The 115343-nt window shown below is 63.4% G+C and carries 100 protein-coding genes, 3 tRNA genes and 1 other RNA gene (2 of these 104 cut by a window edge); 40 read left to right on the top strand and 64 right to left on the bottom strand.

Going from position 1 to position 115343, the window contains the following annotated elements:
• Window positions 1–918 carry the 3' portion of a glucose-6-phosphate isomerase gene (gene pgi, locus B0G71_RS09560; RefSeq protein WP_116141246.1) on the top strand. Its footprint begins 705 nt before the window's first position, so 918 of the gene's 1623 nt are visible here — the last part of the coding sequence; its start codon lies beyond the left edge, outside the window; its stop codon occupies window positions 916–918.
• Between the two features lie 132 nt (window positions 919–1050).
• Here the strand turns inward: pgi and B0G71_RS09555 are convergent, their stop codons facing one another.
• Complete coding sequence (locus B0G71_RS09555; RefSeq protein WP_106281089.1) at window positions 1051–1737, bottom strand: ABC transporter ATP-binding protein; 687 nt, start codon at window positions 1735–1737, stop codon at window positions 1051–1053.
• 28 nt (window positions 1738–1765) lie between these two features.
• Between B0G71_RS09555 and B0G71_RS09550 the strand changes: the two genes are divergently transcribed.
• A complete protein-coding gene (locus tag B0G71_RS09550) occupies window positions 1766–2443 on the top strand; it encodes an arylesterase (protein ID WP_241974593.1) in 678 nt (225 codons plus the stop codon).
• Between the two features lie 117 nt (window positions 2444–2560).
• Window positions 2561–2902 carry a hypothetical protein gene (locus B0G71_RS09545; RefSeq protein WP_116141242.1) on the top strand — a complete coding sequence of 114 codons (342 nt, stop codon included), beginning with the start codon at window positions 2561–2563 and terminating at the stop codon, window positions 2900–2902.
• A gap of 96 nt (window positions 2903–2998) precedes the next feature.
• On the opposite strand, the gene B0G71_RS09540 is transcribed toward B0G71_RS09545, so the two are convergent.
• The 8 genes from B0G71_RS09540 to tig all read right to left on the bottom strand — a co-directional run bounded on the left by B0G71_RS09540 (window position 2999) and on the right by tig (window position 12178).
• Window positions 2999–4936 carry a SurA N-terminal domain-containing protein gene (locus tag B0G71_RS09540; protein WP_116141241.1) on the bottom strand — a complete coding sequence of 646 codons (1938 nt, stop codon included), beginning with the start codon at window positions 4934–4936 and terminating at the stop codon, window positions 2999–3001.
• A gap of 86 nt (window positions 4937–5022) precedes the next feature.
• Window positions 5023–5099 (bottom strand) — tRNA-Asp (locus tag B0G71_RS09535).
• Window positions 5100–5135: 36 nt separating this feature from the next.
• A tRNA-Val gene (locus B0G71_RS09530) sits at window positions 5136–5211 on the bottom strand.
• A gap of 81 nt (window positions 5212–5292) precedes the next feature.
• Window positions 5293–5565 carry an HU family DNA-binding protein gene (locus B0G71_RS09525; protein ID WP_106283479.1) on the bottom strand — a complete coding sequence of 91 codons (273 nt, stop codon included), beginning with the start codon at window positions 5563–5565 and terminating at the stop codon, window positions 5293–5295.
• A gap of 341 nt (window positions 5566–5906) precedes the next feature.
• Window positions 5907–8330 carry an endopeptidase La gene (gene lon, locus B0G71_RS09520; RefSeq protein WP_106283480.1) on the bottom strand — a complete coding sequence of 808 codons (2424 nt, stop codon included), beginning with the start codon at window positions 8328–8330 and terminating at the stop codon, window positions 5907–5909.
• Window positions 8331–8532: 202 nt separating this feature from the next.
• A complete protein-coding gene (gene clpX, locus B0G71_RS09515; RefSeq protein WP_007182009.1) occupies window positions 8533–9804 on the bottom strand; it encodes an ATP-dependent Clp protease ATP-binding subunit ClpX in 1272 nt (423 codons plus the stop codon).
• 183 nt (window positions 9805–9987) lie between these two features.
• The gene (clpP, locus tag B0G71_RS09510) at window positions 9988–10641 is read right to left on the bottom strand and encodes an ATP-dependent Clp endopeptidase proteolytic subunit ClpP (protein WP_007182010.1); all 654 of its coding nucleotides are present in this window, start codon (window positions 10639–10641) and stop codon (window positions 9988–9990) included.
• Between the two features lie 190 nt (window positions 10642–10831).
• A complete protein-coding gene (tig, locus tag B0G71_RS09505; RefSeq protein WP_116141239.1) occupies window positions 10832–12178 on the bottom strand; it encodes a trigger factor in 1347 nt (448 codons plus the stop codon).
• Between the two features lie 592 nt (window positions 12179–12770).
• Here tig and B0G71_RS09500 point away from each other — a divergent pair.
• Together B0G71_RS09500 and B0G71_RS09495 are read left to right on the top strand one after the other, a co-directional pair.
• Window positions 12771–13916, top strand: coding sequence for a glycerate kinase (locus B0G71_RS09500; RefSeq protein WP_116141237.1), 1146 nt, complete (start codon window positions 12771–12773; stop codon window positions 13914–13916).
• Window positions 13917–13978: 62 nt separating this feature from the next.
• Window positions 13979–14428, top strand: coding sequence for a MarR family winged helix-turn-helix transcriptional regulator (locus B0G71_RS09495; protein WP_116119484.1), 450 nt, complete (start codon window positions 13979–13981; stop codon window positions 14426–14428).
• 26 nt (window positions 14429–14454) lie between these two features.
• Here B0G71_RS09495 and B0G71_RS09490 read toward each other — a convergent pair whose 3' ends face one another.
• Together B0G71_RS09490 and B0G71_RS09485 are read right to left on the bottom strand one after the other, a co-directional pair.
• Window positions 14455–16041: a DUF3999 domain-containing protein gene (locus B0G71_RS09490; RefSeq protein WP_116141235.1), complete on the bottom strand. Its 1587-nt coding sequence runs from the start codon at window positions 16039–16041 to the stop codon at window positions 14455–14457.
• A complete protein-coding gene (locus B0G71_RS09485; protein WP_116141233.1) occupies window positions 16038–19274 on the bottom strand; it encodes a DUF2339 domain-containing protein in 3237 nt (1078 codons plus the stop codon). The genes B0G71_RS09490 and B0G71_RS09485 overlap by 4 nt, the downstream gene beginning before the upstream one ends.
• A 292-nt stretch (window positions 19275–19566) precedes the next feature.
• Here B0G71_RS09485 and B0G71_RS09480 point away from each other — a divergent pair, with 292 nt between their 5' ends.
• Window positions 19567–19854 (top strand): hypothetical protein, encoded by a 288-nt coding sequence (locus B0G71_RS09480; RefSeq protein WP_106283485.1) that lies wholly within the window; start codon window positions 19567–19569, stop codon window positions 19852–19854.
• Between the two features lie 16 nt (window positions 19855–19870).
• On the opposite strand, the gene B0G71_RS09475 is transcribed toward B0G71_RS09480, so the two are convergent.
• Together B0G71_RS09475 and B0G71_RS09470 are read right to left on the bottom strand one after the other, a co-directional pair.
• Window positions 19871–20551 (bottom strand): alpha/beta hydrolase, encoded by a 681-nt coding sequence (locus B0G71_RS09475; RefSeq protein WP_116141231.1) that lies wholly within the window; start codon window positions 20549–20551, stop codon window positions 19871–19873.
• A gap of 95 nt (window positions 20552–20646) precedes the next feature.
• The gene (locus B0G71_RS09470) at window positions 20647–21615 is read right to left on the bottom strand and encodes a LysR substrate-binding domain-containing protein (protein WP_116141229.1); all 969 of its coding nucleotides are present in this window, start codon (window positions 21613–21615) and stop codon (window positions 20647–20649) included.
• A 158-nt stretch (window positions 21616–21773) separates the two neighbouring features.
• On the opposite strand from B0G71_RS09470, the gene B0G71_RS09465 reads away from it, so the two are divergent.
• From B0G71_RS09465 to B0G71_RS09425, 9 genes are all read left to right on the top strand, one after another.
• On the top strand, window positions 21774–22841 hold the full coding sequence (locus tag B0G71_RS09465) for an ABC transporter substrate-binding protein (protein ID WP_116141228.1): 1068 nt from the start codon (window positions 21774–21776) through the stop codon (window positions 22839–22841).
• A gap of 93 nt (window positions 22842–22934) precedes the next feature.
• Complete coding sequence (locus tag B0G71_RS09460) at window positions 22935–24014, top strand: ABC transporter ATP-binding protein (protein ID WP_116141226.1); 1080 nt, start codon at window positions 22935–22937, stop codon at window positions 24012–24014.
• Entirely contained in the window at window positions 24001–24873 is an 873-nt protein-coding gene (locus B0G71_RS09455) for an ABC transporter permease (RefSeq protein ID WP_012432905.1), read from the top strand. The genes B0G71_RS09460 and B0G71_RS09455 overlap by 14 nt, the downstream gene beginning before the upstream one ends.
• Window positions 24874–24888: 15 nt before the next feature.
• Window positions 24889–25686, top strand: a complete 798-nt coding sequence (locus B0G71_RS09450) for an ABC transporter permease (RefSeq protein ID WP_116141224.1) — start codon at window positions 24889–24891, stop codon at window positions 25684–25686.
• Complete coding sequence (locus B0G71_RS09445) at window positions 25683–26819, top strand: FAD-binding oxidoreductase (protein WP_116141222.1); 1137 nt, start codon at window positions 25683–25685, stop codon at window positions 26817–26819. The genes B0G71_RS09450 and B0G71_RS09445 overlap by 4 nt, the downstream gene beginning before the upstream one ends.
• Window positions 26820–26826: 7 nt before the next feature.
• The gene (locus B0G71_RS09440; RefSeq protein WP_116141220.1) at window positions 26827–27207 is read left to right on the top strand and encodes a (2Fe-2S)-binding protein; all 381 of its coding nucleotides are present in this window, start codon (window positions 26827–26829) and stop codon (window positions 27205–27207) included.
• A complete protein-coding gene (locus tag B0G71_RS09435) occupies window positions 27197–28603 on the top strand; it encodes an FAD/NAD(P)-binding oxidoreductase (protein WP_116141218.1) in 1407 nt (468 codons plus the stop codon). The genes B0G71_RS09440 and B0G71_RS09435 overlap by 11 nt, the downstream gene beginning before the upstream one ends.
• Window positions 28596–29768, top strand: a complete 1173-nt coding sequence (locus B0G71_RS09430; protein WP_116141216.1) for an FAD-binding oxidoreductase — start codon at window positions 28596–28598, stop codon at window positions 29766–29768. The genes B0G71_RS09435 and B0G71_RS09430 overlap by 8 nt, the downstream gene beginning before the upstream one ends.
• A 73-nt stretch (window positions 29769–29841) precedes the next feature.
• On the top strand, window positions 29842–30195 hold the full coding sequence (locus B0G71_RS09425; protein WP_116116887.1) for a RidA family protein: 354 nt from the start codon (window positions 29842–29844) through the stop codon (window positions 30193–30195).
• 85 nt (window positions 30196–30280) lie between these two features.
• On the opposite strand, the gene B0G71_RS09420 is transcribed toward B0G71_RS09425, so the two are convergent.
• On the bottom strand, window positions 30281–30985 hold the full coding sequence (locus B0G71_RS09420; protein ID WP_116141214.1) for an SDR family NAD(P)-dependent oxidoreductase: 705 nt from the start codon (window positions 30983–30985) through the stop codon (window positions 30281–30283).
• Between the two features lie 171 nt (window positions 30986–31156).
• On the opposite strand from B0G71_RS09420, the gene B0G71_RS09415 reads away from it, so the two are divergent.
• Window positions 31157–32065: a LysR family transcriptional regulator gene (locus B0G71_RS09415; protein ID WP_116141212.1), complete on the top strand. Its 909-nt coding sequence runs from the start codon at window positions 31157–31159 to the stop codon at window positions 32063–32065.
• Between the two features lie 24 nt (window positions 32066–32089).
• Here B0G71_RS09415 and B0G71_RS09410 read toward each other — a convergent pair whose 3' ends face one another.
• Complete coding sequence (locus B0G71_RS09410) at window positions 32090–33220, bottom strand: MBL fold metallo-hydrolase (RefSeq protein ID WP_116148438.1); 1131 nt, start codon at window positions 33218–33220, stop codon at window positions 32090–32092.
• An 85-nt stretch (window positions 33221–33305) separates the two neighbouring features.
• On the opposite strand from B0G71_RS09410, the gene B0G71_RS09405 reads away from it, so the two are divergent.
• Together B0G71_RS09405 and B0G71_RS09400 are read left to right on the top strand one after the other, a co-directional pair.
• Window positions 33306–33920, top strand: a complete 615-nt coding sequence (locus B0G71_RS09405; protein WP_116141211.1) for a TetR/AcrR family transcriptional regulator — start codon at window positions 33306–33308, stop codon at window positions 33918–33920.
• Between the two features lie 96 nt (window positions 33921–34016).
• A complete protein-coding gene (locus B0G71_RS09400) occupies window positions 34017–34700 on the top strand; it encodes an ureidoglycolate lyase (RefSeq protein WP_116148436.1) in 684 nt (227 codons plus the stop codon).
• Window positions 34701–34840: 140 nt separating this feature from the next.
• Here the strand turns inward: B0G71_RS09400 and B0G71_RS09395 are convergent.
• Window positions 34841–34927, bottom strand: a tRNA-Leu gene (locus B0G71_RS09395).
• A gap of 338 nt (window positions 34928–35265) precedes the next feature.
• Here B0G71_RS09395 and B0G71_RS09390 point away from each other — a divergent pair.
• Window positions 35266–36090, top strand: coding sequence for a squalene/phytoene synthase family protein (locus B0G71_RS09390; protein ID WP_116141209.1), 825 nt, complete (start codon window positions 35266–35268; stop codon window positions 36088–36090).
• A 49-nt stretch (window positions 36091–36139) separates the two neighbouring features.
• Here the strand turns inward: B0G71_RS09390 and B0G71_RS09385 are convergent, their stop codons facing one another.
• The 3 genes from B0G71_RS09385 to B0G71_RS09375 all read right to left on the bottom strand — a co-directional run bounded on the left by B0G71_RS09385 (window position 36140) and on the right by B0G71_RS09375 (window position 39615).
• Window positions 36140–37384 carry a DUF1501 domain-containing protein gene (locus B0G71_RS09385; RefSeq protein WP_116141206.1) on the bottom strand — a complete coding sequence of 415 codons (1245 nt, stop codon included), beginning with the start codon at window positions 37382–37384 and terminating at the stop codon, window positions 36140–36142.
• A gap of 92 nt (window positions 37385–37476) precedes the next feature.
• A complete protein-coding gene (locus tag B0G71_RS09380) occupies window positions 37477–39114 on the bottom strand; it encodes a DUF1800 family protein (protein ID WP_116141204.1) in 1638 nt (545 codons plus the stop codon).
• A 180-nt stretch (window positions 39115–39294) separates the two neighbouring features.
• Window positions 39295–39615 (bottom strand): hypothetical protein, encoded by a 321-nt coding sequence (locus B0G71_RS09375; protein ID WP_106283503.1) that lies wholly within the window; start codon window positions 39613–39615, stop codon window positions 39295–39297.
• A gap of 230 nt (window positions 39616–39845) precedes the next feature.
• Between B0G71_RS09375 and ompR the strand changes: the two genes are divergently transcribed.
• The 3 genes from ompR (at window position 39846) to B0G71_RS09360 (ending at window position 42634) form a co-directional block, all read left to right on the top strand.
• The gene (gene ompR, locus B0G71_RS09370) at window positions 39846–40580 is read left to right on the top strand and encodes a two-component system response regulator OmpR (RefSeq protein ID WP_006048917.1); all 735 of its coding nucleotides are present in this window, start codon (window positions 39846–39848) and stop codon (window positions 40578–40580) included.
• A 44-nt stretch (window positions 40581–40624) separates the two neighbouring features.
• Complete coding sequence (locus B0G71_RS09365; protein WP_028196599.1) at window positions 40625–41974, top strand: ATP-binding protein; 1350 nt, start codon at window positions 40625–40627, stop codon at window positions 41972–41974.
• 111 nt (window positions 41975–42085) lie between these two features.
• Window positions 42086–42634 (top strand): peroxiredoxin, encoded by a 549-nt coding sequence (locus tag B0G71_RS09360; protein WP_116141202.1) that lies wholly within the window; start codon window positions 42086–42088, stop codon window positions 42632–42634.
• Window positions 42635–42721: 87 nt separating this feature from the next.
• Here B0G71_RS09360 and ispF read toward each other — a convergent pair whose 3' ends face one another.
• Together ispF and ispD are read right to left on the bottom strand one after the other, a co-directional pair.
• Window positions 42722–43201: a 2-C-methyl-D-erythritol 2,4-cyclodiphosphate synthase gene (ispF, locus tag B0G71_RS09355; RefSeq protein WP_116141200.1), complete on the bottom strand. Its 480-nt coding sequence runs from the start codon at window positions 43199–43201 to the stop codon at window positions 42722–42724.
• Window positions 43202–43247: 46 nt separating this feature from the next.
• Window positions 43248–43964 (bottom strand): 2-C-methyl-D-erythritol 4-phosphate cytidylyltransferase, encoded by a 717-nt coding sequence (ispD, locus tag B0G71_RS09350; protein ID WP_116141198.1) that lies wholly within the window; start codon window positions 43962–43964, stop codon window positions 43248–43250.
• A 121-nt stretch (window positions 43965–44085) separates the two neighbouring features.
• Between ispD and mfd the strand changes: the two genes are divergently transcribed.
• The 4 genes from mfd (at window position 44086) to mscL (ending at window position 50598) form a co-directional block, all read left to right on the top strand.
• Window positions 44086–47568 (top strand): transcription-repair coupling factor, encoded by a 3483-nt coding sequence (gene mfd / locus B0G71_RS09345; protein WP_116141196.1) that lies wholly within the window; start codon window positions 44086–44088, stop codon window positions 47566–47568.
• Between the two features lie 179 nt (window positions 47569–47747).
• Entirely contained in the window at window positions 47748–48974 is a 1227-nt protein-coding gene (gene argE / locus B0G71_RS09340) for an acetylornithine deacetylase (RefSeq protein ID WP_116141194.1), read from the top strand.
• 54 nt (window positions 48975–49028) lie between these two features.
• On the top strand, window positions 49029–50063 hold the full coding sequence (locus B0G71_RS09335) for a threonine/serine dehydratase (protein ID WP_116141192.1): 1035 nt from the start codon (window positions 49029–49031) through the stop codon (window positions 50061–50063).
• Between the two features lie 88 nt (window positions 50064–50151).
• The gene (gene mscL, locus B0G71_RS09330) at window positions 50152–50598 is read left to right on the top strand and encodes a large conductance mechanosensitive channel protein MscL (RefSeq protein WP_106283509.1); all 447 of its coding nucleotides are present in this window, start codon (window positions 50152–50154) and stop codon (window positions 50596–50598) included.
• A 107-nt stretch (window positions 50599–50705) separates the two neighbouring features.
• Here the strand turns inward: mscL and B0G71_RS09325 are convergent, their stop codons facing one another.
• The 3 genes from B0G71_RS09325 to B0G71_RS09315 form a co-directional block, all read right to left on the bottom strand.
• Entirely contained in the window at window positions 50706–52679 is a 1974-nt protein-coding gene (locus B0G71_RS09325; RefSeq protein ID WP_116141190.1) for a response regulator, read from the bottom strand.
• A gap of 81 nt (window positions 52680–52760) precedes the next feature.
• The gene (locus B0G71_RS09320; RefSeq protein ID WP_116141188.1) at window positions 52761–53267 is read right to left on the bottom strand and encodes a response regulator; all 507 of its coding nucleotides are present in this window, start codon (window positions 53265–53267) and stop codon (window positions 52761–52763) included.
• A gap of 79 nt (window positions 53268–53346) precedes the next feature.
• Window positions 53347–54966, bottom strand: coding sequence for an ATP-binding protein (locus B0G71_RS09315; RefSeq protein WP_116141186.1), 1620 nt, complete (start codon window positions 54964–54966; stop codon window positions 53347–53349).
• A 423-nt stretch (window positions 54967–55389) separates the two neighbouring features.
• Here B0G71_RS09315 and B0G71_RS09310 point away from each other — a divergent pair, with 423 nt between their 5' ends.
• A complete protein-coding gene (locus tag B0G71_RS09310) occupies window positions 55390–55884 on the top strand; it encodes a hypothetical protein (RefSeq protein ID WP_106283513.1) in 495 nt (164 codons plus the stop codon).
• 139 nt (window positions 55885–56023) lie between these two features.
• Here the strand turns inward: B0G71_RS09310 and B0G71_RS41295 are convergent, their stop codons facing one another.
• Both B0G71_RS41295 and B0G71_RS09305 read right to left on the bottom strand, forming a co-directional pair.
• Window positions 56024–56200 carry a hypothetical protein gene (locus B0G71_RS41295; protein ID WP_181916947.1) on the bottom strand — a complete coding sequence of 59 codons (177 nt, stop codon included), beginning with the start codon at window positions 56198–56200 and terminating at the stop codon, window positions 56024–56026.
• Window positions 56200–58698, bottom strand: a complete 2499-nt coding sequence (locus B0G71_RS09305) for an AsmA family protein (protein WP_116141184.1) — start codon at window positions 58696–58698, stop codon at window positions 56200–56202. Before B0G71_RS09305 ends, B0G71_RS41295 begins: the two co-directional genes overlap by 1 nt.
• Before the next feature lie 192 nt (window positions 58699–58890).
• Here B0G71_RS09305 and B0G71_RS09300 point away from each other — a divergent pair, with 192 nt between their 5' ends.
• Both B0G71_RS09300 and B0G71_RS09295 read left to right on the top strand, forming a co-directional pair.
• Window positions 58891–59631: an ATP-binding cassette domain-containing protein gene (locus B0G71_RS09300; protein ID WP_116141182.1), complete on the top strand. Its 741-nt coding sequence runs from the start codon at window positions 58891–58893 to the stop codon at window positions 59629–59631.
• Window positions 59628–60434 (top strand): ABC transporter permease, encoded by an 807-nt coding sequence (locus B0G71_RS09295; RefSeq protein ID WP_116141180.1) that lies wholly within the window; start codon window positions 59628–59630, stop codon window positions 60432–60434. Before B0G71_RS09300 ends, B0G71_RS09295 begins: the two co-directional genes overlap by 4 nt.
• Before the next feature lie 43 nt (window positions 60435–60477).
• Here B0G71_RS09295 and B0G71_RS09290 read toward each other — a convergent pair whose 3' ends face one another.
• Window positions 60478–61035, bottom strand: coding sequence for a DUF6013 family protein (locus B0G71_RS09290; RefSeq protein WP_116116868.1), 558 nt, complete (start codon window positions 61033–61035; stop codon window positions 60478–60480).
• A 353-nt stretch (window positions 61036–61388) separates the two neighbouring features.
• Window positions 61389–62411 (bottom strand): zinc-binding alcohol dehydrogenase family protein, encoded by a 1023-nt coding sequence (locus B0G71_RS09285; protein WP_116141178.1) that lies wholly within the window; start codon window positions 62409–62411, stop codon window positions 61389–61391.
• A 163-nt stretch (window positions 62412–62574) separates the two neighbouring features.
• Here B0G71_RS09285 and B0G71_RS09280 point away from each other — a divergent pair, with 163 nt between their 5' ends.
• The gene (locus B0G71_RS09280) at window positions 62575–63537 is read left to right on the top strand and encodes a LysR family transcriptional regulator (protein WP_116141176.1); all 963 of its coding nucleotides are present in this window, start codon (window positions 62575–62577) and stop codon (window positions 63535–63537) included.
• A gap of 39 nt (window positions 63538–63576) precedes the next feature.
• Here the strand turns inward: B0G71_RS09280 and B0G71_RS09275 are convergent, their stop codons facing one another.
• The 4 genes from B0G71_RS09275 to B0G71_RS09260 all read right to left on the bottom strand — a co-directional run bounded on the left by B0G71_RS09275 (window position 63577) and on the right by B0G71_RS09260 (window position 69362).
• Window positions 63577–63882 (bottom strand): hypothetical protein, encoded by a 306-nt coding sequence (locus B0G71_RS09275; RefSeq protein ID WP_116141174.1) that lies wholly within the window; start codon window positions 63880–63882, stop codon window positions 63577–63579.
• A gap of 40 nt (window positions 63883–63922) precedes the next feature.
• Window positions 63923–66922 (bottom strand): DNA ligase D, encoded by a 3000-nt coding sequence (gene ligD, locus B0G71_RS09270; protein WP_116141172.1) that lies wholly within the window; start codon window positions 66920–66922, stop codon window positions 63923–63925.
• A 43-nt stretch (window positions 66923–66965) separates the two neighbouring features.
• Complete coding sequence (locus B0G71_RS09265; RefSeq protein WP_116141170.1) at window positions 66966–67976, bottom strand: Ku protein; 1011 nt, start codon at window positions 67974–67976, stop codon at window positions 66966–66968.
• 132 nt (window positions 67977–68108) lie between these two features.
• The gene (locus B0G71_RS09260) at window positions 68109–69362 is read right to left on the bottom strand and encodes a cytochrome P450 (RefSeq protein WP_116141168.1); all 1254 of its coding nucleotides are present in this window, start codon (window positions 69360–69362) and stop codon (window positions 68109–68111) included.
• A 428-nt stretch (window positions 69363–69790) separates the two neighbouring features.
• On the opposite strand from B0G71_RS09260, the gene serB reads away from it, so the two are divergent.
• Window positions 69791–70630, top strand: a complete 840-nt coding sequence (gene serB / locus B0G71_RS09255; RefSeq protein WP_116141166.1) for a phosphoserine phosphatase SerB — start codon at window positions 69791–69793, stop codon at window positions 70628–70630.
• 52 nt (window positions 70631–70682) lie between these two features.
• Here serB and B0G71_RS41930 read toward each other — a convergent pair whose 3' ends face one another.
• The 18 genes from B0G71_RS41930 to B0G71_RS09170 all read right to left on the bottom strand — a co-directional run bounded on the left by B0G71_RS41930 (window position 70683) and on the right by B0G71_RS09170 (window position 90553).
• Entirely contained in the window at window positions 70683–70814 is a 132-nt protein-coding gene (locus B0G71_RS41930) for a hypothetical protein (protein ID WP_258193421.1), read from the bottom strand.
• A 50-nt stretch (window positions 70815–70864) separates the two neighbouring features.
• The gene (locus B0G71_RS09250) at window positions 70865–71314 is read right to left on the bottom strand and encodes a hypothetical protein (RefSeq protein ID WP_116141164.1); all 450 of its coding nucleotides are present in this window, start codon (window positions 71312–71314) and stop codon (window positions 70865–70867) included.
• A 178-nt stretch (window positions 71315–71492) separates the two neighbouring features.
• The gene (locus B0G71_RS09245) at window positions 71493–72677 is read right to left on the bottom strand and encodes a cystathionine beta-lyase (RefSeq protein WP_116141162.1); all 1185 of its coding nucleotides are present in this window, start codon (window positions 72675–72677) and stop codon (window positions 71493–71495) included.
• Window positions 72678–72817: 140 nt separating this feature from the next.
• Window positions 72818–73468, bottom strand: coding sequence for a hypothetical protein (locus B0G71_RS09240; protein WP_116141160.1), 651 nt, complete (start codon window positions 73466–73468; stop codon window positions 72818–72820).
• Window positions 73469–73508: 40 nt separating this feature from the next.
• Window positions 73509–74693 carry a beta-ketothiolase BktB gene (bktB, locus tag B0G71_RS09235; protein WP_116141158.1) on the bottom strand — a complete coding sequence of 395 codons (1185 nt, stop codon included), beginning with the start codon at window positions 74691–74693 and terminating at the stop codon, window positions 73509–73511.
• A 67-nt stretch (window positions 74694–74760) separates the two neighbouring features.
• Window positions 74761–75711 carry a sugar kinase gene (locus B0G71_RS09230; protein ID WP_116141156.1) on the bottom strand — a complete coding sequence of 317 codons (951 nt, stop codon included), beginning with the start codon at window positions 75709–75711 and terminating at the stop codon, window positions 74761–74763.
• Between the two features lie 3 nt (window positions 75712–75714).
• On the bottom strand, window positions 75715–77100 hold the full coding sequence (gene rimO, locus B0G71_RS09225) for a 30S ribosomal protein S12 methylthiotransferase RimO (protein WP_116116855.1): 1386 nt from the start codon (window positions 77098–77100) through the stop codon (window positions 75715–75717).
• 81 nt (window positions 77101–77181) lie between these two features.
• Window positions 77182–78204, bottom strand: a complete 1023-nt coding sequence (locus B0G71_RS09220) for a tRNA-dihydrouridine synthase (RefSeq protein ID WP_116141154.1) — start codon at window positions 78202–78204, stop codon at window positions 77182–77184.
• A gap of 287 nt (window positions 78205–78491) precedes the next feature.
• Window positions 78492–80081, bottom strand: a complete 1590-nt coding sequence (locus tag B0G71_RS09215; protein WP_116141152.1) for a hypothetical protein — start codon at window positions 80079–80081, stop codon at window positions 78492–78494.
• A 143-nt stretch (window positions 80082–80224) separates the two neighbouring features.
• A complete protein-coding gene (locus B0G71_RS09210; RefSeq protein WP_116141150.1) occupies window positions 80225–80629 on the bottom strand; it encodes a GtrA family protein in 405 nt (134 codons plus the stop codon).
• The gene (locus B0G71_RS09205) at window positions 80630–81565 is read right to left on the bottom strand and encodes a glycosyltransferase family 2 protein (protein ID WP_181916745.1); all 936 of its coding nucleotides are present in this window, start codon (window positions 81563–81565) and stop codon (window positions 80630–80632) included.
• Window positions 81558–82289 carry a class I SAM-dependent methyltransferase gene (locus B0G71_RS09200; RefSeq protein WP_181916744.1) on the bottom strand — a complete coding sequence of 244 codons (732 nt, stop codon included), beginning with the start codon at window positions 82287–82289 and terminating at the stop codon, window positions 81558–81560. The genes B0G71_RS09205 and B0G71_RS09200 overlap by 8 nt, the downstream gene beginning before the upstream one ends.
• Before the next feature lie 669 nt (window positions 82290–82958).
• The gene (gene phaR, locus B0G71_RS09195; protein WP_116116853.1) at window positions 82959–83588 is read right to left on the bottom strand and encodes a polyhydroxyalkanoate synthesis repressor PhaR; all 630 of its coding nucleotides are present in this window, start codon (window positions 83586–83588) and stop codon (window positions 82959–82961) included.
• Window positions 83589–83719: 131 nt separating this feature from the next.
• Complete coding sequence (locus B0G71_RS09190; protein WP_106283532.1) at window positions 83720–84460, bottom strand: 3-ketoacyl-ACP reductase; 741 nt, start codon at window positions 84458–84460, stop codon at window positions 83720–83722.
• A gap of 182 nt (window positions 84461–84642) precedes the next feature.
• Window positions 84643–85824, bottom strand: coding sequence for an acetyl-CoA C-acetyltransferase (locus B0G71_RS09185; protein ID WP_106283648.1), 1182 nt, complete (start codon window positions 85822–85824; stop codon window positions 84643–84645).
• Window positions 85825–85960: 136 nt separating this feature from the next.
• Window positions 85961–87778 (bottom strand): class I poly(R)-hydroxyalkanoic acid synthase, encoded by a 1818-nt coding sequence (gene phaC / locus B0G71_RS09180; RefSeq protein WP_116141146.1) that lies wholly within the window; start codon window positions 87776–87778, stop codon window positions 85961–85963.
• Between the two features lie 637 nt (window positions 87779–88415).
• Complete coding sequence (gene pgeF / locus B0G71_RS09175) at window positions 88416–89273, bottom strand: peptidoglycan editing factor PgeF (RefSeq protein WP_116141144.1); 858 nt, start codon at window positions 89271–89273, stop codon at window positions 88416–88418.
• Window positions 89270–90553, bottom strand: a complete 1284-nt coding sequence (locus B0G71_RS09170) for an RluA family pseudouridine synthase (RefSeq protein WP_116141142.1) — start codon at window positions 90551–90553, stop codon at window positions 89270–89272. The genes pgeF and B0G71_RS09170 overlap by 4 nt, the downstream gene beginning before the upstream one ends.
• Window positions 90554–90591: 38 nt before the next feature.
• On the opposite strand from B0G71_RS09170, the gene B0G71_RS09165 reads away from it, so the two are divergent.
• Window positions 90592–91452: an outer membrane protein assembly factor BamD gene (locus B0G71_RS09165; RefSeq protein ID WP_106283536.1), complete on the top strand. Its 861-nt coding sequence runs from the start codon at window positions 90592–90594 to the stop codon at window positions 91450–91452.
• Between the two features lie 122 nt (window positions 91453–91574).
• On the opposite strand, the gene rlmD is transcribed toward B0G71_RS09165, so the two are convergent.
• From rlmD to surE, 6 genes are all read right to left on the bottom strand, one after another.
• Window positions 91575–92993, bottom strand: coding sequence for a 23S rRNA (uracil(1939)-C(5))-methyltransferase RlmD (gene rlmD, locus B0G71_RS09160; protein WP_116148432.1), 1419 nt, complete (start codon window positions 92991–92993; stop codon window positions 91575–91577).
• Window positions 92994–93210: 217 nt separating this feature from the next.
• Window positions 93211–93987, bottom strand: a complete 777-nt coding sequence (locus tag B0G71_RS09155) for a 3'-5' exonuclease (RefSeq protein ID WP_116141141.1) — start codon at window positions 93985–93987, stop codon at window positions 93211–93213.
• Window positions 93988–93991: 4 nt separating this feature from the next.
• Window positions 93992–95074 carry an RNA polymerase sigma factor RpoS gene (gene rpoS / locus B0G71_RS09150; protein WP_106283539.1) on the bottom strand — a complete coding sequence of 361 codons (1083 nt, stop codon included), beginning with the start codon at window positions 95072–95074 and terminating at the stop codon, window positions 93992–93994.
• Between the two features lie 11 nt (window positions 95075–95085).
• The gene (locus B0G71_RS09145) at window positions 95086–96030 is read right to left on the bottom strand and encodes a peptidoglycan DD-metalloendopeptidase family protein (protein ID WP_116141139.1); all 945 of its coding nucleotides are present in this window, start codon (window positions 96028–96030) and stop codon (window positions 95086–95088) included.
• Between the two features lie 5 nt (window positions 96031–96035).
• Window positions 96036–97088: a protein-L-isoaspartate(D-aspartate) O-methyltransferase gene (locus B0G71_RS09140; RefSeq protein WP_116141137.1), complete on the bottom strand. Its 1053-nt coding sequence runs from the start codon at window positions 97086–97088 to the stop codon at window positions 96036–96038.
• Window positions 97085–97843, bottom strand: a complete 759-nt coding sequence (gene surE, locus B0G71_RS09135; RefSeq protein WP_116148431.1) for a 5'/3'-nucleotidase SurE — start codon at window positions 97841–97843, stop codon at window positions 97085–97087. The genes B0G71_RS09140 and surE overlap by 4 nt, the downstream gene beginning before the upstream one ends.
• A gap of 224 nt (window positions 97844–98067) precedes the next feature.
• On the opposite strand from surE, the gene B0G71_RS09130 reads away from it, so the two are divergent.
• On the top strand, window positions 98068–99042 hold the full coding sequence (locus B0G71_RS09130; RefSeq protein ID WP_116141135.1) for an NADPH:quinone oxidoreductase family protein: 975 nt from the start codon (window positions 98068–98070) through the stop codon (window positions 99040–99042).
• A 145-nt stretch (window positions 99043–99187) separates the two neighbouring features.
• Here B0G71_RS09130 and B0G71_RS09125 read toward each other — a convergent pair whose 3' ends face one another.
• The 8 genes from B0G71_RS09125 to ffs all read right to left on the bottom strand — a co-directional run bounded on the left by B0G71_RS09125 (window position 99188) and on the right by ffs (window position 107822).
• Entirely contained in the window at window positions 99188–100012 is an 825-nt protein-coding gene (locus B0G71_RS09125; protein WP_116116844.1) for an ABC transporter permease, read from the bottom strand.
• A gap of 53 nt (window positions 100013–100065) precedes the next feature.
• Complete coding sequence (locus tag B0G71_RS09120) at window positions 100066–100878, bottom strand: ABC transporter ATP-binding protein (RefSeq protein ID WP_106283544.1); 813 nt, start codon at window positions 100876–100878, stop codon at window positions 100066–100068.
• Between the two features lie 121 nt (window positions 100879–100999).
• Window positions 101000–102037 carry an ABC transporter substrate-binding protein gene (locus B0G71_RS09115; RefSeq protein WP_116141133.1) on the bottom strand — a complete coding sequence of 346 codons (1038 nt, stop codon included), beginning with the start codon at window positions 102035–102037 and terminating at the stop codon, window positions 101000–101002.
• Window positions 102038–102111: 74 nt separating this feature from the next.
• Window positions 102112–103353 (bottom strand): CaiB/BaiF CoA-transferase family protein, encoded by a 1242-nt coding sequence (locus B0G71_RS09110; protein ID WP_116141131.1) that lies wholly within the window; start codon window positions 103351–103353, stop codon window positions 102112–102114.
• A 201-nt stretch (window positions 103354–103554) separates the two neighbouring features.
• Window positions 103555–104151 carry a recombination mediator RecR gene (gene recR, locus B0G71_RS09105; RefSeq protein WP_106283547.1) on the bottom strand — a complete coding sequence of 199 codons (597 nt, stop codon included), beginning with the start codon at window positions 104149–104151 and terminating at the stop codon, window positions 103555–103557.
• Between the two features lie 267 nt (window positions 104152–104418).
• Complete coding sequence (locus tag B0G71_RS09100) at window positions 104419–104745, bottom strand: YbaB/EbfC family nucleoid-associated protein (protein WP_007182071.1); 327 nt, start codon at window positions 104743–104745, stop codon at window positions 104419–104421.
• A 67-nt stretch (window positions 104746–104812) separates the two neighbouring features.
• The gene (dnaX, locus tag B0G71_RS09095) at window positions 104813–107494 is read right to left on the bottom strand and encodes a DNA polymerase III subunit gamma/tau (RefSeq protein ID WP_116141129.1); all 2682 of its coding nucleotides are present in this window, start codon (window positions 107492–107494) and stop codon (window positions 104813–104815) included.
• A 229-nt stretch (window positions 107495–107723) separates the two neighbouring features.
• Window positions 107724–107822, bottom strand: an RNA gene (ffs, locus tag B0G71_RS09090) — signal recognition particle sRNA small type.
• 442 nt (window positions 107823–108264) lie between these two features.
• Between ffs and trxA the strand changes: the two genes are divergently transcribed.
• The 7 genes from trxA to B0G71_RS09055 all read left to right on the top strand — a co-directional run.
• Window positions 108265–108591 carry a thioredoxin TrxA gene (gene trxA / locus B0G71_RS09085; protein ID WP_006048864.1) on the top strand — a complete coding sequence of 109 codons (327 nt, stop codon included), beginning with the start codon at window positions 108265–108267 and terminating at the stop codon, window positions 108589–108591.
• Window positions 108592–108830: 239 nt separating this feature from the next.
• Window positions 108831–110099 carry a transcription termination factor Rho gene (rho, locus tag B0G71_RS09080; protein ID WP_006048863.1) on the top strand — a complete coding sequence of 423 codons (1269 nt, stop codon included), beginning with the start codon at window positions 108831–108833 and terminating at the stop codon, window positions 110097–110099.
• 213 nt (window positions 110100–110312) lie between these two features.
• Window positions 110313–110864, top strand: coding sequence for a MerR family transcriptional regulator (locus B0G71_RS09075; RefSeq protein ID WP_116141127.1), 552 nt, complete (start codon window positions 110313–110315; stop codon window positions 110862–110864).
• A complete protein-coding gene (locus B0G71_RS09070; protein WP_116141125.1) occupies window positions 110861–112417 on the top strand; it encodes an MFS transporter in 1557 nt (518 codons plus the stop codon). Before B0G71_RS09075 ends, B0G71_RS09070 begins: the two co-directional genes overlap by 4 nt.
• A gap of 14 nt (window positions 112418–112431) precedes the next feature.
• Window positions 112432–113265, top strand: coding sequence for a zinc-dependent peptidase (locus tag B0G71_RS09065; RefSeq protein ID WP_116141123.1), 834 nt, complete (start codon window positions 112432–112434; stop codon window positions 113263–113265).
• A 238-nt stretch (window positions 113266–113503) separates the two neighbouring features.
• Entirely contained in the window at window positions 113504–113770 is a 267-nt protein-coding gene (locus tag B0G71_RS09060) for a type B 50S ribosomal protein L31 (RefSeq protein WP_007182076.1), read from the top strand.
• 295 nt (window positions 113771–114065) lie between these two features.
• Window positions 114066–115343, top strand: the 5' portion of a protein-coding gene (locus tag B0G71_RS09055; RefSeq protein ID WP_116148429.1) for a glycosyltransferase family 39 protein. Its footprint extends 480 nt past the window's final position; the window shows 1278 of its 1758 coding nt (coding positions 1–1278); the start codon lies at window positions 114066–114068; the stop codon falls past the right edge of the window.

The raw sequence follows: 115343 nt of genomic DNA, 5'->3' as shown, positions 1-115343 counted from the left end.
GTCGGCGTGTCGGCGAATCCCGCGGAAGTGGTCAAGTTCGGCATCGCGAAAGAGAACGTCTTCGAAATGTGGGACTGGGTCGGCGGACGCTATTCGCTATGGTCGGCCGTCGGTCTGTCGATCATGATCGCGATCGGACCGCAGCAGTTCGACGAACTGCTCGCCGGTGCCAACGAGATGGACCAGCATTTCCGCGACGCGCCGCTCGAGAAGAATCTGCCGGTGTTGCTCGGCATGATCGGCATCTGGTATCGCAACTTCTTCGGCTCGCAAAGCTACCTGGTCGCGCCGTATTCGCAAGCGCTGCATTTCCTGCCTTCGTATCTGCAACAACTCGAAATGGAGAGCAACGGCAAGTCGGCGCGTCTGGATGGCGCGATGGTCGACTACCCGACCGCCGCGGTGACGTGGGGCGAACCGGGCACGAACGGTCAGCACGCGTTCTTCCAGATGCTGCACCAGGGCCCGACGATCGTGCCGATCGACTTTATCGCGGTGTTGACGCCGGAGCATCCGCTCGTCAGCCATCATCCGAAGCTGCTCGCCAATTGCTTTGCGCAGAGCGAAGCGCTGATGGTCGGCCGCACGCTCGAAGAAGCGAAGAAAGTGGCCGGCGCGGACAAGCCGGAACTGGCGCCGCACCTGGTGTTTCCGGGCAACCGTCCGACCACCACGCTGCTCGTCGAGGCGCTCACCGCACGCTCGCTCGGCGCATTGATCGCGTTGTACGAGCACAAGGTGCTCGTACAGGGGACGGTATGGAACATCAACTCCTTCGATCAGTGGGGCGTGGAGTTGGGCAAGATTCTCGGCAAGGTGGTCGAAGCCGATCTGACGGCGCCGAGTGCCGATGTGAAGAAGCATGATTCTTCGACGTCGGCGTTGATCGCGCGGGCGCGGGCGGCGTTGAAGAAGTGATGGTGAGCGGCGCGGTGGTTCGCGCTGCTTGATTTGAATGGCGTGGTTGCCCGATACCGGAAGCCACCATGAAAAAGCGGGCCCTTGCGGCCCGCTTTGCTTTTGTCGCGACGTTCGACGCTCGACGCTCGCTCAGGCGAGACGTCCCGCCTCGATCGTCACTGTCGTATCGCAGCGGCGCGCCAGTTCGATGTCATGCGTGACGAGAATCAACGTCGCGCCGTTCGCGCGGTTCATCTCGAACATCAGATCGATCACCGCGTGACCGGTGGCGGCGTCGAGACTGCCGGTCGGTTCGTCCGCGAACAGGATCGCCGGGTGTGTGACGAACGCGCGTGCGAGCGCGACGCGCTGCTGCTCGCCGCCCGACAGCAGCTTCGGATAGTGACTGGTGCGCTTGCCAAGACCCACCTGCTCAAGCAAGCCGCGCGCACGCGTTGCGGCCTCGCGCGTGCCGATGCCGCCTAGCAACTCCAGCGGCAACGTAACGTTCTCGAGCGCGGTCAAATGTGGCATCAGTTGAAACGACTGGAACACGAAGCCGACGGAGCCGCTGCGCAACGCGGCGCGCTCGTCTTCATTCAGTTCGCCGAGTTCGCGGCCGAGCAACCGAACCGAGCCCGAACTCGCGCTGTCCAATCCTGCGAGCAAGCCGAGCAGCGTAGACTTGCCCGACCCGGATGCACCGACGATTGCCACACTGCTGCCGGCATCGATAGCAAGATCGATGTCGTCGAGAATCGTCAGTTCGCCTGTTGCATCGTTAACCTTCTTGCACAAACCCCGCACTTCAATGACTGGATCAGTTTTGTTTAGCATGGTGAAGCGTAGGTTGAAAGTGCGTGCCATGACGTCTCGCGCCACGGCGTTGACAACGGCATGCGGCTGCGCCGCTGTGGCCGCCACCCTGTTTCTTTCCGTGAGCTTCACGGCGCGGGCTGCCAACGCGCCCGAACCGGCCAAGCCGGTGATCGTCGTGCTCGGCGACAGCATCTCCGCCGAATACGGCCTGCCCCGCGACACGGGCTGGGTTGCGTTGATGCGCCAGCGCCTCGCCGACGAGCGAATCGATTATAGCGTCGCCAACGCGAGCATTAGCGGCGACACCACGAGCGGCGGACGAGCCCGCTTGCCGGCGCTCATGCAACGCCTGAAGCCGAGCATCGTGATCGTCGAACTCGGCGCCAACGACGCGTTGCGCGGCGTGCCGCTCTCCACCACCGAAGACAACCTGCGCACGATCATCGAGCAGGCTCAGCAAGGTCACGCGAAGGTCGTGCTGGTGGGCATGTACGTGCCGCCTAATTACGGCCCGGACTACACGCAAAAGTTCCACGGCTTGTACGGCGAACTGTCGAAGCAACTGCGTGTACCGCTCGTGCCGTTTCTGCTCGCCGGCATCGCCGACAAACCCGATATGTTCCAGGCCGATCAGATTCATCCCACCCAGCAGGCACAGCCAGTGCTACTTAACAACGTGTGGCCCGCAGTCAAGCCACTCCTTCGCACAAGTTCGCCGCACTGAAAAATCTGCTAACAACTTGTTTCCAGAACTGTGGGAACGCGGATCGGTAAGTTCTCTCTGACACTTTCGTAATCCCGCGTAACCGGCTCGATTTTGAGCGACTTTTGAGGAGATAACGTGAAATATTTACCGTTAATCGCTTTGACCGTGGCAATTTCTGCCTGCGCCGCTCAACCGCCCGCTGGCGTTCAGTCCGTAGGCGAAAGCCAGCAACCGCCGAAGGCTGTCGCTACCTGCATCGCGCAGAAGTGGGCCGACAGCTCGCAGCAACAGGTCGTCTCGCAAGACACTTTGGCTAACGATCAAGCCATGGATGTATATGTTCCGGGTCAGCAGCCGCCCAACGGCGCCGCCGCTGTCGTACGTCCGTCGTACTCGGGCAAGGGCACCTGGGTCGGCTTCCGCGCCGGTGGCGCTGGCGGCAGCAACGCCACAAGCGCGATCAGCGGCTGCCTGTAACGCTCACAGCGTGTCGCAGCTGACCGTTTGACGAGCTTGCACTCGTCAAATGAAAAAGCCCCGCATTCTGCGGGGCTTTTTTGCGTTTGGGCAGTCTTACTCGCCGCTCACCTGGGCATTGCTGCTGTCGAGAGAACCGTAGAACTTCACCTTCGAACGCGCGCGCACTGCTTCGACATAGGCCTCTGCTTCGGACTGCGCATCGACCTGGGCGATCTGTTGCTGCGCTGCAGCCAGACGTTGCGGATCGACCGTGTTACCCGCTACCACCGCGTTCACGCGATAGATCGCATAACCGTCGTCGCCGAGATCCACACCGACGTAAGCCGGCAATTTTTGCGCGTCCGCCTTGTAGATTGCACTCAATGCGGCCGGCGGCACGCCTTGCGCGTCGTTGCGCGACACCTTCAACGGCGACGAGAAGCCCGTCGTTGCCTTCGACTTTTCGAGCTCGGCCAGTTTGGCCTCGCCGTCCTTGTGAGCCGCTTCATCCGACTGAACCGCGATCACTTTCTGACGCACCGCGTCCTTGACGGCGTCGAGTGCCGGCACTGCCGCGGCCTTATAGTCGGTCACGCGCGCCGCGATCAACGTGTTGCCGCCGACGTCGATGGCCTGCGTGTTGTTGCGTGCCGTCGTGGCGTCATTGGCGAACACCGCGGCGAGGAACTTCGCGTTGTTCAGCGGGCTGTCAGGCGCGAGCTTCGGATCCGGCTGCGGCGTGACCGTGGCAGTCTGCACTTGCAGCTTGTACTTGTCGGCGGCCGGTTGCAGGCTCTTCGCCTTTTCATAGACGATCGACGTGAAGCCTTCCGAATCGTCGGTGAATGCCTTGCTGGCCAACTGCGTCTTCAGGTCTTTCGAGATCTGATCCTTCACTTCGTCGAACGGCTTCGTGACCGCCGGTTTCACGTCCGTCACCTTGACGATGTGATAGCCGAAGTCGGTCTGCACGATGCCGCTGACTTCGTCTTTCTTCAGCGCGAACACGGCATCATCAAACGCCTGGCCGCCCGCGATCATGCCGCGGCCGAAGTAACCCAGATCGCCGCCCTTCGACGCTGAACCGGGGTCCTGCGAATTCTGCTGCGCGATCTGCGCGAACTGGTCCGGATGCGCCTTGATCTGCGCGAGCAGCTCTTCGGCCTTCTGTTTGGCCTTGGCCTTGTCGGCCGCGCTCGCGTCTTTCGGCGCTGCGATCAGAATGTGGCTCGCCCGCACCTGACCGTCGGTACGGTAATGCGCGATGTTGTCGTCGTAGTACTTCTTCAGATCGGCGTCGGTAGGCTGCGCGGAAGCGGCGAGCGTTGCCGGCGACAAGACGAGATACTGAATCGTGGCCGTGGCCGGCGTGGCGAATTCATTGCGATGCGCGTCGTAATACGCTTGCAGTTGCACGTCGGTAGGCTGCACCTTCGCGGCGTAGTCGCGCGGATGGAACGCAATGCCCTGCACTTCGCGCTGTTGCTCCGCAAGTTCGGTCAGATGCTGTGCGAGCGTTTTCGACGTGAACGCGCTGCCTTGAATGCTGGCCGGCAACTGCTGCGTGGCGATGCTGTAGCGCACGCGCTCGTCGTACTGGTCGGGCGTCATGCCCTGCATGGCGAGCAACTGCTTGTAGCGATCGACGTCGATCGTGCCGTCAGGATTCTTCAGCGACGAGATCACCGGATCGTTCATCAACACGCGGCGCACGGCGTCGTCGGACGCGGTGAGATGCAGGCGCTGTGTTTCATCGGCCAGCACGCGTTGCTCGATCAGACCATCGAGCATCTGCGCGCGGCGTTCCGGCGTGTCGAACGACTTCATATCGAACTGCGCGCCGAGCATCTGACGGGCGCGGTCGAGTTGCTGACGCATCGCGTTGTCGTATTCAGCGCGCGTGATCTTGTGACCGTTGACGCTCGCGACGTTTGCACTTTCGTCAAAGAAGCCGCGAAAGCCCTGAATACCCACAAAACCCAACCCCGGCACAATGACGAGGATGAGCATGAACATCATCAGGCGTTTGTGATTGCGGAAAAAATCGAGCATGCGTGAGGAGTGCCAAAAACAGAACGCCCGATCTTACAACAGCGGGCAATAAAAAAGGCGAACCGGAGTTCGCCTTTCGAGGATACTGGCGGAGTGGACGGGACTCGAACCCGCGACCCCCGGCGTGACAGGCCGGTATTCTAACCGACTGAACTACCACTCCTTATGTTGCGCTGGAACACTTAACCGAATCTGAAACTGGTGGGTGCTGAGAGGCTTGAACTCCCGACCTACGCCTTGTAAGGGCGCCGCTCTACCAACTGAGCTAAGCACCCGTTTCATGATTCAGTGCTGCTTTCCTGCTTCTACCTGCTGCCCGATCTTCGTCTATCGACGCCCCTCAAGCAGCAAGCCCATTAGTTTAGCGCATCCTTCAGAGCTTTGCCAGGCCTAAATTTGGGGACCTTCGCCGCCTTGATTTTGATGGCAGCGCCAGTGCGCGGATTGCGCCCGGTGCGCGCGGAGCGCTTGCCGACCGCGAACGTGCCAAAACCGACCAACGTCACCGAACCGCCCTTCTTCAACGTACCTTTGACACCATCGATCACAGCGTCGAGTGCACGGCCTGCCGCTGCCTTCGAAATGTCGGCTTGCTGCGCAACGTGATCGATCAATTCCGTCTTGTTCATCCCAACCCCCGAGAATGTTTATGGCAATCGTGACGGCGCTTTATTAACGCCTGGCATCACGCGGCCGGCGGGCAACGCCGGGCGCAATCATTAGAATGGGCCGAAACCCTTGTGTCAAGCGGGGTTGAGCCTGATTTGCGAGGATTTCGAGGAGGCTTCCTATAACAAAATGTTGCCGCGAATGGATGCACGCACAACCAGTCGGCGGGCGCACTGCGGCTTTGCTCAATAGGTGGGAAAACGCGTTGCACTGATGCTTGACGAAAGTCGCGCGGCCAATAAAAAACCCGCGGCCGTGACCGCGGGTTTTCTTCAAGCAAACAGCTTCGTTACCGACTGTCTTAGTGCTTTACGACTTCCGTTGCTGCGGCGTCTTTGCCCGGCTCTGCCGCGACCGGCGCAGCAGGCTTCGGCTCTTCTTCCGGCAACGCCGCCGGCACGCGTTCGAGCGCCAGTTCGAGCACCTTGTCGATCCAGCGGACCGGCACGATCTCGATCGCGTTCTTCACGTTGTCCGGAATCTCCGTCAAGTCCTTGACGTTTTCTTCCGGAATCAGCACCAGCTTGATACCGCCGCGATGCGCCGCCAGCAGTTTTTCCTTCAAGCCGCCGATCGGCAGAACTTCGCCACGCAACGTGATTTCGCCCGTCATTGCGACATCGGCGCGCACCGGAATTCCGGTCAACACCGACACCAACGCGGTCGTCATCGCGATACCGGCAGACGGACCGTCTTTCGGTGTCGCGCCTTCCGGCACGTGAATGTGAATGTCCTGCTTCTCGAACGCTTCGTCCTTGATGCCGAGACGGCGCGAACGCGAACGAACCACTGAGCGTGCTGCCTCGACCGATTCCTTCATCACGTCGCCGAGCGAACCCGTACGAATCACGTTGCCCTTCCCCGGCATTACCGCGGCTTCGATGGTCAGCAGATCGCCGCCCACTTCCGTCCACGCAAGACCCGTGACCTGGCCAACCTGATTTTCCTTCGCGGCCAGACCAAAGTCGTACTTGCGCACGCCGAGGAACGTATCGAGATTGCTGCCGTCGACCTTCACCGCGCCTTCCGCCTTCTTCAGCAGAAGCATCTTCACGACCTTACGGCAGATCTTCGAAATTTCACGCTCGAGCGAACGCACGCCCGCTTCACGCGTGTAGTAACGAATGATGTCGCGGATCGCGGTTTCCGTCACATCGACCTCGCCATCCTTGAGGCCGTTGTTCTTCTTTTGCTTGGGCAAAAGATAACGTTGCGCGATGCTGACCTTCTCGTCTTCCGTGTAACCCGACAGACGGATCACTTCCATCCGGTCGAGCAGCGGCGGCGGAATGTTCAGCGAGTTCGACGTCGCCACGAACATCACGTCCGACAGATCGAAGTCGACTTCGACGTAGTGATCGGCGAACGTATGGTTCTGTTCCGGATCGAGCACTTCGAGCAGAGCCGACGACGGATCACCGCGGAAATCCTGGCCCATCTTGTCGACTTCGTCGAGCAGGAAGAGCGGATTGCGCACGCCGACCTTGGTCAGGCTTTGCAGAATCTTGCCGGGCATCGAGCCGATATACGTACGACGGTGACCGCGAATCTCGGCTTCGTCGCGCACGCCGCCGAGTGCCATACGCACAAACTTGCGGTTCGTGGCGCGAGCGATCGACTGACCCAGCGACGTCTTACCGACACCCGGAGGCCCAACAAGGCACAGGATCGGCGCTTTGACCTTGTCGACACGTTGCTGGACCGCGAGATACTCGAGAATACGTTCCTTCACTTTCTCGAGACCGAAGTGGTCTTCGTCGAGCACGCGTTCCGCATTGGAGAGGTCGTTGTTGACCTTGCTCTTCTTGCGCCACGGCAAGCCGATCAGCGTGTCGATGTAGTTGCGCACGACGGTCGCTTCGGCCGACATCGGCGACATCAGCTTGAGCTTCTTCAGCTCGGCGTCGGCTTTCTTCTTGGCTTCCTTCGGCATGCGGGCAGCGGTGATGCGCTTCTCGAGTTCTTCGAGGTCCGCACCTTCTTCGCCTTCGCCGAGTTCCTTCTGGATCGCCTTGACCTGTTCGTTCAGGTAGTACTCGCGCTGGCTCTTTTCCATCTGGCGTTTCACACGCCCACGGATGCGCTTCTCCACCTGCAGGATGTCGATTTCGGCTTCGAGTTGCGCGAGCAGATGCTCGAGTCGCTCGATCACCGGGAACATTTCGAGGATGTGCTGCTTCTGGTCGAGCTTGAGCGGCAGATGCGCCGCGATCGTGTCGGCCAGACGACCCGCTTCGTCGATACCCGACAGCGACGTCAGAATCTCCGGCGGAATCTTCTTGTTCAGCTTCACATACTGGTCGAACTGCGACACGATCGCGCGGCGCAGCGCTTCAGTTTCAGCGCTGTCGGCATGGTCGGGTTCGAGCGGCATGACTTCGCACGAGAACTGCGTTTCCTGTTCTTCGATGGAAAGCGTTTTCGCTCGCTGCAAGCCTTCGACGAGCACCTTCACGGTGCCATCGGGCAGCTTCAGCATTTGCAGGATGTTGGCGACACACCCCACTTCGTACATGTCCTTTTCGGTCGGCTCATCTTTCGCAGCCGTTTTCTGGGCGACGAGCATGATGTGCTTGCCGCCTTCCATCGCTGCTTCGAGAGCCTTGATCGACTTCGGGCGGCCTACGAAGAGCGGAATCACCATGTGCGGGAAGACGACTACGTCACGCAGCGGGAGCAGCGGGAGCGTAATGCGTTCCGGCGGAAGGAGTTGGGTTCCTGACATTTCATTTCCCCATGAGTGGAATCAGTTCGTTCGATAGGTGAGGCCAGCAGAAAAGATTGCAAGCCTCCGCGTGTGGGAAAAGTTCAGTGACTCCGAAGGTTCAGTGACTCCATAGTGAAAACAACCAGCCTGACCACACGATAAACGAAAAAAGCCGTTCACGTTGCCATGAACGGCTTTTTTTGCAGAACCCGAAAGCCGATCAGTTCGAACCCGCCACTTTGGGCGCGTCTTCGTAGATCAGTAGCGGTTTGCCGTCGCCGTCAATCACGTTGTCGTCGATGATGACCTTGCTAACGCCTTTCATTTGCGGCAGGTCGTACATCACATCAAGCAACGCCTGTTCCAGGATGGAGCGCAAACCACGCGCGCCGGTCTTGCGACGAATTGCCTTACGTGCGACAGCTTGCAGCGCGGCCGGACGAATTTCGAGCTCGACGCGTTCCATGTTGAACAGCTTGTGGTACTGCTTCACCAGCGCATTCTTCGGTTCGACGAGAATTTTCATCAACGCGACTTCGTCGAGCTTGCCGAGCGTGGCCACCACCGGCAGACGGCCGATCAGTTCGGGAATAAGACCGAACTTGATCAGATCTTCCGGTTCCACTTCGCGCAGCACTTCGCCGGCGTCGCGGTCCTGCTTGCTCTTCACGCTCGCGCCAAAGCCAATGCCGGTCTTCTCGGTACGATCGACGATGACCTTTTCGAGGCCGTCGAACGCGCCGCCGCAGATGAACAGAATGTTGGTCGTGTCGACCTGGATGAAGTCCTGATTCGGGTGCTTACGGCCGCCCTGCGGGGGCACCGACGCCATCGTGCCCTCGACCAGCTTCAACAAAGCCTGCTGCACGCCTTCGCCCGAGACATCGCGGGTGATCGACGGGTTGTCGGACTTGCGGCTGATCTTGTCGATTTCGTCGATGTAGACGATGCCGCGCTGGGCCTTGTCCACTTCGTAATTGCAGTTTTGCAGCAGCTTCTGAATGATGTTTTCGACGTCTTCGCCGACGTAGCCGGCTTCTGTCAGCGTGGTTGCATCGGCAATCACGAACGGGACGTTCAGAAGGCGCGCGAGCGTTTGCGCGAGCAGCGTCTTACCGGAACCGGTCGGACCGATCAGCAGGATGTTGCTCTTGGACAGCTCGATCTCATCTTTCTTGTCGAGATGCTTGAGGCGCTTGTAATGGTTGTACACCGCGACCGCGAGAATTTTCTTCGCGCGTTCCTGACCGATCACGTACTGGTCGAGGATTTCACGGATTTCCTGCGGACTCGGCAGATCGGACTTCGACAAGCCCGCCTCGATGCCCGCGCCTGCAGCCTCATCACGGATGATTTCGTTGCACAGGTCGATACATTCATCGCAAATGAACACCGACGGGCCGGCAATCAGTTTTTTGACTTCATGCTGACTCTTGCCGCAAAACGAGCAATACAACAGCTTTTCGCTGTTAGAACCTTTCTTGTCCGCCATAGATGTGTGAGCCTCCGGACACTCGATTACATGATACGCCGTTTGCCCTGGCCTCGCAGTTTGCGCGGGGCCGGGCTTGAGCCAAGGTGACGGCGTTTGCCGCAGGCACTCGGACGAAGTTTGATTATTTCACAACCGATCCGGCTGCGTTTTTGCCCCATTCCGGGGCAAAAACGCACCATTTCAAGGACGCTTGTGCGCTACCTGGTCGACGAGGCCGTAAGCTTGCGCATCGTCGCCGGACATGAAGTTGTCGCGGTCGGTGTCGCGTGCAATACGCTCGACCGGCTGGCCGGTGTGATGCGCGAGCAGATGATTCAGCCGCTCCTTCAAATACAGGATTTCGCGCGCCTGAATTTCGATGTCCGACGCCTGGCCGCGCGCGCCGCCGAGCGGCTGGTGAATCATCACGCGCGAATTCGGCAGAGCAAAACGCTTGCCTTTGGCCCCCGCTGCCAGCAGGAACGCGCCCATGCTGGCCGCAAGACCCATGCACAGCGTAGACACATCCGGCTTGATGAACTGCATCGTGTCATAAATCGCCATGCCCGCCGAAACCGAACCGCCCGGGCTGTTGATATAGAAGCTGATGTCCTTGTCGGGGTTCTCGCTTTCGAGGAACAGCATCTGCGCGACGACGAGATTGGCCGTCTGGTCATTCACTTCACCGACCAGGAACACGATCCGTTCCTTCAGCAGACGAGAATAGATGTCGTATGAACGCTCGCCCCGGCCGCTCGTTTCCACGACGATCGGCACCAGTCCGAGCGCCTGCGCTTCGAGATCCCGCGACGACTGGGAGGTCAACGTGTCCAGCATTTGAGCGCGAAAGGTCATGCAGTAGATCCTTGTCTGAAATATTCTAAATATTAGATGCTGGACAGGTGCGGCCGACAACCCCGTATTCAAGTGCGATCAGTGCATGCGCGCCGTGCAACACTAAACAAAAACGCAATACACAACTACAGCACAAAAAAACGGCGTGCGGGCCGTCGCTCCGACAGCCGGCACGCCGTTGCAGCGACGCTTACGCTTGCGCCGTTGCGCTTGCCAGTTCTTCGAAGCTCACTTCCTTGTCCGTCACCTTGGCCTTGCTGAGAACGAAATCGACGACGTTGGCTTCAACGACGTACGCTTCCATTTCGGCAAGACGTTGCTGGTTGGAATAATACCAGCGGACGACTTCCTTCGGGTCTTCGTAGCTTTTGGCGAACTCGTCCACTTCGGCACGAATCTGCTCCGGCTTGGCCTGCAGGTCGTTGGCCTTGACCAGTTCGGCCAGCACGAGGCCCAGCTTGACGCGGCGCTCGGCCTGTTCCTTGAACATCGCAGCCGGGATCGGCGCATCTTTGGCGTTCGGTACGCCGCGTTGCTCCAGATCCTGACGCGCCATTGCGACGAGGCGTTCCTGATCCTGTTCGATCAGCGCGTTCGGCACGTCCAGTTCGGAAATCTTCAGCAACGCGTCCATCACCTGGTTCTTGACGATGGCCTGCGTGCGGCGCTTTGCTTCGCGTTCGAGATTGTCTTTGATCTCAGCGCGCATCTTGGTCAGATCGCCGTCTTCGATGCCGAGCGACTTCGCGAATTCAGCGTCGATTTCCGGCAGATGCGGCCACTCGATCTTCTTCATCGTGATCGTGAATTGCGCTGTCTTGCCGGCGACTTCCTTGCCGTGATAGTCCTCAGGGAACGCCAGATCGAATTCCTTCGATTCGCCGACCTTCAGGCCCGTGGCGGCCTTTTCGAATTCCGGCAGCATGCGGCCTTCGCCCAGCACGAACGCGAAGTCGTCGGCGCTGCCGCCCTGGAACACTTCACCCTCGATCTTGCCGACGAAGTCGACCGTTACGCGGTCGCCTTCTTTCGCTGCCGTGTCGCCGCCGCCGTCACCGTGCTCGCCGGCTTCGCCGCGAGCGTGGAAGTGCACGCGCTGCTTGCGCAGGATGTCCAGCGTGCGGTCGATTTCCGCTTCGCTGATGGTGGTCGTGGTGCGCTCGATTTCAGCCGTGGCGACGTCGCCCAGCTTCACTTCCGGATACACCTCGAACGTCGCGTCGAACGCGTAGTCGCCTTCAGTGGCGTCGGACTTCGGCGCGAAGCTCGGCTGACCGGCGACGCGCAGGTTTTCGGTGCGGCTGATGTCGAAGAATTCCTTGCCGACCTTGTCGCTCAGCACTTCGGCTTCCACCTGGCCCGAATACTGTTGCGTCACCATCTTGAGCGGCACCTTGCCCGGGCGGAAACCCGGCATGCGCACGTTCTTCGCGAGTTGACGGATACGCGAGTCCACTTCCTTCTGCACGGCGTCCTTCGGCAGGGAAATCGTGACGCGGCGTTCGAGCTTGCCGAGGTTTTCAACAACGTTAGCCATGGCTTCAATCGTCCTAAAATTATTCGAGCGAATCAGTTATCTTCTCCGTGCCGCTTGTCGATCTCGTGCGACGTCGCGTTTTTTGGTCGCGTTTAGGTCGCTTCGCTTCGATTGCGCGCCTGCGCCGCGGGCTTGCAGGCCGCCGGCAGCACGGTTGGGTCCAAAGAGCCGAATATTTTAGCAAACTATTTGCGCGCCTAGCCGGGGATTCGATGAATGCGCGCGTTTTTGTCGAGGTTTTGGCCGGATTCCGGCCGCTTTCCGTGTTGTTTCATACCCGTTTGCGCACTGTTCCAGTGCGGCCGGGGTGCCGCGCCGCTGTTGCGCCGCGCCTGTCTGCACGAAGTTTTCCCAGCGACTTTGCTTTAGCTTGTCTGCACGAACTCCCGCCGACCTCGCTTCAATCACCAGCTGCCGGCAAAAGCAGCAGCCCTCGCCGCGCAGGCGCCCAGCCGCCGTCAATGCCGGCTATGCCATTCGACATATTCAGTCGGCGCGCCCATGCTGATAAGCTAATGGACGCGCTTGGGGCTGCGCCTTCATCTCTCCGTTTCACCCGCCCTCGCAACGATTCCAACCAATCAGAGACACCATGCCGAATTCGCCGTCCTCGCCCGTCGTCGTCATTGCTCCCGATTCCTTCAAAGGCTCGCTCAGCGCGGAACAGGTCGCGCAGGCCATCGCAGCGGGCATCAAGCGCGCCCGTCCCGCCGCGGAGGTGCGCATCTGCCCGATGGCCGACGGCGGCGAAGGCACACTCGACGCCATGCTCACGAGCGGCGGCGAACGCCGCACGCTCAGCGTGCGCGGCGCCGCTGGTCCGGTGCGCGAAGCGCTCACTGGCCTGCTCGCCGACGGCAGCGCGATCATCGAAACGGCGGAGGTCGTCGGCATTACGGATCCAGTGGGAATGGGCGTGCCGGTGGAGGCGCGCAGCACACGCGGCATGGGCGAGGCAATCGGCGCGCTGATGGACGCCGGCGTGCGGCGCTTTTTCGTCGCGCTCGGCGGCAGCAGCACGAACGACGGCGGCGCGGGCCTGCTGGCCGGCCTCGGCCTCAAGCTGTTCGACGCACAGGACAACGAGCTCGACGCCACGCCCGAACAACTCGCGCGCCTCGCACGAGTGGACGTGTCGCAGTTCGACGCGCGTCTCGCGAACACGCAGTTCGTCGGCATGTCGGACGTGGACAATCCGCTTACCGGCGAACACGGCGCAACGGCGGTATTCGGTCCGCAAAAGGGTGTGAAGCCGGAGCAGGTTGCCACGATCGACGCCGCGCTCACCCGCTTCGCCGATCTGCTCGAACCGGCGCTCGGCCGCACGGCGCGCGAACTGCCCGGCGCGGGCGCGGCCGGCGGCCTCGGCTTCGCGTTGCATATGCTCGGCGCGCAGTTCGAACCGGGCGCGGAAACCGTCGCACGGCAAATCGGTCTGGACGCAGCGCTCGAAGGCGCCGATTGGCTCATCACGGGTGAAGGCCGTTCGGACGTGCAAACGCTCCACGGCAAGGCGCCCTTCATCGCCTGCCGTCATGCCCAGGCAGCAGGCGTGCCGGCCACGCTCCTGTCCGGCGGGGTCGACTCAGCCGCCTTGCCGCGCCTCGCCGAATATTTCAGCGGCTGCTTCTCGCCGGCGCCCGGCCCGATCACCCTCGAAGTCGCGATTCGCGACGCGGCGCGGCTGTTGGCGGACGAAGCCGAACAGTTGACGCGCCTGAAATACGGCATGCGTTGACCGGCAAGGCGGTTGCGGCAACAATCACAGCGCCGCGACCGCTCACACACTACGGGAAGACCATGAAGGACGCCAAAGCTGGGCTCGAACAGTTCCTGACGTACCGTCTGCATGTCCTCAACAAACTCGCCGAACGCGGCATCAGCGAACGCTATCAGACCAAGCTCGGCGTGACCTTGCCTGAAGCGCGCGTGATTGCGTCGGTGGGATCATTCGGGCCGTTCTCGATCATGGAACTGGCAAGGCATGCCAATCTCGACAAGAGCCAGGCAAGCCGCGCCGCCGAAGCGTTGATCAGGCAAGGACTCGTGAAACGCGAGGCAAGCGCCGAGGACGGCCGCGTCGTGCTGGTGTCGCTGACGCCCGAAGGCCGCGCGCTGTATCGAAAGGTCATGCCGATCGCGCGCAAATGGAACGGCGACATGTTCGACTGTCTCGACGAGCAGGAAAAACTCGACTTCGGTCACGCGCTCGACAAGATCATCGGCACGATGACGGCGCGCGAGGAATGACCTGCGCGCCGTAGGCGGCGCTGAATTCAGCGCTTGCCTTCACCCTGCCCGTCGGCGTCGCCCGCGGTGGGCGCCGGGTTGGACGCCGGGTTGGACGCACTAGCTGCCGCGCCCGCGGTGGATGCGGGGTTGGACGCCGGGTTGGACACACTAGCCGCCGCGCCCGCGCGGCCGGATTCCACCGCCGCACCCGCAGCGCCCGTCGTCGCCGCGCCCGCAACGCCAGATCCCGCAGACGCGCCGGGCACAGCACCCGGCGCGCCGCCCGCCGGCACGCGAGCACCACGTGCGAGCCGCCACGCGATCGCAGCAAGCGAACCCACGGCCAGCAGCAATGCCGCCCACAGCAAATAGCGGCGCATCGCATCCGGATCCCTCGCGGACTGCGCCCTCGCGGCCTGCTCGGGTGACAGCGCCTCACCCAGGCGCGCCGTCGCGGGGACCGTTGAGGCGCCCATCAACAGATCGTCCCGGCTCGCCGCCGACGACACCGTCGTCGCGCTACCCACCGCCAGGGTGAAGGGCGCAGTCCCACGCGCAACGAACGTCAGGACCGCCGGGCGCCAGCCCGCGGCGACGGTCAGTGTGCCGCTGCCGAGTCCGCCGTTGCGCGGGTCGACCACTACACGCCACTGACGATCCGTGTCGGGCGTCAATTCGAGCGAAGGATTGCTTTGCTCCACGTCGCCGTTGTGCAAGCGGAACAATGTCGCGCCCGCCACTTCGCGCCATGGCGTATCGAGGCCCGTGCGCGAATAGACGAGCGCAGGCGCAACGGTATTCGGCTGAGGCAGGTTCAGCCGTAACCGGTCGACGGGATACGGGCCGCCGGTACTGAAAAAATACTCGCCGGGTTTCGGTCCCGCGTGGGCGACGATGCCTTCGCGCCATGCCCGCTCCGCGCGCTGCGCGGCGTCGGCGGCAAGCGGCTGAATCTCCATGTCCAGCGACTCGACATACGGCGTGCCGTCGAGCCAGCGCAAACGCAGGTAGCGCGCGCGATTGCCGTCCAGTTCGATCCGGTCCTGACTCAGCGTGCTGCCGTTGTAGCTGACCTTCAGCAGTTGCGCATCGCCCGCGGGTTGCCAGTGACGCAAATCGTCGCTCGATTCGACCGTGACGCGCCCCTGGTAATTGTCGTCGCGCAGATGCACGAGCAACGCGGTCACCCGGCTTGCATGCGACGCGTGTCCGAGGTCGATCAGGTCCGTGTCGTGTTGCGCGCGGGACGGTGGCGCCGAGGTCGCGCGCAGCGAACCGTCGGCGGCGATCGTCACGCCGAGCGGTGCGGCGGAACTGCTGGCGGCCACGGGCGGCAACGGAAACCAGCGCACCGGACGCAGCGTGGGCGGCGTGCGCGGCGGCTCGCGCGGCGCATCGAGCGAATACGGCACGGGCTCGCCCGTGCCGTTGAAGACACGCACGTCGCCGAGATCGTGACGCTGGCTCGCCGCGTAAACGGCCGCCGGCAGCGTCACGCTGTAGTACGCGGCGCCTTCTTCGAATTGCAGCGCGAAATGCTGCGCGAAGTCGTCGGCGGCGATGGCGGGCGCGGGCGCCCAGATCGCCGCGATCGCGAAACACCAGCCGGAGAATGTAAAGGCACGCTTCATTGCTTGGATTCCACGACCAGAGCCTTAGGCGGTAACGGTGAGAAGTAGCCGATCAGCAACAACATCAAACCGATGCCGATAAACGAAACGATTCGCTCGATCCCGGTCACGTGAGACAGATCGAACAGGAACAGCTTGACCACGGTCGCCGCCAGCAGCGCGCCGCCGATGAACCAGAACATCCGGCTCGCCCGGCGTGTCGCCCAGATCATCATGGCAAGCGCGCACACCGTCCAGAATACCGATATTGAAGCCTGTACGAGCATCGAATGTGACATCGTCTCGAACTCGTACGGCACGCCGGTCCAATGATGCAGCGTACGCAGCAGCATCGCGTTCAGCCAGACGAATCCGGTCGCGCCGGCCGCTACTTGCAACGGCACGCGATATTCGCCGATCGGCACGCCGAGCCGATGAATCCGCATGAGCCAGAACGCCGCCAGCGCGAACACCACCGCCTGCACCAGGTCGAGCGGATTGAGCAACGGCAGACGCGCCCATGCGCCGCCGTCCTGCGTCAGGTTCGCGAAGAACGTCCATATCCACATCACCAGCACGAGCGGCGTCGACGCGATCGCGCACAGCCGCACGATACTGTCGCGGCGCGCGAGCCACAACCCGGCGAATGCAAACGCGCTCCAGCCGACCAGAAACACCTGCTGCAGACTGAACGAGGCGAGCACCGCGCCGACATCGTACGCCGTGTGAAAACGATGATGCAGCGTGCGCAACAGCAGCGCATTGAACCACAGGAACAGCGTGGCGAGCGCCAGATAGTCGAACGCTCGCGGATGCCATTGCACACCCAACGCACGCAGTCTGCGCAGCCACACAGCGCCGGCGACGAATGCGAGAATCTGGGCGACGTCAAGCGGATTAAGGATCGGCAGCCACACGAGCGGCGCGGCGCTGCCGTCGCTCGTCACACTCGCGATACTCCATGCCCACAGCAGCACGGCGAGCGGCGCGGCGGCCCACACCTGATACGCCCGCATGAAGCGCGCGACCGGCCAGCGCAGACGGTGCCCGGCGCCCGCCAGCAACAGCAGCGGCACACCCAAGCCATACGCCCACGCGCTCCAGCTCCATGCGCCTTCGGGTACGTAAGTCCGCAAAGCCCAATAGCCTTCGAGCGCGGCAAGCGCGCCGGCCGTCCAGAACATCAGCGTATGCAGCGGCGCGAGCACGATATCGCCGACGTCGCGCTGCTGGCGCCACAGCAATCCGTACGCCGAAAGTGTGGCGAGCGCGCCAACCAGCCAGCCGTAGCCGCTCAACGGCGCCATACCTAACGTAAAAAGCTCGACCGTGAGAAGCGCGAGAACCGGCACGAACGCCAGCGCCGGCCATTCGGCGAGCGGCCAGCGCAGCGCGCGGCGCGCGCCGTGAGCGAACCACGCTGTCAGCACGGCGAAGAGTGCGACGGCGGCCGTCTCGTAACGGCCGTGTTCTAAGCCGGGACGAGCGTTCACGTACGCATGGATTTCGGACAGGCCGCCGAAGGTCCACCACGACAAACCCCACACGCTGGCAACGAGGCCGATCCGCGGCATCCACACGTGCCACTCGCCTGCTTCGCTGCGGCCGTGCAAACGCCATCCCGTGAAAATGCCCGCGAGCGCGATCAGCACGGACGCGACGTAGGCGCCGTTCAGAACCGGCAAGACGCTCGCGTCGTGAGTCTGCGCGATCGTGCCGACCGCGTAGGCGCCCGCCGCGGCCAGTTGCAGCAGCAGGCCGAAACCGAACGCGCTCACGCGCCGCTGACGCACGGCGAGCCAGCTGATCGCGGCCCCTTCGATGGCCCAGGTCGCGCTCGTTGTCGGTCCGGTGAACGCGAGCGGCACGGCGAGCGTGGTAAAGATCACCGCCAGCGCGAGCATGGCCTCGAACATCATGCCGAGGCGTTCCCGGCGCCGCGAGAGCCAGCCCGCGACCGCGAGGTAGAACGCGGCGAGCGCCACCGCGCTCCATGCCAGCCCGAACCCGGTGTTCCTCATCAACGCGGCTTGCAGGCCGATCGCCACCAGCGGCGTGCCGAACACCAGCGTGCCGTCGACGTAATGCTTGAGGGCGATTTCGCGCCGTACCGCGTAGAGCAGCGCGATGCCGACGTACATCAGGAAAAACAGAATCAGGAACGGCTCGGTGCTGGCGAGCAACGCGGGGCGGTAAGCTATCGCGCCCCACGCGGCGCCGATCGAAAACGTGAACACGAAGCCGAGCAGATTCAGCGGGCGCCACGCCTTGAACCAGGCGATCGCGAAGATGCCGGCATTGAGCAGCGCGTAGTAGCCGAACAGCATGACGTGACTGCCGCCGCCCGTCGACAGCAATATCGGCGCGAGAAAACCGCCCGCGCTGCCCATGAAGGCCAGCGACGAAGCGTTCTGGCGGACCGCCAGGAATGCACTGAGCGCGCAGATCGCGACCATCAGCGGAAAGGCCGCGCCCGCCGGCAGCAAGTGATACAGCCGCGTGGCCGCGAAGACGGTCAGATACAGCGCGCCGACGCCGCCGCCTTGCAGCACTAGCCCATACGCGCCGCGTCGCTCGCCGATGCGCCAGCCGAGCACGATCAAGGCGGTCGCGGCGAGCGCCACACCGGCGAGGCGGAATTCGATCGGCAGCAGGCTGTTATCGGCGGCGTATTTGAGCAGGAAGGCGATGCCGAAAAACAGCACGATGATGCCGACCCGCACGACCGTGTTGCCACCTAGAAGCCAGTCGCGGCCGGCTTTGAAGACGCGCTCGGTGAGACCAGGGCCGCGAGGAGGCGCGGGTGGTGAAGGCGGAACGGGAGGCTGCGACGCGGACACCTCGGGCGGCGGATTTGCCGTCCGCTCATTGGCAGGCGGGATCGCATAAGGACTCGACGCGGCGTCCGACGGCGACCGCTCGAACGTTGCCGCGTCGGCGACCTGCGCATCAGCATCCGTCGCGCCCTCAACGCCGCCCGCACGCAACTGACGAATCTCGCCGCGCAACGCGACGATCTCCCGCTCGAGCCGCTCGACGCGCGCCACCAGTTCGCCCGGAGTATTCCAACTGTCAGTGGCGGCCGGTTTGGCCGCGGACGGCGTCGCGGCATCCGCGGACTTCTTTTGCCGCAGACGCGAAAACGCAAAACCAGCCACCGCACCCAGCAATGCGCCGAGGCTGATCGAGAAATCGTTCGACAAGGCGGCCAGCATGCCGACCACCGCGCCGAGCACAGTCAATATCACGCTCATCGCAGCCCTCTTTTTTATTGTGTTCTGTAGCGAGATTTATTTAATGATGCGCCGATTATTCCGCGAGTATTTCGCAAACGATACGGCGAAAATCGGCGCGCAGAATACCATGCAAATCGCGCTTTCGAGCCAACGATAAAGTGAATGGCGCATATGCAAAAATGCTTGATGATTTTTCCGACGACATAGAGCCGCGTATCGGCGTGCGGTCACGGAAAGCGGCCAACCATGTCAAAATTCGCCACCGGCCGTCGGGCCATCCCTCTCCCACATTTCATCCAAGGAAGTTGCAGTGGACATCAACAAACAGGTCGCGGCCCTCACCGCTTCGGAACTTCAGACGGCCGGCGCGAGCCAGGCCACGGCGATTGCGGTCAGCGTGCTGCTGCGCCATCTGCGTTCGCCTGAGCTGGCGAAGCTGTTGTCGTCGGCGTTCGAAAATCATCAGGCAGTCATGCTGCAAACGCCGTGGCCCGAGCCGATGCTCCAGGCGTTCGAGTCGACCCGCCGGTTTCTCGAAGGCGCCGCGCAAGCGGACCTGCCCGGCACGCAAGCGCCTGCGCAAACGCCGGACGCCTGAGCGCGGCGAGGCTGCTTCAGGAAGACGCCGCGAGCAGCGCGCGGAGCCAGGTGCGCAGCGCCGATATCTCTTCCGCGCACACCGAATGCGGCATCGGATACGTGCTCCAGTCCACCTTGCAGCCTCGCGTGAGCGCAAAGTCGCGCGCGGCCTCCCCCAACTGGATCGGCAACACGTCGTCGTACATGCCATGCGCGGCAAAGATAGGCGTACCACGGTTCACGGCGCTAAAACCGCTGTCGATAAAGCCCGGCGACGGCACATAACCCGACAACACGATCAAACCGGCAAGCGTCTCAGGATGCGTCAGCCCAGCCGAATAGGTCATCGCCCCGCCTTGCGAAAAACCCGCGAGAAAGATGTTCGAAGTGGGAATGCCGCGCCGGTTCTGCGCGTCGATCAATTGCCGCACGGTTGCGCAAGACGATTCGATACCCGCTTCGTCAATCTGCTCATTGATGTTCTGAAACGAGCGGATGTCATACCACGCGCGCATTACGTAGCCGTTGTTCGCGGTAACCGCGATCTCCGGCGCATTGGGAAACACGAAGCGCACGGCAGGCGCATTGCCAAGACGCAGTTCGGGCACGAGCGGTACGAAGTCGTTGGCATCGGCGCCGAGACCGTGCATCAGGATCACGGCAAACGTGGGATTCGGCGCGCTTTCAATTTCGATGGTGGGTGGTTGCTCGGTCATGTATCGCGATTACCCGGTTTCAGAAAACGGTCAGAGGATCGGAAAGAGTACCAGCAGGATATACCGGCAGGCGAGACAAGGCGCACCGGGCATCTTCACAGCCTGTCCCCTCCCGCCTCGGCCCGCGATCCCGCGCGCCCGCGTCCGGCCCGACTCCGCGCCGGCTCCACGACCTCGGCGAGCAGTTCCTCATGCAGTTCCCGCAAGACCTCGACAAACGCCGACGCCAGCCGCTCCCGCGGCCTGTGCGGAGGAAACAGCAGATAGGTCTGAAAGCGCGTGGCCGGCAGGAATGGGCGAATCACGATTTCCGGCCCGGCGAAGTCGCGCGCGACGATTGGATGCGCAAGCGTCACGCCCATGCCGTGGCGGACCATCTCGCAGCACATCGCCGCGTATTGCGCCTCGATCGACATGACGCGCTGCACGCCCGCGCGCTGGAACACTTCGTCCATCAAGGTGCGCGTGCCGTCGCCGTGACACAGCGAAATGAACGGCTCGCCTTCCAGATCCTCCGGCTTGATACTGCGCTTCGCCGCCAGCCGATGCGCCGCCGGCATCACGCAAACGGCAGCCACGTCCGATAGCTGCTCGACCTCGCAATCGGATGCCTCGCTGACATACACCGCCACACCCAGATCGCAGAACTGCGAGGCCGTCCAATGATTGACCGTGCCCGACGTGTTCACGTGCAGTGACACGGTGACATCCGGAAATAGCGCGACAAAACGCTTGATGGCGTGCGGCACCAGTGTCATGCCTGCGGATGGCATCGCCGCGATGCGCAGACGCCCGCTGCCGAGATTGCGAATCTGCGCCGCGGCATTCGCGAGGCCCTGCAAACCCACAAACGCGCGCTCCACTTCGCGAAAGAACGCTTCACCCTCGCTCGTGGGAATCAGCCGCACGCCGCTGCGCTGAAAGAGTTGCAGCCCCGTGTCGCGCTCGAGTTGCGCGATCAGACGGCTCACGTTCGGCTGCGACGTGAAGAGCGCCTTGGCCGCGGCGGTCATCGACCCCGACACCATCACGGCGCGAAACGCCTCGATGTGCTTGAGATTCATCCGTATTCTCCCTTAGACGACACCCTTCAATCCATATCATCCATGCATAGATAGGTATTTTATTCGTATTGGACGGCATGACTAGCCGGCGCGACACTGCATTCCAACGACGGGCAGCGAAGCCCGCGTCCCCACACCCGGAACTGGAGATCGTCGTCATGAAAAGAGCGTTGCATCGCCGCCTGTCCGCCTCGTCCCGCCCCACCTTCGCGGCGCTTCTCGCCGCTTCCGCCCTCGCCGCTCCGCTCCTCGCGCAGGCCGACACCACGCTCTATGTCGCCAACGTCGGCGGCTCGAACGAGCAGCTCTACCGGCAGAAGATCATCCCGCCGTTCGAGAAGGCGCATAACGTCAAGATCGTCTACGTCGCCGGCAATTCGAGCGATACGCTTGCCAAGCTGCAAGCGCAGAAAGGCCATCAGCAGATCAACGTCGCGGTGATGGACGACGGCCCCATGTACCAGGCGATGCAGCTCAACCTGTGCGCGAAGCTCGACGACGCGCCCGTGATGAAGGACGTCTACCCGCTCGCGAGGATCGGGCCGAGCGCGATCGGCGTCGGCATGGTGGCGACCGGCATCGGCTATAACGAGGAGGCCTTCAAGAAGGCCGGCCTGCCGCCGCCCGACTCGTGGAAGGCGCTCACCGACAGCCGCATCAAGGGCAAACTCGGCGTGCCGCCGATCACCAATACCTACGGCCTGCATACGCTCGTGATGCTCGCGCGTCTTTCCGGCGGTGGCGAAAAGAACATCGACCCCGGCTTCGCCGCGATGACCAAACAGGTCGCGCCGAACGTGCTGTCCTGGGCGCCGACGCCCGGCGAGATGGACGGCCAGATGCAGTCCGGCGACGTGATCCTCGCGCCGTACGGCAGCGGCCGCGCGGTCGCCTTGCAGAACACCGGCTTCCCGCTCAAGTTCATTTACCCGAAGGAAGGCGCGGTCGCGTTGGAGGTGGCGGCCTGTGCGATTGCGGAGAACGCGCAGCCGCAGTTGTCGCAGCAGTTCGTGCAATACCTGTTGAGCCCGGAAGTGCAGGTCTTGCAGGCCCAAGGCATCGGACTGGGTCCGGTCAACAAGACCGTGAAGCTCACGCCTGAGATCGCCGCGCGCGTGCCCTACGGTCCCGAGCAGATCTCGAAGCTGACCGCGATGGACTGGACCACGATCAACCAGCACCGGACCGAATGGACCGAGCGCTGGAACCGTTCGGTCGAACGCTGAAGTGCGGCACCCAGTGAGGCACCAAACGCGGACCCAAGCGCGGCACCAGCGGGTTCCTCGCGCGACGCGCGATCTGATGAAGGAGCGAGGCGCATGGCCTTCCTGACTCTGCAAGGCATCTCGAAACGCTACGGCGATTTTACGGCGGTCGATCAACTCGATCTCGCGGTCGAACGCGGCGAATTGCTGTCGCTGCTCGGACCCTCCGGCTGCGGCAAGACCACCACGCTGCAAATGGTCGCGGGCTTCGTCACGCCGACCACCGGCCGCATTCTGCTCGATGGCCGCGACATCACCAGCGAACGTCCCGAGAAGCGCGGCATCGGCGTGGTGTTCCAGAGCTATGCGCTGTTTCCGCACATGACGGTGGCGGGCAACGTCGGCTTCGGGTTGGAGATGCGCAAGGTCAAACGCAAGGAGCGCGACGAGCGCGTCGCCGAAGCGCTTTCCCTCGTGCGCCTGAAAGGCCTCGGCCACCGCTATCCGAAGGAACTGTCGGGTGGCCAGCGTCAGCGTGTGGCGATTGCGCGCGCCATCGCCATGCAGCCGGAACTGCTGCTGCTCGACGAGCCGATGTCCAATCTCGACGCCAAGCTGCGCGAAGAGATGCACATCGAACTGCGCGCGATCCAGAAGCGCCTCGGCATCACGACGATACTCGTCACGCACGATCAGGTCGAAGCGATGACCATGAGCGACCGCATCGCGGTGATGCATCGCGGTGCGATTGCGCAGCTGAGCACGCCGTATGACGCGTACGAGCGCCCCGCCACGCCGTTTGCCTCGACGTTTCTCGGCCGCACCAACGCGCTTTCGGGCGAGGTGCTGCGCCGCAATCCGCGCTGCGCGGAAGTCGCCGTGGCCGGCACGACGCTGCATGTGCCGCACGAAGGCCGTCATGTCGACGGCACGGTGAACGTTTATATCCGCCCGGAAAAGGTTCATCTGGCCAATGGCGAGGCGCGCCTGCGCGGCCGCATCGCGACGCGCGTGTTCGTCGGCAATCAGTGGCTGCTCGAAGTGGACACCGAACTCGGCAAGCTGCGCGTCGCGCAGCCGAACCACGGCGCGCCGCCGCCCGAAGAAGGCCACGAAGTCGGCCTCGCATGGACCGACGACGACCTGCGCGTGCTCACGCAAGACACTCCGGAGAGCGCTCATGGCCACGCTTGACGACGCCCGTCCCGGCGCCGCGCCGTGGCTGCTGTCGGGGCCCGCGCTGCTGCTGTTCGTCGGCCTGTTGCTGGTGCCGCTGCTGCTCACGCTGATGCTGTCGTTCCGCGTGTTCAGCGATACGGCGGGCGTCACGGCCGCCTATACGCTCGCGAACTATTGGGAAGTGGTTAGCGATCCGTACTACGGCACGATCTTTCTGCGCACCGCCGGCCTCGCTTTCGCCGTCACGCTGCTGTCCATTGTGCTCGGCGTGCCGGAGACCATCGTGCTCGCGCGCATGAAGCGTCCATGGCAGTCGCTGTGTCTGCTGGTCGTGCTCGGTCCGCTGCTCATCTCCGTGGTGGTGCGCACGCTCGGCTGGCAGATCCTGCTCGGCAACAACGGCGTGCTGAACAACCTGCTCCAGGCGCTGCATGTGACCGACGAACCGATCCGTCTCGTCTTCACGATGACCGGCATGATCATCGCGCTCACGCATGTGCTGGTGCCCTTCATGGTGATGTCGGTGTGGGCGACCATGCAGAAACTCGACCCGCAAGTGGAATGGGCCGGCCGCTCGCTCGGCGGCTCGCCGTTCGCGGTGTTTCGCCGCGTGGTGCTGCCGCAGATCATGCCGGGCGTGCTGTCGGGCTCGATCATCGTGTTCGCCCTGTCGGCATCGGCGTTCGCCACGCCGGCGCTGATCGGCGGCCGGCGCCTCAAGGTGGTCGCCACCGCCGCCTACGACGAGTTCCTCGGCACGCTCAACTGGCCGCTCGGCGCGAGCATCGCCGTGCTGCTGCTGATCGCCAACGTGGCGATCGTGATGGGCTGCAGCCGCCTCGCCGAGCGCCGCTTCCAGCACATCTTCGATTGAGCGAGGAGAGCGATCATGAAACAGAACGGCATTCTCGGGCTCGTCTACAACGCGTTCTTTCTGACCTTCATCCTCGCGCCACTCGTGGTGGTGATGCTGGTGGCCTTCACCGACAAGGGCTTTATCTCGATGCCTTTCGATGGCGCGTCGCTGCGCTGGTTCCGCGCGATCATCGAAAACGGCGACATCGTCGCGGCGTTCTGGCTGTCGGTGCGGCTCGCGTTCGCGGCGGCCAGCATCGGCGTGCTGCTCGCGGTGCCCGCCGCGCTGGCGATCGCGCGCTATCGCTTCCCGGGCCGCGCCGCGCTCACCAGTTTCTTCCTCTCGCCGATGATGATTCCCGCGGTCGTGCTCGGCATAGCGTTCCTGCGCTTTCTGTCGCTGCTGCACCTGTCGGGATCGTTCTGGTCGCTGGTTTGCGCGCACGTGATCATCGTGCTGCCGTATGCGTTGCGCCTCGCGCTGTCGTCGGCCGTCGGGCTCGATCGCGATGCCGAGCGCGCCGCGCTCTCCTGCGGCGCGAGCCGCTTCACCGCGTTTCGCCGCGTGGTGCTGCCGATGATCCGCACCGGCGTGGCGGGCGGCTGGGTGCTCTCGTTCATCCAGAGTTTCGACGAACTGACCATGACGATCTTCGTCGCAACGCCGGGCACGACCACGCTGCCCGTGGCCATGTACAACCAGATCGCGCAGACGATCGATCCGCTGGTCGCTTCGGTGTCGGCGGTGCTGATCGTCGGCACGGTCCTTCTGATGATCCTGCTCGACCGCATGGTCGGACTGGATCGCATTCTGATCGGAGAAACCCGATGACATTGACTAGCACCGCCAGCCCCGACGTGCTGGTGCTCGGCGGCGGCCTCGTCGGTTCGGCCGTGGCCTACGGGCTCGCCCGCGAAGGCGCGCGCGTCACCGTGCTCGACGAGGACGACGGCGGCCTGCGCGCGTCGCGCGGCAATTTCGGCCTCGTCTGGATTCAGGGCAAGGGCTACGGCCTGTCGCCTTATGCACGCTGGTCGCGCAGTTCGGCCACGCGCTGGCCGGGACTCGCGCAGGCGCTGCTGGACGAAACCGGCGTGGACGTGGCGTTGCGCCAGCCGGGCGGCTTCCACTTCTGCTTCAACGACAACGAACTCGCCGAACGCGACAAGCGCCTCTCGACGCTGCAAGCGGAGCTCGGCGATTATCCGTACCAGATGCTCGATGCCGCCGAAGTCCGCGCGCGCATTCCGCACATCGGCCCGGCGGTGATCGGCGCGAGCTATTCGCCGATGGACGGTCACGTCAATCCGCTCAAGCTGCTGCGCGGCCTGCATACCGCCATGCAGGCGCGGGGCGTGCGGCTCGTGTCGGGCGAACGCGCGGAGCGCATCGAGCCGCAGGCGCAGGGCTTCGTCGTGCACGGCAGACGCGGGACGTATCGCGCGTCGCGCGTGGTGCTCGCCGCGGGACTCGGCAATCGCGCGCTCGCGCCGTTCGTCGGACTCGACGCTCCGGTCGCGCCCAATCGCGGGCAAGTGCTGGTGAGCGAACGCGTCGCTCGCTTTCTCGACTATCCGACGCTGAACGTTCGCCAGACCGACGAGGGCAGCGTGCAGTTCGGCGATTCCATGGAAGAAGTCGGCTTCAACGATTTCACCACCACGCACGTGCTGACCGACATCGCCCGGCGTGGCGTGCGCGCCTTTCCGATGTTGCAGCACGTACGGCTCGTGCGCATGTGGGCCGCGTTGCGCGTCTACAGCCCCGACGGCTTCCCGATCTACGACCGCTCCGCGGCGCACCCCGGCGCGTTCGTCGTGACCTGCCATAGCGGCGTGACGCTGGCGGCCGCGCATGCGCTGCGCGTCGCGCCGTGGATCATGGGCGCGCCGATGCCCGACGAACTGCCCCATTTTTCCGCGCGCCGCTTCGAGCACGCCGGTGAACTGACTCCCGCTCATTGAATCCGACATGACTACCCAATCCACTCACACGCTTTTCAAGCCGTTGCCGGGCGCGCAAGGCTCGGCCGCCACGCACGTCGCCATCTGGTTCAACGACCGGCCGCTGTCCGTGCCGGGCGGCCGCTCGGTCGCGGCGGCCCTGCTTGCGGCGGGCGTATCGCGCTTTCGCGCGACGCCCGTCTCTGGCGCAGCGCGCGCGCCCTTCTGCATGATGGGCGCGTGCTTCGACTGCCTCGTCGAGATCGACGGCATGCCGAGCCGTCAGGCCTGCATGGTCGAAGTCAAAGCCGGCATGCGCATCCGCTCGCAGGAAGGCGCACGCGATCTGCCGCCGTTGGGCGCGACTGCCCCGACCGACGCATCGCTGGAGAATGCCCATGAGCGCTGATTTCGCTTCCGAAGCCGTCGACGTCGTCGTGATCGGCGCCGGTCCCGCCGGCATGAGCGCGGCGACGCGCGCGGCGCGCGCCGGCCTCTCAACGGTGCTGATCGACGAACAGGACGCCGTGGGCGGCCAGATCTATCGCGCCATCGGCCGCGCCGACGCGCGCCGCAAGGAGATTCTCGGGCCGGACTACGCGGCGGGCGCCGCCATCGCCGAAGCGTTCGCCGCTTCCGGCGCGCGGCACCTGACCCAGGCGACGGTATGGCAAGTCACGCGCGAGCGCGGCGTCAATTATCTGCGGGACGGCAAGATCGGCAGCTTCGACGCGCAACGCGTGATTCTCGCCAGCGGCGCGCTGGAGCGGCCCTTTCCGATTCCCGGCTGGACGCTGCCTGGCGTGCTGACGGCGGGCGCGGCGCAGATCCTGTTGAAGAGCGCGGGCGAAGTACCTGCCGCGCCGCCGGTGCTCGCGGGCTGCGGGCCGCTGCTGTATCTGCTCGGCTGGCAATACGTGCGCGCCGGCGTGCCGATCCGCGCGCTGGTCGATACCACGCGCCATGAAGACCGCTGGCGCGCGAAGCGGCATGCGTTGGCGGCGCTGCGCGCGTGGCCGTTCCTGAGCAAAGGCTTGCAACTGATTCGCACGCTGCGCGAAGCGAACGTGCCGATCTTCGAGGCCGCCGACAATCTGCGCGTGGAAGCGCGCATCGGTACGGATCATGTCGAGCGTGCCGCCGCGCTGCACTTCACGACGCAAGGCACCGCGCATCGTATCGAAGCCGATGTGATCCTGCTGCATCAGGGCGTCGTGCCGAACACGCAATTCACGCAGGCGCTGCGCGCCACGCACCGCTGGGACGACGCACAACTCTGTTTCACCCCGAAAGTGGATGCATGGGGCGAGCTGGACGTGCCCGGCATCTTCGTCGCGGGCGATGGCGCGGGCATCGGCGGCGCGCAGGCGGCCGCCTTGCAGGGCGCGCTCGCGGGTCTCGCGGCGGCCGCGCAGCTCGGCGCGCTGATGGCCGAGGTACGCGATGCCGAAGCCGCCGCACATCGCCGCGCGCTCGCGGGCGTCATGCGCATCCGGCCGTTTCTCGACAGCCTGTATCGTCCGCGCGACGTCAACCGCATTCCGCGCGACGAGACCATCGTCTGCCGTTGCGAGGAAGTGACCGCGGGCGAGTTGCGCAAGTTCGTCGAACTCGGCTGCGTCGGTCCGAATCAGGCGAAGTCGTTCGGACGCTGCGGCATGGGTCCGTGTCAGGGACGCATGTGCGGTCTCACGGTGACCGAAGTCATCGCCGACGCGCGCCGCGTCTCGCCCGCCGAAGTCGGCTACTACCGCATCCGTCCACCGATCAAGCCGCTCACGCTTGGAGAACTCGCCGGTGAGTGACACGACCGAGATCCAGGAAGCCGATGTGCTCGTGGTCGGTGGCGGCCTGCACGGCACGAGCAGCGCGTTCCATCTGGCGCAGCGCGGTGCGAAGGTGATCGTGCTCGAAGCCGACTACGTGGCGCGTCATGCGTCGGGCGTGAACGCGGGCGGCGTGCGCACGCTGGGCCGCCCGTTGCCCGAGATTCCGCTCGCGCTGATGTCGCGGGAAATCTGGCACGGCATGAGCGATCTGCTCGGCGAGAACGGCGGCTTCGTGGCATCCGGCCAGTTGAAGATCGCCGAAACGGATGACGAACTCGACGCTTGCCGCCGGCGCGTCGCGCAGCTCGAATCGCATGGATTCACGCACGAGAAGGTGATCGATCGCGACACCGTGCTCCGACTCGAACCAGCGCTCGCGCGGCATGTCACGGGAGGCATCTGGGTCGAGCGCGACGGTTACGCGCTGCCTTATCGAACCACGACGGCATTCCGGCTCGCCGCACAGCGGTTCGGCGCACGTTTTCTGGAAGGCACGCCGGTGCGGCGCATCGAGCAGCGCGGCACAAGATGGTTCGCCGTCACACCGCACAGCACGTTCAGCGCGAACCAGTTGCTCGTCACCGCGGGCGCATGGTCCGGCGAATTGGCGAAGCAGGTCGGCGAGAGCGTGCCGGTGCATCCCGAAGGTTTGATGCTGATGGTCACGCAGCGTGTGGCGCCCTTCTGCCGCGCGACGCTCGGCGCAACAGGCCGGCCATTGTCCTTCAAGCAGTTCGACAACGGCACGGTGGTGATCGGCGGCAAACTGATTGGCATCGCGGATCTGGCGAATCGTCACGGCGAAGTCGATTTCGCCCGCCTCGTGCGCAGCGCGCGAACGGTGACGGATCTGTTTCCCCATCTGCGCGATCTCGGCGTGAATCGCGCGTGGGCCGGCGTCGAAGCTTTTACGGAAGATGAACTGCCAGTCATTTCCGCGAGCCGTCAGGCGTCGAATCTGTATTACTCGTTCGGCTACTGCGGCAGCGGCTTCCAACTCGGGCCGGGTTGCGGCCAACTCGTGTCCGAACTGATGCTGGACGGCAAGCCCTCGCTTTCGCTCGATGCGTTTGCCATCGATCGTTTTGGCCGCACAGCGGCGGCTTCCCGCCCTGGCGCTTCGCATCTCGTTACGCACTAACCGATTTTTTCGTCGCGCCCTTCAGTCGATCCGCGCGGCGGCTTCGTTCGCCTTTTCAAATGGAGAGATTGTCATGACCGATATCGTTCGTATCGACACCAACCAGCGTATGAGCCGCGTCGTCAAAGCAGGCGGCCTCGTGTTCGTCGGCGGCCAGACTTCCGCCGATCACACCCCGGACGTCAAACTTCAGACCGCGAAGGTGCTGGAAAAGATCGACGGCTATCTGGAGAAGGCGGGCATCGACAAGACGCGCCTCGTTTCCGCACAAGTCTGGCTCGCGGACATTGGCCGCGATTTCGCCGGCATGAACGAGGTGTGGGACGCGTGGGTTCCGCAAGGTCACGCACCCGCACGCGCGACGGTGCAAGCGAAGCTTGCCGCGCCCGAGCTGTTGGTGGAGATCGCGGTCGTGGCGCTGGGTTGAGTAACGCAGTTAGCGCAACCGCGCCGTGCTGATCGCGGTGTGCCGATCCCTGGCCGTCTAACCCATCAGGTTGGCGAGCGGCCCGTCACCAAGGCACGGCGCGTCCCAGATAGTCGAGGTAATGCAATCCGGCGCGCCCTTCATAAGCCTCGATCGTATTGACGAGATTCGGAATGCTTTCCTCGATGGTCAAGCGCGCCGTAGGGCCACCCATGTCTGTCTGCACCCATCCGGGCGCCATGAGCAGAAGGCTGCGCGGATAACTCGCGCTACGCGCCGCGAAGGTACGCATGAACATGTTCAACGCGGCCTTGCTCCCTCGGTAGACTTCATAGTTCGCGTTGGTGGCATTGGTGATACTGCCCTGCCCCGACGACATGACACCGATCGTTCCATCCGGCGGGACCAGGTCCTGAAACGCATCGATGACCCTCATCGGACTCAGCGAGTTCGTGACCATCACGCGCACAAATTCCTCGGTCGAGACGTCCGCCAGCGTTTCACGATCGTCGTTCTTCACGCCCGCGTTCACGAAAAGCACATCGACACGCCGACCTTCAAGGCGGGCGCGCAACGCTGCGACCTGCCCGGGAATCGTGATATCCACAGTCTCCACTTCGAGCGCACCAGCGCAAGCGTTGGCAAGATGCTGAAGCTTTTCTGTAGAGGCAGCTCGCCCGGTAGCGATGACTCGGTAGCCGCGCTTCAAAAACTCCTGGGCCATCGCCAGGCCAAGGCCGCGCGAGGCGCCGATAAGGAGAACGGTTTTCTGCGAAGGTGTGTCTTGCATTGGCATCCTCGATAAACAAAGCTGCTCTCGAACCTGAGTAACGAGAGCGATCCTTTCGGCTCGATCACGCAAACCAATGTAGCGGTTCATCGGGCATGGCGGAAGCCGCACTGAATGCAACTAATATATGCATCGGACGCCCTACCTCACCTTGCTTACTACGATCAAGCGATGCCAGAACCGGACCTCAATCTACTCTTCGCGCTCGATGCGTTGCTGACCGAGAAAAACGTCACACGTGCCGCTCGATCGCTGCATCTCAGCGCGTCCGCGATGAGCCGCACGCTGACCCGCCTTCGCGCCGCGACCGGCGATCCATTGCTGGTGCGGGCGGGGCGCGATATGGTGCTGACTCCGCATGCCGAAGCGATTCGAGAGCAAACACAAAACATCGTTCTCGAGGCGCGTTCGTTGCTTTGTCCGACGTCGACGGCAGCAGATTTTTCAACGCTGCGCAGAACCCTGAGGATTCGTGCCAATGAAGCTTTCGTGGAAGCCTTCGGCGCAGCATTGATTGCTGAAGTGAGCGCGATTGCACCGCTCGTACGTTTGCTCTTTTCCTCCAAATCGGAAAAGAGCGCCGAGTTTCTTCGAAATGGTTCGGCCGATCTCGAGATCGGCGTGCTGGAGGAGATGGGACCTGAAATACGCGTGCGGGCGCTGTTTCGAGACCGCTACGTGGGTGTGGTCAGAAAGGGGCATCCCCTTGAGTTGAAACAGGACGTGACTACCGAACAGTACGCAGCATTTGGCCACGTGGTCGCGCCGCACGGTCGCCAGATAATTGATTCGCTTGACGCCGCGATTGCCTTGCTGGGAGTGGAGCGAACGACTATGGCGGTCGTGCCGAGTTTTCCGGCCGCGTTGGCGGTGGCGCGAGCGTCCGATCTGGTCGCGCTCCTGCCTGCATCTTTCGTGAACGCCCAGCAGAGCGAATCCGTCCACTCTTTTGAGCTTCCCGTAACGACCGATGGCTTTACGATTTTCCAGATGTGGCATCCCCGTTTAGAGAACGATCCGGTTCATCGCTGGTTTCGGCAATTGGTTCTCGACGTGTGCCGTCGGCAGGTGCCGTTCTGAATGCAAGCGGAAGCTCGCAAGAGCTCACGAAGACTCCGTGTCTCCGGCATTGCGCGCGGTACACAGGCGCCACGCGGACTTTGGCGCAGCGACGGTCTCGCCGACGTGGCGCCACCAGCGTTCGCCGCGATGCGGCGCGCCCAGATCCAGCCGTTCGCCCATGCGTGGCGTCGACAGCGAGACACCGCGCGCAAGGGCCAGTGCCATCACCCTTTCGAACGGCTCCTGCCAGCGGTGCATGGCGAGGTCGAAGGTGCCGTTGTGAATCGGCACGAGCCAACGGCCGCGCAGATCGATGTGCGTCTGCACGGTTTCTTCGGGCTGCATGTGAACGTACGGCCACTGCGCATCGTAAGCGCCCGTCTCGACCAGCGTGACGTCGAACGGCCCAAGCCGCTCGCCGATCGTCCTGAAACCATCGAAGTAGCCCGTATCGCCGCTGAAGAACACGCGCAGATCACCGTCGACGATCACCCACGATGCCCACAACGTACTGTTGCCGTCGAACAGGCTGCGGCCGGAAAAGTGCTGCGCGGGCGCAGCGCTGAACTGCACACCGTCGACCTCGGTGCCCTGCCACCAATCGAACTGCCGCACCTTCGACGCTTCGATGCCCCATTCGATCAGCCGGTCGCCGACGCCGAGCGGCGTCAGAAACACGCCGGTGGTCTCCGCGAGCGCGAGCACGGTTTCGCGATCCAGGTGATCGTAGTGATCGTGCGACAGGATCACGCCGCGCAACGGCGGCAAATCGGCGAGCGCGATCGGCGGCGCATGGAAGCGCTTCGGGCCGAGATGCCGGAACGGCGAGGCACGTTCGGCGAACACCGGATCGGTCAGCCAGAACTGGCCGCGCAGCTTCAGCAGCATCGTCGAGTGGCCGAGCCGGTAGAGGCTGCGGTCGGGCGCCGCATCGAGCTGCGCGCGCGTCAGCGCGTCGACGGGCAACGCCTCGGCCGGCACGGTGCCGCTCGGCTTGTTGAGCAACACGTTCCACACAATGCCGAGCGTCTTGCGCAGGCCTTCAGTGGGACGCGGCTTGACGTTGCGAAAGCGTTCGCCGTCGTGCTGCGGCGAGGTGCTGGACAACGCGCGACCGCGACGCGCGGCGGTAAAGCCGAGCACGCGGCTCACAAGAGCGGGAAGCGACGTCATGAGGTAGGCCGTCCAAAGAAAAATGTACACTCGGCAGTGTAGTTTGTTTTCGAGAAAAGTAAACTGCCCGGTGTAAAATCTCTCGATGGATCCAAGTACCACTCACCAACGCCTGACTGACCGCAAGCGTGTCGCCATCGTCGGCGCCGCGATCGAGGAATTCCTCGCGGCCGGTTACGACGCGACCAGCATGGACCGTATCGCCGCCCGCGCGAATGTCTCGAAACGTACGGTCTACAACCATTTCCCGAGCAAGGAAGCGCTTTTTGCGGCGATTCTCCATCAGCTATGGGACGCGAGCCAGAGTGGCGATGCACCCGCCTACCGCGCCGACCAGCCATTGCGCACACAGTTGCTCGACCTGTTGGGCCGCAAGCTGCGGCTGCTGAACGACGAGTCCTTCCTGTCGCTGGCACGTGTGGCGATCGCGGCCGGCATCCATTCGCCGGAACGAGCGCGAGACATGGTCGCCCGACTCGGTGAACGCGAGGAAGACCTGACCGTGTGGATCCGCGCTGCCGCCGCCGACGGCCGCCTCAAGACCGACGATCCGCTCTTCGCGGCGCTGCAGATGCAGGCGCTGGTGAAGGCTTTCGCCTTCTGGCCGCAGGTGACGATGGGCCAGGCGCCGCTCGGCGAACTGGAGCAAAAGCGGGTCGCGGAATCGGCCGCTGACATGTTCCTCGCACGCTATGCATGAGCGGACCGCCGGGCCGCCTGCATGGGCATAAAGCCCGGCCAAACGCCATGTACGAGCGTCTACAATCAAGATTTTCGACCCGTTCAAACTGTGCCGATGTCCCAAAAGATCGACTACCTCAACCCCGCCCTTCCGGCCGGCCTCCGGCGCGTATCGATGCCCGTGGTCGACGCCACGCCGGCAACGCTCGATGGATTTGGCCGGCTCGTAGCGGACCCGAGCGAGTGTCCGATCGAGATCGTGCAGTGGCCGTCGGTGGGCTCGCGGCCCATCGACCCCGGAACCGGCGATGAGGCCGGCACCACCGAAGGCACGTTCGTGAGCGAATGGCGCGGGGACATTCTCTACGGCCGCAACGAGGCTGTAGGCGGTCACTACGTTCTTGCCTACGCAACGGAGCCTGAAGCCGCGCGCGACGACAGCGCCCACGCACCGGAACGCATGTTGCTGTGGCACGCGAACTATCACCCGGATGGCGGCCAACTGTTCTTTCCGCTGGACCATCGCCCGTTCTACGTTCCCCTGGCATTGCCCGGCGACGACATCGCGCCGGAGAAGTTCGTGTGCTTCCGCTTCGACGGCAAGCAAGGGCTCTACATTCATCCGGGCATCTGGCATGAAGGGGTGTTCACGCTTGAATGGACGCAGCGGTTCTTCGATAAGCAGGGCGCGGTCCACGCACGGGTTTCCGTGGACTTTGCCCGCGAGTTCGGTTGCCTGCTCGAGGCGCCGATCGTGCGTGACGTCCCACTGTCCGGGCGAAGCGGCGACCACCTGTAGCGGTGGGAAGAACGGGGTGATGGCGCAACGCTTGCGGCAAGCGGAGGTGTCGTCACGGCGCATGTGGGCGCGCCGCGGATGTGGGCGCGCCGCGGATGTAGAAAAGGCCACGTTCCTTTATGGAACGTGGCCTTATTTCCTGGTGCGTGAGGCCGGACTCGAACCGGCACACCATTTCTGGCGTCAGGACCTAAACCTGGTGCGTCTACCAATTTCGCCACTCACGCGAATTTTTACTGCAGGCAGGACCACTGCGGTCTCGCAAGCGATACAACACGCCGCAATTCCAGCAACAGCCTTTTATTCTACGCGGGTTCCAACGACTTCATCCCCGCCACCGCCCGCGCAGGCGGGCATGACACGCTGCGCCTGCCTGTTGTTCCGCGTGCTGTCGGCCGCGTCGAAAACACGCGCCCGAAAGCGTAAGCGCGAGATTCTAACCGATTGATTCGCGCTTGTCTGCATTTGCCCGGCATCTGTCCGGACGGCGCCGATGCTACAATTTTTGGCTTGATGCACGCACAGCGTGCGCCCTCTTCGCCTGCCCTTCCCCAAAACCAATCCCGTGAATTTCGACGAATATTGCCAGCAGAAAGCGGCGCCGCCCGGATCGAGTACTTACTATGCACTTCGGCAGGCGCCCGCAGCCAGCCAGCCGCTGTTGACCGCGCTGTTCGCACTGCGCCGCGAATTCGAGGAAACGGTCAAGGAGACCAGCGATCCGGCCATCGGGCGCACGAAACTCGCGTGGTGGCAGAACGAACTCGCCGCGCTGGCGTCGGGCTCGCCGTCGCATCCGGTGTCCAAGGCGCTGGCCGCCTACCTGCCCGACGTGAAGGCCGAATACCCGATGCTGCAGGCCTTGCTCGCCGGCTTCGAGATGGATCTCGACCAGGCGCGCTACCTCGACTATCCGAATCTGCGGCGCTATGTGCAAGGCGTCGGCGGCACGTTCGCGTCGCTGGTCGCGCGCGCCACGGCGAAAGATGCCGCGCAGGCGTCGAACTGGTCCGCGGCGCTCGGCGAGGCGCTGCTGCTCGCGCAGTTCGTTGTCGAAACGGGCAATGACGCGCGCCATGGCCGCATCTACATTCCCATCGACGAAATGCAGCGCTTCAATGTGACCGCCGCGGATCTGATCAATCGAAAATATAGCGACGCGTTCACCGAGTTGATGCGCTTCGAGACCAAGCGCGCTCGCGACGCGTTGCAGACCGCGCTCGGCGCCGTGCCCGCCGGCGAGCGCCGCTCGCAGCGCACGCTCGTCGCGCAGGCGGCCTTGGCGTTGGCCCTGCTGGATGAAATCGAACGCGACGGCTATCACGTTCTGCATCAGCGCATCGCGTTGACGCCGATTCGCAAGCTTTGGATCGCGTGGCGAGCGAAGTGAACTGAGCTACTGGCGCGCCGGCTTTACGCGAGGCGCGTTCAGCACGTCGTCATGCGCGTAGCAACGGCAGCGGTTCGAACCGCTGCTGCAGGATCGTCGACGCGTCGAGTCCCCACCAAGGCCCGAGCACGGTGGCGTAAAGCTGCCGGAAATCGACGCCGACCGGCAAGTTGCCATTGCCGTCGAGCCGCGCGAGCACCGGGGGCACGCCGTATAGGCCGCCGCGCACGCGTCCGCCCACGACGAAATGCGGCGCCACGGTGCCGTGATCGGTGCCGTTGCTCTGATTCTCACGCGGACGCCGGCCGAACTCGGCATAGGTCATCACCAACGTATCGTCCCAACGGCCAAGCTCGACAAGCGCCGACTTCATCGACATCAACCCTTCCGCGAGCTGCTTGAGCAGCGCCGCCTGTTGACCCGGCTGGTTCTGGTGCGTGTCGAAACCGTTCAGCGTGAGACGGATCACCGCCACGCCTTGGCCTCGCTGCGGCGATTCCTGCTGGGCGCTGCGTGGAGCAACGTCTTTTGGAACTTCGCCGGCTGTCAGCACCTGCATCGCCGTTCTGATCGAACTGCCGAACGCGCCGCCGGGAAACACGGTCTTCAACGGCGCCTGCCCTTGCGCGGGGCGTAGCCGGTCGGCCGCTTTCACGATATCGTTTTCGACGTCGAGAATATGCGCCAGTTCGGGATTGCGCTCGTGCAGCGATACCGCTGTGGCAAGCCGCGAGGCCTTCACGAACTGCGCCGGATTGACCAGCGCGATAGCGCGCGCGCCGTTCGCGAGCGGCCCCATCTCGGCGCTGCCGATCACCACGCCGTCGGCGGCAAAACCGGCGGGCACCGGCGTCTGCGCAAATGCGCGCGTCAGCCACCCCTCGCGCAGATACTGGTCGGAACGCGACGCGGTGTCCCAGATTTCGATCGAGCGGAAGTGTGACAGGTTCGGTTGCGCATAGCTCAAGCCCTGCACAATCGCCAGTTGCTGGTCACGCCATAGCGGCATCAACGCTTGCAAGGACGGATGCAGCGCGGTGCGCTCGTCGAGTTGAATGACCTGCTCGCGCTTGATGCCGATGTTCTTGCGCAACTGGTAGTACGTGGGATCGGCAAAGGGAATCACCGTATTCAAACCGTCGTTGCCGCCCTTCAGTTCGACGAGAATCAGCAGGTTGTCGTAGCCGCGTGCGGAAGACGCGCCCGGCGCCGCCATCGGCGCGCCGAATGCGCGGGGCAGCCAGAGGGTCGCGCTCGCGGCCGCGCTCATCGAGAGAAAGCTGCGTCGTTTCATCCTGCACCTCGTTCGATTGCCGCGGCGCGAGCCGTAGCGCCGTCGACAGACACATTCCTTTTAGCTGCCTTGCGCGTGCTTATTTCAGCGGCTCACTTCAATTGATACGCCGGGTCCATCAGCAATGCCTCCAGATACGCACTCGCCGTCGAACCGGTTTCGATCGCATCGACCGGCGTGAGCGGCAGGACCGCATGCTGCCACTGCAACTCGGTCGACAACCCCGGCCTGGCCGTCGGCGCGGTGCTGTAGTGCGCGAGCCATGTCCCGATGTCGAAGCGTACGCCACCTTTGCCGCTTTGAGCGGCGCGCGCCATCGCGCGCTGCAGCGCGGGAGCCGGCTCCATCTCGGGCATCGTGCCGCTCGCGGCGATCCCCGTGGCCGTGGGATTGGTCATACGCCGCGGGCCGGCGGCCTCGGTCGCGCGGAACAGTTGCTCGACGAATTGCTTGCGGGCAAGCAGCGTGGAACTGTTGATCCATGTCGTGCCGCCCGGCCATCCTTTGACGTTCGGCGGATAGAACAGGTTCTCGCCGAGCGTGCGGATTTGCGAGGCGAACGGCGCCGTGTTGTCGTAGCCGATGTCGAACGCGCGCAGCGTGCCGACCACGAACTCCGCCGGCGACTTCACGAGGACACCGCGATCGCCGTCGTCCCAGAACGCCTCGCTCAGGAACACTCCGCGCAGCGCGACCTTGATATCGTAGTGGCTCGCGCGAAACCGCGCCGCGATCGGTTCGACGCGCGACAGGTCCGGCGTGTCCGAGACAAATTCGCGCCACAGTTTGGCGGTCACGAAGGTGGCCGTTTCCGGCCGCGCGAGCAGGATATCGAGCACCTGATCGCCGTTGAATGGCCCTGTCTCGCCGAGCACGGTCTTCTCGCCGTCATTGTGCTGGTTGGCGCGCCACACGTAGGCCTGCGTGTCCGGATCGAGACTCCAGCCCGTATAGGCGCGCGCGGCCTCCGACACGTCACGCTGCGTGTAGTGTCCTTCGCCTAGCGTGAACAGCTCCATCACTTCACGGGCGAAATTTTCGTTGGGCTTGCCCTTGCGATTGCTTGCGCCGTCGAGGTATTGCAGCATCGCCGGATCCTTCGCGACGTCGTGCAATAACTCGCCGAAGTTGCCGAGCGCGTCTCGCCGCAACAGCATGTTCTGCTGCGCCATCTGCTGCGGATAGGGCACCTTGTCCTGACCCGAGGTGAAGTGGTTATGCCAGAACAGCGTCATGCGCTCGGTGAGCGGCGACGGCGTGGTCAACATCTCGCGCACCCACCATGAGCGTAATAATTCGTAACGCTGCGCGCGCAGTCGCTGCTCCTCGCGACGTTGATCGTCGGTCCACGCCTTCTTCGTCTCGCGAGTCGGAACCGGTTCGAGAACCCAGTCGGGTAGCGGCGTGACCGCCTCGGTCCGCGCGCTCGCGAGTACTTTATCGACGGCCTGCGCTCGCGTGAGTCCAACGTATTGCGCGAGTTCGGCGCTATCCGGCGCGAAGCCGACGCGCGTCAGGAAGAAGCGCGCATCGTCGGCATCGAGGATGCTTTGTTCATGCTGCGAAGTGGCCTGCTCGTCGGCGCCTGGCAGAGCGTGCCTGATGTGTGGAAGACGAGTCGCGCCAGGCTGCACCGCGGCCGCCGGCCCGCCCAGTGCCACCACCGCCAGGGCAATCGCCGACGCTACAAACTTGCGGCCACAACTACCACGCGCGTGCAATTTCATCATCGATCATCGAGGTTGCCGCGATGTCATGGAGAGGCGTTGCGTGCGCACTGCATACATCGCGCGCTTCGTTCTTACGACTCACCGGCAGATTGAACGGGGAAGTGGACAGGGAAAGTGCAACGAATTCTTTCACGCAGGGAAGAAACGTGAACCGCGCGCCGAGGGCTGGCACGATAATAGCTACCGTTTGTAGAGTTCGCGGACAGCATCTTCGATGTGCTGCCGTAACAGGCGCCGTTCGTCGGGCGTCATATGACCGTCGCGACGACGTTGATCGAGATCGGGGGGAACTGCGGTGCGCAACATGACGTCTGATGCGGGATGGTCGGTGCTCGGGTCGTGGCGGTTGGCCTTGCCCTGCCTGGGCGCGCGCTGGCTCATGGCTCTGTCGGCGGAAGGCTGGGCATGGGCGAGCGTTGGTCCTAGTGAGCCTGCCAGCGTACCGGCTACCGCCAGTGCAATCACGCTTAGGCGCACATTCGGCCAAACCCCTCCCTTCATGTTGTTCCCTTCGTGGCGCGGCAACCGGCTACCTCAAATGCGTATACACAAACCCGGTAACGAGCCGGGTGCGAGAGTTTTAGTCGTGTGAAGTATCCACCGAACAGCCGCATTCAGTAAAGGAGTCTACCTGCCCCCGCTTTACGTCGTGCCACAGTGCGGGTAAATTTTGTAACTGACTGTAACCCGTTAAATGATGCAAACGCGCACCCCTTTCTAATCGCGCTAAGATGCCGACCATGGAAACCAAAAACCCTTCGAAAATCCTCGTCGTCGATGACGATCCACGCCTGCGCGATCTGCTGCGCCGCTACCTCGGTGAACAGGGCTTCAACGTCTATGTCGCCGAGAACGCGCCGTCCATGAACAAGCTCTGGGTGCGTGAGCGCTTCGATCTGCTGGTGCTCGATCTGATGCTGCCGGGCGAAGACGGCCTGTCGATCTGCCGCCGCCTGCGTGGCAGCAACGACCGTACGCCGATCATCATGCTGACGGCCAAGGGTGAAGACGTCGACCGGATCGTCGGCCTGGAAATGGGCGCCGACGACTATCTGCCCAAGCCGTTCAACCCGCGCGAGCTGGTTGCGCGCATCCACGCGGTGCTGCGCCGCCAGTCGCCGTCGGAGTTGCCGGGCGCGCCGTCCGAAACCACCGAGGTGTTCGAGTTCGGCGAGTTCGCGCTGAATCTCGCCACCCGCACGCTCACCAAGGCCGGCCAGGAAATTCCGCTGACCACGGGCGAGTTCTCGGTGCTCAAGGTGTTCGCGCGTCATCCGCGCCAGCCGCTGTCGCGTGAAAAGCTCATGGAGCTCGCACGCGGCCGTGAGTACGAAGTGTTCGACCGCAGTCTGGACGTGCAGATTTCGCGTCTGCGCAAGCTGATCGAACCCGATCCGGGCAGCCCGCGTTTCATCCAGACCGTCTGGGGTCTGGGCTACGTGTTCATCCCCGACGGTGCAGCCTGAGTTTGTTCTCACCTCCAGTTTTTGATTTCTGATAAGAAGGGCCCATGCGGATCGACCGGCGCCTCCTGACGCTCGCGTTCGGCGGCCTTTTCTGGCGGACCTTTCTGTTGATCGCGCTGTTGATCGCAGTCAGTCTCGCCGCGTGGTTCCAGAGCTTCAGGGTGATCGAACGCGAGCCGCGCGCGCAGCGCGTGGCGCTGCAGCTCGTCGCCATCGTCAAGCTCACGCGCACCGCACTCCTTTATTCCGATCCCGACCTGCGGCGCGCGCTGCTGCAGGATCTGGAAAGCAATGAAGGGGTGCGCGTGTATCCGCGCGAAACCACCGACAAGTACAAGCTCCAGCCCGACGAGTCGCTGAACCGGCTGATCGAACACGACATTCGCGGCCGGCTCGGCGACGACACCGTGATTGCCCAGAGCGTGAACGACATCCCCGGCGTCTGGATCAGCTTCAAGATCGACGACGACGACTACTGGGTCGCGCTCGACCGCGATCAGCTCGACAACGCCACCGGTTTGCAATGGGCCGGCTGGGGTGTGTTCGCGCTGGCGCTGTCGCTGTTCGGCGCGGCCTTCATCACGAGTCTCGTGAACCGTCCGTTCGCGCGCCTCGCCATGGCCGCGCGCAAGGTCGGCTCCGGGCAGTCGCCCGAGCCGCTGCCCGAGCGCGGCATGGGCGTGGCCGCGGAAACCAATCGCAGTTTCAACCAGATGGTGCAGGACCTCGAACAGCTCGAGGCCGACCGCGCGCTGATGCTTGCCGGCATCTCGCACGACTTGCGCACCCCGCTCGCGCGTCTGCGGCTCGAAACCGAGATGAGCCCGTCGGACCAGGCCACCAAAGACGCGATGGTCGACGACATCGAGCAGATGGACATGATCATCGGCCGGTTCCTCGATTACGCGCGCCCGGTGCAGCGAGTGCCGGAGCCTGTCGACCTGTCCGTGATCGCGGGCGAGTTGGCCGCGCGCATGCAGAGCGAAGACAGCATGCGCCTGATCACGCGGCTCGCGCCGTCGGCGGTGATCGAGGCCGACGAGACCGACATGCGCCGGGTAGTCGGCAATCTGCTGGAAAACGCGCGCAAATATGGCTTGAGCGACGGCGACGGCATTCCGCACGTGATTCTGGAAACGCGGGTGTCGCACTCGCGGGTCGAACTCTCGGTGGTCGATGAAGGGCCCGGCATTCCGGAAGACCAGCTATCGCTCGTCACACGGCCGTTCTACCGTGTGAATTCGGCGCGCACTCAGGCGAACGGCACGGGCCTGGGCATGGCCATCGTTCAACGCCTCGTGGGCCGTTACCGCGGCGCGCTGCGCTTGCGCAATCGCACGCCTGGACCGGGTCTCGAAGTCACCATCGAATTTCCGCTGGCCAAGGGCGCCTAACGGAACGGGCATCGCCCGGCAGAGGCGAAAGCAGATAACGTGTAACGCGTTCGTTGCGACGAGTTAGTCGCTTCAGACATGCTGTTTTTCGACGCACGAAGGAGCACTCGCATGAAAACGGTCGGCGATAAAGTTGAAGCATTCACCGTCACGGCGGCGAAGCCGGGCTTCAACCTTCATGAAGAGAACGGCATTTCGGCATTCGAAGAGATCACGGAGCAGTCGTTTCCGGGCAAATGGAAGATCATCTACTTCTACCCGAAGGATTTCTCGTGCGTGTGTCCGACGGAGATCGTCGAGTTCGGCAAGCTGGTCAGGGATTTCGAGGAACGTGACGCAGTGTTGATGGGCGGCAGCGTCGACAACGAATTCGTGAAGCTGGCATGGCGCCGCGAGAACAAGGACCTGAACAGGCTAAACCACTATTCCTTCGGCGACGTGAAGGGCGAGTTGATCGATCAGCTCGGCGTGCGTGACCAGGAAGCGGGTGTCGCGCTGCGCGCCACCTTCATCATCGATCCGGACAACACGATCCAGCATGTGTCGGTGAACAATCTGAGCGTGGGCCGCAATCCGGAAGAAGTGCTGCGGATTCTGGACGGCCTGCAAACGGACGAGCTGTGCGCTTGCAACCGCCCAATCGGCGGCGCCACGCTCTGAGTCGTGCCGGTGAAAAGGCCGCTGAGCTTTTGAATGCGCGCGGCGCGACTGGACTGCCGTTGCTGCGCGCGCCCTGTAAAACCTGGCTCAGTTCTTGATCAGCAGAACCGCGGCCTGAGCTTCAATGCCCTCGCCTCGGCCGAGATAGCCGAGCTTTTCGTTGGTCTTGGCTTTGACGTTCACGCGCTCGAGCGGCAGACCGAGATCGGCGGCAATATTGGCCCGCATGCCTTCGATATGCGGCGCCAGCTTCGGCGCCTGCGCCACCACGCTGCTATCCACGTTGGCGATGGAAAATCCCGCCGCTTTCACACGCGCAAAGCATTCACGCAGCAACACGCGGCTGTCCGCGCCGGCAAACTTCGCGTCGGTGTCGGAAAAATGCCGGCCGATATCGCCCATCGCGGCGGCGCCGAAAATGGCGTCGGTAATGGCGTGCAGCAGCACGTCGGCATCCGAATGGCCGAGCAGACCGCGCTCATAAGGAATCGTCACGCCGCCGATAATCAACGGGCGTCCCGGCACCAGCGCATGCACGTCATACCCTTGCCCAATTCTGAAATCCATATGCGTCAAGTCCTCAAGCCCGCTAGTTAAAATTGAAATCGTCCAGTCAGGACGCAGCCGCCGGCCGGCTCAGAATCGCCTCGGCCAGATCGAAGTCTTCCGGATACGTCACCTTGAAGTTGCGCAAGCTGCCCTGCACCAGCTTCGGCGCGTGGCCCAGCCATTCGATCGCGCTCGCTTCGTCGGTCAGGTCGTGACCGTCGGCCTGCGCGAGCAGGATCGCCTCGCGCAGCATGCCGATGCGGAACATCTGCGGCGTCTGCGCCTGCCACAAGCCGTCGCGCGCCTCGGTGCGGGCGATCCGGCCGTCCGAAGACGTCGCGTCGATCCGCTTCAGCGTGTCCGCCACGGGCAAGGCCATGATGCCGCCCACCGGGTCGCCCTTCAGCGCGCCGACCAACGTGCGGATCAGCGCGGGCGTGATGCCGGGGCGGGCCGCGTCGTGCACCAGCACCCAGTCGTCGTCACGCGCGCCGAACTCGACGAGCGCATGCAGACCGTTGAGCACCGACGCCTGGCGCGAGGCCCCGCCGCTGCGGCGCACCGCGAAACGCAAGCCGCCGAAGCGGCGGCCGTCGAAATGAGCGTCGTCCGGAGCGATCACGACGAGGGTTTGCGCAAACTCGCTGCAGGCGTCGAAGGCCGCCAGCGAGTAATGCAACATGTCGCGGCCGGCAACAGTGCGATATTGTTTGGGCATCGCGGCGCCGGAACGGCTGCCGGTGCCAGCGCACGGAATCAGGGCAAATAGACGGGAAGTCACGAGTGCGGATGCCGCGAAGTCAAAGTAAAGGATGGATTTTATAATAGGTCCTTCGCATCCACGCCCCGACGCGCGTAAACTTGCCGGTCACGTGTGAGCCTGAGGCCGCTTTTTCTCTTCTATGCCAGACATCGCCGCATCATCGCAGTACTCCCCGCCCGTCGCGCTCGTCAAGGCCGGCCAGCGTTTCGCCTTCGACGGCACGCACGGCTCGTCCGACGCGCTGCTGATCGCCCGCTACCATCTCGCCTATCGCGAGAAGGTGCCGCTGCTCGCGGTGGTGTGCGAAAGCGCCGTCGATGCGCAGCGTCTTGCGCAGGAAATCGGCTTTTTCGCGCCCGAGGCGCGCGTGCGTCTGCTGCCGGACTGGGAAACGCTCCCTTACGACACCTTTTCGCCGCATCAGGATCTGGTCTCGGAGCGTCTCGCCACGCTGCACGATCTCGGCGAAGGCCGCTGCGATATCCTGCTGGTCCCCGCCACGACGGCGCTGTACCGCATGCCGCCCGCCTCGTTCCTGGCGGCTTACACGTTCTCCTTCTCGCAAGGTCAGCGGCTCGACGAAGCCAGACTCAAGGCGCAGTTGACGCTGGCCGGCTACGAACACGTGAGCCAGGTGGTGCGTCCGGGCGAATACTGCGTGCGCGGCTCGCTGCTCGATCTCTATCCGATGGGCTCGCCCTTGCCCTACCGGATCGACCTGTTCGACGATCAGGTCGACTCGATCCGCGCGTTCGACCCGGACACGCAGCGCAGCCTCTACCCGGTGAAAGACGTGCGCCTGCTGCCCGGCCGCGAATTTCCGTTCGACGAAGCCGCCCGCACCGCCTTCCGCAGCCGCTGGCGCGAGACCTTCGAGGGCGACCCGAGCCGCGCGTCGATCTACAAGGACATCGGCAACGGCGTGCCCTCGGCGGGGATCGAATACTACCTGCCGCTGTTTTTCGAAGACACGGCCACGCTGTTCCATTACCTGCCCGAAGGCGCGCAACTGGCGTTCGTCGGCGATCTCGAAGCGGCGATCCGGCGCTTTACCAACGACACGAAGCAGCGCTACAACTTCCTCTCGCACGACCGCGACCGGCCAATTCTGGAGCCGCAGCGTCTGTTCCTGTCGGACGAGGATTTCTTCACGCTCGCCAAGCCGTTCGCGCGGCTCTCACTGCCTGCGAACGCCGGCGGCGGCTGGTCCACGCCATTGCCGAATCTCGCGATCGACCGTCATGCGGAAGATCCGGTTTCGGCCTTGCGCGCCTATCTCGACACTACGCCGAATCGCGTGCTGTTCGCCACCGAATCGGCGGGCCGGCGCGAAACGCTGTTGCAATTGTTCGCCGACAATCATCTGCGGCCGGTATCGAGCGACAGCTTCCAGGACTGGCTGACGAGCGACGAGCGCTTTTCGTTGGGCGTCGCGCCGCTCGCCAACGGCTTTGCGGTGCCGGTCGACGGCATCGCGATCATCACCGAGACCGAGCTGTATGGTCCGCTCGCGCGTCGCGCGGGGCGCCGCCGTCAGGAACAGGCGAGCAACGTCGATTCGATGGTGCGCGATCTGTCCGAGCTCAAGGTGGGCGATCCGGTCGTGCATTCGCAGCACGGCATCGGCCGCTATATGGGGCTCGTCACCATGGATCTCGGCGAGGGCGAGACCGAGTTCCTGCACCTCGAATACGCGGGCGATAGCAAGTTGTACGTTCCTGTCGCCCAGCTACACGTGATCTCGCGCTACAGCGGCGCCGATCCGGAAAGCGCGCCGCTGCATTCGCTCGGCTCCGGCCAGTGGGAAAAAGCCAAACGCAAGGCCGCGCAACAGATCCGCGATACCGCGGCCGAACTGCTGAATCTCTACGCACGCCGCGCGGCACGTGAAGGCCACGCGTTCGCGCTCGAACCGAAAGACTATGTGAAGTTCGCGGAGAGCTTCGGCTTCGAGGAAACGCCGGACCAGGCCGCGGCGATCGCTGCCGTGATCGGCGACATGACGAGCGGCAAGCCGATGGATCGTCTCGTGTGCGGCGATGTCGGCTTCGGCAAGACCGAAGTGGCATTGCGCGCGGCGTTCATCGCGGTGATGGGCGGCAAACAGGTCGCGCTGCTCTCGCCCACAACGCTGCTCGCCGAGCAGCACACGCAGACTTTCAGCGACCGCTTCTCCGACTGGCCAGTGCGGATCGCCGAACTGTCGCGCTTCAAATCGACCAAGGAAGTCAGCGCGGCAATCCAGCAGATCAACGAAGGCACGGTCGATATCGTGATCGGCACGCACAAGCTGCTCTCGTCCGACGTGCAATTCAAGCGGCTGGGACTCGTGATCATCGACGAGGAACACCGTTTCGGCGTGCGTCAGAAAGAGGCGCTGAAGGCCTTGCGTGCCGAAGTGGACGTGCTCACGCTGACCGCCACGCCGATTCCGCGTACGCTCGGCATGGCGCTCGAAGGCCTGCGCGATTTCTCCGTGATCGCCACCGCGCCGCAGAAGCGCCTCGCGATCAAAACCTTCGTGCGTCGCGAGGAAGACAGCGTGATTCGCGAAGCCATGCTGCGTGAGTTGAAGCGCGGCGGCCAGGTCTACTTCCTGCACAACGAAGTCGAGACGATCGAAAATCGCCGGCAGATGCTCGAAGCGTTGGTGCCTGAAGCGCGCATCGCGGTCGCGCACGGCCAGATGCACGAACGCGAACTCGAACGCGTGATGCGCGACTTCGTCGCGCAGCGCGCCAACGTGTTGTTGTGCACGACGATTATCGAAACCGGCATCGACGTGCCGAGCGCCAATACCATCCTGATTCATCGCGCGGACAAGTTCGGTCTCGCGCAATTGCACCAGTTGCGTGGCCGGGTGGGCCGTTCGCATCACCAGGCGTATTCGTATCTGCTCGTTCACGATCCGCAAGGGCTGACCAAACAGGCGCAACGCCGGCTGGAGGCGATCCAGCAGATGGAGGAACTCGGTTCGGGCTTCTATCTGGCTATGCACGACCTCGAGATTCGCGGCACGGGCGAAGTGCTCGGCGATAAACAATCCGGCGAGATTCACGAGATCGGCTTCCAGCTCTACACCGACATGCTGAACGACGCGGTGAAGGCATTGAAGGAAGGCAAGGAGCCGGACCTCACCGCGCCGCTCGCCGCGACCACCGAGATCAACCTGCATGCGCCGGCGATTCTCCCCGCCGACTATTGCGGCGATGTGCAGGAGCGTCTGTCGCTCTACAAGCGGCTGGCTAATTGCGAGCACAACGATTCGATCGACAGCATTCAGGAAGAACTGATCGACCGCTTCGGCAAGCTGCCGCCGCAAGCGCATGCGCTGGTGGAGACGCATCGTCTGCGGCTGGCGGCCAAACCGCTCGGCATTTCGAAGATCGATGCCGGCGAAGCGGTGATCGGCTTGCAGTTCATCCCCAACCCGCCGATCGACGCGATGCGGATCATCGAGATGGTGCAGAAACACAAGCACATCAAGCTCGCGGGTCAGGACAAGCTGCGTATCGAAACGCGCAGCCCCGATCTGGCGGTGCGTGTCGCCACGGTCAAGGAAACCTTGCGCGCGCTGGGCACGCCGAGCCGCGGCACCGCGGCGAGCGCAGCCGCGCGATGAGTTCGTGCGATATGTGGCAGCGGCAGCGCTAGCGGCAGCGCTAGCGCTAGCGCAGCGTCGAAAACCGGGGTACGTCTAGCGTTTTTCCCATTCATGCTGCGGTGCGCAAACACGCACCGCAGCATACGGGCGTCTTTTTTTTGGGTATGATCGAAAGACTCAAATGCCGGAGTCTTGTCATGTCTCATGTCGCTGAAACAGCGCAGTCCACGCCGCAGTCCACCCCGTCTACGCCCGTTTCGCTCCCGTGGGTCACCCGCCTCGTGTCGATGGACACGGTCAGCCGCAATCCGAATCTCGGTCTGATCGAAACGGTGCGCGACGAATTGCGTGCGGTTGGCGTCGAGGCCACGCTCACGCACGACGCAAGCGGCAAATGGGCCAATCTGTTCGCGACGATTCCCGCGCACAACGGCGAAACGAACGGCGGCGTGGTGCTGTCGGGCCATACCGACGTGGTGCCCGTTGACGGCCAGCAATGGGACAGCGATCCGTTCAAACCGGAAATTCGCGGCGACAAGCTGTACGGCCGCGGCACCTGCGACATGAAAGGTTTCATTGGCGCGGCGCTGACGCTTGTGCCGGAAATGCAGCGCACCAAACTCGCCAAGCCGATTCACCTTGCGCTCTCCTTCGACGAGGAAGTGGGCTGCGCCGGCGCGCCGCTCCTGATCGCCGACCTGATGAAACGCGGCGTGAAGCCGGACGGCTGCATCGTCGGCGAGCCGACCAGCATGCGGCCGATCGTGGCGCACAAAGGCATCAATGCCTACCAGTGCTGCGTGCGCGGCCAGGCGGCGCATTCGTCGCTGACGCCAAAGGGTTTGAACGCGATCGAATACGCCGCGCGGCTGATCTGCTATATCCGCGATATGGCCGATCAATTCCGCGAGCAAGGTCCGTTCGACGAACTGTACGACGTGCCCTTCACCACCGCGCAAACCAGCACGATCGTCGGCGGCAACGCGATCAATACCGTGCCGGCCGAATGCAAGTTCCAGTTCGAGTTCCGCAACCTGCCCACGCTCGATCCCGAACCGATCTTCGCGCGCATCGATCAATATGCACGCGAAACGCTGCTGCCGAAAATGTTGCGCGAGCATCCATCGGCGGCAATCGAGATCACGAAGATCGCCGCGGCGCCGGGGCTCGATTCGTCTGAACAAGCCGCCATCACGCAACTGGTGCGCGCGTTGACCGCCGATCAGGACAAACGCAAGGTGGCCTACGGCACGGAAGCCGGCCTGTTCTCGCTGGCGGGCATTCCGAGCATTGTTTGCGGACCCGGTAACATCGAGCAGGCGCACAAGCCCAACGAATTCGTCGCGCTGGATCAGTTGGTGGCGTGCGAGCGTTTCCTGCACAAATTCATTCACAGCATGTCGGTCGACGCGCACGCGCACTGAAACCGACGCACCTAGAAAGAGTCTTACCCATACCGAGCCACGCACGCCAACACCATGTCCACCGCCACGCCGCAACACACCGACCACACGATCGACGGCGAGCCGATCCCCACGCTCGACGACATCGCCGCACAGCACTTTGCGTTGACGCCGTGGGTGGCGCGAACGCCGGTGTTCGACCGGGCGGACTTTCCGTCGCTCGAAGGCACGGTGGTGAATTTCAAGTTCGAGTTGTTGCAGGCGGGCGGTAGCTTCAAGGCGCGTGGTGCGTTCACCAACCTGCTCGCACTCGACGAAGCACAGCGCAGCGCAGGCGTCACGTGCGTGTCGGGCGGCAATCATGCGGTGGCGGTCGCGTATGCGGCCATGCGCCTCGGCATCAGCGCCAAGGTCGTGCTGTTTCACGCGGCCAATCCAGCGCGCGTGGCGCTGTGCCGGCAATACCGCGCCGAAATCGTGTTCGCGCAGGACATTGCCGAGGCATTTGAACTGGTGCGCCGGATCGAGGCCGAAGAAGGCCGCTATTTCGTGCATCCGTTCAACGGCTATCGCACGGTGCTGGGTTCGGCCACGCTCGGCTACGAGTGGGCCACGCAAACACCGGATCTCGAAGCGGTCATCGTGCCGATCGGCGGCGGCGGCCTCGCGGCGGGTGTGGCAACCGCCATGCGCCTGGCGAATCCGAACGTGCATGTGTATGGCGTGGAACCCGAAGGCGCGGATGTCATGGGCAAGAGTTTCGCCGCCAATCACACAGTCAAGATGCGCCAGATGCACGGCATTGCCGACTCGCTCATGTCGCCGCACACCGAGGAATACAGCTACGAATTGTGCCGGCGGCATATCGATCAGCTCGTCACGGTATCGGATGACCAATTGCGTGCGGCCATGCTGACCTTGTTCGGACAACTGAAGCTCGCCGTCGAGCCGGCCTGCGCCGCGGCGACCGCCGGTTTGCTCGGCCCGTTGCGCGAACAGCTGCAAGGCAAACGCGTGGGCGTACTGTTGTGCGGCACTAATACAGACCCAGTCACATTTGCCGCGCATATAGAACGCGCACGGCATAGCGAGTCACTGTTTCCGCAATAAGAAACAATCCTTGCCGTCCTGGCCAAAAGACTAGCCTATCCTTCTCAGGTTGGTATCATTCGAATATCGACTTCTGGGAGGAACCTCTATGAGCATGGTCAAGGAATTCAAGGAATTTGCCCTCAAGGGCAACGTGATGGATCTGGCAGTCGGTGTGATCATCGGCGGCGCGTTCTCCACCATCGTCAATTCAATTGTTAAAGACCTGATCATGCCGGTTGTCGGGCTCGCCACCGGCGGCCTCGATTTCTCCAATAAGTTCGTTCGCCTCGGTCCCATTCCGCCCACCTTCAAGGGCAGCCCCGAGTCGTATAAAGACTTGCAAACGGCGGGCGTTGCCGTATTCGGTTATGGCTCGTTCATCACCGTGCTGATCAACTTCGTGATTCTCGCGTTCATCATTTTCCTGATGGTCAAGTTCATCAACAATTTGCGTAAGCCGGCCGAAGCCGCGCCGGCGGAACCGCCGCCGACGCCGGAAGACGTGCTGCTGCTGCGTGAAATCCGCGATTCGTTGAAGAACTCACCGCGTTAAATAGTCCGGCGCGTCAGCCGGAGTCAGTCATAAGCAAAAGGCCTGTTGCGATCCCGATCGCAACAGGCCTTTTGCCTTCTCCGCGCCAATGCCGGCGGCCTCGACGCTCACGCGTCCCGCTGCTCCTTCTGAGTCACCGCGACCTCGATCATCGTTTCGAGCTGACTGAAATTGACCGGCTTGGTCAAATGCGAGGTGAAACCGGCGCTCAGGCAGCGACGCACGTCTTCGTCGGTGCCGAAGCCGGTCAATGCGACCGCGGGCGCGTCCGAGTGCTCGCGGAACGCTTTGATGAAGTCGAGACCGGTACCGTCGGGCAATCCTACGTCGCTGACGATCAGATCGAAGGCCTGCGATTGCGTGGCGGCCAACGCGTCGTCGACCCGGCCCACGGTCGTGACTTCATGGCCGAGGCTGCGAATCAGTTGCTCCATGACTTCCGCGGTGTCCACATGGTCTTCGATCAGCAGGATGTTCAGCAGACCGCCCGAATGCACTTCGTCGGGCACCACGACCGGCGAAGTCCCCTGTGGCGCCGCGGCCGTCGGCAAGGTAATCGCGAAGGTCGCGCCGCAGTGCGCGCCCGGGCTTTGCGCGGTCACCGTGCCGCCGTGCACGTCGGTCAACGCCTTCGTGATCGCGAGACCGAGGCCGAGGCCGCCGAACTGCTGTGTCATGTTCTGGTTGCCTTGCTCGAACGCGTTGAAGAGTTTGCCGATCTGGCCCGGCTCGATGCCGATCCCCGTATCTTCGACCGAGATCTGCACGTGCATGCGTTCGTCGCGCGTGCGCACGTAAATATGGCCGCCGTCCGGCGTGAACTTGGCGGCGTTGCGAATCAGGTTCCATAGCATCTGCTGCAGCCGCGCGCGATCGGCCAGCACGTAATGATGCTGCGCGTCTTTATGGACGTGCACGTCCTGCTGCTTGACCTGAATCTCGCTGCGAAACAGTTCGAGCACGCTGTCTATCACGTCGTGCACGTCGACGGTTTCCAGCGACAGCCGCAGCTTGCCGTTCGCCACGCGCGTGAGATCGAGCAGGTCGTCGATCAGACGCGCTTCGAGTTCGACGTTGCGACGGATCATGCGCACGCTCGCTCGCGCCTGATCCGGCAGACCCGGAATCATTTCCAGCACGCTGGCGCCGGCCAGCACCGGCGTGAGCGGCGTGCGCAATTCGTGCGACAGCATGGCCAGAAAGCGGTCTTTGGCGCGATTGGCTTCTTCGGCGGTCTGGCGGGCGGCCTGCTCCGAGGCCAGCAGCCGTTCGCGCTCCTCGGCCGCCTCGCGCTGAGAATGAATGTCCGTGCAACTGCCGAACCATTTGCTGACGTTGCCCTCGGCGTCGCGCATCGCCACCACGCGCAAGTCGAACCAACGATATTCGCCGTCGTTACGGCGAATCCGCAACTCGTGCCGGTAGTCGCCGGCGTTGCCCGACACCGTTTTGAGCCAGCTTCGGCGAATCTCTTCGCGGTCGTCCGGATGCACGGCGTCGAGCCAGGCGAGACCGTACGAACAGCTTTCAGCGACGCCCGTGTAGTCGTACCACTGCTTGGACAGAAAATCGCAGTCGCCCGTGGCGTTGCAGGTCATGACAAGGTGCGGCAACGCCTCCGACAAGGTGCGGTAATGCTGCTCGCGATCGCGCAGCAGCAAGGCTTCGTCCGAGGCGCGCTGCAGGCGCACTTGCGAGAGCACCCGTTCCACGGCTTCGGGCAGGTAATCGAGGTAATCGCCGGATTTCGGCACGACGTCGGACACGCCCGCACGCAGCGCTTCGATGACACGCGATTCGTCGGTAAAGCCGGTCACGAGGATGGCGGGAATCCGCACGCCTTCCGCGCGCAGACGGCGAAAGAAGTCCAGCCCGGTCTCCGGCCCGCTCAGCTGGTAGTCGAGCACCAGCAAGTCGAGGCCGCCTGCCGCGAGCCGTTCACGGGCCGCTTCGACGCCGGCGCAGATCGCGACCCGGCAGCCGGCGCGCTCGAGCGACTTGCGCGCGAGCCGCAGGATGCCTTCGTCGTCATCGACGACCAGCACGTAGGCGGCGGGCGGCGTGGACACTTCTTCGGTCATGCGGAGTCTTCTCTGGCTAGGGTCAACAAGTGGTCTATCTTGTCACGAGCGTCTTTCGGTCGGCTTCATGCGAACCTTCCATCACGGCGCCGCGAGACGATACCCTGAAGGCAGCTTGACCACCTGCAGGAAAAAACCGAGGCGGCGCACGGCTTCGATAAACGCATCGTATTCGACCGGCTTGGTGATGTAGACATTGCAGCCGAGTTCGTAGCAACGCGCGATTTCGCGCGGATCATCGGTCGTGGTCAGGACGATCACCGGCACGGCGGCCGTCTGCGGCGATTCTTTCAGACGCCGCAAGACTTCGAAGCCGTCCACCCGCGGCATTTTCAGATCCAGCAGCACGACGAAATTCATCAAATCTTCCCGCGCGGGGACAGCGCTGTTAGCGGGATCGGCTGGGGAACTCGCGGCGTCGGCCGTTGACGGCGCCGGGCCGAAGAAATAATCGAGCGCCTGCTGGCCGTCGCGAAAGCGCACGAAACCGTTCGAAATGCCGGCACGGCGCAGATTGCGTTCGACCAGCGTGGCGTGGCCGTCGTCGTCTTCGATCAGTACGATGCTGACCGTTTCCCCGTGATTCATATGCTCTCCGTGCTCAACGATGGGTTGATGCCCGCCGCTTGTGATTATCCGCGCCGCCGCCCTCTTTGCCTGCTCAAGTTCAAAGACGCGCGGGCTGTTCCGGCAACACCACGAAAAACGTCGACCCCGCGCCCTCCGCCGACTCGACCCACACCCGGCCTCCATGCCGTTCCACCGTGCGACGCACGACCGCGAGACCGATGCCGTCGCCGTTCGCGGCGTCGCCGTGCAGGCGCTGAAACGCCCGGAACACTTTCGACATATACGCGGCCGGAATGCCGAGGCCGTTGTCGCGCACATAATACGTGCGCATGCGGATCGCGCGCGGCTCGCCCGCCTCGGCCGGTTCGACCGGTTCGGGTTCCAGCGCGCCGACTTCGATGCGCCCGTTGCGCGCCGGGTCGAGATAATTCAGCGCGTTGCCGATCAGATTGCTGAAAATCTGCTCGATCGCGCCGGGGTCGCCCCATGCGGGCGGCAGATCGCGCACGGTCACCACCGCGCCATGCTGCCCGATCGCACCCTGGAGCGCGTCGACCACCCGGCCCACCACGCGCCCGACGCTCACACGCTGCCACTGGTATTCGAGCCGGCCCGCGCGTGAAATACGCAGCAGTGCGTCGATGATCGACGCGGCCCGCGTCACTGCCGTGCGCAAATATTGCAAGGACTCGCGCATCTCGCCATCGAGAATATGCGCCATGCGTCGATGTTCGGCTGGCGGCAATTTTGCCGCCTCGACGATGCTGTCCAGTTCGTCGCACGAGACCTGCAGTTCCTTCGAGAAGCCTTGCAGATTCACCAACGGCGAGCGCAGATCGTGCGACACGCTGTAGATGAACATTTCATTATCTTGCGTCTCCTGACGCAGTTCCTCGTTGACGCCCGCCAGTTCCCGCGCGCGCGCTTCGAGCCGCGTCTTCAGCATGGCCTGCTCGGCTTCCGCCGCACGCAGGCGCGCGCCCGTCTGATGCAGCACGGTGTCGAGCGCGGCAATTTCGTCCTTACCCGACAGCGCCGGCGCCAGCGTGCGCCCGCTGCCCAAACGCTCGGCGTTCTCGGTCAGCACTTCCAGTCGCCGGCCGATGCTGCGCGCAAAGGCCACCGCGGTGGCGGCCCAGATCAGCATCGAGCCCAGCACGGCGCCGATCAGCGCGTATTGCTGACGGTCACGGCGCCGCGCGAGCGCGACCGAGCGTTCAGCGTCGAGCCGCGACGCCTCGTCGCCGAACGCCGCGAGTTCATCGCGAAACACGGCGATCTGCTGTGGCAACGCGCCAGTCTCCAGCGCCGCAAACGACGTCGGACGACGCCCTTCGCGCAGCGCCTGCGAGATCGCGACAGTCTGTGTGCGATACGCGTCGATCGCCCGCTGCATTTTGTGCACGCGCTCGACCTGTGGCGGCGTGCCGGCGACCAGCACCTCGAGATTCGACAGCCGGTCGCCCAGATCGACCCACACGGTATGGCGGTCGATCAGCGAGGCGTCGCCGATCACCATGCCTGTGCGAACCCGTGCCGCCTGGCGCAGCAGCGGATCGACGATGGCCGACGACTGATAGAGAATCTGCTTGCTGTTGGTGACCCACTGCGCGGCCTGCGCTGTTTGCTCCTGGGTATCGAAGACGACCCCAAGAAGCGCCAGCTCGACCGCGCTCGGCACGGCAATCAGCAGCAGACCCTTGGTGAATAGTTTCATGTTCGCCCGAAGGGTCGCAAAGGGTCGCAAAGGGTCGCTCAAGCGGTCGATCAAGCCGCGGCAATGCGCGTGACCGGCCACGCAGCGCCGCGCCGGCGGGACATGCGGTGTGATATCGGCTAGCTCGGTATAGGGCAGCCGGACGGGCCATTATCGACGTGAATTCGAGATATTTCAACGTGCCGGCAAGATGCGCCGCCCCACACAAAAATGACTTTTTTATTGGTATGAGATGATTTTTCGACGCCTCGTGCGTCTATGATGGAAACAGGTGGGCTGGGAAGCGAAAGCGCGCGGCGAGGCGGTTCGGCATGATTCGTGCGGGAGGCGGTGGGGCGGCGTTGTTGTCGAATCACCGTGAATCCGACCTTGTCGTATGCTATAAAAGATCGACGTGCGGCGCGCGAAGCCGGGAGTGGTCGCATGAGGACGCTGCGTTTCTTGCAATTCTTTTTCAGGCGAATTTTTATGTCCTTCCCGAAAAAGCGTAGACGCGCGAAGGTGGACGGCGATGAGTCGTTCCTCGCGGTACTACGGCATTTCAAGCCGTTCGGTCAGCTCGACACCAAGATTGCACGCGCTCGCGCGCAAGACGAGCCGGTCCTTTATGCGCACGTGCTGCCGGGACTCGATGTACTCCTGTGCAGTGTGCGTGGCGCACAACCGCCCTATCCGGCACCCGCCGAGTTACGGCGCCGTTGCATCGAATCCATTACCAATGCGCTGGAGCAGCCGCTCGACGGTCTCGAGAACGGCGGCTACTGGTATGAGGCCGACGGCTTCGGCTTTCTGGTGTTTGCCAGCCGGGCTCGCGCCAGGATCCTGACGGAATTCGGCGCGACTCGCGTCGGCGGTGCGCGTCGCGGGGTGCGTCGTCAGGATGCTGCTGGAGACGCCGCGCCGCGCTCGCTCAGGTAAACCGCTCAGGTAAACCGCTCAGGTAGACCTCAGGTAGACCTTTAGCTTTACGGCTGCGCTTCACGCTCGCAACACCGTCTGTTCACACAGTTCGTCACGCGGTGTTGCGTCATCACCTTTCCTTGATTCGACTTGTCTCTCAGGTGATCCGCCTGCGCGCGCGTGCAACGTGCGCCTTGTCTAGTTTGCTCGTGACGCCGTCGAAATCGTCGAAGTCGTCGCGCCCGGGCGGTACACTGATCAGCCACAAGAGGATCAACGACAGGCCGCCGCCAAAACTCCAGCTCAGCCAATCCGAAGGCAGGATGAAAGGCATCAGCTTCCCTTGTATGTAGCCGCGCTGGCGGGCGACATCACCGCCGGCTTCTTCTTGTCCGTCATAGCCGGCGACGAAGCGCCGCCCGATGATTTGTTGACCGGCGCGCCATCCAGAGAAATCGCCGGCTTGGGCTGCTGCTTTACACCCGGCGGCGGCGCCGTCGGGGCCTGACGAATCTGCGCGAGCATTTGCGTGCACGGTAACGGCTTGTTGTTGCTCGGCGCGAGCAACGGAATCAGCGCGGCGAACGGATTGATCAGGCCGAGGCCGACCGCCGCGCCGCCGCGCAAGGCCAGCGCGGCCGCATTCACGCCGACGTGCGGATCCTTGAAGGTGCCTTTCACGTAGAGCGGCGAGCGCAGCGAGAAAACACGGAAACCCTTGGTATGCGGATGCACGCCGAGGTCCATCGACTCGTCACGCAGATTCACGTTGCCGTCGATGTCGATCACGGCGTCATCCGTATCGAGCGCGAACACACGCGATTCCAGCACGCCGTTGGTCGCGACAAAGTCGGCGGCCGCGCAGTTGATTTTCACGTCGCGATTGCCGAACAGCTTTTCATACACGACGTTCGCCACGTTCAGCCCGGCCGCTTCCATCAGCAGACGGCTCACCGTGCCGTCCGTCACCAGCGCCTTGACTTCGCCGTTCGACGTTGCCGCGAGCGCCGCCGGCGAATTGCCCGTGGCGCTCAACGCGGCGTCGCCATTAATCTCACCCAGCGCGTTCTGCATCGTCTTGAAGTTCGGGAACAACTGCTTGAGCTTCAGATGCCGCGCCGAGGTCGCGAAGCGGCCCTTGAGCGGCGTCGCGCTGCCATCCAGATGAATGTCCGAAGCGAGCGTGCCGCCGGCCACGCCAAACTTCAACGGTTCGAGCGAAAGTACGCCGTCGGTCATCACCACGTGCGTGTACAGATCCGTGATCGGCAGATTCACGTCCTTGACGATGCGCCGGCCGGTGAACTTCACGTCGGCGTCGATCGCCTTCCAGCGGTCGGTGCGGAATTCTTCGACCGGCAGCGCCTTGTTGGACGGCTGCGCCGTCGCGTCGCCGCGCTTGGCCTTGCTGGCGTTCGAATCCGCGCCGATCACCGGCGCCAGATCGGAGAATTGCAGCAGATGCGACACGAGTTCGCCCTGCAGCAGCGGACGCGGTTCACGCGCCGTATAGGTCAGCGAGCCGTTGATATCGCTGCCGCCGACCCGGCCTGTAAAATTTTCATACTTGAAGACGTTCCCCGTGGACTTGAACTGACCAACGAGCCGCCCTTCGGTTGCATAGGGCGGTGTGTCGGGCAGCGTCACGCCAGTCAGCGAATAGAGACGCGCCATGCTGTTGCCTTGCAGCCAGAGGCGCAGATCGAGCGCGGCAAGATGCGCCGGATCGGTGATCGTGCCGACCAGGCCGACATGCAGATCGCCCGCCTTGACATCGGCTTGCACCGGGAACGGCCGGTTCGCGTCCTGCAGCGCGAGCACACCGCCGACCTTGCCGCTGCCCGACACCGGCGTCTTGTTGTAAGTCCCTTTGACGGTCCAGCCGATGGCGTACGGCGGGATTTCCTGCTTCGCACCGGCTTGCGTCTGCGCCTCGCTCGCGCCCGAAGCCGAGGCCGGCGCGGACGCCACGACTGCGCCGCTCGCGCCTGCAACGACTGCCTCGCTCGCGCCTTTCGAGCCGCCCGCGACCAGGCCCGAGGCACCCGTGGCCGCCGTCATACCCGACGCGCTGATATCCGTAGACGACGCGCCGGAGGCAGCCGCCGCGGACGCCGCCGCGGCTTCCGACGCCGCTTGCGCATTCGCCTGCTGAGTCAGCTTGTTCGCACCGGACTTGCCAATGGTTTGCGCCGACGAACTGCGCGACGCCGCTTCCTGCTGCTTCATGGCTTCGCCGATCGGAATCGGCTGGCCGAGCGTGTCGATCGCCATCTGCAGATCGACCTTTTTCTGCTGATCGGACAGTGCGATATTGCCCTTGGCAAAGGCGATATCGTGCAGCTCGAGCTTCCATTCCGAAGGCGCGCTCGACGCCGCCAGCTTGAAGGTCCAGTTGTTGCGGCCGTCGAGCACCCGCTCGAGGTCGACCGAAGGATTCACAAGGTTGATGGTGGGAATGACGATATCGTGCGCGAGCAGCGGTAGCACCTTGACCTGGAAGTCGATCTCGTCGAGCGTGGCGAACTGCGGCTGCTTCGTCCAGTCCGGATTGCCCACGGTGATATTGGCCGCCGAGAAACGCGGCCACGGCACCCAGCCGCGCCAGCCGGTTTCGCCGACCGGATGCCGCCAGCCGACCTTCAGATCGCCGTTGATGGCGAACGGCCTGCCGATCGCTTGCGTGACCTTGTCGTTGATATAAGGCCGTGCCCGGTTCCAGTCGAAGGTCAGAATGAAAATAGTCAGCGCGACAATCAGAATGACGATAATCGCGAACAGCCACGCGATGATTTTTCCGATTCGCCGTCCTGTCGTGCTCGACACTGCCATTGAGAGGCTCCGCTAATTCTTTTACGTTGAGCAACGAGCAGCACGTTGCGTGCCCGATCATCGACCGCCAGCGCCATGCCGCCGGCGCTTTATTAGCGCTTTATCAACGCTTTATCATGTCGAGCGCAGTTGCACCCACACACACGTTGCAGCGAGCCTCGACCTTACGCATCCCCCATTACAGATTCACACATGACCGATGTTCCATTAGTCCTCGCCGAAGGCATCGTCCGACGCGATGCCGTGCGCGGCCAGACCTTGCTGCAGGCGACCACCTTCGCTTTACAGGGCGGCGACCGTGTCGCGATCACCGGACCGTCCGGCTCGGGCAAGAGCGTGTTCCTGCGCGCCCTCGCGCTGCTCGATCCGCTCGATGCGGGACGCGTGATGTGGCATGGCGCGCCGGTGGAACGCGCCGCCATTCCGCGCTACCGGCGCAACGTCGCGTATATCCGGCAGCGGCCCGCGCTGCTCGACGGCAGCGTCGAAGACAATCTGCGCTACCCGTTCGAGTTGCTCACGTATCGCGACGTGCGCTTCGATCGCGCGCGCGCGGCGAGCCTCGCCGCTCAGGCCGGCCGCGGCGACGACTTTCTCGACAAGCGCGCAAGCGAGTTGTCCGGAGGCGAGGCGCAGATCGCCGCGCTGATTCGCGTGCTGCAACTCGCGCCCGAGGTTCTGTTGCTCGACGAGCCGACTGCCTCGCTCGACCCGGAGTCGTCGCATGCGATCGAAGGACTCGTGCACGCATGGTTCGACGCCGATCCCGCCCGTCATGCGTCGATCTGGGTGTCCCACGATCCGGCGCAAGCCACGCGCATGAGCGCGCGGCATCTGACGATGCGCGCCGGCGTGCTCGACGAAACCGCACGGACCGACGCAAGGCCCGAGATACCGCCCGCGCATCAGTACCACGAGGAGTCTGGCGAATGACACTGCAAAACCTGAGTCTGTGGGATGTCGCGATCGCCGCGCTGCTGATCGTCGTCAACGGTGCCGTCTCGGTGGCGCTCAAGCTTGATCTCGAACGCAAGCTCGCCTGGGCCGCCGTTCGCACCGTCGTGCAGTTGCTGGCGATCGGCTACGTGCTCGGCTGGGTCTTCCAGTACGACCGCTGGTACGTGGTGTTGCCGCTGATGATCGTGATGACGCTGATCGCCGGCTTCGCGGGCGCGCAGCGCGGCAACCGCACGTATCGCGGACAACGCGCGGACAGCGTGCTGTCGATCTGGGTCAGCTCGTGGCTGGTGGCCGCAGTCGGGCTGTTCGTCGTGATTCGCATTCACCCGTGGTACGAGCCGCAATATGCGATTCCGATTCTCGGCATGATCCTCGGCAATACGCTGACCGGCGTGTCGCTCGGCATCGAACGCATGACAGAGGAATTGACCGCGCGACGCGATCGCGTCGACATGGCGCTCGCGCTCGGCGCGACGCGTTGGGAAGCGGCACAGGCGCCTGCGCGCCAGGCGGTGCGGGCGGGCATGATGCCGACGCTCAATCAGATGGCCGTGGTCGGCGTGGTGAGCCTGCCCGGCATGATGACCGGCCAGGTGCTGGCCGGGCAATCGCCGTTGCAGGCGGTGCGCTATCAGATCGTGATCATGTTCCTGATCGCCGCGTCGTCAACGCTGGGGACCGTGGGCGCGGTGCTGCTCACCTACCGGCGGCTCTTTTCCGCCGAGCACCGGTTTCTGTCGGCGCGGCTCGTGGAGCGGACCGCGGCGCGGCGGTAAGCCGCGTTCCGGCCCACCGCTGTGCTGCCGTCACGCGCCGGACTCAACGCTTCGCGCTGATCGCGACTTCCGTGCCGTCGCTGAGCGTGAGCGTTTTCGTGCTGCCGTTCACCGGCATCGTGAAGCGCACGATCTGGCTGACGCTTACGTCGTTCGGACACTTGAGCGTTTTGCCGCCGCTCGTGACGGTTTTCACGCCCTTCGGCGTCTGCGCCTGGAAGCTCAGTTGTACGGTCGCCGTGCCGTCGCCGGCGACCACCGGCGCGAAACGGATCTGTGTCTGCCGAATCATCGCGCCATTGGTGTCGGTCGGTAGCGACGCATAGTTCGGGCACGCATCCGTCGCGGGAACCGGTCCGCCAGGCGGCACCGTCTTCCATGTGAAGTCGTCCGATTCGCCGGAGCGGATCGTGCGGGTTTCCTGCGAATTGCCGAACTGTTTCGACGTGACGCGCACCGTGTAGCGGATAGGACCGTCGAGGGCGGACTGGGACGTGACCGTGATCGGCGTGGCCGCGCGAGCCACCGGCACAAACATGCCGGGCGCCAGCGCGCATGCGAGAGAAGCGACAACTGAAACGGCGGAGAGTCTGAAGCTCATACTGTCACCTCGTTGTTGTGCCGCTGCGCGCCCGCTTCAGCGCTACTGCTCGCGCACCGCCTGGCTCAATGATGCCGGGCCGCGAGACACGCAACTGTTTTAGCATGCTGCCCTGCCAGTCTAACGCCAAGCGGCGCTGCGCGCGCTGCCTGCGAATCGGGTGTTAACCCGCTTGCGGCGACGCGTTTTCTGCGCGTATCGCGGCTTTGGCGCACGACAGCGCAGGTCGCGCCGCACTGCCGCAGATCGACACACCGGATCACAGTTTGATGTGCATCAAATGAACACGGCCGGCGCGCATTGCTGCGACGCCGGCCGTTTTTTCGCTTCAGCCCGCTACGGCGAAACGCTATTTACGCGTCGAAACCCGTCAACACCAGTTTGCCGATCGCGCGCCCTTCTTCCAGCAGTTGATGCGCGCGGCGCAGATTCGCGGCGTTGATCGTGCCGAGGCTCTGGCCGACTGTCGTGCGCAGCGTGCCCGCATCGACGAGACGCGCGACTTCCGTCAACAGCTTGTGCTGCTCGATCATGTCCGGCGTGCCGAACATGGAGCGCGTGAACATGAACTCCCAGTGAAAGGCGGCGCTCTTGGCCTTCAGCAGTTCGACCGGCACGGGCTGGCCGTTTTCCACGATCGTGCAGATGCTGCCTTGCGGCTTGACGACTTCCGCCGCGGCCGGGAAATTCTTGTCGGTGTCGTTGAACATCAACACGTAATCGACCTGGTCGATGCCGAGCTTTTTCAATTGCGCGGGCACGTCGCCGAAATGATCGACGATGTGATCCGCGCCCAGTTCCGTGGCCCATTTCGCCGATTCGGGCCGCGACGCGGTTGCGATCACCTTCAGCTTCGCGAGTTGCTTCGCCAGTTGGATGCCGACCGAGCCGACCCCGCCCGCGCCGCCGAAAATCAGCACGGTGCGGCCATCGTCCGCGCCTTGCGGCGACACGCCCAGGCGGTCGAACAACGCTTCCCAGGCGGTGATCGCGGTCAGAGGCAACGCGGCCGCGTGAGTGAAATCGAGCGACGCCGGCTTGCGCCCGACGATCCGTTCATCGACCAGATGGAACTCGCTGTTGGCGCCCGGCCGCGTAATGCTGCCCGCATAGAACACCGGATCGCCGACCTTGAACAGCGTAACGTCCGGGCCGACCGCGGCCACGGTGCCGGCGGCATCCCAGCCGAGGATGCGCGGCGTCTCTTCGAGCTTGTCTTTCGGTGCACGCACTTTGGCGTCCACCGGATTGACGGAAATCGCCTCGACCTTGACCAGCAGATCGCGACCGGTGGCTTCGGGTTTCGGGATCTCGACATCGACCAGGGCTTCCGCTTGATCGATCGGCAAATAGCGATAGAGACCGACGGCTTTCATACATGCTCCTGTGGGTTCAAATCAGAGTGAAAGGATCGCCATCTTTGCGACAGCCCGGTGGTGCCGGTTGCGCGTCGGCGATTCCATTGGCGTCATCCTACGGCGGCCCTTATTCGTTTAAAACCGTCATAATGACTGAAACATTTTTTGGAATTTCAGAAGAATGAACTCGCCTCTTGTTCAGGTTGCGTCCGAGCGCACGCCGCCGGGCGACCGGGAGCGGCTCGATCTGCTCGACGTCGCCCTGTTCGTGCGCGCCGCGTTGCTGGCCAACGTGTCGGCGGCCGGACGCGAGTTCGGTTTGTCCGCGGCGGTGGCCAGTTCCCGCATCGCGCAGCTCGAAAAGCTGCTCGGCGCGCGTTTGCTGCACCGGACCACTCGCCGCATCAGCCTCACGCAGGACGGTGAAGTCTTCATGACGCGCGCCGAAGCCCTGCTCGACGCGGCCGCCGCCGCGCGCGCCTCGGTGGGCCGGGCGCAGGCCGAGCCGCAGGGCCGTCTGCGCGTCTCGATGCCGTCTTCGTTCGGACGGCAGCACGTGTCGCCGGTAGTCAGCGAATTTCTGCGCCGCTATCCCGGCGTGAGCGTCGATTTGCGGCTCACCGATCAACTGGTCGATCTCGTCGATGCGGGTATCGACGTGGCGATCCGCGTCGGCGCGCTGAAGGATTCGTCGCTGGTGGCGCGGCGCCTCGCGGTGAACCGGCGGGTGCTGTGCGCCGCGCCCGCTTACCTTGCTGCGCGCGGTACGCCGCATCATCCTTCGGACCTCGCGGAGCACGAGTGCATGATTCTGTCGGACCAGCGCGACTGGTCCTTCGTGACGCCGGCCGGCCCGCTCACGGTGCGCGTGAGCGGGCGCCTCGTCACGGACAACGGCGAAGTGATCCGCGACGCCCTGCTCGCTGGATTCGGCATCGCGCTCAAATCGACGTGGGACGTCGCGCCGTATTTGCGCAGCGGCGAACTGGTCAGCGTACTGGACAGCTATCCGCTCGCCGACAGCGTGGCGATCTGGGCCGTGTACCCAAGCCGTTCGTTCGTGCCACCGAAGACGCTCGCCTTCATCGAATTTGTGGCGGCCCATTTCGGCGATCCGCCTTACTGGGACAGAGAGCCGGTTTAAGACCGATGCGCCGGCGACGGCGCTCGAATCGACGCATGGTCAGTGCTTGTTGCCGCGTGCGCCGCCGGTTCCTTTGTCATCGGAGTTGACGTCGGTGTGCGCATCGTTCTGCGTTTGCTGCTGGTACTCGCCGCCGCCGCGGCGGTCGGTATCTTTCAGGCCGCGTTCGAGGTCGCGATGCGCCTGCTTGCCGACATGGCGCGGGCCATCCTCGTGCTGCGACTCCGGATTCTGATCGGCTTCATGAGGCAGAGGCGCGGCGGCTTCCTGCATCGATTGGGGCTGCTTTTTTGCGTGCGGGTCCGCCTGCTTGTCGCCGTCGGACGATTGCGGTGAAGTCTTCATAGTCTTGCTCCTTGTCGTTCTGAATCGGGTCCGGCCGAGTTTATTGCGCATCGACCAGACGTTTTTTCATGGCTGCGGTGATGCGCTGACGCGTCTTCGCATAGTCCGCCCACGGGTCGCTCTTGAGATCGGCGAGGCGCTCGTGCAGATTCTCGGTGGTCCATTGGTCGCCGCCCGTGGTGCCGGCGACCTCGTCCCACGCGAGCGGCACCGAGACACCGAGGCCCGGACGCGCCCGCGCGGAGAATGCGGCGACCGTGCTGGAACCGCGGTTGTTGCGCAGATAGTCGACGAAGATTTTCTGCTTGCGGTTCTGCGCGCCCATCTTTGCGCTGAAATACTTCGGCAGCGTTGCCGCCATGTGCTGCGCGACGGCTTGCGAGAAGTCCTTTACTTCGTCCCAGCCGGCCTGTTTCGCGAGCGGCACGACTACATGCAGGCCCTTGCCGCCGCTCGTCTTGCAGAAGGATGTGAGACCGAGTTCCTCGAGCAGCGAACGCGTGAGTTGCGCGGCTTCGATCATGCGTTCCCAACCCAGGGATGCATCGGGGTCGAGGTCGAACACCACGCGGTCGGGCTTTTCGATATTCGACACGACGGCATTCCACGTGTGAAATTCGACGGTGCCCATTTGCGCGGCGCCGACCAGCGCTTTGATGGTATCGACGGTGATCAGCGGCGGATGCCCGGGATCGAGGTCCGGATGCTGCGTGACATTCGGAATCGACAGCTTCTGGCTGTGCTTCTGAAAAAACAGCTCGCCGCCGATGTCCTCGGGCGCACGCACCAGCGACACCGGACGGTCTTTCAGATGCGGCAGCATCCATTCGGCGACGGATTCGTAGTACTGCACGAGATCGATCTTGCGCGCGCCGCTGCTTTTGTCGATGACGCGGTCGGGATGTGAGATGCGGACGCCGGCGACTTCGGCGGGCGGCGCAGCGGTGTTTGTTTTTGCGGGTGCGGGTTTGGTGGCTTTGGTTTTCGTGGTCGCGGTTTTCGTTGCAGCGGATTTCGTTGCGGCGGTTTTTGCGGCACTGACCTTTGCGCCGGCTTTCTCTGCGTCGCGGTTTTTTACGCTGGCCTCATTCGCGTCCGCCGTTTTCGCGTCGGCCTTCGATTTCGCCGCGCCCGTTTGCTTTTCACCGGAGGCGGCCATCGTGCCGGCGGAAGTTTCCCGCGCCGCACGTTTCTTCGGCGCGTTGTCGGAGATGGAATCGGTTTGCTGTTGCACGTCGGCTCCCTGGCGAGGTGTTTCCTTGACGATCTGGCGCGCCGGCTTGTCGTTGCGCAGACTCACGAACGACGCCTGACGCACGATGCCGTCGCTGGTCCATTCCGCGAAATTGCATTCGGCTACGAGCACCGGTTCGACCCAATGCACCGGCGTGCGGCTGCGCTCGCGCGGCGCGGCCGCAAACGGCATGCGCTGGGTCGCGTGCGCGTCGAGTTCCTTCTTGACCGAGCGCAGCAACGCCGCATCGAAGCCGGTGCCCACACGCCCCGCGTAATTCAATTTGCCTTTGCTATCGTAGACGCCGAGCAGCAGCGCGCCGAACGCCGCGCGGCTGCCGGACGGTTCCGAATAGCCGCCAATCACAAACTCCTGGCGCCGGCGGCACTTCAACTTGATCCACGTCGACGAACGTCCCGACAGATAGCCGCTGTCGCGCCGCTTGCCGATGATGCCCTCCAGCGCCATATCGCACGCGCTTCTGAGCAGGTCTTCCGCGCTGAAGTCGAAATTGTTCGAGAAACGCAGCACGCTGTCGTCGACGTCTTCCAGCAAGGCGCGCAGAATCGCGCGGCGTTGTTCGAGCGGCACGCCGCGCAAGTCGTAGCCGTTCAGGAACGGTATATCGAACAGGTAGACGATGATGTCTTGCGGACGGTTCGCATCGAACGCGTTCTGCAGCGCCTGAAAATTCGGTACGCCGTTCTGGTCGAGCACCACGGCTTCGCCGTCGAGCCACGCGCTTTCGATGCCGAGTTGTTCGAACGCCTTGACCTGTTTGCTGAACTTCGCGGTCCAGTCGTTGCCGGCGCGCGTGAACACCTTGACGCCGCCCGCCTTCGCGTCGCGATCGATTCGGGCCAGCACACGGTAGCCGTCGAACTTGATTTCATACGACCATTCGTCGCCGGGCGGCGCGGCATCGACGAGCGTCGCCAGTTGCGGCTTGAAGGTCGCGGGCAAGCGGGCTTTCACGGCGCCCTCGATCGAGGGCGCGGCGGCGAGTTCCCGCAACGACTGTGCGTTGCGCGTCGCTACGATATCCGGTCGCCGGGGATCGGCGTTGGATGAAGCGGCTTTCGCGCCGGTCTTGCCGGTTCGTTTTGCGGATGACGTCGTATCAGAAACGGCCGCAGTGGCTGCCGCAGTTTTGCGTGTGCCCCTGGTTGCCGCTGTTTTCGTCGTTTGCTTTCCGCCTTTGCCCGACGGAGCGCTGCCGCTGAGCACGCTGCCCGGACGCTTCTTCAGGATGTCGTAGTCGCTCTCATCGCGCGCTTCGTCGTCGCGTTCCTTGATCAGCAGCCATTGCTCCTTGTCGCCACTACCGCGCATATGGCTGCGCACCAGGGTCCAGCCGCCTCGCAGTTTCTCGCCGTGCAAATGGAATTTGAGTTTGCCGGCCGCGTAGGAACGCGCCGCTTCCGCCGCGCCGCCGACCGGTTCCCACGTGCCGCGATCCCACACGATCACGCTGCCAGCACCGTAGTTGCCCGGCGGGATTTCGCCTTCAAATGAACCGTATTCGACCGGATGATCCTCCACATGCACTGCCAGCCTTTTCACCGACGGATCGAGGCTCGGCCCTTTCGGCACCGCCCACGACAGGAGCGTGCCGTTCAGTTCGAGCCGGAAGTCGTAGTGCAAGCGCCGTGCGTCGTGCTCCTGAATCACGTATGAGAGCGCCTCACCGGCTGCCTGGCCGGTCGTTTTCCGGCCGCCTGGTTTGCGCTTTGCGCGCGTGCCCGCCGGCTCCGGCGTGTCGTCGAAGCGGCGCTTGCGGTTGTAGAGATCGAGTCTGTCGTTCATGGCGATGACGTCGTCGTGAGTGGCTCAGGCGCGATGCCGACGATCAGGCCGCCGCGCGACGTTTGCGGGCCGCCGGCGTCGATGAGGTTTTGGTGCTCGCGCGGCCGCTGGTGCCACCGGCGCGCGTTGTTGTTTTACTCGCCGAGCGAGTCGTGCGCGGTTTCTTGCGGGCCGGCGTCTCGGCGTCCGCATCCGCATCGGCCTCGTCGCCGTCGTCGTCCGCGGCGCGCTTGCGGCCGCCCGCCGCCGGCTTGCTCTTGCCACGCCCCAAGCTACGCTTGAGCAGATCCGATAGATCGAGGATGTCGGCGGATTGACGCGACTCGTGCGGCGCTTCGACTTCGGTGATTTCCTCGGTCTTGCCAGCGCGAATCTTGCGATCGACCAGCGCCATGATGTCGTCGCGGAAGGTGTCGTGATACTGCGACGGATCCCACTTGTCACTCATGTCGTCGATCAGCTTCTTCGCCATATCGAGTTCGCGCGCGGACACACCCGCCGCCTTCACGCCATCGGCCGGTAGCTTGAATTCATCGAAATCGCGAACCTCTGCGGCCCAGCGCAGCGTGTTCAGAGCCAGCACCGGACCCACAGGAATCAGCGCCGCCAGATGCTGCTTGTTGTGCAGCACCACGCTCGCCACGCCGATCTTGCCGGACGCCTTCATGGCTTCGCGCAGCAGCGCGTAGACCTTTTCGCCCTTGCGGTCGGGCGTGAGGAAATAAGGTGTGTCGAGATAGAGAAACGAGATATCGGGGGCGTCGACAAACGCCAGAATATCGACCGTTTGCGTCGACTCGGGGTTCGCCGAGCGGATCTCGTCGTCGGAGAGCACGACGTACTTGTCCTTCTCGTACTCGAAGCCGCGCACGATGTTATCGCGCGTCACATCCTTGCCGGTGCGCTTGTTGATCTGCTTGTAGCCGATCGGATCGATCGTGCGCTTATCCAGCAGATTGAAGCCGACTTTCTCGGACTGCGTCGCCGGATATAACTGCACCGGCACGTGAACGAGGCCGAAGCTGATTGCGCCTTTCCAGATCATGTGTGCCATCGTGCGTTCCCCTAGGCCTAAGACCTGACACGAAGCAGCAAGCGTGCCACGGCTTTACGGGCAGAGCCGGCGCGCGGCGCGGTACGACGGGCGCCGGCACAGGCTGTAAGTCTTGCGTCAGCACGGCAAAAGCTACGCCGTGCGGCTGGCGGCCGGTACAAGTTCCAGCGGCACTTCAGCGAAGCCGCGAAAGCGGACGCGACCGCCGCGCGTCGGCTCGCCATCGAGGCGATAGTCGGGAAAGCGCTGCACGAAGCGGCCGATCGCGATGCGCGCCTCGAGCCGCGCGAGCGACAACCCGGCGCACTGATGGATGCCGAAGCCGAACGCCAGATGCCGGTTCGGATCGCGGCGAATGTCGAAGCGGTCCGGATCCGAGAACTGCTCCGGGTCGCGATTGGCCGCGCCGATGCACAGCGTGACCGGCGTGCCGCGCGCGACCGCGACGCCGTCGATCTCCGTGTCGACGGTCGCCATGCGGTTGCCGAGCTGATTCGAACTCTCGAAGCGCAGACACTCCTCCACCGCGGATTCGATCAGCGACGGCTCGTGCAGCAGCGCCGCGCGCTGCTCGGGCCACTGCGCCAACGTGACGAGGCCGTTGCCGATCAGATTGGTGGTCGTCTCATGGCCGGCGTTCAGAATGAAAATGCAGTTCTGCAGCAACTCCGCTTCCGATAGCTGCTCGCCGCCCTCCTCGCCCTGAATCAGACGCGTCAGCACGTCATGCTGCGGGTCGCCGGGCGCGCGCCGGCGCCGCGCGACCAGATCGCGCAGATAGCCGACGAATTCGTCCACCGCGCGATTGCCGCGTTCGAACTGCGCTTCGGTCAGCGACGGCTCGAGCGCGCCGAGAATTGCGAGCGACCAGTCACGCAACGGCTCGCGCTCCGCGTGCGGCACATCCAGCAGATTGCCGATGATCTCGACCGGAATCGCCGACGCGAACTCGCCGATGAGATCGATCCGGCCGCGTGCGGCGGCGGCATCGAGCAAGCCGTCTACGAGGCGTACCAGCCCGGGTTCCATCGCCGCGATGGCGCGCGCCGTCAGCGCTCCGGCGATCAGCTTGCGCACGCGCGTGTGGCGCGGCGGGTCGTTGAAGACCAGACTCGTGGTGTGATGCGCATAGAGCGGCGAGTCGCCGTACTTCGGCTTGAATTCGACGGTCTTGTCGGAACTGAAGGTTTTCGCGTCGCGATAGACGGCCTGCACGTCGCGAAACCGTGTCAGAAATAGCGAGCCGTCCGGCATGCGCTTGACCGGCTCGTGAGCGCGCAATGCGTGATAGACCGGATAGGGATCGGCGTGGAAAGCGCGATCGAGGTGGCGCAAGTCGAAGTCGCGCGCAAGAGTGGATGCGTCGCTGGCGATCGCCGGGGGCATGCGTGTCTCCGTAGTGGTGCGCCTCGTCATGGATGCCGGTGCGTTCAAGTGGCGGACGTTGCACGCCGCGAAGAGGCGGATGCGACGGTCGGTGCGCGCAGCGGCTGCGGGGCGTCGTTCGATGCGCCAGTATGAACTGGGCGCCGCAGGATTGCACGGTGTGCTGCGAGATGAAGCGTGGCGTGGCGTTTCCTGCGGATGCCAAAAGTGCCGTGCACTGCGAGGCCTGGCGGTCCGCTACCGATTGCCGAAGGCGTGGTGCGATGCGAGAGGCGGCGCGGCGTTCCCCGCGGATTGCCAAAGGCGCGCGGCTGTCCCGCTCTCCGAGCGGATCGCCAGCGGCAACGCCAACCGGCGAACCGTTACAATAGCGGGATTTTCCGCGCGCACCGCGCGCCGTCCTTTTCCGCGTTACTGCGTCGTCGTCCATGAACCTCGTCATTCAAAGCCCCGCGCCCCTTTCCGCCGACCATCACAAAGCACTCGTCGCGCTGGCGCGCGGTTCGCACGCCAGCGTCGTCGACGCGAACGCGATTCGCATTGCGGACGCCGACATCGCCCAGCGCGCCGACCTCGACGTCTATTGCGGCACCCATCAACTGGACTACGCGTTTGTCGAAGCTGGCCGCCAGTTGCGCGACTTCGGACTAGTTGCGATGGACATGGATTCGACGCTGATCACGATCGAATGTATCGATGAGATTGCGGACTTCTGCGGACTGAAAGCGGAAGTCGCCGCGATCACCGAAGCCGCGATGCGTGGCGAAATCAAGGACTTCAACGAAAGCTTGACACGCCGCGTGGCGCTGCTCGAAGGCCTCGACGCAAGCGCGCTGGAACGTGTGTACGAAGAGCGGCTGCAACTCTCGCCGGGCGCCGAGCGCATGCTGGCTGGCGCGAAGGCGGCCGGGTTGAAAACGCTGCTGGTGTCGGGCGGATTCAACTTCTTCACCGAGAAACTGAAGGCACGTCTGGGCCTTGATTTCACTCGCGCCAACACGCTTGAAATCGTGGATGGCAAACTGACCGGCAAGGTGGTTGGCGAGATTGTCAATGCCGATGTCAAAGCACGTACGCTGCGCGAAACATGCGCGCAACTGGGCATTGAAACGAGCCGAGCCATTGCCATGGGCGATGGCTCCAACGATCTGAAAATGATGGCCGAAGCCGGGCTCTCCGTTGCGTTCCGTGCGAAGCCGGTGGTGCGCGAAGCGGCTAGCGTGGCGTTCAACTATGTCGGATTGGATGGGTTGCTGCGGCTGTTCTGATGCCGGTTGGATGCGCTGGCCGATGCACTGTCGGCCAGCGCCGGCAATGATGTCATTTTTTCAGAACGTCTACTGCGATTAACGCCAGCATGCTGGCGAAATCGACGACACCGATGATCCCACACCACTTCAGAAAGCGCGCGTAGTTTTCCTCTACTGTCAGCCACATTGTCATTTTTTTCACGAATGCCTCCTTTGAGAAGACAAGTATAAATGCTGCACTATCTAAAAAATCTATCTCAGGTGCACATGTAGGAATGCCAATATAAAGGCAGCGCCGCAAGCGAAGAGGATTGACATAGCTATATCCATGCGCGAGAAAGCTCCATCAGCAAATGGTTTGTTTCGCGGCGACGCCTTAGCCCTGGTCCGTTCGTAATGCGTGTTGACCAGACCCGACATCACGAGGCTGGAACAGGTAAATGCCGCCACGCACAATCCGGCTGCGTAGTACGCCAGAACCGGCGCCTCCGCACTGCCGCGCGCCAGCGCAGTCACCACTTCATATAACGCCGACGCGCACAAGCCGATCGCACACCAGAACAGTTGGCCGTCTTTCACCGAGCCGGCAATCAAAGCCTTTGCGACGTGCCAGCCGTGCGCGGGCGCGACGAGCACTAGCGTAAAGATCGGGCCGATGATCGGCACGCCGAGATTCAGCAACACCCAGAAGAAAAGATTCATCGAAGCTCACCATAGTGCGGCAACCGTAAGTTGGGATGCGCACCATCGTAGCGTCGAGACCGCATGCCGAATATTCGGCCGAATGGTTAGGCTTACTGGCTATCTTGACAAGAAAAAAGCCCACCGGGAACATGTCCCGATGGGCCCGCTCTTCCTGCCGAAAAACGTCGTTGGGCGTTTAACCCAGCGTGGCCAGAGACTGCTCCATATCCGCACGCAAATCCGCCTCGGCTTCGAGGCCGATATAGAAGCGCACCAAGGTCCCGCTGTGCGGCCACTGCCCTGCCGTACGCATCGACGCGACGTCGTATGGCATCGCGAGACTGTGTGCGCCACCCCAACTCCAGCCGAGCGAGAACAGTTCGAGCGACTCGCAAAACGTATCAATTTGCGCCGCGCTGTAGCGGCCGTCGAACACAACGGAGAAAAGGCCGCCCGCGCCCGTGAAGTCGCGCTTGTAAAACTCATGCCCCGGACAGTCGGAGAGCGCCGGGTGCAACACCGCGGCAATTTCCGGCCGCGTCTTCAGCCATTTGGCCAGGCCGAGCGCCGAGCGGTCATGCTGCTCGAAGCGCAGTTGCATGGTCGGCAGGCTGCGCAGAATCAGCGAGCAGTCGTCCGACGAGACGCCAATGCCCATGCGCATGCGCGCCGCCTTCAGCTTCAGATGCAGTTCGCGATCGACGGTAATGGTCGCGCCCATCAGCACATCGCCGCCGCCCGATTGATATTTGGTGAGCGCCTGCACCGAGATGTCGACGCCGTGGTCGAACGGCCGAAAACCGAGCCCCGCCGACCACGTGTTGTCGATCGCGGTGACGACGTTGCGCGCGCGCGCCGCCGCGGTGATGGCGGGCACGTCGGCTACTTCCATGGTCACCGAGCCGGGCGCTTCGAGCCAGATCAGGCGCGTATTCGGCTGGATCAGCGCGGCGATTCCCGCGCCGATCATCGGATCGTAGTAGCGCACGGTGATGCCGAAATCGCGCGCCAGCCAGTCGCCGTGATCGCGATTCGGCGAATAGACGTTATCGGGAATCAGCACGTCGTCGCCGGCCTTGACGAGGCCGAAGTACACGTTCGAGATCGACGACAGCCCCGACGGCTGCAGCAACGCATGATTGCCGCCCTCGATGGTGGCGAGGCGCTGCGCCAGCGCGAGCGAAGTCGGCGTGGCATGCAGCCCGTAGCGCCATTGCGCATCGTTTTTCCAGTCAAGTGCGCGCATGGTCGCGAGATCGGGGAACACGACCGTCGACGCCCGCGTGACCGGCATCGAGAACGATTCGAAGCCCGGCGTGAGCTGGTCCTCGGCACGTACGATGCGGGTTTGCAGTTCGCGTTGGAGTTTGGATTGGGTCATGGTGAATTCTGGTGAGAAGCAGACGGAAACGGAGGGCGCGCGGTGTCAGGGCGCGCGCCGCCCACGCAAGAGTAGACGAGCCTGCGGGATTTCGCTCGCGACACAGCGCGCGAGCGGTCGGGCGCCACGCGGCTGTGGGTTCACTCGCCGGTTCGCAGGTTGCTGACGCCGCCCACGGCGTGGCCGCCGGCAGCAGCGGCGCTCGAAGCGGGCACCGTGGCGGCGCCAGCGGAAGGCTGCGCCGTAGCCTCGTTCGTCGCGGCCGCGGTCGCCGGTGCGCCCGGAGGCGGGACTGACTGCCCTGCCGCCAGCGGCTTGAGGTCGAACGGCTGCGGGTCGGAATCGTCGACGTTCATGCGCTCGCCCGCCACCGAGCCGTCCGCCGCGAACTTGCCGACCCAGTTGCCGGTGATATGCGTGCCGTCGTTCGATTCCTCGACTTCGAGCGTGTCGCCATCCCGGTCGCCCGCGATCAGGATCACCGCGCCGGTGTCGGTAAACTGATACTCGCCGTGCACGCCGGACGGGTCGTCGCTTTTCGGACCGAGCTTCAGCACGATCTGGTGTGAGCCCAGCATGCCGGCGTAGCGCGGGAACTTCGCGAATTCGGGGCTCGGCTTGAGTGGCAACTGGATCGGCGGAGGTGCCGCCAACGCCTTCACCGCGTCGCTCTCCGCCCACACCTGCGCGGGCAGCATCGTCGCCGCACCGGCATACAGCAATACGGCAGCGCTCGTCATCCACCAACCGCGCCGGCGCACCGCACCCTTCATCGCTTTCAATTCCCGCATCCTTCCTTTCCTTTGCTCGATACTACTTACGTGCCGCGCTTCAGATCCGCTCGAAGATCGCCGCGATGCCTTGCCCGCCGCCAATGCACATCGTAACGAGCGCATAACGCCCGCCAATCCGCTGCAGCTCGTACAGCGCCTTGACGGTGATGAGCGCACCGGTCGCACCGATCGGATGGCCGAGCGAAATGCCCGAGCCGTTCGGATTGACCTTGGCCGGATCGAAGCCCAGTTCCTTGCTGACCGCGCAGGCCTGAGCGGCGAACGCTTCGTTGGCCTCGATCACGTCGAGGTCGGCGACCGTCAGCCCGGCGCGCTCGAGCGCGCGGCGCGTGGCCGGCACCGGACCGATGCCCATGTACGCCGGATCGACGCCGGCATGCGCGTACGACACCAGCCGCGCCAGCGGCTTGATGCCGCGCTGTTCGGCGAGGCTGCGCTCCATCAGCACGACCGCCGCGGCGGCATCGTTAATGCCCGACGCATTGCCCGCCGTCACCGTACCGTTTTCTTTCGCGAACACCGGCTTCAGCTTGGAAAAATCTTCCGCCGACGCGTTCATGCGCGCGTGTTCGTCCGTGTCGAACACGACGTCGCCTTTCTTCGACGGAATCGTGATCGGCAGAATCTGCTGTTTGAAGTAGCCGCTCGTGATCGCGTTGGCCGCGCGGCGATGCGATTCGAGGGCAAGCGCGTCCTGCGCTTCGCGCGAGATGTCGTATTTGCGTGCGACGTTCTCGGCGGTCACGCCCATATGGATCGACTGGAACGGGTCGTTCAGCGCGCCGACCATCATGTCGACGAGGCGCGCGTCGCCCATGCGTTGACCGAAGCGCGCGGCCGGCATGGAGTAAGGCGCGCGGCTCATGTTTTCCGCCCCGCCGCCGATCGCGATGTCGGCGTCGCCGAGCAGCACGCTTTGCGCGGCCGACACGATAGCCTGCAGGCCGGAGCCGCACAGACGGTTCACCGTCAACGCCGGCGCATGTTGCGCAACGCCGCCATTGATTGCGGCCACACGCGCCAGGTACATGTCTTTCGGTTCGGTGTGCACGACATTGCCGAACACCACGTGGCCGACTTCGTCGCCCGACACGTTGGCGCGGGCCAGCACTTCGCGCACCACGCGTGCGCCGAGATCGGTCGGCGAAAAATCCTTCAGGCTGCCGCCGAAACCGCCGATTGCCGTACGCACACCGCTTACCACCACTACGTCCCGTTGCATCGCTCGCTCCTCTTTAGTCTCTCAAGATGATCTTGCCTCGGCGGGTGGCGCTCTGTAGCGCGCGTATTCAGCCCGCCAGAAGTTGTTCGACCGTCGCGCGCGAAGGAATCGGCGCGACGGCGCCGTAGCCTTGCGTGGACAGCGCAGCGGCCACGTTCGCGTAACGCGCCGCGGCAAACGGATCGTCGCCCGCGACTATACGCGCGATGAACGCGCCGCCGAAGCAGTCGCCCGCGCCGGTTGCGTCGACGGCATTGACGACGTGGCCCGGCACGACGCGCCGCTCGTTCGGCGTCGCGATATACGAGCCCTCTTTGCCGAGCTTCAGCGCAACCACGCTCGGGCCGTGCGACAGCAGGAAATCGACGATCTCGTCACGGCCGGTCAGGCCCATGAGGTCGGTGACGTCGTCCCAGCTCGGCAGGCAGATGTCGGTCTGACGGATCGCTTCGAGCATCACGGCGCGCGCCCGCGCGAGCGGCCACAGCTTCAGACGCAAATTGGTGTCGAAGCTTACGCGCACGCCGTTGGCGCGCGCATGCGCGATCGCTTCCAACGCTGCGTCGCACGCGCTAAGACTGATCGCGAGACTGATGCCCGACAGATGAATCACCCTGGCTGAGGCGATCGCGTCGAGCGGCAGATCGTGCGGCGCGTAGCGGCTTGCGGCCGAGCCGGCGCGCAGATAGTCGAACGCGTGGCCGTTCGGGCCGTGCGACACGAAATACACACCTGTGGACGCCTGCGGATCGACGCGCACCAGCGACGTGTCCACCTGCTCACGTTCCCACAGATCGACCAGTAAACGCCCAAAATGATCCGCGCCGACAGCCGACACGAAACCGGTCCGCGCGCCTTGCCGTGCAGCCGCGATACAGAAGTTCGACGTATCGCCGCCGAAGCCTTGCAGATAGTTGGGCTGGTCTTTGGCCGACTGGTTGAATTCGATCATCGCCTCGCCGAGCGCGAGGATTTCGGGACGCCCGGACTGCGGCATTGCGGTCGTGCTGGGCGTCATCGATTAAACCTCGCCCCACAGGTCGTGACCGTCAGCGCCGGTGATTTTCACCGACACGAAATCGCCAACTTTGTAGCGCTTCGACGCCTTGGCAGCCGGCGCGATATACACGACGCCGTCGATCTCCGGCGCGTCAGCCGCGGTGCGGCCGATGCCGCCGTCGGCATTGATTTCGTCGACCAGCACCTTCAGCGTCTTGCCGACCTTCTTCGCGATACGCTTTGCCGATACTTCCTCGGCGACTTCCATGAAACGCGCGCGGCGCTCTTCGCGCACTTCGTCAGGCAACGCGCCGTCGAGTTCGTTGGCCGTCGCGCCTTCGACCGGCGAATAGGCAAAGCAGCCGACGCGATCCAGTTCCGCCTCGCGGATAAAGTCGAGCAACGTCTGGAACTGCTCTTCGGTCTCCCCGGGGAAGCCGGCGATGAACGTGCTGCGAATGGTCAGATCCGGGCACATTTCGCGCCATTTCTTCACGCGCTCCATCACTTTCTCAGCGTTGGCCGGACGCTTCATGCGCTTCAACACTTCCGGATGCGCATGCTGGAACGGCACGTCGAGATACGGCAGCACGTGGCCCTTGTACGGACCTTCGGCCATCATCGGAATTACTTCGTCGACGCTCGGGTACGGATACACGTAGTGCAGACGCACCCACGCGCCGTATTGCGCGGCGAGTTCTCCGAGCGCGCCGACCAGGTCGGTCATGCGCGTCTTGATCGGTTTGCCGTTCCAGAAACCCGTGCGATATTTGACGTCGACGCCGTACGCGCTCGTGTCCTGCGAAATCACCAGCAGTTCCTTCACGCCCGACTTGAACAGATTTTCCGCTTCGAGCATCACGTCGGCGACGGGACGCGACACGAGGTCGCCGCGCATGGACGGGATGATGCAGAACGTGCAGCGGTGATTGCAGCCTTCGGAAATCTTCAGGTACGCGTAATGGCGCGGCGTGAGTTTTACGCCGGCGGCCGGCACCAGGTCAACGAACGGATCGTGCGGCTTCGGCAGATGGGTGTGCACGTGCTGCATCACTTCGCCGAGCGCGTGCGGGCCGGTCACGGCCAGCACCTTCGGATGCACTTCTTCGATCAGCCCCGAGCCGCTCGCGCTTTTCTTCGCGCCGAGACAGCCGGTCACGATCACCTTGCCATTTTCGTTGAGCGCCTCGCCGATCGCGTCGAGGCTTTCCTGCACCGCTTCGTCGATGAAGCCGCAGGTGTTGACGACCACGAGGTCCGCGCCGTCGTATGTGCCGGAAATTTCGTAACCTTCGGCGCGCAGTTGAGTGATGATCTGCTCGGAATCGACCAGGGCTTTCGGGCAGCCAAGGCTAACGAATCCGACCTTGGGCGTGGCAGTCGGGACAATCGTGGGTGTGGCAGACATGGGGGACCGCTTGAAGACGTTAAACCTTGAATTGTAGCGGTTCGCCAAGGCTGCCGCTCGTAAGTCTTTGAATTTTCGCCCTCAAACGACCGCGAGGTCCGCCGGATCGCGCTCTGAAAGGTGCCCGGATTGATGTGTCGCCGTTAATTGGCCGACGCCCAAAGCACGCTCGATCACTTCCAGAATTTCGTGCGAATCCTGCACCCGGCGGATCGCCGCATGCAGCTCGGCGGCCTGCGGCCAGGTCCGTTGCAGATAACTGAGCCACTTTTTGACGCGCCCATGCTCGTGCCGGGAAGCGACACGGGCCTGCAATTTCCGCAGATAACCGGCGATGTGACTCAGCACGTCCTGCCAGTCCCCGTCGGATGGCGAGCGCTCCATCAGTCCGCGGATTCTCAGCGCCAGGAAAGGATCCGAGACGGCGCCGCGTCCGATCATCACATCCGCACAACCGCTGACCGCGCGGCAGCGCTCCCAGTCGGCCACCGTCCAGACTTCTCCGTTCGCGATGACCGGCACGTCCACGGCGGCGTCGATCCGCGCGATCCACTCCCAGTGGGCGGGCGGCCGATAGCCATGATCCCGCGTTCTTGCATGCACGACGAGCGAGGCCGCGCCGCCTTCCGCGAGCGCGGTGGCGCACTCGATTGCAAGCGACGTGTCGGACACGCCGAGGCGCATTTTTGCCGTCACCGCGATGCCGGCCGGCACCGCGGCGCGTACCGCCGACACGATCCGGTTCAACTGTTCAGGGTCGGCCAGCAGCATGGCTCCGCCGCCGTGCTGATTCACGACCTTGGCGGGACATCCGAAGTTCAGATCGATGCCATGCGGCGACAAGGTGGCCGCGTGGGCCGCGTTCAGGGCCATCCATTCGGGGTCGCTGCCGAGCAGCTGGATGACCATCGGCGTGCCGTTGGGCGTGTAGGCTCCGTCGAGCACCTCGGGCGCTTCCCGCTCGTAGACGCGGGTGGGAAGCGCCGAGCCCGTCACGCGAATGAACTCGGAGACGCATCCGTCGAATCCGCCGATGCCGGTCAGCACGTCACGCAAGACGTAGTCCGCGAGACCTTCCATGGGGGCGAGATAGAGGCGGCTCATGCGGAAATGGGCGCCGGGAAATGGCGCGATTGCCGACGGCAAGGTAGGCAGTGATGAGCCATGAAATAGATCGTCGGATGCGCGCAGCCTTGGTAAGCAGCTTTGGGTGAGTGACTTCGGATGAATCGATGGACGGGACCGCGTTCGGCAATTCGAAACTAGAACGCCATTTTACCCGCCAATTGCCATTCATCGAATACCTCGGCCGAACTAGAGGCGTCCCCCGGGATGCATCGAGCCCGACAAGGAACGAATCAAGACGCCAGGGCCGGCCGCTACCCGCCCATTTACCTGCGTCGGAACACGCTCACGGGACTGCCATATCGGCCGGCGATCGGCGCCGTTGTATGAACGAGCAGATAGTCCTGCCCGGTAAGCTGCTTCAGCCGGGCCTCGGTCATCGGATAATTGCGCAAACCCTGATCCGGCGGTGACTGCTCGTCCATCGACACGACCACATCAGGCGGCACCCGCAGCGCCTCCTTGAGCATTTGCGTTCTGGTCGCTTCCGGTAGCGACGCCAGAATGTACGGCCAGCACATATTCATCGAATAAGCACTCGGTGCGCCCTGCGCCACCAGCACGTGAGGCAAAGCGCTCCAGTTGAAAACCTTGTCGCCGGGTTTAATGAAGCGCATGACCTCAGCCGTTGAACGGTTGATGGGCGCCGTGGCGCTCTGCAAGTCGTTGACCTGCTTCATCCCGACGTAACTGTAGATCAGTCCCGCAACGAGCACGAGCACAATGCCCGACGACGTAAAAACGACTCGCCTGCTCGACATCGACAGCAGGAGTCCCATCACCACGGCAACAGGTGCGAGCGAGGCGAGAAAATAGTGCGCAAAGAAAGTGAGCGCAACAACGGCCTGGAGCCACGCGCCGATCATCCACGCAATCGCAAGTACCAAGGCGAGCCGGCGCTTTGTCCAGCCTTCCGATCGCGTGTTGTAGAGACGAACGGCCGCCAATGGCGTCAGAATCACCATCGCGATGGCTGTCCAGACTCGATGGACGGAAAGAAACTGCACCAGATCGAGCGACCACAGCGGTACCAGATAGGACGTTTTTGCATTCGCGACAAACTGGTCCATCAGAACAGGGGAAAGACCTGCGCGAAATCTCACGGTGCCCAACAAGTAGTTCTGCAACGTGTCCGTCAAAATCAGATGCAGCGCGAAACCGCCCAAACAGATCGACGCGCCGAGGCAGCCGCCGATCAGCCATGAGTATCCGAGCCGGTTGCGCATGATCATCAGCCATGAAACGACGATAAGTGCGTCAGGTAGAAGCGATGTCTGTTTGACAAACCAGCCAAGGAAGACAAAGACGCCGATCAAAAAGCCATGCGCAAACCACCGTCTCCCAGGCACGCGCAACAGCAATGCGAGAAGCGCAAGCTCGGGCAAAGACTGGTAGAGCGCGATATTTAAACCGTTGTCCGTTACGCGGACATCCAGCGCAAGGACCACGTAAAGGAGCGATACCACGATCGCGGGTAAAACCGCGCTTGCGATCGGCAACACGTCCCGCTGCCGCGACGGCGCTCCACGCGATGGCACGGACACGACGAAAAAAATCAGAAGCGCCGTGGCAGCCATCCAGAACGCTTCGGCAATTCGGGCCGATTCGACAATTCCGAACGCACCGGAAAAGAGTCGGATAAACGGACTCCAATATATTTCCACCAGCGGGTTCTTGGTCTCGAACGAAGCCCAATAAGGCGGTTCGCCGTGCGCAATATTATTCGCCATGAAGACGAAATGCGCGCCGTCGCGCTGCATAACTGCATGAATATCGGCCCGCAGATAAAATGCAGCCACCGTCGATATCGTCAGCAATGCCAACAGACGCCAGATCGCCACGTTGGAAACGCTCACACCTGTCCCGCTAGGAGCCGACTCGAATTGCACGGAGGCATGTGCAGTTTTTGGATCAATCTTCAACAAAGCTCCTTTATTTTGTGTGTACGTGAAATCCAGTCAGGGCGCCGTCTCGCGACCGAATCGCGGGGACACTTCTGTCAGGCCGACGGTTCGTCACTCGTCTGTCGGGCCGCATCAAAAGTCCAATAGCGGTTGATCAGGAAATTACACACAGGAACGATCGCGATAACGTAAAGCTGCGCGCTGAAGTAATTGCAGTGAGCATAGGTGACCAGAACGAACACCATGCCTGTATTCAGGCACAGCCCCCCGAGCGAGACGACGACGTATCGCCAGAAGCCGGCCATGCGCGAGCGCCTCGACTGAAACGCCCACTGGTAATTCAGGCCGTACGAGATCAGTAGCGCCGCGCAAAAACCAGCGACGGCTCCCGCAACCGGCTTCCAGCCGAGCAGTTCGACGCAGGCGGCGAGGACCGCGAGGTGTGCGAGTGTCCCCAGTCCACCAGCCACGATATATCGAACAAACTGCCTCGTGATCATTCACATCTTCCACTCTGCAATCACGTACCGCGGTCTCTGCTTGACCTCCTCGTAAATGCGCGCCACATAAATGCCGATCAGGCCCATACCGAGCATCGATACGCAGCCGAGGATTAGCAGCAACAAAATGACCGTCGCAAAACCATCCACCGCATTGCCGCTCAGCTTGTGAAACAGCGTCTGGGCCCCGAGTATGACCGCCAGGATCGCGAAGGCGAAGCCAGCACCGATCAACAGGTAAAGCGGCGCGGAGGAAAACGATGCAAACGCTGTCATCGCCAGACGAACGAGTTGCAGTTTCGACCAGCCACTCTCGCCGCCCGCCCGCTCATCCACGTCGTACTGGATCTGAACGCGTCGGAAGCCGAGCCACGCATTCATGCCCCGGAAGAACAGATTGCGCTCGCCCATCGCACGCCAGGCATCGACAACCCGTCGATCCATCAACTTATAGTCGGATGCGCCGCGTAAATCGAAGCCCGTCATCCTGGAAAACATGGCGTAAAACATCCTGCTGCTGAAGCGCGCAGAAACACTCTCTGTCGCGCGTGCGCGCTTCACGGCATCCACGACTTCGGCACCCTCGCGCCATTGCGCGACCATCTCCGGAATGAGTTGCGGCGGATGCTGGAGATCGCCATCCATGACAACGACGGCGTCGCCGCTGACATGTTCGAGCCCCGCTGCCAACGCCGCTTCTTTGCCAAAATTTCGGCTCAGGCGAGCAGCCTTGATTTGCGGAAACTGCGCGCATTGCTGCTGGATCACTTCCCAGGTGTTGTCTGGAGAGCCGTCGTCGATCAGCACAAGCTCGTAACGGATCGGAATCCCGTCAAGGATCGAAATGATTTCTCTGACTGAGCTGGCGAAGTGGCTCGCTTCCCTATACAGAGGGATCACAAGCGAAAGCAGCGATTGATCGTCACCCTTACGCATTGTTTTGACCAATGCACGCAACTGTCGTGGCCGGAAGCCACATGTTGTATTGGCCCAGCGCTCCAGAGATTTTGACACCAAATTTAGAAGCAATCAGCGGCAATGGAAATGCGTGCGGATAGGGTACAACCTCGACACCGGAAAGACCGCACTCCTTCATCAAGCGGCTCAGGGTGCGGACGTCAAAGTAAAGGACGTGTTCGGGAAACTTGAATGACGGCCACCGGTTTCCCATGATTTTTCTCCAGAAGCTCCCAAAATCGGGCGCCGCGATCAGCAGGCTGCCACCTGGTTTAAGTTTCTCGACCAGTGCCTCGATGAATTCCTTTGGACGATACACGTGCTCGATGACATGCGTAGCGATCACACAGTCGAACCGCTCATCGCCGGGAACCGCGTCGACGCCACCGTGGCAGACCTGATCGGCGAATTGTCTCGAATGCTGGACCGCATTCGCGGAATAGTCTGTCCCGACCGTGTGACTAAAGAACGGGCGAGCCTCAGCGAGCAAATAGCCGAAGCCGCAGCCGATTTCGAGCAGCGAACCGCCAGTTTTCTTCTGCTTCTCCAGATGCGTCAATAAGCGCCGGAATGTTCGGCGTAGCGGCTCTTCCTGGTCAGAGTAACTTTCGTACCCATCGCCCTCGCCCCCGCCGAAATAGTCGTCGTTCTGATAAAGCGAGAGCATCTGTCGTTCGGACGCTCGTGGCGCCAGATAGGCCATGCTGCACTGTGTACAGCTGCAAACCTCAAACGGACCGCCTCTCTGCTCGGCATACATCCGCTTTCGCTGCGAGCTTCCACATAAAGGACAGTCGGGTATCTCCAGTTCGAGGTCGGTCATATGCGAGAAAAACACCAAAGAGCACGTCAAAAAAGCAGGTTCGTCGCCAGCGACGTGACAGAAGCCGGCAAAGGCCACGGGGAGGACCAAACGGGCATTGTAAAGGACGGTGTCGGATCGAGCCAAAAAACCGGGCTCGGATCAACCAACCGTAACCCAGCCTCGATGACTGATCTGACGACCACGCGCGGTCCCGGGCAACATCGTTCGTGCATGGGCTGTCCCGCAGAGGCGCGGCGGCTGGATTGGACCCGTAGGAGTATCCGACGGCTAGCCGATCTCGCGAAAGCGCCCCTTCGAACCTGAAGGCGCCGGCTTGGCGATGAACGTGCACGAGGGTCTGATGGGCGGCACAACGCGTAGCAGCGACGGCACCCACAATGACAGGCGGCGCGGCCGAAGACTGCCGCGCATACGGTTGCGGTTGCAAAACCATCCACGGAAAATACGTCTGGCGCGCAACCTGCAGCTATCTCGGCCCTGCGACCACGCGACAGCGCGTTCCGTCACACCCCAGAGCAACCCGCGCCGCAACCGGTATCTGCGCCCCTACTTCTTCTCCGCCTCCGGATCAACTTCCGGGCTACCCTGCGGATTGGCCGGAGCACTTCCGGGATTGCCGGCACTAACTGCGCCACCCGGCGTAAACGGGAAGGTTGCGAACATCGATTTCGCCTGATTCTGCATCTGCTCCTGCATCTGCACGAACATGTTTTTCGACTGCTCGATATAGCTGGTCATCATGCCCTGCATCATCGGCGCCTGCATGTTCATGAACTGCGACCAGACCTCGGGGTTCATCGCCTTGCCTTCGTACAGATTCTTCGACTGGTCGGCGAGCTTCGCCTGAATGTCGATGAAGGCCTGGATATTCTTTTCCAGATACGTGCCCATCATGCCCTGCATCGCATGACCGTAGAAGCGAATGATCTGCGACAGCATCGACGAGGAGAACATCGGCAAGCCGCCGCTCTCTTCTTCGAGAATGATCTGCAACAGGATGGCGCGCGTCAGATCCTCGTTGCTCTTGGCATCGATGACCTTGAAATCCTCCTGATCCAGCACGAGCTGTTTGACGTCCGTCAGCGTGATGTACGTGCTTGTCTCGGTATCGTAGAGCCGACGATTCGGATATTTCTTGATCAGTCGTTCGGCTGTTTTCTTTGTAGTAGTGGTCATGTAACGCCCTTGAGCGCAAGTTGAGCGTGGAAACGGCGTCAGCGACTGCGCAATCGGGCCTTTGCGCAGTCGAGACGCCGCCGAACCATCTGAGCCGAAGCGCGCTGCCTTGTGAGCGGCGCGCCGGTGACTCAGCCCATATGCAAACCGCCGTTCAGCGAAAAATCAGCGCCCGTGGAGAAACCCGATTCTTCCGATGCCAGCCATGCCACGATCGAGCCGATTTCGTCCGGCTGGCCGAGACGGCGCACCGGGATCGTCGCGACGATCTTTTCCAGCACGTCGGGGCGGATCGACTTGACCATATCGGTGCCGATGTAGCCCGGCGACACAGTGTTGACCGTCACGCCCTTGGTGGCCACTTCCTGCGCCAGCGACATCGTGAAGCCGTGAATGCCGGCCTTCGCGGTCGAGTAGTTGGTCTGGCCGAACTGGCCCTTCTGGCCGTTCACCGACGAAATGTTGATGATGCGCCCAAAGCCACGCTCGACCATGCCGTCGATCACCTGCTTGGTGACGTTGAAGAGGCTGGTCAGGTTGGTGTCGATCACCGCCGTCCAATCTTCGTGCGTCATCTTGCGGAACACGACGTCGCGCGTAATACCGGCGTTGTTCACCAGAATGTCGATCTCGCCGACTTCGGCCTTGACCTTGTCGAACGCGGACTTGGTCGACTCCCAATCGCCGACATTACCTTCGGACGCGACGAAATCGAAGCCCAAGGCCTTTTGCTCTTCGAGCCACTTCACGCGGCGCGGCGAGTTCGGGCCGCAGCCCGCGACGACCTTATAACCCTCTTTGTGCAGCCGCTGGCAAATGCTCGTGCCGATGCCACCCATCCCGCCCGTTACGTACGCAATTCGCTGTGTCATAAACTACACTCCGTTATCGTTTTCGAGGCGCCGACTGGCTGCCTCTTCCCTCGCCTGTACTTCATCTCCACTGCCGCCGGGCGACCGGCTGACGAGGCCTCCGCTGACCGCGCGCCACAGCGCGCGGCAACGTTTCATCCGGCGCATGACCGGCGCCCGCGGCGCCCGCCACGCGCCCCTGCTCAGGCGCGCTCGAGCGCCAGCGCCACACCCATGCCGCCGCCGATACACAGCGACGCGAGACCCTTCTTCGCATCGCGCTTCTGCATTTCGTGCAGCAGCGTGACGAGAACCCGGCAACCGGACGCGCCGATCGGATGGCCGATCGCGATCGCGCCACCGTTCACGTTGATCTTCGACGTATCCCAGCCCATTTGCTGATTCACGGCGCACGCCTGCGCGGCAAACGCTTCGTTGATTTCCATCAGGTCCAGATCGGCCGGCGTCCAGCCCGCGCGTTCCAGACAGCGGCGCGAGGCCGGCACCGGACCCATGCCCATCACCTTCGGATCAAGACCCGAGGTGGCGTATGCCTTGATGCGCGCGAGCGGCTTGAGGCCGAGCGCTTCAGCCTTCTTCGCCGACATCACCAGCACCGCCGCCGCGCCGTCGTTCAGACCCGACGCGTTCGCCGCCGTGACCGAGCCTTCCTTCGAGAACGCCGGCTTCAGGCCAGCCAGCGACTCAGCCGTCACGCCATGGCGCACGAACTCGTCGGTGGCGAAACGCAGCGGCTCGCCCTTGCGTTGCGGAATTTCGACCGGCACGATTTCGTCGTCGAAACGGCCCGCCTTCTGCGCGGCTTCCGCCTTGTTCTGCGACAGTGCCGCGAACGCGTCCTGCTGCTCGCGCGTGATGCCGTATTCCTTGGCGACGTTTTCCGCCGTCATGCCCATGTGGTACTGGTTGTAGACGTCCCACAGGCCGTCGACGATCATCGAGTCGACCAGCTTCGCGTCGCCCATGCGGAAGCCGTCGCGCGAACCCGGCAGCACATGCGGCGCCGCGCTCATGTTTTCCTGACCGCCGGCCACCACGATATCCGCGTCACCCGCGATGATGGCGTTCGCCGCCAGCATCACCGCCTTCAGGCCCGAGCCGCACACCACGTTGATCGTCATGCCGGGCACAGCCGTAGGCAAGCCGGCCTTGATCACAGCCTGACGCGCCGGATTCTGGCCCGAGCCGGCCGTGAGCACCTGACCCATGATCACTTCGCTAACCTGTTCCGGTTTCAGACCGGCCCGCTCGAGGACGGCGCGAATTACCGTGGCGCCGAGTTCGGGTGCGGCGATTTTCGCCAGCGACCCGCCGAATTTGCCCACTGCCGTACGAGCGGCCGATACGATCACAACATCAGTCATTTCCATTTCCTCCGGGCGGTCGGCCTCATGCGCCGCTGCCCGTCAAGTTAAAAATCTCGTTGCTCTTAGTCACGCGCCAACTCAAGCAGACGCTCACTCACATCGCAAACAACCGCGCCATGAAGCGCGTTCAAACCTACTCCCGCTGCCGCACGTAACGCCCGGGCGCCGCTTCGATCACCGGAAACTCAGCCGAGCCGGCCGTGGCGCGCGGCTTCACCTTCTTGCCGCCGTACTGGTCGAGCCATGTGGTCCATTCAGGCCACCAGCTGCCGGGGACTTCGGTAGCCTGATCGAGCCATTCTTCCGGGTTCTCCGGCAGCGTCTTGACGTCGCCTTCCAGCATCCAGAAGTTGCGTTTTTTCTTCGCGGGCGGATTGATCACACCCGCGATGTGACCCGACGCGCCGAGCACGAACTTCAACGGCCCGCTAAGGAGCGGCACCGACGCGTACGCCGATTGCCACGGCACGATATGGTCTTCGCGTGAACCGTAGATGAAGGTGGGCACGTCGATCTTCGACAGATCGACCGGCTGGCCGCAAGTGGTCAACGCACCCGGCTCGCGCAGACGATTCTCGAGATACGTATTGCGCAGATACCAGACATACATCGGGCCCGGCAGGCTGGTCGAGTCGCTGTTCCAGTACAGCAGATCGAACGGCACCGGCGTGCGGCCCTTAAGGTAATTGTCGACGACGTAGTTCCACACCAGATCGTTCGGGCGCAGGAACGAGAAGGTGTTGGCGAACTCGAGGCCGCGCATCAGCCCCGGCGGCGTACCGTTCTTGCCGCCAATGGTCTGCTCGCGCATCTGCACATGCTGTTCGTCGACGAACACGTCGAGCACGCCCGTGTCCGAGAAATCGAGCATGGCGGTGAGCAGCGTCATGGACGCGGCCGGATGTTCGCCGCGCGCGGCGGCCACCGCCAGCGCCGCGGCGAGCATCGTGCCGCCGACGCAGAAACCGAGCGTATTGATCTGCTCGCGGCCGCTGATCTTGCTGACCGTATCGATAGCGGTCAGCACGCCTTCGCCGATGTAGTCGTCCCACGTTTTATGCGCGATCGATTGATCGGCATTGCGCCACGAAATCAGGAACACCTGGTGTCCCGAATCGAGCCCGTGAGCGACCAGCGAGTTCTCGGGTTGCAAATCGAGAATATAGAACTTGTTGATGCAAGGCGGCACGATGAGCAACGGCCGCTCACGCACGGTCGCCGTGCGCGGCTTGTACTGGATCAGCTGCATCAGATCGTTTTCGAACACGACCGAGCCTTCGGTGTTCGCGAGATTTTCACCGACCACGAAACCCGATTCGTCGGTCTGCGAGATCTTGCCGCGCTGCAGGTCGCCGAGCAGGTTCATCACGCCCTGGCGCAGGCTCTCGCCCTTGCTGTCCAGCAAAGTCTTTTGCGCTTCCGGATTCAAGGCGAAGAAGTTGCTCGGCGAGGCGGCCGCGGTCCATTGCTGGACGGCGAAACGAATGCGCTCGCGCACCTTGGGCTCGGTGTCGAGCGCGTCGACCATTTCCTGCAGATAGCGCGCGTTCAACAGATACCACGCCGCGGTGAACGCATAGGCCGGCGCCGAACTCCAGGCGTCGGAACTGAAGCGGCGGTCCTTGAGCTGGGGCGCCTGAGTGGCTGACGTAGTGGCTTGCTGGATCAGCTCCATTGCCTCGCGCGAATAATCAGCCTGCAACTTCTGCAGACGCTCGGAAGGAATGGCTGCGGTCGGGATATTCAGGCCGGCGAAGGACGGCATGCCGGGCATCGATCCTGCCGCCAGCTTGCTGAAGTCCGGCATGCCGGGAAACGATGGCATCTGAGGGAAAACCTGCGGCAAGCCCATTTGAGGCATTGGCAGCGGCATCTGCGGCATGGCGAAAGGCATGTTGCTGCCGCCGGGCGAACGCCATGCGTTCATCCAGGCGTCGATAAACTGCTGCATGCCTGCGGCCGGTGTTGCACCGCTCGTACCGGCCTGCTGCGTGTGCTCCGTGGAGGAGTCCGTGCTGGGGGAAGCTGAGGAATGTGAAGCTGCCATACCTGCTTTTGACCGGTAAGTCCTTGCGGACGGGTTGAGAGGCAGGTTCGTGCGCACGTGAGCAAGAGCTCGCGACCTCGTCACGCCCTGTCCCTTGTACGAGGAGCCGTGAGGAACATTCTTGCTCCCCATCGCAAGGCATGTCAATGCTTGTTCCCGATTTTGCCGCAGTGCGATAGTTTTTTAATTATCGTTTTCCCTGTGTAGAAGATCGCGCTTTTGGAACATGCGTAATTCGAGTCGCACGAGAACGGAAAAAGCTCCCAAATTGCATAGGCTTATGTGCATTTATCCGTTCGCGCGCAGACAGTTTTGGCGGCAGATTTACGCCAGCGCGCGGAATTCCGGCAGTGCAGCAAAAACGCTCGGGCTTCTCCGAATAAACCCTCATACGGGTGCTCGCGGGCAAGGGTCGTGCATGACATGGCAATGCTCAGACAAGCATGCCTGCATGCATGACATCGCGCCATGTCGATGTCATGCATGCGGGCATAGGTGTGTTGGCGATCGCGAGAAAACCGCGCGCGACGCCTGTCGCAGGTTAATCCGCGATCGACTGCGCCTGAGCATCCAGCCAGATCAACGCGGCCATGCGGCCGGTCTCGCGATCGCGGCGATAGGAATAGAAACCCTCACGCTGAGTGACCGTGCAGAGATCGCCGCCAACAATGCGCTTCACGCCGAGCCGCTGCAGACGCAAACGCGCCAGCGCCGGAAGATCGGCCAGATATTTCCCGGGATTGCGCGGGTGCTCGACGAAGGCGTTTGCCGTCGCCTCGCGTTGTACGGCGTCCACGCCGTTCATGAAGGCGTCACGCACATCTGCGCCGACTTCGAAGGCGTCAGGACCGATGGACGGGCCGAGATAAGCGTGCAATGCGCCCGCCTCGACTCCGGCAAGTTCGGCGACGCGCGCTGCCGTCTGTTCGACGATGCCCGCCGCCAGTCCGCGCCACCCGGCGTGCGCCGCACCGACCGCGCGGCCCGCTTCGTCGCAGAACAGCACCGGCATGCAATCGGCCACCATCACGACGCACACCGTGCCGGGACGATCGGTGACGCTCGCATCGGCGCGCGTCGGCGTGCCGGTCGCACGCGCTTGTGCGAGCACGTCTTCCGCTCGCACGATGCCGGCGCCGTGAATCTGTTCGAGCCACGCGGCCTCGCTCACGCCGGCCAGCTTCAACAGACGTTCACGATTCGTGGCGACCGCTGCCGGATCGTCGCCGGACTTCATGCCCAGATTCAGGCCGCCGGGCAAGTCCGCGCCGTTCCGCCAGCGGCCGAACGGCGCTTCGCTCACGCCGCCGTCGCGGGTCGTGACGAGCGCGCGCACGCGCGGCGAGACATTCCATGCGGGTTGCACGACATCGGCAAAGCTCAGCTCGGGCGCAGTCATGCGTGATCGTCCTCGTCGTGTTCGTCGTGTTCGTCGTGTTCGTCGACGTCGCCGTGATCCAGGGCGCCGTCTTCATCGGCGTCCTCGTCGAGCGACGCGTCGTAGTCGTCTTCCTCGTAGTACGTCTCGTCGAACTCGCCCGCGTCGTCGCGGCCGAGGCCGAGCGCGGCCGACAGCGCCTCCATGTCGGCCGGCGCATCGGCACGCCACTGCATCGTGCGGCCGGTCTGCGGATGAATCAAACCGAGGCGCCATGCATGCAGCGCCTGGCGCGCGAAACCGTCGGGCAACGGTGTGACCGAGCGCTTGCCGCGGGCCCGCCCGTACACCGGATCGCCGAGCAGCGGATGACCGATATGCGCGCAATGCACACGAATCTGATGGGTGCGCCCCGTTTCCAGGTCGCAATGAATCGCGGTGACCGGCTGACGCTGCCAGATCGCCGAATCGACGCGCCGGAAATGCGTGCGCGCGGGCTTGCCCGAGGCGCTCGTGACCACGGCCATGCGCGTGCGTTCGCGCGGATCGCGGCCGATCGGCGCGTCGATCGTGCCTTCTTCGGGCATGTTGCCCCACACCAGCGCGAGATAGCGGCGCTTCACCGTGCGCGCCTGCAACTGGCGAACAAGGTCGGTCTGCGCCTCGAGCGTGCGCGCCACCACCATCAGCCCCGAGGTTTCCTTGTCGAGCCGGTGCACGATGCCCGCGCGCGGCAGGCCCGCGGCGGCGTCGCCGTAGCGGTACAGCAGGCCGTTGAGCACCGTGCCGCTCCAGTTGCCGGCCGCCGGATGCACGACCATGCCGGCTGGCTTGTTGATGACCACCAGCGTGTCGTCTTCATAGACGATTTCGAGCGGCACCGGCTCCGGCGTGAACGCCAGTTGCTCGGGCAGCAGATCCGGCACGAGTTCGATGGTCGCACCGAGCGGAACGGGCTGGCGGATTTTCGCGGGCTTGCCGTCGATCCGCACGCGCTCGGCCTCGATCCAGCTTTGCAGGCGATTGCGCGAGAACTCGGGAAAAACCCGCGCGAGCACCTTGTCGAGGCGCTCGCCGGCCAACTCGTCGGGCACGGCGACGCTGCGCGGCGTTTCGTCCGCCACGCGGCTCGCCACGGTCGGCACATGGCTGGGCAGAGCGGCGGCACTGAGCGCGTCGCTGCCGAGATCGTCGTCGAGGGAATCGACGCCCAACGCGTCGGAGGGGTCAGCGCTTACGCTATAATCTTTGTTGCTATTCCCGGCGCCGGTTGCGGCGCCTGGAGTATTTGAGCGGGTCATTGAGTCTGGGTCACCTGGACGTAAAGCTAGACTGGAAAATGCGAGCCTTGAACACCATTACTAAAGCGGCGATCAATTTGGCGGCCATCAAGAAGGCGGCCCGGAAAGTGGCCGGATACATTGCGTGCGCCGCAGCCGTCGCCGTTGTTGCGGCTTGCCACGGCCTGCCGGAGAAGACCGACGAAACGGCAACGTGGAACAACAACAAATTATATACGGAGGCGAACGACGCCTTGACCGGTGGTGATTACGGCAAGTGCGCCAAGTACTTCGAAATGCTCGAGGGGCGCGACCCGTTCGGCCACTTCGCGCAACAGGCGCAGATCAACGTTGCGTACTGCAACTGGAAAGACAATGAAAACGCCGCCGCCGACCAGGCTATCGACCGCTTCATCCAGCTGCACCCGGATCACCCGGACATCGCTTACGCGTACTACCTGAAGGGCATGATCCACTTCAACGACGACCTCGGTCTGTTCGGCCGCTTCTCCGGCCAGGACATGAGCGAACGCGATCCGAAGTCGCTGCGTGAGTCGTACGACGCGTTCAAGGTCGTGGTGGACAAGTACCCCAACAGCAAGTATGCGCCGGACGCCGCGCAACGCATGCGCTATATCGTGAACGCGCTGGCGTCGCACGAAGTTCACGCAGCGGATTATTACTACCGCCGTGGCGCTTATGTCGCCGCGATCAACCGCGCGCAACTGGCGCTCACGCAATACAAGAACGCACCGGCTATCGAAGACGCGCTGCACATCATGATGCTGTCGTATCAGAAGCTGAACCAGCCGCAACTGGCCGATGACACGAAGCGCGTGCTGGCCGGCACTTTCCCCGACAGCCCGTACATCACGGGTCATGCACGACCGGGTACGGAAAAGTCGTGGTGGCAGTTCTAAGCTTCACCGCGTATTGAGAAATAGCAGGGAAAAAAACGCCACGACGGAAGTCGTGGCGTTTTTGTTTGTGCCGTTGCGTTGCCTTACGTCGCCGAGGCGCCACGCGGCCGCGCCAGCGCCCCTCAATCCCGCTCGAACAACGCAATCGACTCCACATGCGACGTGTGCGGGAACATATTGACCACGCCCGCCCCCACCAGCCGATAGCCCGCCTCATGCACGAGCAGACCTGCATCGCGCGCGAGGGTCGCCGGGGCGCACGAGACGTAGACGATGCGCTTAGGCAGCGGCCCAGCGCCGCTCTGCGCGATCTCCACCAGCGCCTTGGCAACGGCCAGCGCGCCTTCGCGCGGCGGATCGATCAGGAACTTGTCGAAGTGGCCGAGCGCGCGCATGTCGTCGGCGGTGACTTCGAACAGGTTGCGGCACGCGAACGACGTATGCCCCGCCACGCCGTTCAACCCGGCATTGGCCAGCGCGCGCGAGGTCAACACCTCGCTGCCTTCGATCCCCACGACCTCCCTCGAAATCCGCGCGAGCGGCAGCGTAAAGTTACCGATCCCGCAGAACAAATCGAGCACCCGGTCCGTGCGCGCCGGCGCCAGCAAGCGCAGCGCGCGGCTCACCAGCACGCGGTTGATGGCGTGATTCACCTGGGTGAAATCGGTCGGCTTGAACGGCATGCGGATGTCGTATTCCGGCAGCGTGTAGTCGAGCTGTACGTCGAGCGGATAGAACGGCGTGACCGTGTCCGGGCCGCCCGGCTGCAACCAGAACTGCACCTTGTGCTGGTCGGCGAAATCACGCAGCACCTGCTCGTCCGCAGCGGTGATGGGCTCGAGGTTGCGCACCACCAGCGCCGTGACGGATGAACCGACCGCCAGTTCGAGCTGCGGCATGCGGTCGTAGATCGACAGCTTGCGCACCATGAAACGCAACGGCATGAGCATGGCCGACACGTGCGGCGGCAGCACTTCGCACGTCTTCATGTCGGCGATGTAGCTGCTCTTCTTCTCATGGAAGCCGATTCGCATGCCGCCCTTTTCCGGCAGGAAGCGCACTGCCAAACGCGCACGGTAGCGATAACCCCAGGACGGCCCATGAATCGGCCGGAACACCGTTTCCGGGCGCAGCTTCGCCAGATGCTGCAGGTTGTCTTCGAGCACGCGCTGCTTGACGGCCACCTGCGCGCGAATGTCGAGATGCTGCATCGAACAGCCGCCGCAGATATCGAAGTAAGTGCATTTCGGCTTGGTGCGCATCACGCTTTCGCGGAACACTTGCACCACTTCGGCCTGCTCGAATTTGGGCTTGCTACGATGCGTCGAATAACTGACGCGCTCGCCGGGCAACGCGCCTTCGACAAAGATGACCTTGCCAGACGTGCCGTCTTCGGTTTCGGTGCGGCCGACACCGCGCGCTTCCATATCGAGCGAAACGATTTCGATGACCGGCTCGTTGCCGGTGACGACATGTGCCGGCGCGGGCGAGGGCGTCTTGGAGCGCTTCGGCGCGCGGCGATGGGGGGCAGTTCGGGACACCTGCGACTTCCTGACAAACTTGGGGAAAGGCGAGATTGTAGACGAAGCGCCGCGCCTGCCCTTCATTCGGCACGGCGGGAACGGCTCCAAGCGGGTCAACGCCGAGCGCAACACGAGAGTTCGCAGACGACGAGCGCGTTGCATCCTGACCAAAAGGACCGCCGCGGCCCTGCAATCCGCCGCAGGGCAGTCACGTCACGCCCCGACCGCAAGCGGCTTACTGGTCAAACGCCGCCAGATACTCGGCCCATTGCGGCGCCGTTTCCAGCGCCAGCGCGTTCTTGACCAGGTTGATCTCGTCAGCATACTCCGCAGGCGAAAACGCGCCGCGAATCAGTTGAAAGCGGCAATAGAGCAAGTATGTATTGACGACGTCGGTCTCGCAGTAATTGCGAATTTCCTCGATGCGCCCTTGCTGATACGCGTGCCACACCTGACTGCCGTCCATGCCCATTTTGCCTGGGAAGCCGCACATCTTGGCGAGCGCGTCGAGCGGCGCGTTGGCGCGCGCCTGGTACATGGCGAGCACATCCATCAGATCCGTGTGACGCGCGTGATAGCGGCTGATGTAGTTGTTCCACTTGAACTCGCGGTCGTCCTCGCCGAGATCCCAGAACTTGCAGGCGGGAATGCCGTTGACGAGCGCGCGGTAGTTCAGCACCGGCAGGTCGAAGCCGCCGCCGTTCCACGACACGAGCTGCGGCGTGTACTTCTCGATCACGCGATAAAACGACTGCACCAGCGCCGCCTCGCCGTCTTCCAGCGTGCCGAGCGAACGCACCCGGAAACCATTGTTGTCGCGGAACACGCAGGAAATCGCCGCGATCCGTTGCAGATGATGCGGCAGGAAATCGCTACCGGTTTTTTCGCGGCGCGCGGCGAACGCATGCTCGGCGACTTCGGCGTCGCTCAGGTCGGCGGGCAAATCTTCGAGGCGGCGAATGCCGGCGACATCGGGAATCGTCTCGATGTCGAAAACAAGAATCGGTGTCATCAGGTTATAGAACGGCGTCCTTGCGAACACCGTTGGAGGCGAAGAAGCGCTTCAACCGCACGAGCGCTTCCTGTTGGATCTGGCGCACACGCTCGCGCGTGAGGCCCATTTCGTCGGCCAGCTCTTCGAGCGTGGCGGGTTCGATGTGATTCAGGCCGAAGCGGCGCTCGATCACATGACGATGCTTGTCCGACAGGCGAGCCAGCCACGCGCGTGTAAGCGTTTCCAGCTCGCGGTGCTGCACTTCGGCATCCGGCGACTGGCTCTGGTCGTCGGACAGCAGATCGAGCAGGCTGCTCGCCGGATCGAGATCGAGCGGCGCGTCGAGCGACGCGGTGTGCTCGTTCAGCGCGAGGATGTCGGTGACTTCGTCGGTGGTCTTGCCGGTCAGATAGGCGATGTCGTCGATACTGGCGTCGCGGCGCTCGGCGGCCTCGCCGGAATTCATCGAATTTTTTTCCAGATGACGCTTGGCGCGCAACACCTGGTTGAGCTCGCGAATCACGTGCACCGGCAAACGGACCGTGCGCGCCTGATTCATGATGGCGCGCTCGATACTCTGGCGAATCCACCACGTAGCGTAAGTGGAAAACCGGAAGCCGCGCGTCGGATCGAACTTTTCGATGGCGTGCATCAGGCCGAGATTGCCTTCCTCGATCAGATCGAGCAGCGGCACGCCGCGATTCAGATAGCCCTTCGCGATGCTGACGACGAGCCGCAGATTGCGCTCGATCATGACTTGCCGCGCTTCGAATTCGCCGGCCTTGGCAAGACGCGAATACTTCTGCTCTTCCTCGACGGTGAGAAGCGGCTTGACGCTGATACGGTTCAGGTAGTGCTGAATCGTGTCGGCCGTCAGCTCGGCTTGCAGCAGCGCGCGGAAATCGTCCGCGTCCGGCGCGGCTTCGCTCGCGCCTTCACGGGTCTCGCCGGCTTCGTCCGCGCCGCCCTGGCGTTCGTCGAGATCGCGTTCTTCTGCGACTTCTTCTTCCACTTCCGAAGCGCCGCTTTCCTCCACCGAAGCGGACATAGCGTGGCTGATCGTCTCAGACTCGGCTTGCGGCGGGCGGCGCTTCGATTTCGGCATGGTCGTATCGCTTATTGCGGCGGCAAATACTTCAGTGGGTCGACAGGTTTACCCTGCCGGCGAACTTCGAAATGCAACATCACACGGTCGGAATCGCTATTGCCCATCTCGGCGATCTTCTGCCCCTTCGTCACCGCGTCCCCCTCTTTTACCATCAAAGAGCGGTTATGTGCATACGCCGTGAGATAAGTTGCATCATGCTTGATGATAATGAGATTGCCGTAACCACGCAGCCCATTTCCGGCATAAACCACGCGGCCGTCCGCCGATGCCTTCACCGGATCGCCGGCAGCGCCGCCGATATTGACGCCCTTGTTGGTCGAGTCGTTGAAGGTGCCGAGCAGCGGTCCGCGCACCGGCCACGCGAACGTCACGTTGCCGGACGCGCCGGCGTTCGAATCGCTGGCCGCGCCGGGCGTGGTGGGCGGCGTCAGCGACGCGTTGTTCGTCGTGGAACCGTAGATGGGCGGCGCCGCCACACCGGCCGCGCCAGCAGTCCCGCCCGCCGCTGGCGGCGTGCTGCCGAGCGGTGCGCTTTGCACCGCACCACCGCTGCCGATCGGCGCCGTCGACACGCCCGGCGTCAGCGCCGCGGTGTTCGCACCCGGCGGCACGACGCGCAGCAACTGATCGACTTCGATCTGATTCGGGTTGGTCAGATTGTTCCACGCCGAAATGTCGCGGTAGTTCTGGCCGTTCTCCAACGCGATCCGGTACAGCGTGTCGCCCGGCTTCACGCGATAGTAGCCAGGCGGCGGCGGTCCGAGCGGCACGGCCGGCTGCGCGGCTTGCGTGCCGAGCACGCCGCCGCCGGAGCGGTCGACGACCGGCGCCTGATCGAGCCGGGATGCGCAAGCCGTCATCAACAGGGACAAGGCGAGCACGCACACGCTACGCTGGGTTACGGTCATGGGGACATTCAGTGTGGTTCTTTGCATCGCGCGCAACATACTCATCGGTGTCAAATCACTCCGGATTTTAAGGGTACAAAGAAAACGCGATCAAGCCGCGACTCGCGCCACTGCGCGGGTCCGAGGCGTTCGACCAGAGTCAGCACCTGGTTCTGGCCGTCCTGCGAGCCGACCGGCGCGACCAGACGGCCGCCGATCGCGAGTTGTTCAAGTAATGCTTGCGGTACGTCCAGTCCCGCCGCGGCGATCACGATCGCGTCGAACGGCGCCGCCGCCGGCAGTCCCAACCGTCCGTCGCCGTAATGCAGGCGAATGTTCGGGATGCGCAGCGGACGCAAGTTCGTCTTCGCGCGTTCGGACAAAGGCTTGATGCGCTCGATCGAATAAACCTCGCGCGCGACCTGGCTCAGCACGGCCGCCTGGTAGCCACAGCCGGTGCCGATTTCGAGCACGTTGTTCAGCACGCGGCCGGCGGCGGCCAGCTCGATCATTCGCGCGACCACCGACGGCTTGGAGATCGTCTGGTGATGGCCGATCGGCAACGCCGCATCTTCGTAGGCCTGAACCGCGAGACCCGGGTCGACGAACATGTGGCGCGGCACCACCGACATCGCGTTCAACACGCGCTGATCGGTCACGCCGTTCGCACGCAGGCGTTCGACCATGCGTTCGCGAACCCGTTCCGACGTAAGTGCCATCGCGCCGTTCAAAGCGACATTCGGCGCGGCGCTGCGCTCGTTGGATCGGGCCGCGGGTTTGGCCGATGCCGCCAACTGCGGCGCGGTGCGTGTCGTCGAACTTTGAACGACCGGCTTGGCTGGCGTTTTAACGGACGGCGCGGCCACCGGCTTCGGCGGCGTCGCCGCCGAAGGCTTGGCTTGCGGTTTTAGCTGCACCGCGGGCTGCGCCCTTGCCTGCCTGGATTGGGATTTACCCGTGGAGCCAGGCGGCGCATTCTTCGCGGGCTGCTGGCGCGCGTTCAGTGCCGCGCTCGCGGCGAGCGCCGCCGCGCGGATTTCGCCTGGGCGTCCTTCGGGCCGGCGCGGTTCGCGCACCAGGTCCTCGAGGCCGAGCGGAAAGCGCTTGGCGCGCTCGCTGGTCATGAAGCGCCGCCGCCGGCGCGCGCCCAGTCGCGCGCTGCGGGCAGCATTTGCGTATGGGTCAGGTCGAGCTGCAACGGCGTGATCGACACGTGGCCGTTGGCGACAGCGTGAAAGTCGGTGCCTTCGCTCGCGTCGCGCGCGCTGCCCGCCGGGCCGATCCAGTAGATCGGCTCGCCACGCGGGTTGGTCTGGCGAATCACCGGCTGCGACGGATGCCGTTTGCCGAGCCGCGTGATCCGCCAGTCGCCGAGTTGTTCGTACGGTAAATTCGGAATGTTGACGTTCAGGAGCGGATGCCCAGGCAACGGCTGCTGCAGATAGTGCGCGACGATTTCAGCGGCGACACGCACGGCGTCGTCGAGATGCACCCAGTCCTTGTCGACCAGCGAGAACGCAATGGCCGGCACGCCGAACATGATGCCCTCGGTGGCGGCCGCGACGGTGCCCGAATAGAGCGTGTCTTCGCCCATGTTCTGACCGTTGTTGATGCCCGAGACCACGAGGTCCGGCGTGTGGTCGAGCATGCCGGTCAATGCGATGTGCACCGAGTCGGTGGGCGTGCCGTTCACGTAATAGAAACCGTTGGCCGAGCGCAGTACCGAGAGCGGCCGCGACAGCGTCAGGGAATTCGACGCGCCGCTGCAATTCTGCTCGGGTGCCATCACGGTGACGTCCGCGATCGGCTTGAGCGCTTCGTAAAGCGCAGCAAGGCCGGGCGCCAGATAACCGTCGTCGTTGCTGAGTAGGATTCGCATGCGGCGATTGTAACCGAGGAAAGAAGACGCGCGAACGACACGGCGGGCCGTGCGCGCGACGTATGCAATGCGCACGCGTCGGGATCGTGAAAGGCTGGCGCGAATCGGCGGCCGGACATGCATCGAGCACTCGCCGAGCGCACGCAAGGCAATAAAAACGCACGGTCGTGCTGATTGATTTACACTCAGAATACTTGCGAACCCCAGATCGAAACGGAGACACGATGCGCGCGATTCGCTGCAAACAATATGGGCCGCCGGAGAGCCTGGTCGTCGAAAGCCTGCCGGACCTCGAAGCGCCGCCAGGCCATGTCGTGATCGACGTGAAAGCCGCGGCCGTCAACTTTCCCGACGTGCTGATCATCGAGAACAAATACCAGTTCAAACCGCCCCTGCCCTTCACGCCCGGTTCGGAAGTCGCGGGCGTGGTGCGCGCGGTCGGCGCCGACGTCACGCAGTTCAAGCCCGGCTCGCGCGTGGTCGCCTTCACGGGTCAGGGCGGTTTCGCGGAGCAGGCGCTCGCGCCGGCCGCGGCGTGCGTACCGTTGGCGGACCATGTGGACTTCGAGTTGGCGGCGGCGTTCACGCTGGCGTACGGCACGTCGCATCACGCCGTGGTCGATCGCGGCGCATTGCAGGCGGGCGAGACGATGCTGGTGCTCGGCGCGGCCGGCGGCGTCGGGCTGGCAGCGGTCGAAATCGGCAAGGCGCTCGGCGCGCGCGTGATCGCGGCGGCGTCGAGCGACGAGAAACTCGCGACCTGCGTCAAGCACGGCGCGGATGCCACCATCAACTACAGCACCGAAGATATACGCGAGCGCGTCAAGGCGCTCACCGACGGCAAAGGCCCAGACGTGATCTACGATCCGGTGGGCGGCGTGTATGCGGAGCCGGCATTTCGCAGCATCGGCTGGCGCGGGCGTTATCTGGTGGTCGGCTTCGCCAACGGCGAGATTCCGAAGCTGCCGCTCAACCTGACGCTGCTCAAAGGCGCGAGTCTGGTCGGCGTGTTCTGGGGCGACTTTGCGAAGCGCGAACCGCAGCACAATCACGCGGCGTTTCGGCAGATGACACAGTGGATCGGTGAAGGCAAGCTTAAGCCGTATGTGTCGGCGCGCTATTCGCTCGATGATACGGGGCGTGCGTTACGGGATATGGCCGAGCGTCGCGTGATCGGGAAGGTGGTGGTGACGCCTTAATCCTCGTGTGACCGATTCGGTCTGGTGGCAACCAAAAGAAACGACGCACGGTTTTCCAACTCGCGCGTCGTTTCTTTTTGCTAAGCCTCGTGCGTTGCGTATTGAGCATTGCGCTTCGCGCGTATCGAACGCGCGCCGCTCTGCCCTACAGCTTTTCCGTGTCGCCGGTCTTGGGCTGCCACTTCATCAAGCGCCGCTCGCCGATGCCCACGATCGCATCCAGAATCAGCGCGAACGCGGTCAACACCAGAATCCCGGCAAACACGGTATTGATATCGAAGGTGCCTTCGGCCTGCAGAATCAGGTAGCCGACGCCGCGCGCCGAGCCCAGGTATTCCCCCACCACCGAGCCGACAAACGCCAGTCCCACCGACGTATGCAAGCTCGAAAACACCCAGCTCATCGCGCTAGGCAAGTAGACGAAGCGCAGCAGATGCTTGCCGTTCGCGCCGAGCATGCGCGCGTTGGCGAGCACGACCGGACTGACTTCCTTCACGCCCTGATAGACGTTGAAGAACACGATAAAGAACACCAGCGTGACGCCGAGCGCCACCTTCGACCAAATCCCGAGCCCGAACCACACGCCGAAGATCGGCGCGAGAATCACGCGCGGCATCGAGTTGGCGGCTTTGATGTACGGATCGAACAGCGCGCTCGCCAGCGGTGAGAGCGCGAGCCACAAGCCCACGCCGAGCCCGAGCGCCGTGCCGAGCGCGAACGCGAGCACGGTCTCGACCAGCGTGATCCACAGATGCAGATAGATCTCGCCGCCCACGAACCACTCCCAGATCCGTTGCAGCACTTTCTGCGGCTCGCCAAAGAAGAACGCGGCCTTGTTCGGGTCGTCGAAATAGAAAGGCGGCAGCAGCGTCGGGCTGGTCAGCACGTACCAGAACACGAAGCACAGCACGAGCAGCAGCCATTGCCAGATCACCAGATTCGCCCGGTTCGGGCGCAACGTCTTCCACATGACTCGGTTTGCCTTGGACGATTGATTAACGCCAATACGTGACGCGCTTGCGTTTATACGGCGGTGAGTTGCTGCTGATAGCCTTTGAGTACTTCGTCGCGCAGCACGCTCCATATCTGCGCATGCAACTCGACGAAACGCGGATGCGAACGGATTTCAGCGACGTCGCGCGGACGCGGAAGGTCGATCGTGAATTCGCCGATCGGGTGCGTGCCCGGCCCGGCCGAAAGCACCACCACGCGGTCGGACATCGCGATCGCTTCGTCGAGATCGTGCGTGATGAACAGCACCGCTTTGCGTTTGGCGGCCCAGAGGTCGAGCAACTCGTTTTCCATTAACTGACGCGTCTGGATATCGAGTGCGGAAAACGGCTCGTCCATCAGAATGATGTCCGGATCGAGAATCAGCGTTTGCGCCATCGCGACGCGCTTGCGCATGCCGCCCGATAGCTGATGCGGATAGCGATCGCCAAAGCCGCCGAGCCCTACGCGCTTTAACCACTCGTCGGCTTTGACGCGGGCTTCTGCCGGCGGTACACCGTGGAATGCGAGGCCGGCCATGACGTTGTCGATGGCCGAGCGCCACGGCATCAGCGCGTCGGCCTGGAACATATAGCCGGCGCGCCGGTTAATGCCCTTGAGCGGCTCACCGAACACGCTGACCGTGCCCGACGAAGGTCCTAGCAAACCCGCGCCGACATTCAGCAGCGTGGATTTGCCGCAACCGGTTGGCCCGACCACCGAGACGAACTCGCCCGGCGCGATGCGCAGCGTGGTGTCCTTCACCGCCGTGTAGCGCTGCGCGCGATTGTCGCGCGCAGCGAACGTGCAGGTGATGTTCTCGAGCGCCAGTGCGGCAACGGTCATCGTTCAGCTCGCTTCGAAAGATCGGATTGGTATGTGATCAGGTCACGTCATCGTACGCGGCACCGGGATGGGGTTGCGACGCGCGCTGCGTCGCCTCACACTCCGGATGCCCGCGCTCGACTCAAGCCTTGACGGTTGTCAGCGCTTTCTTGACGAAGTCGTTGGTCCACGTCTTCGACAGGTCGATCGGCTTGCCCTGCACGTTCGGGTCGAATGCCTGCAAGGTCTTCAGCGACGTCGCGGGACCGTCCGCCGGCATCAGGCCGTCGGGCGACATCGCTTCCTTCACGTGCTGCCACGCGTCCAGATACACCGCGCGGTCGCCGAGCAGGTAGCCTTCCGGCACCGTGTTGATCAGTTCGCTGCCGGTCGCCGTTTGCAGCCACTTGAGCGCGCGCACCATCGCGTTGGTCAGCGCCTGCGTGGTGTTGGGATTCTTCGTGATGAAGCTTTGCGAGGCGTAGAGACACCCCGCCGGCATATCGCCACCGAAGACGCTGCGCGTGTCGGCGAGCGTACGCGTGTCCGACACCACGCGAATCTCGCCGGTGCGCTCGAGCTTGGTCATGACGGGGTCGAGATTGGCGATCGCGTCGATCTGCCCCGACTGCAACGCGGCGATCGCGCCGGCGCCCGCGCCGACGCCGATAAACGCGACGTCTTTCGCGCTCAGCCCCGCTTTCGCCAGCACGAAGCTCGCCATGATCGAGGTCGACGAGCCCGGCGCGGTCACGCCGATTTTCTTGCCCTTCAGATCGGCAATCGACTTGTAGTTCGGCATGGTCTTCTTCGAAACCGCGAGCACGATCTGCGGCGCGCGCCCTTGCAGCACGAATTCGCGGAACATCTGCTTTTGCGCCTGCAGCAGCAAGGTATGCTCGAACGCGCCGGACACCACGTCCGCGCTGCCCCCGACGGCCGCCTTCAATGCCTGCGAGCCGCCGGCGAAGTCGGAGATTTCGACGTCGAGCCCTTCGTCCTTGAAGTAATTGCGGCGCTCGGCGATGGTGAGCGGCAAGTAGTAGAACAGGTTCTTGCCGCCGACGGCGATCGCCACCTTGCTGGTTTCAGGTTTGCCCTGCGCGAAGGCGAGCGGCGTGGCGGCGAGCGTGGCGCCCGCGAGTGCGGCGGTGCCGGCGAGAAAACTTCTCCGTTGCATGGGCTCGAGTCTCCAAACTTTCGTGGTCCGGTTTATCTTTTTAGCGCGGCGCTCGCGGGCGCCGCGTGTGCTGCTCAAACGATCTGTTGCGCGTGCAACCTTGCAATGTGGTCTGCATCATAACCTAGCGATTGCAGGACTTCATCGGTATGTTCACCCAGTTCCGGGCCGAGCCAGCGTGTTTCGCCCGGCGTGGCCGAGAGCTTCGGCGTGACCGACGGCAGCGTGATCTCCTTACCGTCCTGCCATTTGAAACGCTGGATCATCTGGCGCGCCATGAACTGCGGATCGGTGAACATGTCCGCCACACTGTAGATGCGGCCCACCGGCACGTCGGCGGCATTCAGCACGGCGAGCGCTTCGTCGATGGTGCGCGTGGCGAGCCAGGCGGCGATCGCGCCGTCGATTTCCTGGGTGCGCGGCACGCGGCCGTCGTTATGCGCGAGCGCCGGATCGTTGGCGAGATCCTCGCGCTCGATCGCGATCATCAGGCGCTTGAAGATCGGATCGCTATTGCCGCCGATCACGATACTGCCGTCGCGGCACGGATACGTATTGGACGGCACGATACCTGGCAGCGACGCGCCGGTGCGCTCGCGCACCATGCCGTACACGCCGTATTCGGGCACCACGCTTTCCATCATGTTGAAGACGGCCTCGTACAGCGCGACGTCGACGACCTGCCCTTTGCCGCCGTTCACCTGTTTGTGATGCAGCGCCATCAGCGCGCCGATCACGCCGTGCAGCGCGGCGATCGAATCGCCGATCGAAATACCGATGCGCGGCGGCGGCAAGTCCGGGTAGCCGGTGATATGACGCAAGCCGCCCATCGATTCGGCGATCGCGCCGAAGCCGGGCCGGTCGCGATACGGACCGGTTTGCCCGTAACCGGACAGCCGCACCATGACGAGACCGGGATTTTCCGCCGACAGCACGTCATAGCCGAGCCCGAGTTTCTCCAGCAAACCGGGCCGGAAATTTTCGACGACGATATCCGCTTCTTTCGCGAGGCGCCGCACGATCTCCTTGCCCTCTTCGGCCTTCAGATTGATCGTGACGGATTTCTTGTTGCGTGCCTGCACGGCCCACCACAGCGACGTGCCGCCGACTTCCGGATAGAGCTTGCGCCATTTGCGCAGCGGGTCGCCGCCCTTGGGATCTTCGATCTTGATGACGTCGGCGCCGAACTCGCCAAGAAAGCGCGCGGCGAACGGGCCGGCGATCAGCGTGCCGAGTTCCAGCACCTTGACGCCGGCGAGCGGGCCGGTTTTATCTTGCGGCGCGGCGCTCGCGCCGGATTCAGAGGTAGCGCTCATGTGTCTCCTTTGTCGGCGGGAGTTAGCGCTTTAGCGCTTACTCCCGCCCCATGCAAAGCTGTCGACCCGAGTTAGCGCTTCAGCGCTTACTCCGGTCCCATGCAAGGCTGTCGGCGGGAGTTAGCGCTTCAGCGCCTTACTCCCGCCCTATGCAAACCTGTTCCGCGCTAACGCGCGTCACCATACGGCGAGCCCCTTGTGCTACATCGAACGCCGGTCGAGCATGGCGCGGGCGATCGTGCCGGCGTCCACGTATTCGAGTTCGCCGCCCACCGGCACACCGCGCGCGAGGCGCGTCACGGCCAAACCGCGCGCCTTCAGCGTCTGCCCGAGGTAGTGCGCGGTCGCCTCGCCTTCGTTGGTAAAATTGGTGGCGAGCACGACTTCCTTGACCACGCCATCCGATGCGCGTTTGACCAGCCGGTCGAAATGAATCTCCTTCGGCCCAATGCCGTCGAGCGGACTCAGACGTCCCATCAGCACGAAATAGAGACCGCGATAGGTCATGGTCTGCTCGAGCATGATCTGATCGGCAGGCGTTTCGACGACGCACAGCAAAGTGGCATCGCGCTCCTCATCGAGGCAGACCTCGCAGATCTGCGCCTCGGTGAAGGTGTTGCACTTCTCGCAGTGCTTAAGATGCTCAGTGGCGAACAGCAACGAGCGGCCGAGTTTTTCGGCGCCGTCGCGATCGTGCTGCATCAGGTGATAAGCCATGCGTTGCGCGGACTTCGGCCCGACGCCGGGCAGCGCGCGCAGCGCTTCGACGAGCGCCGACAAGGCGGAAGGTTGTTTCATGCGGATCGGCGTCGAAGTGGGTAGTGCCCGGCAATCCGGGTGGCGATGCGGTTGATACGATCGGTTTCCATCATTGCGGCGAGGGCCAGCCCGAGGGCGCACGTTGCACGCCTAAGCCGAACGAACGCCGGTCGAGTCAAGCCGGAACAAGCGCGCAGCGAGTGCAGCACCGGCGGCACATGCAGTGTGCGCAACTCACACGTTCCGTTCACGCCGCGGCGACAACTGCCGCGGCGCCTGAGCCGCCGCCTCGCGGCGTCGTCGCGTTCAGAACGGCAGTTTGAAGCCCGGCGGCAGCGGCAGACCCGAAGTCATGCCGCCCATTTTCTCCTGCGCGGTGGCTTCGGCTTTACGCACGGCGTCGTTGAACGCGGCGGCGACCAGGTCTTCCAGCATGTCCTTGTCGTCGGCGAGCAGGCTCGGGTCGATCGATACGCGGCGCACGTCGTTCTTGCAGGTCATCGTCACCTTCACGAGACCGGCGCCCGACTGCCCCTCGACTTCGATCAGCGCGAGTTGCTCCTGCATCTTCTTCATATTTTCCTGCATCTGCTGAGCTTGCTTCATCAGCCCGGCGAGTTGGCCTTTCATCATGGACATGCTCCTTCTTGATAGCGTGAAATTCGAAAATCGGGCGCGCTAAAAGCTGTTGCGCTGCGAATCAGTGGACCGACGGCGCGCCGTTCGCGCCGGCGTCCGGAGTAATCGGGCGGATCGAGCCCGGCACGATGCTCGCGCCGAACTCGCGGATCAGCGACTGCACGAACGGATCGGCGCCGATCTCGCGCTCTGCTTCCTGTTGGCGCTGCGCGCGCAAGGCGGCGTCGTGCGCGGCGGCCGTGCGGCGCGCCGGCCCGACTTCGACGAGCACGTCGACAGCCTGGCCGAGCCTGTCGGCGAGCGCGGCTCTCAGTTTAGCGACCTGCGAGGCTTCCGCGTACTGCGGCACCGGCACGCTCAATTTGAGCGTGTTGCCCTCGAGCGCCATCAGTTCGCTGTTGAACGCCAGCTGATAGGAAATGCCCTTGAGCGGCAAGTCGACGGCCAGCGCCGGCCAGTCGCCCTTGAAACCGAGCGGATCGAGCGGCACCGCGGGCGGCAGCGGACGTTGATCGACCACCGGCGCCGGCGTGGACGCTGCGGAGGTATTCACGCGGACATCATCCGGGCCGCTGTCGAACACGGGCATGTAGCCATCGTCGGGCAGGCCGTAATAACCTTCGTCCGCGGCGGTGAGCGGCATGTATTCGTCGGGCGGCATGTCGTCCCACGGCGGCACCGACGCGCCGTTCTGCTCGGCGCCATTGCGCTGCGCGGGCGCTGAAGAGGCGGACGCGCGAGCCGCCGGTGCTGCCTCCTGCGGTGCGCGGCGCGGTGCGCCCGGCGTCGGCACGGGAACGACGACGTGCGGCGCGGCCGGTTTCGGCGTAGCGGGAACGGCAGATTTTGCGGCCGCTGCTGCGCTCGCGCGGCCACGGTCCGAGGACACTTTCAAACCGGCACTGCGCAGGACGTCGAGCGCCGCGCTCGCGCCGCCTGCGCGACGCGGTGCGCTATCGGCCGCGGGCGACGGCTCTTCCGACGGGGCCGCGGCGGCGGCCTGCTCGGTGCGAGCGAGCGCCGCAGCCGCGGGTGCGCTTAGTGAAGTCGCGGGCGCAGAGTCGGCGAGGGATGCCACAGAGGGAACCTCGGCGGCGGCCGCGCCATCGGGGCCGGCGGTTACGGAAGCTTCGTTCGCCGCCGAGTCGGTAGGCGCGTCATCCCACGGTGCCAAGGCGGCGGCCGCCGGGGCCGCAGACGAGACCGGCGACGCGGATGCCGCGGGGGCATCGTCCACCGGCTGCGACTGCGCCGAATTCACGTTGTGAACAACCGGCACCGACTCGCCGGCGACCGCCGGTTCCGCGCCAGGTGATTGCTCTGCTGCCTCGCCTCGACCAGAATCCGGCGACGTAGCTTGAACGCTGTTATCAGCAGGCGGCACTTCAATTGGGCTACGGGCTTGCCGTACCGGCTGAACCGCAACGCCCTTCTCCAATGCCACGGCATGACCCGGCTGCGTTTCACGAACCGGCGCAGCGGCGTTCACGCTCGCACCACGCGAATTCGTCAACGCAGCGCTTGCAGTCGCGCTCGCGGGCGCTCCCGACACACCTTGCTGCGCGGCCACAGCTGGCGCACCGGCACGTTTTGCCCCACTCGCTCCCGCCTGGCCAGACGCGCGCGCCGAACCCACGGCGCCACCGCCACCGCCCGTGGGTGCCGGTTCGAAGGCGAGCATGCGCAGCAGCGTCATGGTGAAGCCGGCGTATTCGTCCGGCGCGAGACCCAGTTCGCTCCGGCCGATCGTCGCGATCTGATAAAACAGTTGCACCTGCTCGGCGCTCAACGCTTCAGCGAAGCGGCGCAAGTCGGCCGCCTCGGGCCACTCGTCCAGTACCGACGACGGCGCGAACTGCGCCCACGCGATCCGATGCAGCAAACTCGCCAGATCCTGCAGCGCCGTGGAAAACGACAGGCTGCGCAACGCCATCTCGTCGGCGACCGACAGCACCGCGGCGCCGTCGCCGTCCGCGAGCGCGTCGAGCAGACGAATCAGGTAGCTCTGGTCGAGCGCGCCGAGCATGCCGCGCACGGCTTCTTCATTGACCTGATTGGCCGAATAGGCGATCGCCTGATCGGTCAGCGAAAGCGCGTCGCGCATCGAACCGTCGGCCGCGCGCGCGAGCAGGCGCAGCGCCTGGGCGTCGTACGGCACCTTCTCTTCGCCGAGAATATGTTCGAGATGCGAGACGATGTGGCCGGCGGGCATCTGCTTCAGATTGAACTGCAGACAGCGCGACAGCACCGTGACCGGAATCTTTTGCGGATCCGTCGTGGCAAGAATGAACTTGACATGCGAAGGCGGTTCTTCCAGCGTCTTCAACATGGCGTTGAAGGCGTGGTTGGTCAGCATGTGCACTTCGTCGATCATATAGACCTTGAAGCGCGCATCCACCGGCGCGTAGACGGCGCGCTCCAGCAGTGCCGCCATTTCGTCGACGCCGCGATTACTCGCCGCGTCCATTTCCACATAATCGACGAAGCGCCCTTCGTCGATCTCGCGGCACGCGCGGCACACGCCGCACGGCGTGGAGGTCACGCCGGTTTCGCAGTTCAGCGCCTTGGCGAAGATGCGCGACAGCGTGGTTTTGCCGACGCCGCGCGTGCCGGTAAACAGATAGGCATGGTGCAGACGGCCGCCGTCGAGCGCGTGCGTGAGCGCGCGCACCACGTGCTCCTGTCCGACGAGCGAAGCGAAATCCTTCGGCCGCCATTTGCGTGCGAGAACTTGATAGGTCATCGGGAAATTGTATCAGTAACGATGGCGTGCAAAACCGATTCGCGACCGCCCGCGAACGCATCCCGTCACTTCATTGGAAGCGGCTAACGGACCGATAGGAAAAAATAGATGAAGCGCGCGAGAAGCATCAGGAGGCGTGGCTGCATGCCGCTGCGCTCAGGGTAAACAGAAGATGGGATGCGTTTGCGGAAGAACCCGCGGAGAAAAACAAGAACAACAAAAAAAGGAAGGTGACGAGCCCGACCCTCGGCACTGGTGGAAAACGGCTGTGGCTGCTTCGTTCCCGACCTGACCAGGTTGACCATCCCTCCATGCGAGGAGGCCCGTCACGAAACATTCTATCATCGCTTGGTCCGTCGTGCGACTGTTAATACGAGCAAATCGTCAACGGCGCGCGGAATCGCTACTTGCGCACCATATGGCCGGTCTCGCAGCGAGGCCGGCGAAAGCCACTTGAGTTTGGCCGGCAAGCCACCAGATAGGTTGCGTCATGGTTTGATGAATCACGGTGGCACTTCGTCGGCAGCCATTGGCCCCACTGCCCTGATGAGTACTATCGGCCCCGGCAACGCATAGCGAATTAAGCTAAACTGCCGTACGGATGACCCGCAAACGCGAGCCTTCCGCATACTCCGAAACAGGTTCACACCTTTTCCGGTGTGTGTCGGCAAAGTTCCGGTTGCGGCAAAGCGAACGGAAGTTTCCTTAGGTTTTGACGTATCGTGGCGAGCAATTCAGGCGGGCCTCGAACCGATAGAGGTATTCATACAATGAGCGAACAAATCAAGCATATTAGCGACGCATCGTTCGAACAGGACGTCGTGAAATCCGATAAACCCGTGCTGCTCGATTTCTGGGCTGAATGGTGCGGTCCGTGCAAAATGATCGCGCCGATCCTCGACGAAGTCGCGAAGGATTACGCCGATCGCCTGCAAATCGCCAAGATCAACGTCGACGAACATCAATCGACGCCGGTCAAGTTCGGCGTGCGCGGTATCCCCACGCTGATCCTGTTCAAGAACGGCGCTGTCGCCGCGCAGAAAGTCGGCGCACTGTCGAAGTCGCAACTCACCGCGTTCCTCGACGGCAACCTGTAAAGCGGTCAGAGCAACGCGCTTGGAGGCCTCTTCGAAAGCCGCGGGCGCGTTGTGTTAAGCGTGTTGTCGGGCGACAACACGCTTAACAAGAAAGATGCCATGCCGTCGCACCGGCGGAAACTGGCGTGTGCTATGCTAGAATCCGCAAAACGTCGAAAAGACGTGTAAGTCCTTGAGCGGTTCCGCTCACTCTCCTCCCAGATTTCAATTCGTCGCACCTTCTCCTGCGGGTTCTCCGTATGCATTTATCCGAGCTTAAGACTCTGCACGTGTCCGAATTGATCGAGATGGCCAATGGCCTCGAGATCGAAAGTGCGAACCGCCTGCGCAAGCAGGAATTGATGTTCGCCATTCTAAAAAAACGAGCCAAAACGGGCGACACGATCTTCGGCGACGGCACGCTCGAAGTGCTGCCGGACGGCTTCGGCTTCCTGCGTTCGCCGGAAACCTCGTACCTGGCCAGCACGGACGATATTTATATCAGCCCGTCGCAAATCCGCCGCTTCAACCTGCATACGGGCGACACGATCGAAGGCGAAGTGCGTACGCCGAAAGACGGCGAACGCTATTTCGCGCTGGTGAAGGTGGACAAGGTCAACGGCCAGCCGCCGGAGGCCTCGAAGCACAAGATCATGTTCGAAAACCTGACGCCGCTGCACCCGAACAAGGTGCTGCTGCTCGAACGTGAAATGCGTGGCGAGGAAAACGTCACGGGCCGCATCATCGACATGATCGCGCCGATCGGCAAAGGCCAGCGCGGCCTGCTGGTCGCATCGCCGAAGTCGGGTAAGACCGTGATGCTTCAGCACATCGCCCACGCGATCAAGCAGAACCATCCGGATGTCGTGCTGTTCGTGCTGCTGATCGACGAACGCCCGGAAGAAGTGACCGAAATGCAGCGCTCGGTGGCGGGCGAAGTGATCGCCTCCACGTTCGACGAACCGGCCGCGCGTCACGTTCAAGTCGCCGAAATGGTGATCGAAAAGGCCAAACGCCTCGTCGAAATGAAGAACGACGTGGTGATTCTGCTCGACTCGATCACGCGTCTCGCGCGTGCGTACAACACGGTCGTGCCGGCCTCGGGCAAGGTGCTGACGGGTGGTGTCGACGCCAACGCGCTGCAACGTCCGAAGCGTTTCTTCGGCGCGGCGCGCAATATCGAGGAAGGCGGCTCGCTGACCATCATCGGCACGGCGCTGATCGAAACCGGCAGCCGCATGGACGACGTGATCTACGAAGAATTCAAGGGCACCGGCAACATGGAAGTGCACCTGGAGCGCCGTCTTGCTGAAAAGCGCGTCTATCCGTCGATCAACCTGAACAAGTCCGGCACACGCCGCGAAGAACTGCTGATCAAGCCCGAAGTGCTGCAAAAGATCTGGGTGCTGCGCAAGTTCATTCACGACATGGACGAAGTCGAGTCGATGGAATTCCTGCTCGACAAGATCCGTCAGACGAAGAGCAATTCGGAGTTCTTCGACATGATGCGTCGTGGTGGCGGCAGCTAAGGAATTGGGCTGATCCAGCCGCAGCATACGCACCGCAGAGAAAGCCGCTCGTCGCAAACGAGCGGCTTTTTTTTCGCCCTTCGATTTGCCACCCGCGCAGGGGTACAGACCGCGTCCGGTTGCCAACGGCGACGTCGATCATCGCTGCAACCTGAACGTGAACGTACACGTTGCAGTACAATGCCACCAGCCCGTCATGTCAGTCACACACCTATGTCCAAGGACTCACCCACTCTGCTGACGGTGCGCGACGCCGCCGAACGTCTCGGCGTCACACCGCGCACGCTGAAGTACTACGAGGAACGCGGCCTCGTGTCGCCCACGCGCAGCGAAGGCCGTTACCGGCTTTACGACGAGGACGATCTGAAGCGCTTCGGCCGCATTCTGCGTTTGCGCTCGCTCGGCTTCTCGCTGCACAGCGTCACCGAAATGCTCAAGCGTCCGCTCGAATCCGTCGACGGCGGCCACCGCTATTCCACCGAATCGCTGCAGCAGATTCACGACGCCATCGAGCAACAGGTCGCAGCACTCGACGCGCGCATCGAAAGCGTGCGCCGCGAACTGAAGGAAGCGCAGAAGCTGCGCGCGGAACTGAGCCCCGACCTCGACTACCTGAAGCGGCGCCTTGCCGGCGAGAATGCGGAGGCGTTGCTTGAACAGCGCCGCAACGCGCGCGCCAAGGCAGGCAACGCAACACCTTCGAAACGGGCCAAAGAACCGGACAACCCCACGCCGGGCGAGTCCACGCCGGGCGAATCCACATGAGCACTACATCGCCCCGCGTGTCGTTGTTCAGCGTCGAAAAACTGCGCGGCGATTTCTTCCCCTGGGTGCTGGCCGTCGTTACCGGCCTCGATTATTTCGACAATTCGATCTTCTCGTTTTTCACCAGCTATATCGCCGGCGGCATCAATGCGTCGCCCGATGAACTGGTGTGGGCGTCGAGCGCCTATGCGGTCGCGGCGGTGCTCGGCATCCTGCAACAGCAATGGTGGGTCGAACGCTTCGGCTACCGGCGCTACGTGGCCGGCTGCATGCTGCTCTACGCCGCCGGCGCGCTGGCCGCGGCGCTGTGTGAATCGTCGATCGAATTGGCGTTCGCGCGCGGCTTTCAAGGCTACTTCATCGGCCCGATGATGGGCACCTGCCGCATCCTGATCCAGATGAGTTTCAAGCCGCAGCAACGGCCGGCGGCCACCCGCGCGTTTCTCATACTGATCGTCCTGAGCAGTGCGCTGGCGCCACTGATCGGCGGCCAGCTGGTCGGGCATTTCGACTGGCGCGCGCTGTTCGCGTGCACGGCGCCCGTGGGCGTGCTGTTCGCCGTGCTGGCCTTGCTCGCGCTGCCCGACTCCGGCAACCGTTTGCCAGAGGAACGCGGCTCCTCGCATTTCTGGCCGTACGTCATCTTCGCGTTAGCCCAAGGCGCGCTGCAGATCGTGATGCAGCAGGTGCGCTTCCAGTTGTTCAGCGCGTCGCCCGGATTGATTCTGCTGAGCGTCGCCGGGATTGTGGCGCTGGGCTGGTTCGCCTATCACCAGTGGCATCATCCCGCGCCGCTCGTGCGCCTGCATGCGCTGCGCGAGAAGGTCTTCCAGGTCGGCCTCGTGCTTTACATGTTTTATTACTACATCTCGACGGTATTCAGCTATCTGATCTCGCGCTTTCTCGAGAGCGGTCTCGGCTATCCGGTCGAAAACACCGGGCAACTGGTCGGCACGACGTCGCTGATTTCGGCGAGCGCCCTGTTCGTCTATTTGCGTTACGCGAAGCTGCTGCCGCGCAAGAAATGGATCATCGTGTCCGGCTTCGCGGTCGCCGCGTTCGCCGCGGCACTGATGACGCGCATGTCGCCGGGCGCCAGCGAAGCGGCGTTGATGCTGCCGCTGCTGTCGCGCGGTTTGCTGCTGCTGTTCATCGTGCTGCCGGTCGCCAATCTGACATTCAAAATTTTCGCCATTGAAGAATTCAGCCACGGCTACCGGCTGAAAAACATCGTGCGGCAACTGACCATGTCGTTCGCAACGGCCTCCGTGATCATCGTCGAGCAACATCGCCAGGCGCTGCACGAAACTCGCCTCGCGGAGTTCGTGAATCCGTACAATCCTGTGTTCCAGAACTCGCTCGCCGCGCTGACGAAAAGCTTTGCCGCCGCCGGCCGCTCGCCCTCCGAGGCGCACTCGCTGGCGCTCGTGGAACTCAGCCGCAGCGTCGCGCAACAAGCCAGCTTTCTGACCTCGCTGGACGGCTTCTATTTCCTGATCGGCGTGGCGATATGCGGCGGCCTGTTTGCCGCGTGGCAAAAACAGATCGACTAAGGTTGCTTCAGGCCATGCTCTCGAAACTGACTCAATGGTTCGGCACACGCCGGCGCGAGCGCGCGCTGCGCGACTTCGCGATCGGCGATCCGCTCTGGCAAGCCACGCTCGGCGGCCTGCCGTTCCTCGCGCACCTCGCCGCGCCGGACCTCGTGCGTCTGCGCGAAATGACGAGCCTGTTCCTCGCGCAAAAGGAATTTTCGACCGCGCACGAACTGGAACTGACTGACGCGATGACCGTGGCGATCGCCGCCCAGGCATGTCTGCCAGTGTTGAACCTGAGCCTTGAGTTGTACCGCGGCTGGGTCGGCGTGATCGTCTATCCGGGCGAGTTCGTGATCCGCAAGACGGTCGAGGACCAGGACGGCGTGGTGCACGAAGTCGAACAGGACGCGAGCGGCGAAGCATGGGAAGGGGGCCCCGTGGTGCTGTCGTGGGAAGACGCGCAAATGACGGACGGCACCGACGCCTACAACGTCGTGATTCACGAATTCGCGCACAAGATCGACATGCTGAACGGCGAAGCGGACGGCCACCCGCCGCTCATGCGCCGCTGGCACGCGCCGCTCGATTCGCAGGCTTGGGCCGACGTGTTCGACCACGCTTACGACCACTTCTGCGCGAAAGTCGACGCGGTGCCGGAGCGCCGCTGGGCACGCTTCGAGCGCGAGTCGCTGATCGATCCGTACGCGGCGGATCATCCGTCGGAATTTTTTGCCGTTTGCAGCGAGGCGCTGTTCGTTCAGCCGCAGGCGTTCGAAGCCGAGTATCCGGAGTTGTACCGGCTGCTTGCGCGCTATTACCGGCAGGATCCCGCGCGAGTCGGCTTGACGTTCTCGCCCGTCTGATGCGCAACGCCCGCCAGGCAAGGGTTGCCGCCCGGCCCGCAAGATGGTCGCCAAGCGAGCCGGACAGCCGTGAAAACGGCGCGTGCCCTTAGCAAAAAGCCCAGCAAAAGTCGTCAAGCGACTGATTTTCTGGCATAATCGCCGTTTTTCGACCATAGGCAAGTGGCTCGCGCCTAGATGCGGTTCGTTCGAGTACGGCTGCACGCGGGTTGGCTACCGCCAGATTAAAGGAAAGACCATGAAAGAAGGCATTCACCCGGATTACCGCGAAGTTCTGTTCATCGACGTGTCGAACGACTTCAAGTTTGTGACGCGCTCGACCATCCAGACGCGTGAAACCGCCGAATTCGAAGGCAAGACCTACCCGCTCGCCAAGATCGAAGTGTCGTCGGAATCGCATCCGTTCTACACCGGCCAGCAAAAGATCATGGACACGGCAGGCCGCGTCGAGAAATTCCGCAACAAGTTCGGCTCGCGCGCTACCGGCAAGGTGGCAGCGAAGTAATACCTGGCTCGTCGCCGGCTCTGGCCGGCAGCGAAGCAGGAGCAAAAAGGGCAGCGCGAGCTGCCCTTTTTTGTCGCCCGGCTGATCATCCATCGCCAATGCGGCGGCGAAAAGCTACGAGCACGGGGCGCCACCCAAACCGTGTTACAGCTTTCCCAACCACGTTGCGAGCCGTTACCGGCCGTGACGCGCATCGCACGGCACGACTACAATGCCGGATGCTCCAGACTGGCCATTCGAACCGGACATGCCGTCCGGTCCCGGCTGCACCGCTTATCCGATATCCACACACCGCATGAGACCTGCCGTTCGCCTCACTGCCTCAGCGACCAGTGCCTTGCCGCGCTGGCTGCTGCTGACCATCTGTATCGTCTACGCATCGTTCGGACTATTCGGCCGCGATCCGTGGAAGAACGAGGATGCAGCCGGCTTCGGCGTCATGTGGACCATGGCCAACGGCGGCGCACACGACTGGCTGCTGCCGAATCTGGTCGGCAAATACCTCACTGAAGACGGCCCGCTCGGCTACTGGTTCGGCGCCAGCGCGATCCGCCTGCTCGCGCCGTGGGTCGATGCGAGCAATGCCTCGCGCGTCTTCACGGGCCTGATGTTCTGCGCGGGCTGCGCGTTCGTCTGGTACGCCGCTTACCTGCTCGGCCGGCGCGCCGAAGTCCAGCCGTTCAAATACGCGTTCGGCGGCGAGCCAGAACCGCGCGATTACGGCCGCACGCTCGCCGACGGTGCGCTGCTGATCCTGCTTGCCTGCTTCGGCCTTGCCGAGCGCGGCCACGAAACCACGCCGCAACTCGCGCAGTTCTTCGGCATCGCGATGCTCGTGTACGGGCTCGTGCGCATGATCGACAAGCCGATTCAGGGCGCGCTGATCTGGGGGCTCGCGATCGCCCTCGTCACGCTGGCCAGCAGTCCGGTGCTGGTCGGCGCGCTGCTGCTCGGCACGTTGGCGATGACCCTGATCGTGCGCGAAACGCGCTCGCGCTGGCTGCTGCTGGCGGGTCTGCCCGTGGCGCTCGTGCTGTCCGTGGCGTGGCCGATCGCCGCGCTCGCCGCCTTCCCCGACGACGCCGTCTGGTATCTCAATCAATGGGTGCACGTCAGCTTGAGCTCGTTCGCTGGGCCGCCCGGCTCGGTGGCCGGCTACGCGCTGAAAAACCTGCCGCTTTTCACCTGGCCCGCGTGGCCGTTGGCGCTCTGGGCGTGGTTCAGCTGGTCGGGATTGCGGCGCGCGCCGCATGTGGCCATTCCGCTTTCGGTGATCGGACCTCTGTTCGTGCTGGTCGTGCTGCAGAGCCATCAATCGAACCGGCTTTACATGCTGCTGCTGCCGCCGCTCGCGGTACTGGCCGCGTTCGCGCTGCCCACGCTCAAGCGCGGTGCGATCAACGCGATCGACTGGTTCGCGCTCCTGAGCTTCACGATTCTCGGCAGCTTCGTCTGGCTGGTTTATATCGCGGGGCTGACCGGCTTTCCGCATCCGCTCGCGCGCAATCTCGCGCGTCTCGCGCCGGGTTTCGCGCCGCAGTTCAAGATCCTGTCGTTCGCGTGCGCGGTCGCC

The organism is Paraburkholderia sp. BL27I4N3, from assembly GCF_003386115.1.
Taxonomy (GTDB): Bacteria; Pseudomonadota; Gammaproteobacteria; order Burkholderiales; family Burkholderiaceae; genus Paraburkholderia.
This window is presented reverse-complemented; position numbering and strand designations above follow the sequence as displayed.

Excerpts from the sequence above, each read along its gene's own strand:
- B0G71_RS09555 (WP_106281089.1), bottom strand. The coding sequence starts at position 1,737 with ATGCTAAACAAAACTGATCCAGTCATTGAAGTGCGGGGTTTGTGCAAG.
- B0G71_RS09550 (WP_241974593.1), top strand. The coding sequence starts at position 1,766 with ATGACGTCTCGCGCCACGGCGTTGACAACGGCATGCGGCTGCGCCGCT.
- B0G71_RS09540 (WP_116141241.1), bottom strand. The coding sequence starts at position 4,936 with ATGCTCGATTTTTTCCGCAATCACAAACGCCTGATGATGTTCATGCTC.
- B0G71_RS09525 (WP_106283479.1), bottom strand. The coding sequence starts at position 5,565 with ATGAACAAGACGGAATTGATCGATCACGTTGCGCAGCAAGCCGACATT.
- lon (WP_106283480.1), bottom strand. The coding sequence starts at position 8,330 with ATGTCAGGAACCCAACTCCTTCCGCCGGAACGCATTACGCTCCCGCTG.
- clpX (WP_007182009.1), bottom strand. The coding sequence starts at position 9,804 with ATGGCGGACAAGAAAGGTTCTAACAGCGAAAAGCTGTTGTATTGCTCG.
- clpP (WP_007182010.1), bottom strand. The coding sequence starts at position 10,641 with ATGACCTTTCGCGCTCAAATGCTGGACACGTTGACCTCCCAGTCGTCG.
- tig (WP_116141239.1), bottom strand. The coding sequence starts at position 12,178 with ATGGCTAACGTTGTTGAAAACCTCGGCAAGCTCGAACGCCGCGTCACG.
- B0G71_RS09500 (WP_116141237.1), top strand. The coding sequence starts at position 12,771 with ATGCCGAATTCGCCGTCCTCGCCCGTCGTCGTCATTGCTCCCGATTCC.
- B0G71_RS09495 (WP_116119484.1), top strand. The coding sequence starts at position 13,979 with ATGAAGGACGCCAAAGCTGGGCTCGAACAGTTCCTGACGTACCGTCTG.
- B0G71_RS09490 (WP_116141235.1), bottom strand. The coding sequence starts at position 16,041 with ATGAAGCGTGCCTTTACATTCTCCGGCTGGTGTTTCGCGATCGCGGCG.
- B0G71_RS09485 (WP_116141233.1), bottom strand. The coding sequence starts at position 19,274 with ATGAGCGTGATATTGACTGTGCTCGGCGCGGTGGTCGGCATGCTGGCC.
- B0G71_RS09475 (WP_116141231.1), bottom strand. The coding sequence starts at position 20,551 with ATGACCGAGCAACCACCCACCATCGAAATTGAAAGCGCGCCGAATCCC.
- B0G71_RS09470 (WP_116141229.1), bottom strand. The coding sequence starts at position 21,615 with ATGAATCTCAAGCACATCGAGGCGTTTCGCGCCGTGATGGTGTCGGGG.
- B0G71_RS09465 (WP_116141228.1), top strand. The coding sequence starts at position 21,774 with ATGAAAAGAGCGTTGCATCGCCGCCTGTCCGCCTCGTCCCGCCCCACC.
- B0G71_RS09460 (WP_116141226.1), top strand. The coding sequence starts at position 22,935 with ATGGCCTTCCTGACTCTGCAAGGCATCTCGAAACGCTACGGCGATTTT.
- B0G71_RS09455 (WP_012432905.1), top strand. The coding sequence starts at position 24,001 with ATGGCCACGCTTGACGACGCCCGTCCCGGCGCCGCGCCGTGGCTGCTG.
- B0G71_RS09450 (WP_116141224.1), top strand. The coding sequence starts at position 24,889 with ATGAAACAGAACGGCATTCTCGGGCTCGTCTACAACGCGTTCTTTCTG.
- B0G71_RS09445 (WP_116141222.1), top strand. The coding sequence starts at position 25,683 with ATGACATTGACTAGCACCGCCAGCCCCGACGTGCTGGTGCTCGGCGGC.
- B0G71_RS09440 (WP_116141220.1), top strand. The coding sequence starts at position 26,827 with ATGACTACCCAATCCACTCACACGCTTTTCAAGCCGTTGCCGGGCGCG.
- B0G71_RS09435 (WP_116141218.1), top strand. The coding sequence starts at position 27,197 with ATGAGCGCTGATTTCGCTTCCGAAGCCGTCGACGTCGTCGTGATCGGC.
- B0G71_RS09425 (WP_116116887.1), top strand. The coding sequence starts at position 29,842 with ATGACCGATATCGTTCGTATCGACACCAACCAGCGTATGAGCCGCGTC.
- B0G71_RS09420 (WP_116141214.1), bottom strand. The coding sequence starts at position 30,985 with ATGCAAGACACACCTTCGCAGAAAACCGTTCTCCTTATCGGCGCCTCG.
- B0G71_RS09415 (WP_116141212.1), top strand. The coding sequence starts at position 31,157 with ATGCCAGAACCGGACCTCAATCTACTCTTCGCGCTCGATGCGTTGCTG.
- B0G71_RS09410 (WP_116148438.1), bottom strand. The coding sequence starts at position 33,220 with ATGACGTCGCTTCCCGCTCTTGTGAGCCGCGTGCTCGGCTTTACCGCC.
- B0G71_RS09405 (WP_116141211.1), top strand. The coding sequence starts at position 33,306 with ATGGATCCAAGTACCACTCACCAACGCCTGACTGACCGCAAGCGTGTC.
- B0G71_RS09400 (WP_116148436.1), top strand. The coding sequence starts at position 34,017 with ATGTCCCAAAAGATCGACTACCTCAACCCCGCCCTTCCGGCCGGCCTC.
- B0G71_RS09385 (WP_116141206.1), bottom strand. The coding sequence starts at position 37,384 with ATGAAACGACGCAGCTTTCTCTCGATGAGCGCGGCCGCGAGCGCGACC.
- B0G71_RS09380 (WP_116141204.1), bottom strand. The coding sequence starts at position 39,114 with ATGATGAAATTGCACGCGCGTGGTAGTTGTGGCCGCAAGTTTGTAGCG.
- B0G71_RS09375 (WP_106283503.1), bottom strand. The coding sequence starts at position 39,615 with ATGAAGGGAGGGGTTTGGCCGAATGTGCGCCTAAGCGTGATTGCACTG.
- ompR (WP_006048917.1), top strand. The coding sequence starts at position 39,846 with ATGCCGACCATGGAAACCAAAAACCCTTCGAAAATCCTCGTCGTCGAT.
- B0G71_RS09365 (WP_028196599.1), top strand. The coding sequence starts at position 40,625 with ATGCGGATCGACCGGCGCCTCCTGACGCTCGCGTTCGGCGGCCTTTTC.
- B0G71_RS09360 (WP_116141202.1), top strand. The coding sequence starts at position 42,086 with ATGAAAACGGTCGGCGATAAAGTTGAAGCATTCACCGTCACGGCGGCG.
- ispF (WP_116141200.1), bottom strand. The coding sequence starts at position 43,201 with ATGGATTTCAGAATTGGGCAAGGGTATGACGTGCATGCGCTGGTGCCG.
- mfd (WP_116141196.1), top strand. The coding sequence starts at position 44,086 with ATGCCAGACATCGCCGCATCATCGCAGTACTCCCCGCCCGTCGCGCTC.
- argE (WP_116141194.1), top strand. The coding sequence starts at position 47,748 with ATGTCTCATGTCGCTGAAACAGCGCAGTCCACGCCGCAGTCCACCCCG.
- B0G71_RS09335 (WP_116141192.1), top strand. The coding sequence starts at position 49,029 with ATGTCCACCGCCACGCCGCAACACACCGACCACACGATCGACGGCGAG.
- mscL (WP_106283509.1), top strand. The coding sequence starts at position 50,152 with ATGAGCATGGTCAAGGAATTCAAGGAATTTGCCCTCAAGGGCAACGTG.
- B0G71_RS09325 (WP_116141190.1), bottom strand. The coding sequence starts at position 52,679 with ATGACCGAAGAAGTGTCCACGCCGCCCGCCGCCTACGTGCTGGTCGTC.
- B0G71_RS09320 (WP_116141188.1), bottom strand. The coding sequence starts at position 53,267 with ATGAATCACGGGGAAACGGTCAGCATCGTACTGATCGAAGACGACGAC.
- B0G71_RS09315 (WP_116141186.1), bottom strand. The coding sequence starts at position 54,966 with ATGAAACTATTCACCAAGGGTCTGCTGCTGATTGCCGTGCCGAGCGCG.
- B0G71_RS09310 (WP_106283513.1), top strand. The coding sequence starts at position 55,390 with ATGAGGACGCTGCGTTTCTTGCAATTCTTTTTCAGGCGAATTTTTATG.
- B0G71_RS41295 (WP_181916947.1), bottom strand. The coding sequence starts at position 56,200 with ATGCCTTTCATCCTGCCTTCGGATTGGCTGAGCTGGAGTTTTGGCGGC.
- B0G71_RS09305 (WP_116141184.1), bottom strand. The coding sequence starts at position 58,698 with ATGGCAGTGTCGAGCACGACAGGACGGCGAATCGGAAAAATCATCGCG.
- B0G71_RS09300 (WP_116141182.1), top strand. The coding sequence starts at position 58,891 with ATGACCGATGTTCCATTAGTCCTCGCCGAAGGCATCGTCCGACGCGAT.
- B0G71_RS09295 (WP_116141180.1), top strand. The coding sequence starts at position 59,628 with ATGACACTGCAAAACCTGAGTCTGTGGGATGTCGCGATCGCCGCGCTG.
- B0G71_RS09290 (WP_116116868.1), bottom strand. The coding sequence starts at position 61,035 with ATGAGCTTCAGACTCTCCGCCGTTTCAGTTGTCGCTTCTCTCGCATGC.
- B0G71_RS09285 (WP_116141178.1), bottom strand. The coding sequence starts at position 62,411 with ATGAAAGCCGTCGGTCTCTATCGCTATTTGCCGATCGATCAAGCGGAA.
- B0G71_RS09280 (WP_116141176.1), top strand. The coding sequence starts at position 62,575 with ATGAACTCGCCTCTTGTTCAGGTTGCGTCCGAGCGCACGCCGCCGGGC.
- B0G71_RS09275 (WP_116141174.1), bottom strand. The coding sequence starts at position 63,882 with ATGAAGACTTCACCGCAATCGTCCGACGGCGACAAGCAGGCGGACCCG.
- ligD (WP_116141172.1), bottom strand. The coding sequence starts at position 66,922 with ATGAACGACAGACTCGATCTCTACAACCGCAAGCGCCGCTTCGACGAC.
- B0G71_RS09265 (WP_116141170.1), bottom strand. The coding sequence starts at position 67,976 with ATGGCACACATGATCTGGAAAGGCGCAATCAGCTTCGGCCTCGTTCAC.
- B0G71_RS09260 (WP_116141168.1), bottom strand. The coding sequence starts at position 69,362 with ATGCCCCCGGCGATCGCCAGCGACGCATCCACTCTTGCGCGCGACTTC.
- serB (WP_116141166.1), top strand. The coding sequence starts at position 69,791 with ATGAACCTCGTCATTCAAAGCCCCGCGCCCCTTTCCGCCGACCATCAC.
- B0G71_RS09250 (WP_116141164.1), bottom strand. The coding sequence starts at position 71,314 with ATGAATCTTTTCTTCTGGGTGTTGCTGAATCTCGGCGTGCCGATCATC.
- B0G71_RS09245 (WP_116141162.1), bottom strand. The coding sequence starts at position 72,677 with ATGACCCAATCCAAACTCCAACGCGAACTGCAAACCCGCATCGTACGT.
- B0G71_RS09240 (WP_116141160.1), bottom strand. The coding sequence starts at position 73,468 with ATGCGGGAATTGAAAGCGATGAAGGGTGCGGTGCGCCGGCGCGGTTGG.
- bktB (WP_116141158.1), bottom strand. The coding sequence starts at position 74,693 with ATGCAACGGGACGTAGTGGTGGTAAGCGGTGTGCGTACGGCAATCGGC.
- B0G71_RS09230 (WP_116141156.1), bottom strand. The coding sequence starts at position 75,711 with ATGACGCCCAGCACGACCGCAATGCCGCAGTCCGGGCGTCCCGAAATC.
- rimO (WP_116116855.1), bottom strand. The coding sequence starts at position 77,100 with ATGTCTGCCACACCCACGATTGTCCCGACTGCCACGCCCAAGGTCGGA.
- B0G71_RS09220 (WP_116141154.1), bottom strand. The coding sequence starts at position 78,204 with ATGAGCCGCCTCTATCTCGCCCCCATGGAAGGTCTCGCGGACTACGTC.
- B0G71_RS09210 (WP_116141150.1), bottom strand. The coding sequence starts at position 80,629 with ATGATCACGAGGCAGTTTGTTCGATATATCGTGGCTGGTGGACTGGGG.
- B0G71_RS09205 (WP_181916745.1), bottom strand. The coding sequence starts at position 81,565 with ATGCGTAAGGGTGACGATCAATCGCTGCTTTCGCTTGTGATCCCTCTG.
- B0G71_RS09200 (WP_181916744.1), bottom strand. The coding sequence starts at position 82,289 with ATGGCCTATCTGGCGCCACGAGCGTCCGAACGACAGATGCTCTCGCTT.
- phaR (WP_116116853.1), bottom strand. The coding sequence starts at position 83,588 with ATGACCACTACTACAAAGAAAACAGCCGAACGACTGATCAAGAAATAT.
- B0G71_RS09190 (WP_106283532.1), bottom strand. The coding sequence starts at position 84,460 with ATGACACAGCGAATTGCGTACGTAACGGGCGGGATGGGTGGCATCGGC.
- B0G71_RS09185 (WP_106283648.1), bottom strand. The coding sequence starts at position 85,824 with ATGACTGATGTTGTGATCGTATCGGCCGCTCGTACGGCAGTGGGCAAA.
- phaC (WP_116141146.1), bottom strand. The coding sequence starts at position 87,778 with ATGCAGCAGTTTATCGACGCCTGGATGAACGCATGGCGTTCGCCCGGC.
- pgeF (WP_116141144.1), bottom strand. The coding sequence starts at position 89,273 with ATGACTGCGCCCGAGCTGAGCTTTGCCGATGTCGTGCAACCCGCATGG.
- B0G71_RS09170 (WP_116141142.1), bottom strand. The coding sequence starts at position 90,553 with ATGACCCGCTCAAATACTCCAGGCGCCGCAACCGGCGCCGGGAATAGC.
- B0G71_RS09165 (WP_106283536.1), top strand. The coding sequence starts at position 90,592 with ATGCGAGCCTTGAACACCATTACTAAAGCGGCGATCAATTTGGCGGCC.
- B0G71_RS09155 (WP_116141141.1), bottom strand. The coding sequence starts at position 93,987 with ATGACACCGATTCTTGTTTTCGACATCGAGACGATTCCCGATGTCGCC.
- rpoS (WP_106283539.1), bottom strand. The coding sequence starts at position 95,074 with ATGCCGAAATCGAAGCGCCGCCCGCCGCAAGCCGAGTCTGAGACGATC.
- B0G71_RS09145 (WP_116141139.1), bottom strand. The coding sequence starts at position 96,030 with ATGAGTATGTTGCGCGCGATGCAAAGAACCACACTGAATGTCCCCATG.
- B0G71_RS09140 (WP_116141137.1), bottom strand. The coding sequence starts at position 97,088 with ATGACCAGCGAGCGCGCCAAGCGCTTTCCGCTCGGCCTCGAGGACCTG.
- surE (WP_116148431.1), bottom strand. The coding sequence starts at position 97,843 with ATGCGAATCCTACTCAGCAACGACGACGGTTATCTGGCGCCCGGCCTT.
- B0G71_RS09130 (WP_116141135.1), top strand. The coding sequence starts at position 98,068 with ATGCGCGCGATTCGCTGCAAACAATATGGGCCGCCGGAGAGCCTGGTC.
- B0G71_RS09125 (WP_116116844.1), bottom strand. The coding sequence starts at position 100,012 with ATGTGGAAGACGTTGCGCCCGAACCGGGCGAATCTGGTGATCTGGCAA.
- B0G71_RS09120 (WP_106283544.1), bottom strand. The coding sequence starts at position 100,878 with ATGACCGTTGCCGCACTGGCGCTCGAGAACATCACCTGCACGTTCGCT.
- B0G71_RS09115 (WP_116141133.1), bottom strand. The coding sequence starts at position 102,037 with ATGCAACGGAGAAGTTTTCTCGCCGGCACCGCCGCACTCGCGGGCGCC.
- B0G71_RS09110 (WP_116141131.1), bottom strand. The coding sequence starts at position 103,353 with ATGAGCGCTACCTCTGAATCCGGCGCGAGCGCCGCGCCGCAAGATAAA.
- recR (WP_106283547.1), bottom strand. The coding sequence starts at position 104,151 with ATGAAACAACCTTCCGCCTTGTCGGCGCTCGTCGAAGCGCTGCGCGCG.
- B0G71_RS09100 (WP_007182071.1), bottom strand. The coding sequence starts at position 104,745 with ATGATGAAAGGCCAACTCGCCGGGCTGATGAAGCAAGCTCAGCAGATG.
- dnaX (WP_116141129.1), bottom strand. The coding sequence starts at position 107,494 with ATGACCTATCAAGTTCTCGCACGCAAATGGCGGCCGAAGGATTTCGCT.
- trxA (WP_006048864.1), top strand. The coding sequence starts at position 108,265 with ATGAGCGAACAAATCAAGCATATTAGCGACGCATCGTTCGAACAGGAC.
- rho (WP_006048863.1), top strand. The coding sequence starts at position 108,831 with ATGCATTTATCCGAGCTTAAGACTCTGCACGTGTCCGAATTGATCGAG.
- B0G71_RS09075 (WP_116141127.1), top strand. The coding sequence starts at position 110,313 with ATGTCCAAGGACTCACCCACTCTGCTGACGGTGCGCGACGCCGCCGAA.
- B0G71_RS09070 (WP_116141125.1), top strand. The coding sequence starts at position 110,861 with ATGAGCACTACATCGCCCCGCGTGTCGTTGTTCAGCGTCGAAAAACTG.
- B0G71_RS09065 (WP_116141123.1), top strand. The coding sequence starts at position 112,432 with ATGCTCTCGAAACTGACTCAATGGTTCGGCACACGCCGGCGCGAGCGC.
- B0G71_RS09060 (WP_007182076.1), top strand. The coding sequence starts at position 113,504 with ATGAAAGAAGGCATTCACCCGGATTACCGCGAAGTTCTGTTCATCGAC.